General features: G+C 72.6%; 89 protein-coding genes, 1 rRNA gene and 2 pseudogenes (1 of these 92 running past the window's edge). 55 read left to right on the top strand and 37 right to left on the bottom strand.

What is annotated here, in order from left to right:
• The 3 genes from rrf to AC067N_RS23660 all read left to right on the top strand — a co-directional run.
• Positions 1-91, top strand: a 5S ribosomal RNA gene (rrf, locus tag AC067N_RS23670); the annotation flags it as partial.
• A 195-nt stretch (positions 92-286) separates the two neighbouring features.
• Entirely contained in the window at positions 287-1,570 is a 1,284-nt protein-coding gene (locus tag AC067N_RS23665) for a hypothetical protein (protein WP_478680874.1), read from the top strand.
• Positions 1,462-2,352 carry a tetratricopeptide repeat protein gene (locus AC067N_RS23660; RefSeq protein WP_478680873.1) on the top strand — a complete coding sequence of 297 codons (891 nt, stop codon included), beginning with the start codon at positions 1,462-1,464 and terminating at the stop codon, positions 2,350-2,352. Before AC067N_RS23665 ends, AC067N_RS23660 begins: the two co-directional genes overlap by 109 nt.
• Before the next feature lie 85 nt (positions 2,353-2,437).
• Here AC067N_RS23660 and AC067N_RS23655 read toward each other — a convergent pair whose 3' ends face one another.
• Entirely contained in the window at positions 2,438-3,730 is a 1,293-nt protein-coding gene (locus AC067N_RS23655; RefSeq protein WP_478680858.1) for a DUF1015 domain-containing protein, read from the bottom strand.
• 114 nt (positions 3,731-3,844) lie between these two features.
• On the opposite strand from AC067N_RS23655, the gene AC067N_RS23650 reads away from it, so the two are divergent.
• The 4 genes from AC067N_RS23650 to AC067N_RS23635 all read left to right on the top strand — a co-directional run bounded on the left by AC067N_RS23650 (position 3,845) and on the right by AC067N_RS23635 (position 7,990).
• Positions 3,845-4,873, top strand: coding sequence for an HAD hydrolase-like protein (locus AC067N_RS23650; RefSeq protein ID WP_478680857.1), 1,029 nt, complete (start codon positions 3,845-3,847; stop codon positions 4,871-4,873).
• Between the two features lie 86 nt (positions 4,874-4,959).
• Positions 4,960-6,006, top strand: coding sequence for a FecCD family ABC transporter permease (locus AC067N_RS23645; protein ID WP_478680856.1), 1,047 nt, complete (start codon positions 4,960-4,962; stop codon positions 6,004-6,006).
• A gap of 11 nt (positions 6,007-6,017) precedes the next feature.
• Positions 6,018-7,067 (top strand): FecCD family ABC transporter permease, encoded by a 1,050-nt coding sequence (locus AC067N_RS23640; RefSeq protein ID WP_478680855.1) that lies wholly within the window; start codon positions 6,018-6,020, stop codon positions 7,065-7,067.
• Positions 7,064-7,990 (top strand): ABC transporter ATP-binding protein, encoded by a 927-nt coding sequence (locus AC067N_RS23635; protein ID WP_478680854.1) that lies wholly within the window; start codon positions 7,064-7,066, stop codon positions 7,988-7,990. Before AC067N_RS23640 ends, AC067N_RS23635 begins: the two co-directional genes overlap by 4 nt.
• Here AC067N_RS23635 and AC067N_RS23630 read toward each other — a convergent pair.
• Positions 7,974-8,321 (bottom strand): sterol-binding protein, encoded by a 348-nt coding sequence (locus AC067N_RS23630; protein ID WP_478680853.1) that lies wholly within the window; start codon positions 8,319-8,321, stop codon positions 7,974-7,976. The two genes, AC067N_RS23635 and AC067N_RS23630, sit on opposite strands and share 17 nt — an antisense overlap.
• Before the next feature lie 42 nt (positions 8,322-8,363).
• Here AC067N_RS23630 and AC067N_RS23625 point away from each other — a divergent pair, with 42 nt between their 5' ends.
• The 6 genes from AC067N_RS23625 to AC067N_RS23600 all read left to right on the top strand — a co-directional run bounded on the left by AC067N_RS23625 (position 8,364) and on the right by AC067N_RS23600 (position 14,536).
• Positions 8,364-8,654: a hypothetical protein gene (locus AC067N_RS23625; protein ID WP_478680852.1), complete on the top strand. Its 291-nt coding sequence runs from the start codon at positions 8,364-8,366 to the stop codon at positions 8,652-8,654.
• 7 nt (positions 8,655-8,661) lie between these two features.
• On the top strand, positions 8,662-9,477 hold the full coding sequence (locus AC067N_RS23620) for a TlyA family RNA methyltransferase (protein WP_478680851.1): 816 nt from the start codon (positions 8,662-8,664) through the stop codon (positions 9,475-9,477).
• Positions 9,474-10,379: an NAD kinase gene (locus tag AC067N_RS23615; RefSeq protein ID WP_468099930.1), complete on the top strand. Its 906-nt coding sequence runs from the start codon at positions 9,474-9,476 to the stop codon at positions 10,377-10,379. Before AC067N_RS23620 ends, AC067N_RS23615 begins: the two co-directional genes overlap by 4 nt.
• Before the next feature lie 143 nt (positions 10,380-10,522).
• Positions 10,523-12,265, top strand: coding sequence for a DNA repair protein RecN (recN, locus tag AC067N_RS23610; RefSeq protein WP_478680850.1), 1,743 nt, complete (start codon positions 10,523-10,525; stop codon positions 12,263-12,265).
• Positions 12,266-12,313: 48 nt separating this feature from the next.
• A complete protein-coding gene (locus tag AC067N_RS23605; protein ID WP_478680849.1) occupies positions 12,314-13,066 on the top strand; it encodes a hypothetical protein in 753 nt (250 codons plus the stop codon).
• Between the two features lie 339 nt (positions 13,067-13,405).
• Entirely contained in the window at positions 13,406-14,536 is a 1,131-nt protein-coding gene (locus AC067N_RS23600; protein WP_478680848.1) for a glycosyltransferase family 4 protein, read from the top strand.
• 24 nt (positions 14,537-14,560) lie between these two features.
• Here AC067N_RS23600 and AC067N_RS23595 read toward each other — a convergent pair whose 3' ends face one another.
• From AC067N_RS23595 to AC067N_RS23585, 3 genes are all read right to left on the bottom strand, one after another.
• Positions 14,561-16,210: a PucR family transcriptional regulator gene (locus AC067N_RS23595; protein WP_478680847.1), complete on the bottom strand. Its 1,650-nt coding sequence runs from the start codon at positions 16,208-16,210 to the stop codon at positions 14,561-14,563.
• 72 nt (positions 16,211-16,282) lie between these two features.
• The gene (locus AC067N_RS23590) at positions 16,283-17,692 is read right to left on the bottom strand and encodes an FAD-binding protein (protein ID WP_478680846.1); all 1,410 of its coding nucleotides are present in this window, start codon (positions 17,690-17,692) and stop codon (positions 16,283-16,285) included.
• 187 nt (positions 17,693-17,879) lie between these two features.
• Complete coding sequence (locus tag AC067N_RS23585; protein WP_478680872.1) at positions 17,880-19,682, bottom strand: glycoside hydrolase family 15 protein; 1,803 nt, start codon at positions 19,680-19,682, stop codon at positions 17,880-17,882.
• 562 nt (positions 19,683-20,244) lie between these two features.
• On the opposite strand from AC067N_RS23585, the gene AC067N_RS23580 reads away from it, so the two are divergent.
• The 12 genes from AC067N_RS23580 to AC067N_RS23525 all read left to right on the top strand — a co-directional run bounded on the left by AC067N_RS23580 (position 20,245) and on the right by AC067N_RS23525 (position 34,480).
• Positions 20,245-21,912: a CTP synthase gene (locus AC067N_RS23580; RefSeq protein ID WP_478680871.1), complete on the top strand. Its 1,668-nt coding sequence runs from the start codon at positions 20,245-20,247 to the stop codon at positions 21,910-21,912.
• 119 nt (positions 21,913-22,031) lie between these two features.
• Positions 22,032-22,658 (top strand): NUDIX domain-containing protein, encoded by a 627-nt coding sequence (locus AC067N_RS23575; RefSeq protein WP_478680845.1) that lies wholly within the window; start codon positions 22,032-22,034, stop codon positions 22,656-22,658.
• 214 nt (positions 22,659-22,872) lie between these two features.
• Positions 22,873-24,972, top strand: a complete 2,100-nt coding sequence (locus AC067N_RS23570; RefSeq protein ID WP_478680844.1) for a tetratricopeptide repeat protein — start codon at positions 22,873-22,875, stop codon at positions 24,970-24,972.
• A 166-nt stretch (positions 24,973-25,138) separates the two neighbouring features.
• On the top strand, positions 25,139-26,263 hold the full coding sequence (gene ald / locus AC067N_RS23565; protein WP_478680843.1) for an alanine dehydrogenase: 1,125 nt from the start codon (positions 25,139-25,141) through the stop codon (positions 26,261-26,263).
• Between the two features lie 416 nt (positions 26,264-26,679).
• Positions 26,680-27,816, top strand: a complete 1,137-nt coding sequence (locus AC067N_RS23560; protein WP_079054846.1) for a ParA family protein — start codon at positions 26,680-26,682, stop codon at positions 27,814-27,816.
• Complete coding sequence (locus tag AC067N_RS23555) at positions 27,801-28,397, top strand: hypothetical protein (protein ID WP_478680842.1); 597 nt, start codon at positions 27,801-27,803, stop codon at positions 28,395-28,397. The genes AC067N_RS23560 and AC067N_RS23555 overlap by 16 nt, the downstream gene beginning before the upstream one ends.
• 654 nt (positions 28,398-29,051) lie before the next feature.
• Positions 29,052-29,984 (top strand): segregation and condensation protein A, encoded by a 933-nt coding sequence (locus AC067N_RS23550; RefSeq protein WP_478680841.1) that lies wholly within the window; start codon positions 29,052-29,054, stop codon positions 29,982-29,984.
• On the top strand, positions 29,981-30,664 hold the full coding sequence (gene scpB, locus AC067N_RS23545) for an SMC-Scp complex subunit ScpB (protein WP_478680840.1): 684 nt from the start codon (positions 29,981-29,983) through the stop codon (positions 30,662-30,664). The genes AC067N_RS23550 and scpB overlap by 4 nt, the downstream gene beginning before the upstream one ends.
• Positions 30,664-31,737 carry a pseudouridine synthase gene (locus tag AC067N_RS23540; RefSeq protein WP_159766540.1) on the top strand — a complete coding sequence of 358 codons (1,074 nt, stop codon included), beginning with the start codon at positions 30,664-30,666 and terminating at the stop codon, positions 31,735-31,737. The genes scpB and AC067N_RS23540 overlap by 1 nt, the downstream gene beginning before the upstream one ends.
• A gap of 191 nt (positions 31,738-31,928) precedes the next feature.
• Positions 31,929-32,657, top strand: coding sequence for an NUDIX hydrolase (locus tag AC067N_RS23535; RefSeq protein WP_478680839.1), 729 nt, complete (start codon positions 31,929-31,931; stop codon positions 32,655-32,657).
• Positions 32,654-33,676 carry an ADP-ribosylglycohydrolase family protein gene (locus AC067N_RS23530; RefSeq protein WP_478680838.1) on the top strand — a complete coding sequence of 341 codons (1,023 nt, stop codon included), beginning with the start codon at positions 32,654-32,656 and terminating at the stop codon, positions 33,674-33,676. Before AC067N_RS23535 ends, AC067N_RS23530 begins: the two co-directional genes overlap by 4 nt.
• Positions 33,677-33,679: 3 nt before the next feature.
• The gene (locus AC067N_RS23525) at positions 33,680-34,480 is read left to right on the top strand and encodes a nucleotidyltransferase domain-containing protein (RefSeq protein WP_478680837.1); all 801 of its coding nucleotides are present in this window, start codon (positions 33,680-33,682) and stop codon (positions 34,478-34,480) included.
• Here AC067N_RS23525 and AC067N_RS23520 read toward each other — a convergent pair.
• Both AC067N_RS23520 and AC067N_RS23515 read right to left on the bottom strand, forming a co-directional pair.
• Positions 34,397-35,158 carry a nucleotidyltransferase domain-containing protein gene (locus AC067N_RS23520; RefSeq protein WP_478680836.1) on the bottom strand — a complete coding sequence of 254 codons (762 nt, stop codon included), beginning with the start codon at positions 35,156-35,158 and terminating at the stop codon, positions 34,397-34,399. The genes AC067N_RS23525 and AC067N_RS23520 overlap by 84 nt on opposite strands.
• A gap of 22 nt (positions 35,159-35,180) precedes the next feature.
• Positions 35,181-35,594, bottom strand: coding sequence for a Rieske (2Fe-2S) protein (locus tag AC067N_RS23515; protein WP_478680835.1), 414 nt, complete (start codon positions 35,592-35,594; stop codon positions 35,181-35,183).
• A 163-nt stretch (positions 35,595-35,757) separates the two neighbouring features.
• On the opposite strand from AC067N_RS23515, the gene aroH reads away from it, so the two are divergent.
• The 5 genes from aroH to der all read left to right on the top strand — a co-directional run bounded on the left by aroH (position 35,758) and on the right by der (position 40,293).
• The gene (aroH, locus tag AC067N_RS23510) at positions 35,758-36,120 is read left to right on the top strand and encodes a chorismate mutase (RefSeq protein WP_478680834.1); all 363 of its coding nucleotides are present in this window, start codon (positions 35,758-35,760) and stop codon (positions 36,118-36,120) included.
• The gene (locus AC067N_RS23505; RefSeq protein WP_478680833.1) at positions 36,117-37,202 is read left to right on the top strand and encodes a prephenate dehydrogenase; all 1,086 of its coding nucleotides are present in this window, start codon (positions 36,117-36,119) and stop codon (positions 37,200-37,202) included. The genes aroH and AC067N_RS23505 overlap by 4 nt, the downstream gene beginning before the upstream one ends.
• Before the next feature lie 152 nt (positions 37,203-37,354).
• A complete protein-coding gene (cmk, locus tag AC067N_RS23500; RefSeq protein ID WP_478680832.1) occupies positions 37,355-38,032 on the top strand; it encodes a (d)CMP kinase in 678 nt (225 codons plus the stop codon).
• Positions 37,990-38,724 carry a lysophospholipid acyltransferase family protein gene (locus tag AC067N_RS23495; protein WP_478680831.1) on the top strand — a complete coding sequence of 245 codons (735 nt, stop codon included), beginning with the start codon at positions 37,990-37,992 and terminating at the stop codon, positions 38,722-38,724. Before cmk ends, AC067N_RS23495 begins: the two co-directional genes overlap by 43 nt.
• 108 nt (positions 38,725-38,832) lie before the next feature.
• On the top strand, positions 38,833-40,293 hold the full coding sequence (gene der / locus AC067N_RS23490; RefSeq protein WP_478680830.1) for a ribosome biogenesis GTPase Der: 1,461 nt from the start codon (positions 38,833-38,835) through the stop codon (positions 40,291-40,293).
• A 94-nt stretch (positions 40,294-40,387) separates the two neighbouring features.
• On the opposite strand, the gene AC067N_RS23485 is transcribed toward der, so the two are convergent.
• Complete coding sequence (locus tag AC067N_RS23485) at positions 40,388-40,738, bottom strand: hypothetical protein (protein WP_478680829.1); 351 nt, start codon at positions 40,736-40,738, stop codon at positions 40,388-40,390.
• 226 nt (positions 40,739-40,964) lie between these two features.
• Positions 40,965-41,771, bottom strand: coding sequence for a hypothetical protein (locus AC067N_RS23480; protein WP_478680828.1), 807 nt, complete (start codon positions 41,769-41,771; stop codon positions 40,965-40,967).
• A 535-nt stretch (positions 41,772-42,306) separates the two neighbouring features.
• Between AC067N_RS23480 and AC067N_RS23475 the strand changes: the two genes are divergently transcribed.
• On the top strand, positions 42,307-43,017 hold the full coding sequence (locus AC067N_RS23475) for a transglycosylase family protein (protein WP_478680827.1): 711 nt from the start codon (positions 42,307-42,309) through the stop codon (positions 43,015-43,017).
• Between the two features lie 79 nt (positions 43,018-43,096).
• On the opposite strand, the gene AC067N_RS23470 is transcribed toward AC067N_RS23475, so the two are convergent.
• Genes AC067N_RS23470 through AC067N_RS23460 form a run of 3 tightly spaced genes read right to left on the bottom strand, consistent with a single transcriptional unit; the run spans position 43,097 to position 47,153 of the window.
• Positions 43,097-43,735, bottom strand: coding sequence for an ABC transporter ATP-binding protein (locus AC067N_RS23470; protein WP_478680826.1), 639 nt, complete (start codon positions 43,733-43,735; stop codon positions 43,097-43,099).
• Positions 43,732-46,659, bottom strand: a complete 2,928-nt coding sequence (locus tag AC067N_RS23465) for an ABC transporter permease subunit (RefSeq protein WP_478680825.1) — start codon at positions 46,657-46,659, stop codon at positions 43,732-43,734. Before AC067N_RS23465 ends, AC067N_RS23470 begins: the two co-directional genes overlap by 4 nt.
• The gene (locus AC067N_RS23460) at positions 46,659-47,153 is read right to left on the bottom strand and encodes a hypothetical protein (RefSeq protein WP_478680824.1); all 495 of its coding nucleotides are present in this window, start codon (positions 47,151-47,153) and stop codon (positions 46,659-46,661) included. The genes AC067N_RS23465 and AC067N_RS23460 overlap by 1 nt, the downstream gene beginning before the upstream one ends.
• Positions 47,154-47,282: 129 nt before the next feature.
• Here AC067N_RS23460 and AC067N_RS23455 point away from each other — a divergent pair, with 129 nt between their 5' ends.
• From AC067N_RS23455 to AC067N_RS23435, 5 genes are all read left to right on the top strand, one after another.
• Positions 47,283-47,852 carry an MTB12 C-terminal domain-containing protein gene (locus AC067N_RS23455; RefSeq protein WP_478680823.1) on the top strand — a complete coding sequence of 190 codons (570 nt, stop codon included), beginning with the start codon at positions 47,283-47,285 and terminating at the stop codon, positions 47,850-47,852.
• Positions 47,827-49,122 (top strand): ABC transporter substrate-binding protein, encoded by a 1,296-nt coding sequence (locus AC067N_RS23450; protein WP_478680822.1) that lies wholly within the window; start codon positions 47,827-47,829, stop codon positions 49,120-49,122. The genes AC067N_RS23455 and AC067N_RS23450 overlap by 26 nt, the downstream gene beginning before the upstream one ends.
• 172 nt (positions 49,123-49,294) lie before the next feature.
• On the top strand, positions 49,295-50,545 hold the full coding sequence (locus tag AC067N_RS23445; protein WP_478680821.1) for a glycosyltransferase family 4 protein: 1,251 nt from the start codon (positions 49,295-49,297) through the stop codon (positions 50,543-50,545).
• Entirely contained in the window at positions 50,542-51,372 is an 831-nt protein-coding gene (locus AC067N_RS23440; protein ID WP_478680820.1) for a hypothetical protein, read from the top strand. The genes AC067N_RS23445 and AC067N_RS23440 overlap by 4 nt, the downstream gene beginning before the upstream one ends.
• Positions 51,373-51,436: 64 nt before the next feature.
• A complete protein-coding gene (locus AC067N_RS23435) occupies positions 51,437-52,447 on the top strand; it encodes a helix-turn-helix transcriptional regulator (protein WP_478680819.1) in 1,011 nt (336 codons plus the stop codon).
• On the opposite strand, the gene ctaD is transcribed toward AC067N_RS23435, so the two are convergent.
• On the bottom strand, positions 52,356-54,089 hold the full coding sequence (gene ctaD, locus AC067N_RS23430; protein WP_478680818.1) for an aa3-type cytochrome oxidase subunit I: 1,734 nt from the start codon (positions 54,087-54,089) through the stop codon (positions 52,356-52,358). The genes AC067N_RS23435 and ctaD overlap by 92 nt on opposite strands.
• A gap of 377 nt (positions 54,090-54,466) precedes the next feature.
• Between ctaD and AC067N_RS23425 the strand changes: the two genes are divergently transcribed.
• Positions 54,467-54,682, top strand: coding sequence for an I78 family peptidase inhibitor (locus tag AC067N_RS23425; protein WP_478680817.1), 216 nt, complete (start codon positions 54,467-54,469; stop codon positions 54,680-54,682).
• Positions 54,683-54,787: 105 nt separating this feature from the next.
• Here AC067N_RS23425 and AC067N_RS23420 read toward each other — a convergent pair whose 3' ends face one another.
• Positions 54,788-55,819 (bottom strand): phosphatase PAP2 family protein, encoded by a 1,032-nt coding sequence (locus tag AC067N_RS23420; protein WP_478680816.1) that lies wholly within the window; start codon positions 55,817-55,819, stop codon positions 54,788-54,790.
• 238 nt (positions 55,820-56,057) lie between these two features.
• A complete protein-coding gene (locus tag AC067N_RS23415) occupies positions 56,058-57,287 on the bottom strand; it encodes a glycosyltransferase family 39 protein (RefSeq protein WP_478680815.1) in 1,230 nt (409 codons plus the stop codon).
• Between the two features lie 325 nt (positions 57,288-57,612).
• Here AC067N_RS23415 and AC067N_RS23410 point away from each other — a divergent pair, with 325 nt between their 5' ends.
• Both AC067N_RS23410 and AC067N_RS23405 read left to right on the top strand, forming a co-directional pair.
• Complete coding sequence (locus AC067N_RS23410) at positions 57,613-59,214, top strand: MFS transporter (protein ID WP_478680814.1); 1,602 nt, start codon at positions 57,613-57,615, stop codon at positions 59,212-59,214.
• A gap of 80 nt (positions 59,215-59,294) precedes the next feature.
• Positions 59,295-60,464 carry an acyl-CoA dehydrogenase family protein gene (locus AC067N_RS23405; protein WP_478680813.1) on the top strand — a complete coding sequence of 390 codons (1,170 nt, stop codon included), beginning with the start codon at positions 59,295-59,297 and terminating at the stop codon, positions 60,462-60,464.
• Positions 60,465-60,503: 39 nt separating this feature from the next.
• On the opposite strand, the gene AC067N_RS23400 is transcribed toward AC067N_RS23405, so the two are convergent.
• Positions 60,504-60,947, bottom strand: a complete 444-nt coding sequence (locus AC067N_RS23400; protein ID WP_478680812.1) for a cell division protein SepF — start codon at positions 60,945-60,947, stop codon at positions 60,504-60,506.
• A 310-nt stretch (positions 60,948-61,257) separates the two neighbouring features.
• On the opposite strand from AC067N_RS23400, the gene AC067N_RS23395 reads away from it, so the two are divergent.
• The 3 genes from AC067N_RS23395 to AC067N_RS23385 all read left to right on the top strand — a co-directional run bounded on the left by AC067N_RS23395 (position 61,258) and on the right by AC067N_RS23385 (position 65,741).
• Positions 61,258-62,451, top strand: a complete 1,194-nt coding sequence (locus AC067N_RS23395) for a DUF5685 family protein (protein WP_478680811.1) — start codon at positions 61,258-61,260, stop codon at positions 62,449-62,451.
• Between the two features lie 502 nt (positions 62,452-62,953).
• Positions 62,954-63,856: a S1 family peptidase gene (locus AC067N_RS23390; RefSeq protein WP_478680810.1), complete on the top strand. Its 903-nt coding sequence runs from the start codon at positions 62,954-62,956 to the stop codon at positions 63,854-63,856.
• A gap of 805 nt (positions 63,857-64,661) precedes the next feature.
• Positions 64,662-65,741 carry a S1 family peptidase gene (locus tag AC067N_RS23385; protein WP_478680809.1) on the top strand — a complete coding sequence of 360 codons (1,080 nt, stop codon included), beginning with the start codon at positions 64,662-64,664 and terminating at the stop codon, positions 65,739-65,741.
• 53 nt (positions 65,742-65,794) lie between these two features.
• Here the strand turns inward: AC067N_RS23385 and AC067N_RS23380 are convergent.
• A pseudogene (locus AC067N_RS23380) lies at positions 65,795-66,114 on the bottom strand (DUF3533 domain-containing protein); the annotation flags it as partial.
• A 177-nt stretch (positions 66,115-66,291) separates the two neighbouring features.
• Between AC067N_RS23380 and AC067N_RS23375 the strand changes: the two are divergent.
• Both AC067N_RS23375 and AC067N_RS23370 read left to right on the top strand, forming a co-directional pair.
• The gene (locus tag AC067N_RS23375) at positions 66,292-69,834 is read left to right on the top strand and encodes a DNA polymerase III subunit alpha (RefSeq protein ID WP_478680870.1); all 3,543 of its coding nucleotides are present in this window, start codon (positions 66,292-66,294) and stop codon (positions 69,832-69,834) included.
• Positions 69,831-70,799 (top strand): DNA polymerase Y family protein, encoded by a 969-nt coding sequence (locus tag AC067N_RS23370; protein ID WP_478680808.1) that lies wholly within the window; start codon positions 69,831-69,833, stop codon positions 70,797-70,799. Before AC067N_RS23375 ends, AC067N_RS23370 begins: the two co-directional genes overlap by 4 nt.
• 18 nt (positions 70,800-70,817) lie before the next feature.
• Here AC067N_RS23370 and AC067N_RS23365 read toward each other — a convergent pair whose 3' ends face one another.
• Complete coding sequence (locus tag AC067N_RS23365) at positions 70,818-71,192, bottom strand: cupin domain-containing protein (RefSeq protein ID WP_478680807.1); 375 nt, start codon at positions 71,190-71,192, stop codon at positions 70,818-70,820.
• 93 nt (positions 71,193-71,285) lie between these two features.
• Here AC067N_RS23365 and AC067N_RS23360 point away from each other — a divergent pair.
• A pseudogene (locus tag AC067N_RS23360) lies at positions 71,286-71,733 on the top strand (MarR family winged helix-turn-helix transcriptional regulator).
• Between the two features lie 174 nt (positions 71,734-71,907).
• Positions 71,908-72,777 (top strand): esterase/lipase family protein, encoded by an 870-nt coding sequence (locus AC067N_RS23355; RefSeq protein ID WP_478680806.1) that lies wholly within the window; start codon positions 71,908-71,910, stop codon positions 72,775-72,777.
• 98 nt (positions 72,778-72,875) lie between these two features.
• Here the strand turns inward: AC067N_RS23355 and AC067N_RS23350 are convergent, their stop codons facing one another.
• A complete protein-coding gene (locus AC067N_RS23350) occupies positions 72,876-73,952 on the bottom strand; it encodes a lytic polysaccharide monooxygenase auxiliary activity family 9 protein (protein WP_478680805.1) in 1,077 nt (358 codons plus the stop codon).
• A 303-nt stretch (positions 73,953-74,255) separates the two neighbouring features.
• Between AC067N_RS23350 and AC067N_RS23345 the strand changes: the two genes are divergently transcribed.
• Positions 74,256-75,026 carry a dienelactone hydrolase family protein gene (locus AC067N_RS23345; RefSeq protein ID WP_478680804.1) on the top strand — a complete coding sequence of 257 codons (771 nt, stop codon included), beginning with the start codon at positions 74,256-74,258 and terminating at the stop codon, positions 75,024-75,026.
• Positions 75,023-75,496: a GNAT family N-acetyltransferase gene (locus AC067N_RS23340; RefSeq protein WP_478680803.1), complete on the top strand. Its 474-nt coding sequence runs from the start codon at positions 75,023-75,025 to the stop codon at positions 75,494-75,496. Before AC067N_RS23345 ends, AC067N_RS23340 begins: the two co-directional genes overlap by 4 nt.
• A gap of 18 nt (positions 75,497-75,514) precedes the next feature.
• Here the strand turns inward: AC067N_RS23340 and AC067N_RS23335 are convergent, their stop codons facing one another.
• A complete protein-coding gene (locus tag AC067N_RS23335; RefSeq protein ID WP_478680802.1) occupies positions 75,515-75,649 on the bottom strand; it encodes a hypothetical protein in 135 nt (44 codons plus the stop codon).
• Positions 75,650-75,787: 138 nt separating this feature from the next.
• Here AC067N_RS23335 and AC067N_RS23330 point away from each other — a divergent pair, with 138 nt between their 5' ends.
• The gene (locus AC067N_RS23330) at positions 75,788-76,447 is read left to right on the top strand and encodes a class I SAM-dependent methyltransferase (RefSeq protein ID WP_478680801.1); all 660 of its coding nucleotides are present in this window, start codon (positions 75,788-75,790) and stop codon (positions 76,445-76,447) included.
• Positions 76,448-76,486: 39 nt separating this feature from the next.
• Here the strand turns inward: AC067N_RS23330 and AC067N_RS23325 are convergent, their stop codons facing one another.
• Both AC067N_RS23325 and AC067N_RS23320 read right to left on the bottom strand, forming a co-directional pair.
• Positions 76,487-76,987, bottom strand: a complete 501-nt coding sequence (locus tag AC067N_RS23325) for a ribonuclease FAU-1 family protein (RefSeq protein WP_478680800.1) — start codon at positions 76,985-76,987, stop codon at positions 76,487-76,489.
• Complete coding sequence (locus AC067N_RS23320) at positions 76,968-77,897, bottom strand: GNAT family N-acetyltransferase (RefSeq protein ID WP_478680799.1); 930 nt, start codon at positions 77,895-77,897, stop codon at positions 76,968-76,970. The genes AC067N_RS23325 and AC067N_RS23320 overlap by 20 nt, the downstream gene beginning before the upstream one ends.
• Before the next feature lie 95 nt (positions 77,898-77,992).
• Here AC067N_RS23320 and AC067N_RS23315 point away from each other — a divergent pair, with 95 nt between their 5' ends.
• The gene (locus AC067N_RS23315) at positions 77,993-78,361 is read left to right on the top strand and encodes a GntR family transcriptional regulator (protein WP_055522884.1); all 369 of its coding nucleotides are present in this window, start codon (positions 77,993-77,995) and stop codon (positions 78,359-78,361) included.
• Positions 78,362-78,378: 17 nt separating this feature from the next.
• On the opposite strand, the gene AC067N_RS23310 is transcribed toward AC067N_RS23315, so the two are convergent.
• Together AC067N_RS23310 and AC067N_RS23305 are read right to left on the bottom strand one after the other, a co-directional pair.
• Entirely contained in the window at positions 78,379-79,146 is a 768-nt protein-coding gene (locus AC067N_RS23310; protein ID WP_478680798.1) for a DUF72 domain-containing protein, read from the bottom strand.
• Positions 79,147-79,213: 67 nt separating this feature from the next.
• Entirely contained in the window at positions 79,214-80,308 is a 1,095-nt protein-coding gene (locus tag AC067N_RS23305; RefSeq protein WP_478680797.1) for a DUF5925 domain-containing protein, read from the bottom strand.
• 112 nt (positions 80,309-80,420) lie between these two features.
• On the opposite strand from AC067N_RS23305, the gene AC067N_RS23300 reads away from it, so the two are divergent.
• A complete protein-coding gene (locus tag AC067N_RS23300) occupies positions 80,421-81,836 on the top strand; it encodes a GH39 family glycosyl hydrolase (RefSeq protein WP_478680869.1) in 1,416 nt (471 codons plus the stop codon).
• A gap of 8 nt (positions 81,837-81,844) precedes the next feature.
• On the opposite strand, the gene AC067N_RS23295 is transcribed toward AC067N_RS23300, so the two are convergent.
• The 7 genes from AC067N_RS23295 to AC067N_RS23265 form a co-directional block, all read right to left on the bottom strand.
• Positions 81,845-85,720 (bottom strand): lipopolysaccharide biosynthesis protein, encoded by a 3,876-nt coding sequence (locus AC067N_RS23295; protein WP_478680796.1) that lies wholly within the window; start codon positions 85,718-85,720, stop codon positions 81,845-81,847.
• Positions 85,713-86,510: a polysaccharide deacetylase family protein gene (locus AC067N_RS23290; RefSeq protein ID WP_478680795.1), complete on the bottom strand. Its 798-nt coding sequence runs from the start codon at positions 86,508-86,510 to the stop codon at positions 85,713-85,715. The genes AC067N_RS23295 and AC067N_RS23290 overlap by 8 nt, the downstream gene beginning before the upstream one ends.
• On the bottom strand, positions 86,507-87,511 hold the full coding sequence (locus tag AC067N_RS23285) for a glycosyltransferase family 2 protein (RefSeq protein ID WP_478680794.1): 1,005 nt from the start codon (positions 87,509-87,511) through the stop codon (positions 86,507-86,509). Before AC067N_RS23285 ends, AC067N_RS23290 begins: the two co-directional genes overlap by 4 nt.
• On the bottom strand, positions 87,508-88,353 hold the full coding sequence (locus AC067N_RS23280) for a glycosyltransferase family 2 protein (protein WP_478680793.1): 846 nt from the start codon (positions 88,351-88,353) through the stop codon (positions 87,508-87,510). Before AC067N_RS23280 ends, AC067N_RS23285 begins: the two co-directional genes overlap by 4 nt.
• A gap of 383 nt (positions 88,354-88,736) precedes the next feature.
• Positions 88,737-89,831, bottom strand: coding sequence for a GNAT family N-acetyltransferase (locus tag AC067N_RS23275; RefSeq protein WP_478680792.1), 1,095 nt, complete (start codon positions 89,829-89,831; stop codon positions 88,737-88,739).
• 3 nt (positions 89,832-89,834) lie between these two features.
• Positions 89,835-90,164 (bottom strand): hypothetical protein, encoded by a 330-nt coding sequence (locus tag AC067N_RS23270; RefSeq protein ID WP_478680791.1) that lies wholly within the window; start codon positions 90,162-90,164, stop codon positions 89,835-89,837.
• 297 nt (positions 90,165-90,461) lie between these two features.
• Positions 90,462-91,667 carry a S8 family peptidase gene (locus AC067N_RS23265; RefSeq protein ID WP_478680790.1) on the bottom strand — a complete coding sequence of 402 codons (1,206 nt, stop codon included), beginning with the start codon at positions 91,665-91,667 and terminating at the stop codon, positions 90,462-90,464.
• Between the two features lie 316 nt (positions 91,668-91,983).
• On the opposite strand from AC067N_RS23265, the gene AC067N_RS23260 reads away from it, so the two are divergent.
• A complete protein-coding gene (locus AC067N_RS23260) occupies positions 91,984-92,790 on the top strand; it encodes an SGNH/GDSL hydrolase family protein (RefSeq protein ID WP_478680789.1) in 807 nt (268 codons plus the stop codon).
• A gap of 359 nt (positions 92,791-93,149) precedes the next feature.
• Here AC067N_RS23260 and AC067N_RS23255 read toward each other — a convergent pair whose 3' ends face one another.
• From AC067N_RS23255 to AC067N_RS23240, 4 genes are all read right to left on the bottom strand, one after another.
• Entirely contained in the window at positions 93,150-94,829 is a 1,680-nt protein-coding gene (locus AC067N_RS23255) for a serine/threonine-protein kinase (RefSeq protein ID WP_478680788.1), read from the bottom strand.
• Positions 94,830-94,889: 60 nt separating this feature from the next.
• Positions 94,890-96,791 carry a nickel transporter gene (locus tag AC067N_RS23250; protein WP_478680787.1) on the bottom strand — a complete coding sequence of 634 codons (1,902 nt, stop codon included), beginning with the start codon at positions 96,789-96,791 and terminating at the stop codon, positions 94,890-94,892.
• A complete protein-coding gene (locus AC067N_RS23245; RefSeq protein WP_478680786.1) occupies positions 96,788-98,323 on the bottom strand; it encodes a tetratricopeptide repeat protein in 1,536 nt (511 codons plus the stop codon). Before AC067N_RS23245 ends, AC067N_RS23250 begins: the two co-directional genes overlap by 4 nt.
• Before the next feature lie 133 nt (positions 98,324-98,456).
• Positions 98,457-99,980: a DUF4331 domain-containing protein gene (locus tag AC067N_RS23240; RefSeq protein ID WP_478680785.1), complete on the bottom strand. Its 1,524-nt coding sequence runs from the start codon at positions 99,978-99,980 to the stop codon at positions 98,457-98,459.
• Positions 99,981-100,285: 305 nt separating this feature from the next.
• Here AC067N_RS23240 and AC067N_RS23235 point away from each other — a divergent pair, with 305 nt between their 5' ends.
• The 3 genes from AC067N_RS23235 (at position 100,286) to AC067N_RS23225 (ending at position 102,096) form a co-directional block, all read left to right on the top strand.
• Positions 100,286-100,828, top strand: coding sequence for a sigma-70 family RNA polymerase sigma factor (locus AC067N_RS23235; RefSeq protein WP_478680784.1), 543 nt, complete (start codon positions 100,286-100,288; stop codon positions 100,826-100,828).
• An 82-nt stretch (positions 100,829-100,910) separates the two neighbouring features.
• A complete protein-coding gene (locus AC067N_RS23230; RefSeq protein ID WP_478680783.1) occupies positions 100,911-101,714 on the top strand; it encodes an anti-sigma factor in 804 nt (267 codons plus the stop codon).
• A 115-nt stretch (positions 101,715-101,829) separates the two neighbouring features.
• Positions 101,830-102,096, top strand: coding sequence for a hypothetical protein (locus tag AC067N_RS23225; RefSeq protein ID WP_478680782.1), 267 nt, complete (start codon positions 101,830-101,832; stop codon positions 102,094-102,096).
• A 30-nt stretch (positions 102,097-102,126) separates the two neighbouring features.
• Here AC067N_RS23225 and AC067N_RS23220 read toward each other — a convergent pair whose 3' ends face one another.
• Entirely contained in the window at positions 102,127-103,350 is a 1,224-nt protein-coding gene (locus AC067N_RS23220; RefSeq protein WP_478680781.1) for a CaiB/BaiF CoA transferase family protein, read from the bottom strand.
• A gap of 139 nt (positions 103,351-103,489) precedes the next feature.
• Positions 103,490-103,980 carry the 3' portion of an ABC transporter permease gene (locus AC067N_RS23215; protein WP_478680780.1) on the bottom strand. The gene runs 292 nt beyond the window's last position, so the window shows 491 of its 783 coding nt (coding positions 293-783); its start codon lies beyond the right edge, outside the window — the gene reads right to left on this strand; the stop codon is at positions 103,490-103,492.

Raw genomic sequence — 103,980 nt, 5'->3', positions numbered from 1 at the left:
GCCCGGTTACATTCCGAACCCGGAAGCTAAGCCTTACAGCGCCGATGGTACTGCAGGGGGGACCCTGTGGGAGAGTAGGACGCCGCCGAACAATCTTTGAAAGGACCCCTGGTCACCAGCGTACAGCTGGGACCAGGGGTCCTTTTTTTGTTCCGGGACAAGCACAGCCCGGAGCGCGCCGGGTACCCGGCTGCGCGAGAATGACTTGCGGTACCGAAGACAGGAGTCACCATGTCCACCAACTCTCCCGACGACCGACCGGAGCGCGATCAGCGGCGACGGGACAGTGGTGACCGTGGTGGCTACCGCGGTGGCCCGCGCCGGGACAACGACCGACGCGACAACGACCGTGGTGGCTTCGGTCGGAGGGACGATCGCGGTGGGTTCCGCCGTGACGACCGCAACGACCGGGGAGACCGCGGCGGCTTCCGTCGTGACGACAGTCGTGGCGGCGAGCGCGGCGGGTTCCGAGGACGCGACGACCGCGGGCGCGACGACCGTCGTGACGACCGCCGCGAAGGCGACCGCGGGCCTCGCCCCGGTTTCCGCCGCGACGACCGTCCTGGCGGGCCACGACGCGACGACCGGGACCGTGGCTTCCGGCGCGACGGCGACCGTCCTGCCTTCCGCCGAGATGACCGGCGAGACGACGACCGGGGCGGTTACGGCCGCCGCGACGACCGTCCCGCCTTCCGGCGAGACGACCGCAGGGACGATCGACGCGACGATCGACGCGACGACCGGCGTGACAGCGGAGACCGTGGTGGCTTCCGCAGGGACGACCGCGACCGGGGCTTCCGCCGAGACGATCGCCGGGACGACCGTGGTGAGCGTCGCGAGGGCGACCGTCCCTCGTACCGCCGTGACGACGACCGCGGTGGCTTCCGCCGTGACGACAGCCGTGGCGGCGAGCGCGGTGGCTTCCGCCGTGACGACAGCCGTGGCGGCGAGCGCGGTGGCTTCCGCCGTGACGACAGCCGTGGGGACGACCGCGGCGGGTTCCGTGGGCGTGACGACCGCGGGCGCGACGACCGTCGTGGGGACGACCGTCGTGGGGACGACCGCGGTGGCCGTCCGGCATTCCGTCGTGACGACCGGCGTGACGACTTCCGGCGTGACGACCGCAGGGACGGCGACAGGGCGCCTTTCCGCCGTGACGACCGTCGCGATGACCGCCGGGACGACCGTGGTGAGCGTCGCGAAGGTGACCGTCCCTCGTACCGCCGTGACGACGACCGCGGCGGCTTCCGCCGTGACGACAGCCGTGGCGGCGAGCGCGGCGGGTTCCGTGGACGGGACGACCGCGGGCATGACGACCGTGGGCGTGGCCCCCGGCGTGACGACCGGGGCGGTCGGCCCGGTGGCTTCCGTGGGCGGGACGACCGGCGGGACGACCGCCGTGGCGGCGGACGCTTCCGGGACGAGCGGGACCGTGACCGGGAGCGTGAGCCGATCAAGCGGCTGCCGATTCCCGAGGACGTCACCGGCGAGGAGATCGACAAGGACGTACGGCAGGAACTGCAGAGTCTGCCCAAGACGCTCGCGGACGATGTCGCCAGGAACCTGGTGATGGTCGCCCGGCTCATCGACGAGGACCCGGAGGGTGCGTACGGCTACTCCAGGGTCGCCCTGCGGCTGGCGTCGCGTGTCGCCGCCGTACGGGAGGCGGCCGGCTTCGCCGCTTACGCCAACCAGAAGTACAGCGAGGCGCTCGCCGAGTTCCGGGCCGCGCGGCGGATGACGGGCAGCGTGGACCTGTGGCCCGTCATGGCGGACTGTGAACGTGGTCTCGGGCGGCCCGAGAAGACGCTCGACATGGCCGGGGCACCCGAGGTGCACAAGCTGGACAAGGCCGGTCAGGTCGAGATGCGGCTCGTGGCAGCCGGCGCACGGCGGGACATGGGGCAGCTCGACGCGGCCATCGTGACCCTGCAGAGCCCCGAGCTGGCCTCCAACTCCGTACAGCCGTGGACCGCGAGGCTGCGGTACGCGTACGCCGACGCGCTGCTCGCCGCAGGCCGTGACGGCGAGGCGCGGGAGTGGTTCGCCAAGGCCGTCGAGGCCGACAAGGACGGCAGCACGGACGCCTCGGACCGGCTGGCCGAGCTCGACGGTGTCGAGTTCGTCGACGCCCTCGTCGAGGTCGAGGACCAGGACGAGCAGGAGGACCACGGCCAGGCCCCGCCCGTGGAGGACACCGAGCCCCGTGACCTGACGACCGCCGTGGACGAGGACGTCGTCGTGGAGGAGAGCGAGGCCGTCGCGGACGTCGAGGCGGTCAAGAACCCCGAAGACCCCGAAGGCGCCGAAGACGCCGAGGGCGGCGCGGACCGCGAGGCCGACAAGGGCTGACGTCGGCTCGTAGAAGCACAGGAAGGGGGCGGGATCCGTACGCGGGATCCCGCCCCCTTCCTGTGGACCCGGAGGGCGTGTGGCCCTAGAGGTTCAGGGCGCGCAGGACCAGGCCCGACGCCGGCTTCGGGCCGAACGACGTCGACTTGCGGGGCATGGTGACGCCCTGGCGGGCCAGGTCGCGTACGACCTCCTCGCGGACCGGGTGCATCAGCACGGCCGTGCCGCCGTCACGTTCGGCCTTCTCGACCGTGGCGGCCGTGTCGTGGATGTACGCCACATGCGCGGGGGAGTCCTCGGGGATCCGCCAGACATGACGCAGGAGCGTGGCGTGCAGGACCGTCGCGTCGAGCGAGCGCCAGGCGGCCGGGCGGTCGGTGGGGACCGTACGGGCGAGGAGGTCCGGGTCCGGGCGGTCGACGAGATGGAAGGCGCCGTCGCCGGCGAGGAGAAAGGCGTTGCCCTCGCCGGCCGCGTCCGCCAGGGACTGGAGGGCCTCGGGGAGCGGGACTTCGAGGCGCCGTACGCGGAAGAGGCCGTCCAGGGCGGTCAACGCGTCGGAGACGGGAAGCCCGTGGAGGAGCCGGTGGATCGCGCGGACGCGGAGGGGGTAGCGGGCCGTGTCCACCAGGAGGACCAGGCCGTAGTCCCAGGGGCTCGGGGAGGGATGCTCGGTGCGCAGGCGCAGATAGGTCGCCCAGCGGTGGTGGCCGTCGGCTATGAGGGCCTGGTGGTGGGCGAGGTCCGACTGGATCTCGGCCAGGTCGCCGGGCTCGGTGACCGCCCACAGGCGGTGGCTGAAGCCGTCCTCGGTGACCGTGGAGAGGAGCGGGGGACCTTCGACGGTCCGTTCGACCACTGCGGTCGCGCCGGCGGAGGAGCCGTTGCCCCGGTACGTCAGGAGCAGGGGTTCCATGTTGGTGGAGGTCGCACGCATCAAGGCCGCGCGGTCCGCGATGACATGGGGTATGACGTCCTCGTGGGGGAGGACCACGCCGTCGGCGGGCTCCGACAGGCGCAGCGCGCCGATCAGGCCCCGCTGGAGGATGGTGCCGTCCGCCTGCTCGTAGACGTAGAGGCCGGGACGGGCGTCGGGGGCCAGGACGCCCTCGTCGAGCCAGCGGCGCAGCGTCTGCGCCGCCTGCTCGTTCCTGGCGGTCGGGGTACCGGCCTGGGGAAGGATCAGGCGGACGATGTTGTGCGGGTCGGCGGATTCGAGGTGGAGCAGACCGTCCGGCCGTACGACCACGTCGTACGGTGGGGATGTCACGGCGGCCAGGCTGCCGACCCGGTCGGGGTCGTAGCGAAGGCCCCGGAACGGGGCCAGTTCGAGGCCGCTGCGCGCCGGGATCTCCTCCGCGGGACCTGCGTTCTTCATTGGTGCATCGTATGTGTGCCGGTGCCATGCGCGATGATCGGGTGAAGCGATCGGACCGATGGACGACCGGGTGGGTGCGCGAGCGCGCACCGGTCGAGCGAGGAGCGGTGGGCAATGAGCCAGGCAGTCAGGACACGGCCCGACGGCAGTGGGCAGGCCCTGAACGAGGCGTACGACACGGCGCTGCTCGATCTGGACGGGGTGGTGTACGCGGGCGGCAGCGCGATCGCGCACGCCGTCGAGTCCCTCGGTACTGCCCGCGAGGGCGGTATGCACCTGGCGTACGTCACGAACAACGCGCTGCGGACGCCGGACGCCGTGGCCGAGCACCTCACCGAGCTGGGGATACCGACCAAGGGCGGGGACGTCATCACGTCGGCGCAGGCCGTGGCCCGGCTGATCGGCGAACAGCTGCCGGCCGGCGCGCGGGTGCTCGTCATCGGCGGTGACGGGCTGCGGGTCGCGCTGCGCGAACGGGGGCTGGAGCCGGTCGAGTCGGCCGACGACGATCCGGCCGCCGTCGTTCAGGGCTACGGCGGTCCCGAGCTGCCCTGGGGGCGGTTCGCCGAAGCGAGTTACGCCATCGCGCGCGGGCTTCCGTGGTTCGCGTCCAACACCGACCTGACGATCCCGAGCGCGCGGGGCATCGCGCCGGGGAACGGTGCGGCCGTGCAGGTCGTACGGATCGCCACCGGTGCCGAGCCGCAGGTGGCGGGCAAGCCGCTGCCGCCGATGCACCGGGAGACCATCCTGCGGACCGGCGCCCGGCGGCCGTTGGTGGTCGGGGACCGGCTGGACACGGACATCGAGGGCGCGTTCAACGGGGAGGTCGACTCGCTGCTCGTCCTGACCGGGGTGACCGACGGCGCCCAGCTGCTGGCCGCGCCGCCCCGGCACCGGCCCACCTACGTCGACGCCGACCTCCGGGGGCTGCTCACCGGGCAGCCGGACGTCGTGGCGGACGGCGCGGGCTTCCGGTGCGGAGGCTGGACGGCGACGGCCGGGAGCGAGGAGCTGCGACTCGACGGCGAGGGTGAGGCGCTCGACGGACTGCGGGCGCTGTGCGCGGCGGCCTGGACGGCTGCCGGTGACGGCTCGTGCGAGCTGGACGGGGAGAAGGCACTGGCACGACTCGGGTTGTGAGGCGCCCCGCAGCGTGGTGAGGATTCCCCGCGGACGTCCCGAGGGCGGCATCGAACCGAAAGGGGAGGATAGGCTAACCTAACCGGGTGTTGGTCGAGAGTCCCCCCGAACCGCGCGCGGAGGCCGCCCCCGCGCCCCCGAACCGCAGGGCAGCCCTACGTGCCGTCGGGCTCCTCGTGTCCCTCGGAGTGCTGACCCTCGTCGCGCTCGCGAGTATCGCGATCGGCGCGAAGGAGCTGCCGCTCGGGCAGGTCTGGCACGGCCTGTTCGAGGACACGGGGACGTACGGTGACGTCGTCGTCGGGGAGCGGATCTCGCGCACCCTGCTCGGGCTGCTCGCCGGGGCCGCGCTCGGCCTGGCCGGGGCCGTCCTCCAGGCGCTCACCCGGAACCCGCTGGCCGACCCGGGGCTGCTCGGCATCAGCGCGGGCGCGTCCGCGTCGGTCGTCACCGCCATCACCTACTTCGGCGTCACCTCGCTGACCGGGTACGTGTGGTTCGCGTTCCTCGGGGCGGCGGCCGTCGGGACGCTGGTGTGGTTCCTCGGCGGCAGCCGGGCCGCGACCCCGGTGCGGCTCGCGCTGGCCGGTACGGCGATCAGCGCAGCGCTGTACGGCTATCTCCAGGCCGTGATGATCATGGATGACGCCGCGCTGTCCAAGATGCGCTTCTGGACGGTGGGTTCGCTGGCCTCGGCCACCGACGAGACGATCGAACAGGTGCTGCCGTTCATCGCGGTCGGCACGGTCGTCGCCCTGCTGCTCGCCCGGCCGCTGAACGCGATGGCCATGGGCGACGACACCGCCCGCGCCCTCGGCGCGAACCTCAACCGCACCCGGGCGCTCTCCATGGCCGCCGCGACCGTGCTGTGCGGGGCCGCAACCGCCGCCTGCGGACCGATCGTGTTCGTCGGGCTGATGGTCCCGCACGTCGTCCGCTCCTTCACCGGCCCGGACCTGCGCTGGATCCTGCCGTACGCGACCGTCCTGTCGCCCGTGCTGCTGCTCGGTGCCGATGTCATCGGCCGGGTGGTGGCCCGGCCCGCGGAACTCCAGGTCGGCATCGTGACCGCGATCCTCGGCGGGCCGGTCTTCATCTTTCTCGTACGACGGCGGAGGACGACGCAACTGTGAAGTCGCAGGTCATGAGCAAGCCCGCCGTACACAACCGCGCGCTGCGGTCACCCGGCGGCCTCTCGGTGCGCCTCGACGTACGGGCGTGTGTCGTCGTCGCCCTGCTGCTGCTCGCGGCCCTCGCCGCGAGTGTCGTGCTGATCGGCACCGGCGACTTCCCCATCCCGGCCGGCGCCGTCATCAGGACGCTGCTCGGCAACGGCGACCCCAGCCAGGAACTCGTCATCAACGACCTGCGGCTGCCACGGGTCCTGGTCGGGCTGCTGGTCGGGGCCTCGCTCGGGCTGGGCGGGGCGCTGTTCCAGTCCATCTCCCGCAATCCGCTGGGCAGTCCCGACATCCTCGGTCTCTCGCAGGGCGCCACGGCCGGAGCGCTGGTCGTGATCGTGCTGTTCTCCGGGGACGCCGACCAGGTCGCCCTCGGAGCGCTCGGCGGCGGTCTGGTCACCGGTTTCGCCATCTACCTGCTGGCCTGGAAGCGGGGCGTGCACGGCTACCGGCTGGTGCTCGTCGGTATCGGCGTCTCGGCGATCGTCACGGCGGTCAACGGTTATCTGATCACGAAGGCCGACATCGTCGACGCGGCGCGGGCGGTCGTGTGGATGACCGGATCGCTCAACGGGCGTGACTGGGAGCAGGTCTGGCCGCTGCTGGTCATGTGCGCGGTCCTCGTGCCGACGGTGCTCGCCAACGCGCGGGGCCTGCGGATGACGGAGATGGGCGACGACGTGTCGTACGCCCTCGGGGTGCGCGTCGAGCGGGTGCGGATGCTGCTGATGGTGTCGGCCGTGCTGCTCACCGCCGGGGCCACCGCGGCCGCCGGACCCGTCGGCTTCGTCGCCCTCACCGCCCCCCAGCTCGCCAAGCGGCTGACCCGGTCCCCGGGCCCGAACCTGGTGCCCTCGATGTGCATGGGCGCGGCCCTGCTGATCGTCGCGGACTTGGCCTCCCAGCGGGCCTTCGGCGCCGACCAGCTGCCCGTCGGCGTCGTCACCGGCGTCCTCGGCGGTGTCTATCTGCTGTGGCTGCTGGTCACGGAGCGGAAGGCCGGGCGGATATGAGCCGCCCCGAGCCGAGCCCGTCGGTGAGGTCGGCGGGGTCGGCGAACGAGAACGACAAGAGGAGCACTGTGAACCGCCTGTCCGCCGAGAACGTCACCCTCGCCTATGACCAGCGGGTCATCGCCGAGCAGCTGTCGGTGGAGATCCCCGACAACTCGTTCACCGTGATCGTCGGCCCCAACGCCTGCGGCAAGTCCACGCTGCTGCGGGCCCTGTCCCGGATGCTGAAGCCGTCCCAGGGGCGGGTGCTGCTCGACGGGCAGGTCATCCAGTCGATGCCCGCGAAGAAGGTCGCCCGGACGCTCGGGCTGCTGCCCCAGTCGTCGATCGCGCCCGACGGCATCACGGTCGGTGACCTGGTGGGCCGCGGCCGCTACCCGCACCAGGGGCTGCTGCGACAGTGGTCGGCCGAGGACGAGCGGATCGTCCGGGAGTCGATGGAGTCCACCGGCGTCGCCGAGCTGGCCGGCCGCTACGTCGACGAGCTCTCCGGCGGCCAGCGCCAGCGCGTGTGGATCGCCATGGCCCTCGCCCAGCAGACCCCGCTGCTGCTCCTCGACGAGCCGACCACCTACCTGGACATCCAGCACCAGATCGACGTGCTGGACCTGTGCGCCGAGCTGCACGAGGAACAGGGCCGCACGCTCGTCGCCGTGCTGCACGACCTCAACCACGCCGCCCGGTACGCCACCCATCTCATCGCCCTGCGCGGCGGCGAGGTCGTCGCCGAGGGCGCGCCCCGCGACATCGTCACGGCGGAGCTGGTCGAGGAGGTCTTCGGGCTGCGCTGCCAGGTCATCGACGACCCGGAGACGGGGACGCCGCTGGTGGTGCCGGCGGCACGGAGGGCACGGACCGGCGTCGGGGGCCGCGACGAGGTCGCCGCGGCGGAGGCGCAGATGGCCGCTACAGAAGCTTCCTGAGCTGGAGCAGGTCCCGGAAGGCCGCCTCCAGCTTCACCCGGCCCGAACCCCAGGCCCTGGCGAAGTGCAGTTCGCCGTGGACGAGGGCCACCAGGTCGTCGCCCGTCATGGCGAGCCGGATCTCGGCCTTCCCGGGCGGGGGGCCCTCAAGGGTGTCGTGCACCTCGATCCGGCCGTCGCGCATCCGGCCCAGGAAGGTGATGTCGAGGTCCTTGATGTGGCAGCTCACCGAGCGGTCGAGGTTCGTCGCCTCGCGCACGTGTCCATCGGCGCCTGCCATGTTGTCCGAAAGCTTTTCGAGCGCGGCGCGGCACTCCTCAATCGTTGCCATCGCGACCGACGGTACCCCAGGGCTTCGCGGTAGCGTCGGGTCATGAGCGACTCTGTGCCCGAGGCCACGGCGGGGGAGGAGACGGCCGACGCGGTCGTCGAGCCCGAGTACGACCCCGCCGCCCCGGCCCCGCTGAACGTGCTCCGCACCGCCACCGGCCACGCGGACGTCGACGCCGCCCTGGACCGGCTGGCCGACGCCGACCACCTGGCCACCGACGGCCATGTCGAGGTGTACGAGGATGTACACCGGGGGCTGCGCGACGCGCTCACCGCGCTCGACGCCCGCCCGGGACCTCCGGCGCCCCCGAAGACGTACGGCAATAGGAGCTGAACCGAACGTGGCAGGTGTGGCACGACGCCGTCTCGACGCCGAGTTGGTCCGGCGGAAGCTCGCGCGCTCGCGTGAGCACGCGAGCCAGCTGATCGCCGCCGGGCGGGTCACCGTCGGCAAGACCGTCGCGACCAAGCCCGCCACCCAGGTGGAGACCGCGGCCGCAATCGTCGTCGCGAGCGACGACGGCGACCCCGAGTACGTGTCGCGCGGCGGCCACAAGCTCGCCGGAGCGCTGGAGGCGTTCGTCCCGCGGGGCCTGGCCGTCAAGGGGCGGCGGGCGCTGGACGCCGGGGCCTCCACCGGCGGCTTCACCGACGTGCTGCTGCGGGCCGGCGCCGCCCACGTCGTCGCCGTCGACGTCGGATACGGACAACTCGCCTGGACTCTGCGGAGCGATGAACGCGTCACCGTCAAGGACCGTACGAACGTACGCGAGTTGACGCTCGAAGCGATCGATGGGGAGCCTGTGGATCTTGTCGTGGGGGATCTGTCCTTCATCCCGCTCGGCCTGGTACTGCCCGCCCTGGTGCGGTGCGTGAAGCCGGACGCCGATCTGGTGATGATGGTCAAACCGCAGTTCGAGGTGGGGAAGGAGCGGCTGGGCAGCGGGGGAGTCGTGAGGAGTCCGGAGCTGCGCGCCGAAGCGGTGTGCGGGGTGGCGCGGCGGGCCGGTGAGCTGGGGCTCGGGGTACAGGGCGTGACGGCTAGTCCGCTGCCCGGGCCCTCGGGCAACGTCGAGTACTTTCTGTGGCTGCGTGCCGGGGCACCCGCACTGGACCCGGCCGACGTCGACCGAGCAGTTGCGGAGGGGCCGCGGTGACTCTGGACCGAACTCGAACCGTCTTCCTGCTGACCCACACCGGGCGGCCGGCGGCCATCCGCAGTGCGGAACTCGTGGTGAAGGGTCTGCTCCACCACGGGCTCGGCGTGCGCGTACTGGAGGCCGAGGCGGAGGACATCCCGCTCCCCGAAGAGGTGGAGCTGGTCAAGGAGGCGACCCCGCAGTGCCTCGACGGGTGCGAGCTGCTCATCGTCCTCGGCGGTGACGGCACGCTGCTGCGCGGCGCGGAGTTCGCCCGCGCCTCCGGGGTGCCGATGCTCGGCGTCAACCTCGGCAGCGTCGGGTTCCTCGCGGAGGCCGAGCGCGACGACCTCGACAAGGTTGTCGACCGCGTCGTGACCAAGGCCTACGAGGTCGAGGAGCGGATGACCGTCGACGTCGTCGTGCACCGGAACGGCGACATCGTCCACACGGACTGGGCGCTCAACGAGGCGGCCGTGCAGAAGGCGGGCGCCGAGAAGCTGCTCGAGGTCGTCCTGGAGATCGACGGCCGGCCGGTCACCGGGTTCGGGTGCGACGGCATCGTGCTGTCCACGCCGACCGGGTCGACCGCCTACGCCTTCTCCGCCGGCGGGCCCGTCGTGTGGCCCGAGGTCGAGGCGCTGCTGATGGTGCCGATCAGCGCGCACGCGCTGTTCGCCAAGCCGCTCGTGACGTCGCCGGACTCCGTGCTCGCGGTGGAGGTGCTGCCGCACATCCCGCCCGGGGTCCTGTGGTGCGACGGGCGGCGGACGGTCGAGTTGCCGCCGGGGGCCCGGGTCGAGGTGCGGCGGGGGGCCGTGCCGGTGCGGCTGGCCCGGCTGCACCACGCGTCGTTCACGGACCGGCTGGTGGCGAAGTTCGCCCTGCCCGTCTCCGGGTGGCGGGGGGCTCGGCACTGACGGCCCAGGGGGCGCGGGCGGCCTTCGGCGGCTGAGGGTTCGCCGTGGTCGCCCGCGGTTCCCCGCGGCTCTTTCGGTGCGCTGTAGCTCGCCGGAGTGACATCGGGGACGGGGGGCGTCGCACTTCCCTCCCCCGACCTCGTATGGTCTTGTCCGTGTTGGAGGAGATGCGGATACGGTCGCTCGGAGTCATCGACGACGCGGTCGTCGAGCTGTCACCCGGCTTCACCGCCGTGACGGGTGAGACGGGCGCGGGCAAGACCATGGTGGTCACCAGTCTCGGTCTGCTGCTCGGCGGCAGGGCGGACCCGGCGCTCGTGCGGATCGGCGCCAAGAACGCGGTCGTCGAGGGCCGGATCGCCATGCCCGAGGGCGCCTCGGCGGTCGTCCGGGCCGAGGAGGCCGGGGCCGAACTCGACGACGGGGCGCTGCTGGTCAGCCGTACCGTTTCCGCCGAGGGACGGTCGCGGGCGCACCTCGGAGGGCGTTCCGTCCCCGTGGGCGTCCTCGCGGAGCTGGCCGACGAGCTGGTGGCCGTGCACGGGCAGACCGACCAGCAGGGGCTGCTGAAGCTGTCCCGGCAGCGGGCGGCGCTCGACCGGTACGCCGGGGACGCGGTGGCCGTGCCGCTCGCCAAGTACGGCGAGGCGTACCGGCGGCTGAGGGCCGTCTCCGCCGAACTCGACGAGATCGTCACCCGGGCGCGTGAGCGGGCCCAGGAAGCCGACCTGCTGCGCTACGGGCTCGACGAGATCGCCGGCGTCGAGCCGCGCGCCGGCGAGGACGTGGAGCTGGCCGAGGAGGCCGAGCGGCTGGGGCACGCGGAGGCACTGGCATCCGCCGCGACGGCCGCGCACGCCGCGCTCGCGGGCAATCCCGAGGACCTCGAGGGCGTCGACGCCTCGACGCTCGTCGCGGGCGCCCACCGGGCGCTGGAGGCCGTGCGCTCGCACGACCCGGCGCTCGCCGCGCTCGCCGACCGGATCGGGGAGATCGGCATCCTGCTGGGCGACGTCGCGGGCGAGCTGGCCGGATACGCCGACGACCTGGACGCCGATCCGCTGCGGCTCGCGGCCGTGGAGGAGCGGCGGGCCGCCCTCACCGCGCTCACCCGGAAGTACGGCGAGGACATCGCCGCCGTGCTCGCCTGGGCCGAGCAGAGCGCCCAGCGGCTCACCGAACTCGACGGCGACGACGAGCGCATCGAGGAGCTGACCGCCGAGCGGGACGCGCTGCGGAGCGAACTGGGCGGTCTCGCACAGGCGCTGACGGACGCCCGGCAGGAGGCCGCGGAGCGGTTCGCCGCCGCCGTGACCGCCGAGCTGGGCTCGCTCGCCATGCCGCACGCACGCGTGTCGTTCGAGATCCGGCAGACCGAGGACCCCGAGGGCGTCGAGGTCGGCGGGCGCACGGTCGCGTACGGGCCGTCCGGCGCCGACGAGGTGGAGCTGCTGCTCGCACCCCACCCCGGGGCGCCGCCGCGGCCGATCGCCAAGGGTGCCTCGGGCGGTGAACTGTCCCGGGTGATGCTGGCCGTCGAGGTCGTGTTCGCCGGCACGGACCCCGTGCCGACATACCTCTTCGACGAGGTCGACGCCGGCGTCGGCGGCAAGGCGGCCGTCGAGATCGGGCGGCGGCTCGCCAGGCTCGCCAAGTCGGCGCAGGTCGTGGTCGTCACGCACCTACCGCAGGTCGCCGCCTTTGCCGACCGGCAGCTGCTGGTGGAGAAGACCAACGACGGGTCGGTGACCCGGTCCGGCGTGAAGGTCCTGGAGGGCGAGGACCGGGTGCGGGAGCTGTCCCGCATGCTCGCCGGGCAGGAGGACTCCGAGACGGCGCGGGCGCACGCCGAGGAACTGCTGGCCGCGGCCCGCGCGGACGCCTGAAGCATGGGCAGGACCGCCGCGTTCGCCCTCGCCGCGGCCGCCTGAAGCATGGGCAGGACCGCCGCGTTCGCCCTCGCCGCGGCCGCCGCCCGCGCGGGCGGCACCGCCCTGCGGGCCACGGCCCCCGGCGGCGCCGCCCGCTGGCAGCGCACCAACCACGCAGGGCGGACCGTCGCCCTGCACGCCGGGCCGGGAGCCGCGCTCGGCGCGCTGCTCGCGGGCGGCCGGCGATGTCCCGCCGCCGGGATAGCCGTGCTGGCCGCCGGGGTGTGCGGGGCGTACGACGACGTCGTCGGGGCCGGGGACCCGAGGCGCGGGTTCAGGGCGCACCTGGCGGCGCTGCGGGACGGCGACGTCACCAGTGGCGCGGTGAAGTTGTTCGGGATCTCGGCCGCCGGGCTCGTCGCCGGGGCGCTGCTGAAGGAGCGGGCGCTCGACAAGGCGCTGGCCGGCGTGGTGATCGCCGGGGCCGCGCACCTCGTGAACCTCCTCGACGTCCGGCCCGGGAGAGCGGCCGGCGCGGCGATCCTGCTCGCGCTGCCCGGTGTGTTCCGCGAGGGGCCCGCCGGGGAGGTGGCGGCGGCCACCGTGGGAGCCGCCGCGGCCGTGCTCCCCGGCGACCTCGCCGAGCGCACGATGCTCGGCGACACCGGCGCCCACGCTCTCGGCGCCGCCCTGGGCTGCGCCGCCGTCCTGGCCGACGGCCGGACGGGGCTTGCCGCCCACGCGGCGGCGGTGGTGGCCGCGGCCGTGTGCGGGGACCGCGTCAGCGAGATGGCCCGGTCGACGGTGTGGGGGTGACGCGACCGAGAGCGCGGCCGCTCCTCGTCCCCGACGACGGAGCCGGCTCCGGGCAACGCTCCCCCTGGGACCGGGGCGCAAGTGAAACAGAGGGGCACCCTCGTGCGGGAGTTCACTCGTGTGAGTGACGTCGAGCGTCGCGTTGCCCACAGCCTCGCCGTTCGTGAGGCCCGACGGTGCCGGAACACCCGTACGGCCTGGCATCCTTGGACAGGTACGACGTAGCCAGACGTGCTACGCAGACCACGCAGAAGCGGCCTCGCGCGGTCCACCCCCACCGCCGGATCCTTCTGTACGTTCTTCGTGACCGTCCGACCCCGAACCAGGAGCCCCGGCCACGTGAGCCACGTGAGCAGCCACTCACCGCACGGCCAGTCGCCGCTGCGCACCGTGCAAGTGCTCGGCGGCGGCAGCGCGGTGAGCAGCGCGCATGTGCGGTCGCTGACCTCGGGACTCGTCGCCCGGGGCGTACGGGTCACCGTTTGCGCCCCCCACGAGGCCGAAGGCGTGTACGACTTCACGGGTGTCGGCGCCCGCCACGTCCACGTGCCCCGCAGCAGCGACCCGGCCTCCGTGGCCACCCTGCGCAACATCTGCGCTGACGCGGACCTGGTGCACGCGCACGGCCTGCACGCCGGCTTCCGCGCCACCCTCGCGCTCGGCCGGCGGAGCACCCCGCTCGTGGTCACCTGGCACACCCGGTCGCACGCCGAGGGCGCGCGGGCCCATCTGCTCCGGCTGCTGGAGCGGCGGGTCGCCAGGGCCGCCGCCGTGGTGCTCGGGACCTCCTCCGAACTCGTCGACCGCGCCCGCAGCCGCGGCGCGCGCGACGCCCGGCTCGCCGCCGTCTCCGCGCCCGCCCTCCGCCGGAACGACGACGACGCGGACCGGCACCGCGCCAAGACCCGGGCCGAACTCGGCGCCACCGACCGGCCGTTGCTCATGGCCGCCGGCACGCTCGACCGCCACCGGGGGTACGCCACACTGCTCGACGCGGCCCGGGAATGGCGGGGGCTCGACCCGGAGCCGCTCGTCGTGATCGTCGGCGAGGGGCCGCAGCGGGTCATCCTCCAGCGGCGCGTCGAGGACGAGGAACTGCCCGTACGGCTCGTCGGGCGGCGCGACGACATCGGCGAACTGGTCGCGGCCGCCGACCTGGTGCTGCTGCCCGGCCGCCCCGAGGCGCGCTCCGTGCTCGCCCAGGAGGCGCTCCACGCGCGCGTGCCGCTCGTCGCGGCCTCTGCCGGATCGGTGCCCGAACTCGTGGGCGACGCGGCCGCGCTCGTCCCGCTCGGGGACGCCGGGGCGTTCGCCGAGGCCGTCGTGCACCTGCTGAAGGACCCCGCTCTGCGGGAGGAACTGCGGGACAGGGGCACCCGGCAGGCCGCGACCTGGCCGACCGAGGACGAGACCGTGGCCCAGGTCCTCAGCGTCTACGACGAGTTGACCGACCTCCGGCCGCTCATCTGACGCCGGCCCGCCCGAGGCGCCGTGCTACGGCACATGTCTGCGGGCCCTGAGCGCCAGGCTCAGCGCCAGCACCGTCTGCGGGTCGTCCAGGTCGGTGCCGAGCAACTCGCCGATGCGGGCGAGGCGGTTGTAGAGGGTCTGCCGATTCAGGTGCAGCTCACGGGCGGTCTCCGCCTTGCGGCCCGCATGGGCGAGGTAGGTCTGGAGGGTGGGCAGCAGCGGCGGCTTGGAGCGGCCGTCGTGGTCGAGGAGGGGGCCGATCGCCCGGTCCACGAAGGCGGCCAGGTCGGGGTGTTCGCGCAGCCGCCACAGCAGCAGGTCGATGTCCAGCCGCCGGGCGTCGTACCAGGGGCGGTCGGCCAGTCCCTGGGCCGCCGTCGCCGTCTCCGCCGCATGTCTGAGCCCCGCCGACGCGGCCGCCCAGCCGCCGGGCACTCCGACCACCACCACGGGCGGCCGCCCGCCCGGCCGCTGCAGACCTGCCCGCTCCACGCCCGCCCGCAGCGCCGCCGCGACCTTGTCCGCCACCGCCGGACGCTCCGCCTCCTCACGCAGGCCCACCAGCAGCGGGACACGGCCCTCCACCGGGCGCACGCCCAGCAGGACGGGGACACCCACCAAGGCCAGCTCCTCGCCGACCGCACGGGCCAGCACCGCCCAGCCACCGCCCGGTGACAGACCGTCGGCGAGCCGCATCACCACCGGCAGCAGGGGCCCGCCGCCCGGCCTGAAGCCCAGCACACGGGCCTGCGCGGGGGCGTCCTCCGCCCCGATACGGCCCTCGGCGAGATCGGTGAGGAAGTCGCCGCGCCCGCGCGCCGCCAGCTCCTCCTCCTGCCGGGCCTGCATCAGGACGACGGCGAGGACTCCGGCGGCCCGCTCGGCGGCCATCCGGTGCACGGGGGCCAGCGGGGCGTTCACCGGAAGCAGGACCAGCCGGGCCCGTACCGAGCCCGTGCCCGGACCGCCGCCCGGCACGTCGACGATGGCCGTCCCGGCCGGCGGCTCGTCCTGGTGCCGGTCCCGCAGCCCCTCCCACACCTGGAGCGGATCGGTGTCGGCGGGCCCGGCCCCCGCGGCGTACAGGAGCCGGCCGTCCGCGGTCTCCAGGAAGACCGGGTTGCGGCTGAAGCCGGCCAGGATGCCGAGGACCTGGGGCACCCCGCCACCGCCGAGCAGCGCCTCGGTGCAGCGCCGGTGGACCTCCTCCGCCTGCTGGAGGAGCGCGTAGTGGCCGTTGACGATCTCGGTGTGGATCTCCTCGGTGACCGTCACGAACGCCACCTCGCGGTGCAGTTGGACGAGCGGGAGACCGGCCGAGCGGGCCGTGTCCACCAGGGCCGGGGGAAGGCGGGCGAAGCGCGGCCCCAGCTCGATGACGAGCGCCGCGATACCGCGCTCGGCCAGGGTCCGTACGAACGCCCGCTGGTCGGCGGGGCGGGTGCCGAGCCCGTAGCCCGTGGTCAGCAGCAGTTCGCCGCCCTTGAGGAGCGAGGCGATGTTGGGGACCTCGCCCGCGTGCACCCAGCGCACGGTCCGCTCCAGCCGGTCGGCGCCGGCCAGGATCTCCGGCAGCCCGCCGCGCAGCCCGGGCAGCTCCAGCGCCCGCCGCACGGTGATGCCGCCCTGTGCCTCACGACCGTCAACGGGTACGCGGCTGTCACGGGTGTCCATGGACCGGACGGTACCCGCGCGTGTGCCGACCGGGCATCTCCGCCCCGTGGGGAGCACCCCCTGGGGGAGCGCTCAGTGGGCGGCGGCCCGGCCCTTGGGGTCACGGGGCGGGATGTTGTGGTTGAAGCGGAAGACGTTGTCGGGGTCGTACTCGGCCTTCACCGCCATCAGCCGCCGGGCGTTCTCGGCGCCCAGACCCGCCAGGACCCGGCCCTCGCCCTCGTCGCCGATGAAGTTCAGGTAGACCGCGCCGGTGCTCCACGGCCGGACGTGCTCGCGGACGTCCCGTACCCACCGGATGGTCCGCTCGTCGTCCGCCGGGTCCTCCCAGACACCGAAGGGGTGCACGGCCCACGGCGCGTCCCGGTACGGCACCGGGTACCCGGCGGGGCCGTCGGCGACCGCGCCGCCGTACGGGAAGAGGATGTGCTGCGAGTTGGTCGGCACGGGCATCGAGCGGGCCTGGGCGCAGAAGACGTCGACCAGATCGTCCGGCAGGCCGGTCAGGTACTCCGCCGACCAGTAGTTCCGCAGACCGGGCGGATCGTCGATCATGCACTGCACGTCCGCGTACGGCATCGCGCCGACGACCTCGGCCTCGTGCGGCAGCGCCAGCAGCGGCTGGGCCACCTTGCGCATGTCGTCCTCGGTGCCGGCGTAGGTGAGCAGCATCCCGCACACGAGTCTGCCCACCATGTGCCCGGGGACGAACTCCTCGGGCGGGCCGGTGAAGTACAGGACGCCCCCGCCCGCCTCCCGCGGACCGTTCTCGACGACCTCGCGGAAGACGCGGACGACCTCGGGGCCGTGCTCCGGCTCGTACAGCAGCAGGGCGATCGCGAAGGCGGGCAGTTCGTGCAGGCGGAGGGTGAGAGCGGTGGCGACGCCGAAGTTGCCGCCGCCGCCGTGGAGGGCCCAGAACAGCTCCGGGTTCTCCTCGTCGGTCGCGCGGACCGTACGGCCGTCGGCGGTCACCAGCTCCACGCCCAGGAGGTTGTCGACGGCGAGCCCGAAGGCCCGTTCAAGCCAGCCGCTGCCGCCGCCCAGCACGAAACCGCCGACACCGGTGGTCGAGGCCCGGCCGCCGGTGGTGGCGAGAGCGTACGGCTCGGTGGCGCGGTCGAGGTGGCTCATGGTGGCGCCGCCCTCGACACGGACGCTGCGCGCGGCGGGGTCGACCGTGACCGCGTGCATCCGGCGCAGGTCGATGACCAGGCCGTTGTCGTTGAGGGCCGATCCGGCCACGCTGTGGCCGCCGCCGCGCACCGCGATGTTGAGGTCGAGGTCCCGGCCGAAGCGCACGGCCCGGACGACATCGCTCTGGTTCTCGCACTGCGCGATCACCGCCGGACGCCGGTCGATCATCCCGTTGAAGACCGTCCGCGCGTCGTCGTACCCGGGGTCCCCCGGGGCGAGGACCTCACCCGTCAGATCCTCGCGCAGTTCGATCAGCGCCGTGTGCGCCTTGGAAAGGGGAGCCATGACCGGCCCCTTTCAGCCAGGGGACAGGACTCACTCCAGGCTAGGCGGGTACACCGGATCGGTCCTGTTCGGCGGCGGGAGCGCGCCGAAGCCGGACGCGCGCCCCCGAACCAGGCGCAAGCGCTTGCCGCGTGCGCCTGGTCGTGCGCCGATCCGCCGCCGTGCGCGACGGATCGGGGGGCGTGCGTCAGCCGCCGTACGCCCCCGAGGCGGTCAGCCGCAGGGCCGTGTCGATGAGGGGGACATGACTGAACGCCTGGGGGAAGTTGCCGACCTGGCGCTTCAGCGCCGGGTCCCACTCCTCGGCCAGCAGTCCCAGGTCGTTGCGGAGCGACAGCAGCTTCTCGAAGAGCTTGCGGGCCTCGTCGACGCGGCCGATCATCGCCAGGTCGTCCGCCATCCAGAACGAGCAGGCGAGGAACGCGCCCTCGTCGCCCGGCAGCCCGTCCACGCCCTCGTCCTCACCGGCGGTCGGGTACCGCAGGATGAAGCCGTCCTGGGTCGACAGCTCCCGCTGGATCGCCTCGATGGTGCCGATGACGCGCTTGTCGTCCGGCGGCAGGAAGCCCATCTGCGGGATCAGCAGCAGCGACGCGTCCAGCTCCTTCGAGCCGTACGACTGCGTGAAGGTGTTGCGCTCCTTGTCGTACCCCTTCTCGCACACGTCGCGGTGGATGTCGTCGCGCAGCTCGCGCCACTTCTCCAACGGTCCGTCCGCGTCGCCGGACTCGATGAGCTTGATCGTGCGGTCCACGGCGACCCAGGCCATGACCTTGGAATGCACGAAGTGGCGGCGCGGACCGCGCACCTCCCAGATGCCCTCGTCCGGCTCGTCCCAGTGGTCCTCCAGGTAGCGGATCAGCTTCAGCTGGAGCAGGGAGGCGTAGTCGTTGCGGGCCAGACCCGTCATATGGGCCAGGTGCAGGGCCTCGGTGACCTCGCCGTACACGTCCAGCTGGAGCTGGTGCGCGGCGCCGTTGCCGACCCGGACGGGCGCTGAGTTCTCATAGCCCGGGAGCCACTCCAGCTCCGCCTCGCCCAGCTCCCGCTCACCGGCGATGCCGTACATGATCTGCAGGTTCTCCGGGTCGCCGGCGACCGCCCGCAGCAGCCACTCGCGCCAGGCACGGGCCTCGTCCCGGTAGCCGGTGCGCAGCAGCGAGGACAGGGTGATGGCCGCGTCGCGCAGCCAGGTGTAGCGGTAGTCCCAGTTGCGCACGCCGCCGATGTGCTCCGGGAGCGAGGTCGTCGGCGCGGCGACGATGCCGCCGGTCGGGGCGTACGTCAGGGCCTTCAGCGTGATCAGGGAGCGGACCACCGCCTCACGGTAGGGGCCGTGGTACGTGCAGTGCTCCACCCACTCGCGCCAGAACTCCTCCGTGGCCTGCAGCGACGGCTCGGGCTCGGGCAGCGGCGGCGGCTCCTTGTGGGAAGGCTGCCAGGAGATGGTGAAGGCGATGCGGTCACCCGGCGTCACCGTGAAGTCGGCGTACGTCGTCAGCGCCTTGCCGTACGTCTCGCACTCGGTGTCGAACCACACCGAGTCCGGCCCGGCGACCGCCACCGTGCGCCCCTCGTGCTTGTGCACCCAGGGCACGACCCGGCCGTAGGAGAAGCGCATCCGCAGCGCCGAGCGCATCGGGACCCGGCCGCTGATGCCCTCGACGATGCGGATCAGCTGGGGGGCACCGTCACGGGGCGGCATGAAGTCGGTCACACGGACCGTGCCGCGCGGGGTGTCCCACTCGGACTCCAGGATCAGCGAGTCGCCGCGGTACCGGCGCCGGGAGGCCGTCGGCGGCTCCGCGTCGGCCGCGTAGGCGGGGCCGAGGCGCCAGAAGCCGTGTTCCTCCGTGCCGAGCAGGCCCGCGAAGACGGCATGGGAGTCGAAGCGGGGCAGGCACAGCCAGTCGACCGTCCCGTCCCGGCAGACCAGGGCAGCGGTCTGCATGTCTCCGATGAGTGCGTAGTCTTCGATGCGCCCGGCCACGTGCAACTCCAGTCGAACGGCCACGTCGCCCCCCGAGGGGCGGTCGCTGTGCGGTGTGCGGTCAAGGGACCCAAGGGATCGACAAAGGATCGATGTTTCCAGAGTGATCCAAGGGACGGTGTCATGCGATGTCGCTCAACGATCCTCAACGCATATGAGGCCCTCGTTGCTCAACGAACTGACGAGCTCTCGTGTTTCCGGAGACGGGCGGGGGTGGTGCCGTTTCCCCGGCCGGGCTCGGCAGCGAGTGTCCGAAGAGGATACGACGCAGCGGAGGGCTCCGCGTCCCGCTCCAGGCAACGCGAGTGGGCCGAACGAGTGAGCCAGGGGTGACCCGCGGCCGGTATTCGCCGACTGTCGTACGAAGTCCGTGGCGGCCCGTGCGCGGAGCGTGGCCGGAAGCGATCGTGGCCGGTCGCTGATACCCTGGTAGCCCGTGGACCGGTGGGCGCCCCGACTCGCAAGGGACCCCCGAACCGCAGCGACGGCACCCCCCGACGACCCGATCGGGCGGCGGCCGACCCGCACCCAGAACCGCGACCACGGGAGCCCCCTCTTGGCCATGCCGCCCGCTGCTTTCCGAAACAGCACCACGACGACCAAGCACATCTTCGTCACCGGGGGTGTCGCCTCCTCGCTCGGCAAGGGTCTGACCGCCTCCAGCCTCGGCATGCTGCTCAAGGCCCGCGGCCTGCGTGTCGTCATGCAGAAGCTCGACCCGTACCTGAACGTCGACCCGGGCACGATGAACCCCTTCCAGCACGGTGAGGTGTTCGTCACCAACGACGGCGCCGAGACCGACCTGGACATCGGTCACTACGAGCGCTTCCTCGACCGTGACCTGGACGGCTCCGCCAACGTCACCACGGGCCAGGTCTACTCGACCGTCATCGCCAAGGAGCGGCGCGGCGAGTACCTGGGCGACACCGTGCAGGTCATCCCGCACATCACCAACGAGATCAAGCACCGCATCCGGCGCATGGCCTCCGACGAGGTCGACGTGGTCATCACGGAGGTCGGCGGCACGGTCGGCGACATCGAGTCGCTGCCGTTCCTGGAGACCGTCCGCCAGGTCCGCCACGAGGTCGGCCGTGACAACGTCTTCGTCGTCCACATCTCGCTCCTGCCGTACATCGGGCCGTCGGGTGAGCTGAAGACGAAGCCGACACAGCACTCGGTTGCGGCGCTGCGCAACATCGGTATTCAGCCGGATGCGATCGTGCTGCGCTGTGACCGCGAGGTCCCTGCCGCGATCAAGCGGAAGATCTCCCTCATGTGCGACGTCGACGAGGCCGCCGTCGTGGCCTGCCCCGACGCCCGCTCGATCTACGACATCCCGAAGACCGTGCACGGCGAGGGCCTCGACGCCTATGTCGTCCGCAAGCTCGACCTGCCGTTCCGCGACGTGGACTGGACGACCTGGGACGACCTGCTCGACCGCGTCCACAACCCGCGGCACGAGATCAACCTGGCGCTCGTCGGCAAGTACATCGACCTGCCCGACGCCTACCTCTCGGTCACCGAGGCGCTGCGCGCGGGCGGCTTCGCCAACCGGGCCCGTGTGAAGATCAAGTGGGTCACCTCCGACGACTGCAAGACCCCGGCCGGCGCCGCGGCGCAGCTCGCCGACGTCGACGCCATCTGCATCCCGGGCGGCTTCGGCGACCGCGGGGTCTCCGGCAAGGTGGGCGCCATCCAGTACGCCCGCGAGAACCGCATCCCGCTGCTGGGCCTCTGTCTCGGCCTGCAGTGCATCGTGATCGAGGCCGCGCGCAACCTCGCAGACATCCCGGACGCCAACTCCACCGAGTTCGACTCCGCCACCGCCCACCCGGTCATCTCCACCATGGCCGAGCAGCTGGACATCGTCGCCGGTGAAGGCGACATGGGCGGCACGATGCGCCTGGGCATGTACCCCGCCAAGCTCGCCGAGGGCTCGATCGTGCGCGAGGTGTACGACGGCAAGGAGTACGTCGAGGAGCGCCACCGCCACCGCTACGAGGTGAACAACGCCTACCGCGCGGAACTGGAGAAGAAGGCGGGCCTGCAGTTCACCGGCACCTCGCCCGACGGCAAGCTCGTGGAGTACGTCGAGTACCCGCGCGAGGTCCACCCCTACCTGGTCGCGACCCAGGCGCACCCCGAGCTGCGCTCCCGTCCGACCCGCCCGCACCCGCTCTTCGCCGGTCTGGTCAAGGCGGCCGTCGAGCGCAAGACCGCGGGGCAGTGACAGCAAGTAGCAGCCGGTGACGGCGAGTTAGACAGCGCAAGGGTTGTACGGTGACCGGGGTGCGTCTCTTTCGGGAGGTGCACCCCGGTCTCATGGCACGTGTGGGAGGACGAGGCGACATGACGATCAAGGACACCGCCGAGGAGTGGGAGGTCCGGGAGAGCGAGACGCCGTTCGTCGGCAAGAAGACCTCCGTGCGCACCGACGACGTGGTCATGCCCGACGGTTCGGTGGTCCGCCGCGACTACCAGGTCCACCCCGGCTCCGTCGCGGTTCTCGCACTCGACGGCCAGGACCGGGTACTGGTGCTCCGCCAGTACCGCCACCCCGTGCGCCAGAAGCTGTGGGAGATCCCGGCGGGCCTCCTGGACGTGCCGGGCGAGAACCCGCTGCACGCCGCCCAGCGCGAGCTGTACGAGGAGGCGCACGTCAAGGCGGAGGACTGGCGGGTGCTGACCGACGTCTACACCACGCCCGGCGGCTGCGACGAGGCGGTCCGCATCTTCCTCGCCCGCGATCTCTCCGAGGCCGAGGGGCGGCGCTTCGAGGTGGAGGACGAGGAGGCCGACATGGAGTTGGCCCGGGTGCCCCTCGACGAGCTGGCCCGGGGTGTCCTCGCCGGGGAGCTGCACAACAACTGCCTGGTGGTGGGCGTGCTTTCGCTGGTGGCGGCGCGGAGCGGCGACGGGGTGGACGCGCTGCGTCCGGCCGAGGCGCCGTGGCCCGCGCGACCGTTCGAGTCCTAGGGGCCACCCGGCGCGTCCCGGGGGCCGCCCATCGAGGGCGGTTTCCAGGGGCCGTCCACCCCTGACGGCTCCAGTCGTACGATCCGCTGATCCGATCGAGGGATCTGTCCGCCCTGCTCCGCCGAGATCGTCGCAGAGCGTGAACTAGGCTCGGGAAACGCCCGATCCGGAGCCCCGGCGGGCCGGCTCGTGCGGTGGGACGGGAGTGTGGCCCGTGGCGGATCAGGCGGTGGAGACCGGGGGAGCCCCGGTCTCCGGAAAAGGGCGGCCCCCGGCTGTCGAGGCCGCCCCCACGGTCAGTCAGTTCCTCGGCAGGGCACGGGAGTTGAAGGAGCTGCGGGCCGACATCGACCGCGCCGGGCTCAATACCCTCGCCGGCCGCAAGGCCCCGCACGCGCGCGTGCTGCTCATCGCCGGCAGGCCGGGCTTCGGCCGTACGGCGCTCGCCGAGGAGCTCGTCCGGCAGATCGCCGACGGCTACCCGGACGGGGTGCTCCGGGCCCGCCTCGCCGAGCCGGACGGCACCCGCGTCCCGGTCGAGCGGGCCGCCGGGGAACTGCTCGGCGCACTCGGTCTCCCCGCTCCCGCCGGAGCCGACGAGGACGACCTCAGCGAGGCGCTGCGGGAGGCGCTGGCCGACCGCCGGGTCGTGCTGCTGCTGGACGACGCGGTCGACGCCGAACAGGTCGACGCGCTGCTGCCGGACACCCCCGACTCCCTGGTCGTCGCGGTCTCCGGGGGGCCGCTGACAGGCATCTCCGACGTCCGCCCGTGCACCCTGGGCGGACTGGACACCAAGTCCGCGGTGGAACTGCTGGAACGCTTCACCGGCTCGGTGCGCGTCACCGTCGACCCGCGTTCCGCCGAGATCCTCGCCGAGGCGTGCGCGGCCCAGCCCGCCGCGCTGCGGCTCGCCGGGGGATGGCTCGCCGCCCGGCCCACGGTCGCCGTCTCCGACCTGGCCAAACAGTTGCGCGCCGAGGACGACGGCGCCCCCGCCCTCGCCAAGGTCTTCCGGCTGTCGTACGCGGCGCTCCCGAACAGCGCCGCACGGACACTGCGTCTCCTCGCGCTCGCTCCGGCCGGCCTGGTCGACCCGCACATCGCCTCCGGGCTGGCCGGCTGCTCGGTCGGCGCGGCCCGCACCGCGCTGGACGACTTCGTGGCCCTCGGGTTCCTGCACCGGACCGCCTCGGCCATGCCGCAGTACGAGGTCCCCGGCTGCCTCCAGCCGCTGCTGTGGGCCGCCGCCGAGAGCCAGGAGAAGCCGGCCGAGATCCAGCTGGCCCGGGCGCGGATGCTGGAGCGTACGGTACGGCTGCTGCAGTCCTGCCGGGCCATCACCGAGACCGACAGCCCGCTGGCCCGCGAGAAGCTCCTCGGCATGCCCAAGGCGCTGCGGTTCCCGAGCCCCCGGGCCGCCGAGGAGTGGCTGCGGGTCCGCAGGCCCGCGCTGCTCGCCGCCGCCCGGCTCGCCGTCGCGGACGGCCAGCTGGACACCCTCGCCCGGCGGCTGATGTCCCAGCTCGTCCGGGCCCTGGTGGCACACTTCGGCACCCGGGCCGCGGCCGCCGACCTGTACGGCATCCACCGGCTCGTCCTCGATGTCGCCGAGCGCCGCGACCTGCCCCGCGAGAAGGCGGCCGCCCTGCTGAACCTGGGCGACCTGGACGCCCGTACCGGCCGGACCAAGGCGGCGCTGGCCCGCTACCGGGCCGCCCTCGACGCCGGACGGCAGGCGAACGACCCCTATGCGACCGGCCGCGCGATGGAATCCGTAGGCGGCGCCCACCAGGAGCTGGAGGACTACGAACGGGCCGCCGACTGGTACGGCAGGGCCCTCGCCCAGCGGCTCGCCCGGGACGAGCGCGAGGACGCCGCCCGGCTGTACGGCCGTATCGCCACCGCGCACACCTACGCGGGCCGCTACGGCGAGGCGCTGCGCAACTGGAGTTCGGCCCTCACCGGCTACCGCAGGCTCGGCGACGTGGGCGGCCAGGCAAGGGCGTTGAGCGAGATGGCGCGCGTCCAGGAGTACGCCGGGCGCCCCGAGGAGGCGCTGTCCACCTGCCAGGAGGCGGTGGAATGGGCGCGGCGCGCTGAGGACGTCCGGCTGCAGGCCGCGCTCCGGCTGCGGCTCGCCGACACCCTGGAACGGCTCGGCGATCCGGCGGCGGCCCGGCTGCACCGGGCGGTCGCCGAGCGGCTGCTCGGCGACGAGCTCACACGGCCGGAAGCCGGCGAGAGCGGCGAGATCGAGACGGAACACGACCCTAACGCCTACGAAATCCGCAGTGCATCCGCAAAAGATTGATGCATTGAAAGGCTAGACAGCGGGGATACCTTCATTAGACTGGCTGCGCCGCCGGTTCTCCTGCGGTGTCTCCCGGTGCGCTCCGATGCGTACGGGTATGTCCTGCATCGTGCGGGCATGTACCGCTTATGCGTGCGAGCCCCCACACCCCTCCGATCCAAGGACCGTGATCGACGTGAAGGTCGGCATCCCCCGCGAGGTCAAGAACAACGAGTTCCGAGTGGCGATCACCCCGGCCGGCGTGCACGAGCTGGTGCGCCACGGCCACCAGGTCGTCATCGAACAGGGCGCCGGTGTCGGTTCGTCGATCCCGGACGCCGAATATGTGGCCGCAGGCGCCGAGATCCTGGCCACGGCGGACGAGGTGTGGGCCGCCGCGGACCTGCTGCTCAAGGTCAAGGAGCCCATCGCCGAGGAGTACCACCGCCTCCGCAAGGACCAGACGCTCTTCACCTATCTGCATCTGGCCGCCTCCAAGGAGTGCACGGACGCGCTCGTCGAGTCGGGCACCACCGCGATCGCCTACGAGACCGTCGAGCTGCCGAGCCGCGCGCTGCCGCTGCTGGCCCCGATGTCCGAGGTCGCGGGCCGGCTCGCCCCCCAGGTCGGTGCCTACCACCTGATGCGGGCCAACGGCGGCCGCGGTGTGCTCCCCGGCGGTGTGCCGGGTGTGCTGGCCGGGCGGGCCGTCGTGATCGGCGGCGGTGTCTCCGGCTGGAACGCCGCGCAGATCGCCATCGGCATGGGCTTCCATGTGACCCTGCTCGACAGGGACATCAACAAGCTCAAGGAAGCCGACAAGATCTTCGGCACGAAGATCCAGACCGTCGTCTCCAACGCCTTCGAGCTGGAGAAGGCGTGCCTGGAGGCCGACCTCGTCATCGGCGCCGTCCTCATCCCGGGCGCCAAGGCGCCGAAGCTGGTCACCAACGAGCTCGTGTCGCGGATGAAGCCGGGAAGTGTCCTTGTCGACATCGCGATCGACCAGGGCGGCTGCTTCGAGGACTCGCGCCCCACCACCCACGCCGAACCGACCTTCCCGGTCCACGAGTCGGTTTTCTACTGCGTCGCCAACATGCCCGGCGCGGTGCCCAACACCTCCACGTACGCGCTGACCAACGCCACGCTCCCGTACATCGTGGAACTCGCGAACCACGGCTGGGTCGAGGCGCTGCGCCGTGACCCGGCGCTGGCCAAGGGGCTCAACACGCATGACGGGGCGGTGGTTTACCGCGAGGTCGCGGAGGCGCACGGACTGGAGCACACCGAACTGGCCTCGCTCCTCGGCTGACCGAAGGGCCGCCGACGGGCTGCTTTGAGTCACCTTTCGGTAAAAGGCGATACGTCAACACAGGTTGTCAACAGCGGTTTCCCGGCCGGATCTTGCCCGACAAGGTCCGGCCGGATGTGTGTATGGTCACTTTGCGACACTCGCGCAACTCGCCTCGAACGTAACCCTTCGGATGTTTCACGCACCGGTGAAACCTGCTGTGCGACGGCCCTACGCCCTTGACAGACGCATGTTTCATTGCCGACACATCGGGCCGGGTCCGGCGGATTGTGTTGCTGCGGACCGCCGACACGCCATAGAGTCGCCAACCGTCGGCATGGTGCCACGCTGACCTATCTAGAAGTTTCCTGGTCACCAAGGAGGTAAGACGACTTGTGAATGAGTCGACATTTACTCCCGGGGGTGGTCAACCAGGAATGCCTGCGCGGGTCTCGGGACCCACGGGGTTCGCGGCTGTCGGCTCCGTCGCAGTCCGCACCTTCGCAGCCCACCAGGGTCACCAGTCCTCAGGGGTGACTCAGCCAGCACACCAGAGCATGGATGGCCAACACGTGAACGCCATGGCCGGCGACGGAAGTGGCGGGGTCCACAACCACTTCGCCGACTACGACGAGCTGCCCGACGGGCACTTCTACGACCCCGACGCCGAGTACGAGCCCGATCCGGAGTACGCGGCGACGCTCGCGCCCGACGCGGCCCGCCAGCGCCGCGAGCGCATCGGCCCGACCGGGCGCCCGCTGCCGTACTTCCCGATCCCCGGCCCGCTGACCGACCACGGTCCCGCGAAGATCATCGCGATGTGCAACCAGAAGGGCGGGGTCGGCAAGACGACGTCGACCATCAACCTGGGTGCCGCGCTCGCGGAGTACGGCCGCCGGGTCCTCCTCGTCGACTTCGACCCGCAGGGCGCCCTCTCGGTCGGCCTCGGGGTGAACCCGATGGAACTCGACCTCACGGTCTACAACCTGCTCATGGAGCGGGGCATGTCGGCCGACGAGGTCCTGCTGAAGACCGCGGTCCCGAACATGGACCTGCTGCCGAGCAACATCGACCTCTCGGCGGCCGAGGTCCAGCTGGTCTCGGAGGTCGCCCGCGAGTCCACGCTCCAGCGGGCGCTGAAGCCGCTGATGGCCGACTACGACTACATCGTGATCGACTGTCAGCCCTCGCTGGGTCTGCTCACCGTGAACGCCCTGACGGCCGCGCACAAGGTGATCGTGCCGCTGGAGTGCGAGTTCTTCGCGCTGCGCGGTGTCGCGCTGCTGACGGAGACCATCGAGAAGGTCCAGGAGCGGCTCAACCCCGAGCTGGAGCTCGACGGCATCCTCGCCACCATGTACGACTCCCGCACGGTGCACAGCCGCGAGGTGCTCGCGCGGGTCGTCGAGGCGTTCGACGACCACGTCTACCACACGGTCATCGGGCGCACGGTCCGCTTCCCGGAGACCACGGTCGCCGGTGAGCCGATCACCACGTACGCCTCCAACTCCGTCGGCGCCGCCGCCTACCGCCAGCTCGCCAGGGAGGTGCTCGCCCGGTGTCACGCCGAGTGAGTCTGCCGGGGGCCGACGAACTCTTCCGTACGACAGGGGGAATGGCGCTTCAGCCGTCCTCTCCCCGGCGGGGGGCCAACGGAGAAGCCCGTGTGCCCGCTCCCGCGGGGGAGAGCGACGTCGGCGCCGCCGTGGACGACGCGCCGCCGTCGGTGCCCGTGCAGGGCGGGGACGGCGAGGGGTCCGAGCATGTGGCCGCGGACGCCGAGGCCGACGGTGGTGAGCAGCCCCGCAGCCGGTCCGCCGCCGCGGGGGCCGAGCGGGCCGCCGCCGGGCGCCAGCCGAAGCCGCAGGAAGGTTCTGCCGCGCCGGGCGCGGCCGCCGGGGCCGCGCCGCGCAAGCGGGGGCGGGCCGCCGGGCGCCGGCCCAGTGGGCGTGAGCGGCACGACGAGAAGATCACCGTGTATGTGTCCGCCGAGGAGCTGATGGACCTCGAACACGCGCGGCTGGTGCTGCGCGGGGAGCACGGGCTGGCCGTCGACCGGGGGCGGATCGTCCGGGAGGCCGTCGCCGTGGTGCTGGCGGATCTGGAGTCCCGCGGGGACGCGAGCATCCTCGTACGGCGGCTGCGCGGGCGGTAGAGGTAGCCTGCGGGGGCTATGACCTCGTATGACTCCTCGTCGTCGGCGGCGTCCTCCGGCGGTCCCGCCGGCCGTCGGCGTGCGCTGGGGAGGGGACCGGGGGTTCCGCGGGTGACTCCGCCGGGTTCGCCGGTGGGCGAGGCGCCGGCTGACGAGCGTGCCCCCGCTGAGGCCGGCGGGGTGTGCCCACCCGTTCCGCCCCGCGGAACGACCGCCCACGACGCAGGCGGCGGCGATGAGGCCCCCTCCGCTGCCGCTGCCGCTGCCGCTGCCGCTGCCGCTGCCGACGACGCCGCCGCTGGCGCCGAAGCCGCGCCGGAGACCGCGGCCCCGGCCGGGGTCGGCGCCGGAGGCGAGGCGGCGGCTGCGGAACAGCAGGCGGCGACCGGTGAGACCGGGCCTCGGGCCCGGGCGGTGCCGGAGACCGTCGGGCAGCTCGCTGTTGGCCGGCCGGGCGTTGTGGAGCCTCCGACGGCGGCGGATGAGCCGGGGTCTCGCGCCGGGGTGGCGGCGGAGGCCGGTGAGCCGCAGACGGCGGCGGATGATCTGGTGCCTCACGTCGGGGTGGTGGCGGAGGCCGACGAGTCTCAGGTGGCGACCGGTGGGGCCGGGCCTCGGGCCGGGGTGGTGGCGGAGGTCGATGAGTCTCGGTCGGTGACCGGTGGGGCCGGAGTGCCGGCCGGGGCGGTGTCGTCGGTCGACGAGACCGGTACGGCCACCGGTGAGCTCGGGCCGCAGGGCCGGAGCGCGTCGGACGGGGGCGGGCAGGGCGAGGGCGCCGACGACGGGGTCTTCAAGGTTCGGCTCGCCAACTTCGAGGGGCCGTTCGATCTGCTGCTCCAGTTGATCTCGAAGCACAAGCTGGACGTCACCGAGGTCGCGCTCTCCAAGGTCACCGACGAGTTCATGGCCCACATCCGCGGCATGGGACCGGACTGGGACCTCGACGAGACGACCGAGTTCCTCGTCGTGGCCGCGACGCTGCTCGACCTGAAGGCGGCCCGGCTGCTGCCCGCCGCCGAGGTGGAGGACGAGGGCGACCTCGCGCTCCTCGAAGCGAGGGACCTGCTGTTCGCCCGGCTGCTGCAGTACCGGGCGTACAAACGGATCGCGGAGATCTTCAACGGGCGGCTGGAGGAGGAGGCCCGGCGCTACCCCCGTACCGTCGGTCTGGAGCCGCAGCACGCGGAGCTGCTGCCCGAGGTGGTCATCAGCATCGGGGCGGAAGGGTTCGCCAGGCTGGCCGTGAAGGCCATGCAGCCCAAGCCCAGGCCGCAGGTGTACGTCGACCACATCCACGCGCCCCTCGTCAGCGTCCAGGAGCAGGCCGGCATCGTCGTGGCGCGGCTGCGGGAGCTGGGGGAGGCCAGCTTCCGGGTGCTCGTCGAGGACACCGACGACACCCTGACCGTCGTGGCCCGGTTCCTGGCGCTGCTGGAGCTGTACCGGGAGAAGGCCGTGGCCCTGGACCAGGAGACAGCCCTCGGCGATCTGGTCGTCCGCTGGACGGGCGGGGTCGGCGCGGAACCCGTGGTCACGGACGAGTTCGACCGGCCGCCCGAGCCCCCCGAGGAGGAGAAGGCGTGAGCGAGGAGACGACCGAGGCGACCGTGGTGTCAGGGGGGCCGCGTACCGTCGCCGGCCTCGACCTCAAACCCGCCCTGGAGGCGGTCCTCATGGTCGTGGACGAGCCCGCGACCGAGGAGCACCTGAGCAAGATCCTGGAGCGGCCGAAGCGGCAGATCGCCAAGGCGCTGAGGGAGCTGGCCGACGACTACACCGCGCAGGGGCGCGGGTTCGAGCTGCGGCTGATCGCCGGGGGCTGGCGGTTCTACACCCGCCCCGCGTACGCGGCCGCCGTGGAGCGGTTCGTGCTGGACGGGCAGCAGGCCCGGCTCACGCAGGCCGCGCTGGAGACGCTGGCCGTGGTCGCGTACCGCCAGCCGGTCAGCCGGAGCCGCGTCTCCGCGGTGCGCGGGGTCAACTGTGACGGGGTCATGCGGACCCTGCTCCAGCGCGGGTTGGTCGAGGAGGCGGGCACGGAACCCGAAACAGGTGCGATCCTGTACACGACGACGAACTACTTCCTGGAGCGGATGGGCCTGCGCGGCCTGGACGAGCTACCGGAACTCGCGCCCTTCCTCCCGGAGGCCGAGGCGATCGAGGCCGAGACCCAGGAAGCCGTACCGTCGTTCGATCCGGATGCCCCGGACGCGGACGACGGACCCACGTCGGCCATGACTGACACGACGACGACGGAACTTTGATGCGAAGCAGCGGTAGCGGCAAGAGCGGCGGGCGCGGTAACCACCGCGGTGCCGGCAACAACAGGGACCAGAAGCAGGGCGGCCAGGGCCGTCCCCGCAAGCCCCGCCCCGAGGAGCGCCGCTACGACGTGGGCCCCGGCGGGACGCAGGACGGCCCGAAGTCCGGGCGGGGCGCCTCCGCGCGGGGCGGCGCCAAGGGCGGCCCCAAGCAGGCGCAGCAGCCCCGCGGGCGCGGCCGTTCGGCCCCGGCGACCTCACGCGAGTACGACGCGCGGGCCGAGGAGCGCAACCGGGAGCGGTACGCGGGCAAGAAGGACATCAAGCTGCCCAAGACCTTCCCGGGCGCCGAGCAGGAGGGTGAGCGGCTGCAGAAGGTGCTCGCCCGCGCGGGTTACGGCTCCCGGCGCGCCTGCGAGGAGCTGATCGAGCAGGCCCGTGTCGAGGTCAACGGCGAGATCGTCACCGAGCAGGGCCGGCGGGTCGACCCGGAGAAGGACGAGGTCAAGGTCGACGGCCTGACCGTGGCGACGCAGTCGTACCAGTTCTTCTCCCTCAACAAGCCCGCCGGTGTCGTGTCGACCATGGAGGACCCCGAGGGCCGGCAGTGCCTCGGTGACTACGTCACCAACCGCGAGACCCGGCTCTTCCACGTGGGCCGCCTGGACACCGAGACCGAGGGTGTCATCCTGCTCACCAACCACGGTGAGCTGGCGCACCGGCTCACCCACCCCAAGTACGGCGTGAAGAAGACCTACGTCGCGCACATCGTCGGCCCGATCCCGCGCGACCTGGGCAAGCGGCTGAAGGACGGCATCCAGCTGGAGGACGGGTACGCGCGCGCGGACCACTTCCGGGTCGTCGAGCAGACCGGCAAGAACTACCTCGTCGAGGTCACCCTGCACGAGGGACGCAAGCACATCGTGCGCCGGATGCTCGCCGAGGCCGGCTTCCCCGTCGACAAGCTCGTCCGCACCGCCTTCGGGCCGATCACCCTCGGCGACCAGAAGTCGGGCTGGCTGCGCCGCCTGTCGAACACCGAGGTGGGAATGCTGATGGCGGAGGTCGACCTCTAGGTCTCCCGGAGTTCAGTGGTGGGCCGGTCCCGGGTTTCGTCCCCGGGGGCGGCCCTTTGCCGTTTCCGGCCCCCTCTTGGCGTTCCTTTCCCCGCAAAAGGGTTGTGCCCCCACCTCCGCGCATTTATAGTCGGGATGACTATTAGTCAGAGTGACCATAAATCAGAACGGCCATCAAGGGGGCGATGGGCATGACCTCACCCGAGGGCTACGACAAGCACGCCTTCGAACCCTTCGCCGTCACCGTCGACCTCGCCGTCCTCACTGTCCGTGCGGGCACCCTCCAGGTCCTCCTCGTCGAACGTGGCCAGGAGCCCTACGCCGGGCGCTGGGCGCTGCCTGGCGGGTTCGTGCTGCCGGACGAGTCCGCCGAGGAGGCCGCCTGGCGGGAGCTCGCGGAGGAGACCGGGGTCACGGACGGCTCCGGGCTCCATCTGGAGCAGCTGCGGACCTACAGCGAGCCCGGCAGGGACCCCCGGATGCGGGTCGTCACCGTCGCGTTCGCCGCACTGCTCCCCGACCCGCCCGTCCCGCACGGCGGCGGCGACGCTGCGCAGGCCCAGTGGCTGCGGTTCGACGCCGTCGGACCGCTCGCCTTCGACCACGACCGCATCCTCGCCGACGCCCACGAACGCGTCGGCGCCAAGCTCGAGTACACCTGTCTCGCCACCGCCTTCTGCCCGCCCGAGTTCACGCTCGGCGAGCTGCAGCAGGTCTACGAGACCGTGTGGGGCACTCCGCTCGACCGGCCCAACTTCCGGCGCAAGGTCCTGGCCACGCCGGGCTTCGTCGAACAGGTGCCCGGTGCCGCCCGTCTGACCGGCGGCCGCGGCAAGCCCGCCGCGCTGTACCGAGCGGGTGGGGCCACCGCCCTGCACCCGCCCCTGCTGCGACCCACCACGGAAGGACGGCCCCGATGACCACGACGCTGCTCGCGAAACGCGCCGCCACCGGATCCCTGCTCGGCCTCGCCCTCGGGGACGCGCTCGGCTTCCCCACCGAGTTCAACGACGTACCGTCGATCCTCGCCGAACTCGGCCCCTGGCGGCAGATGGAACTGCCGAAGCCCGCGATCGTCACGGACGACACCCAGATGACCCTGGCCCTCGGCCACGGGCTGCGGGCCGCCATGGACCGCGGGGTGCTCGGCCCCGAGGCCATGGAGCGGGCCGTCCGCAAGGAGTTCGTGGACTGGTCCCGCTCCCCGGAGAACAACCGCGCCCCCGGCCGCACCTGCCTGGTCGCCTGCGACCTCCTCGCGCGGGAGCGCCACCCCTGGCAGTTCGCCAGCCAGATCCACTCCAAGGGCTGCGGCGCCAACATGCGGGTCGCGCCCATCGGCCTCATCGGCCCGCTCAGCGACGAACAGCGCGCCGGCGCCGCCCAGTTGCAGGCCGCCCTCACCCACGGCCACCCCACCGCGCTCGCCGCCTCCGACCTCACCGCCCACGCGATACGGCTGCTCGCCCAGGGCGCCGAACCGCTCGGCCTGGTCGGCCGGCTGCGCTCGTACGCGTACGAGAACCGCTCCCGGTACCACGCGCGCTGGCTCGGCGACCTGTGGACCTACAGCCAGGACCCCTCGCCCGAGCACTACATCGCCCGCGGCTGGGACGAGTGCCTCGAAGCCCTGGACCGCGTCCAGCAGGCCCTGCGCACCCCGTCCCCGGAGACCGACCCCTGCCTCGCCACCGGGGAGGGCTGGATCGCCGAGGAGGCCCTCGCCACCGGTCTGCTGTGCTTCCTCCTCTTCGTCGACGAACCCGTCACCGCACTGCGCCGCGCCGCCTGCACCTCCGGCGACTCGGACTCCATCGCCTGCCTCACCGGGGCGTTCGCGGGCGCCTGGCACGGTCCGAGCGCCTGGCCCGCCGAGTGGGCCGACCGGATCGAGTACCAGGGCGACCTCGTATCGCTGGGGGCGCTCTGGGACGCTTGAGGGATGATCGACGCCCTCGACATCGACCTGGCCCAGGTGGTGGCCGAACAGCCCGACCCCCTGCTGTTCGCCACCGTCTCCGGAGCCCACCTGTACGGCTTCCCCTCGCACGACTCGGACGTCGACCTGCGCGGCGTGCATCTGCTGCCCGCCGCACACTTGGTCGGCCTGAGCGAGCCGGAGGAGACCCGGTCGAGGTGGGGGTACCTCCCTGTTCCAGCGGAGTCGAGAACATGGGGGAGGGACCGGGACGGCGTCGAGATGGACCTCGTCACGCACGATCTGCGCAAGTTCGTACGGCTGATGCTGCGCCGCAACGGCTATGTGCTGGAGCAGCTGCTCTCCCCCCTCGTCGTGCACACGGGCGAGGCGCACCGCGAACTGATCGCCCTCGCGCCGGGCGTCCTCACCCGGCACCACGCCCACCACTACCGGGGTTTCGCCATCACCCAGTGGCGGCTGTTCGAGAAGACCGGTGAACTCAAGCCGCTGCTCTACACGTTCCGGGTGCTGCTCACCGGCATCCACCTCATGCGCAGCGGCGAGGTGCAGGCCCATCTGCCGAGCCTGCTGCCGCAGATCGAGGAGGCCCCCGCGTATCTGCCGGACCTCGTCGCCGCGAAGGCGGCACAGGAGCGCGGCAAGGCAGAGGTGGACCAGGAGCGGGTGGCGCAGGACGTGGAGCGGCTCCAGCGGACCCTCGACGAGGAGCAGGCCCTGTCAGCGCTGCCCGAGAACCCTTCCGCGTACGACGCCCTGCACGACTTCGTGATCCGGGTCCGCCTCGACGGCCCGCAGGGCTGACGCGCGCCGGGTGCGGACGAGGAAGTCCTCGACCCGGGCCCGGTCCGGCTCCGCCGGCAGCGGGGAGCGGGCCGCCGCCTCCTCGGCCTCGGCGGCCAGCCGGGTCATCCACGACTCGACCCGGTCCCAGGAGACCTCGCCGCGCTTGACGGCCAGCAGGGGCTCGCGCTGGTCACCCACGTCGATGGTGAGCGCGCCCGTGCGCAGCAGGTCGCGGCAGCTCATCAGCAGGCGCAGCAGATGCATGGCGTGCTTCCAGCGGGGCGCGCCGTGCGTGCGGACGTCCGCGTCCAGCTTCCTGCGCTGGCCGAGGGCGTACCGGGCGAACGTCTCGTGGGCCTGCCGCGACAGGAACGCCTCGCGCAGGGACAGCAGCTCCCGGCCCGTGTCGTCGACGTGTTCCACCAGGGGGGAGTGCAGGCACTCCAGGATGTTCGGGTTGGCGCGCAGGGCCAGCTCGCAGAAGCGCTCCAGCTCCCAGCCGAACTGCTCCTCGGCCGGTCCCTCCACATGCGTCGGCGGCTTCTCGAAGCGCCAGAACAGGGCGGTCGGCGCCAGGAACACACCCCGGCGGTCGGTGTCGCTGTCGTCCGTCGCGAGCCCGAAGGCACGCGAACCCATCACACAGGCGTAGATCGTGTGGTCGCGGACCAGGGCGTGGGCGGGCGAGGGCTGCATGCCCGGAGCGTACGGGGCCCGGTCAGGCCAGCTGAATCGAGTTTCCCGAGATCTTGATCTGTTCGGCGGGCAGCGGCCGCTGGGCGGGGCCATGGGTCACCGAGCCGTCGGTGATCTTGAACTTGCTCCCGTGGCACGGGCAGTTGATCGTGCCGTCCTCGACCGTGGAGACCAGGCAGGCGCGGTGGGTGCACACCGCGGAGAAGGCCTTGAAGTCGCCCTCCTGTGGCTGGGTGACGACGACCTTCTCGTCCTTGAAGATCCTGCCGCCGCCGACCGGGATGTCGGCCGTCGTCGCCAGGGCCTCGCCCGCGCCCCCCGTGGCCGTGGTCTCGTCGGAGCCGCCGTCACCGCCTCCGCCGCAGCCCGCGAGCAGCGCCGCCGCGCCCGACGCGCCGGTCGCCAGCACCATGCGCCGTGTCGTACCCATCGTCATGCCGTCACTCCGAAGGTGATATGCGGGCAACTCGGGACAGAATGCCATAAGTGATGCGACGTATAGGTGTCTCGGCAGGCGGGCGCCGCGCGCCCGGGCCGGGCGGGCTCACTAGGCTGGACGGGCAAGGAGCCGTGACGCACAGCAGGTAAGGAGCCAAACCGTGGCGGTACGAGCGGTCCGGGGCGCCGTCCAACTCGACGAGGACCAGGCGGCGCACATGGACGAGCGCGTGGGCGAACTGCTCACCGCCGTCCTGGAGCGCAACGGGCTCACCCAGGACGACCTGATCAGCATCTGGTTCACGGCCACCCCGGATCTGCACAGCGACTTCCCGGCCGCCGCGGCCCGGGGGCTCGGCATCGTCGACGTACCGCTGATCTGCGCGCAGGAACTCGACATCGAGGGCGCGATGCCCCGGGTCGTACGGATCCTCGCGCACATCGAGTCCGACCGGCCCCGCTCCGAGATCGCGCACGTCTACCTGGGCGCCGCGGCCGCACTCCGCAAGGACATCGCCCAGTGAGAACCGCACTCGTCATCGGCACCGGCCTCATCGGCACCTCCGCCGCGCTCGCCCTCGTCCAGCGCGGTGTGACCGTCCACCTCAGTGACCACGACCCCGAGCAGGCCCGCACGGCGGCCGCCCTCGGCGCCGGCACCGACGAGCCGCCCGCCGGGCCCGTGGACCTCGCGGTCGTCGCCGCCCCGCCCGCGCACGTGGCGGCGACCCTCGCCGACGCGATGCGCCGGGGCCTCGCCCGCGGCTACCTCGACGTGGCCTCGGTCAAGGGCGGCCCCCGCCGTGAGCTGGAGGAGCTGGGCCTCGACCTCTCCGCCTACATCGGCACCCACCCCATGTCGGGCCGGGAGAAGTCCGGCCCCCTGGCCGCCACAGGCGACCTCTTCGAGGGCCGGCCCTGGGTGCTCACCCCGACCCGCGACACCGACACCGAGGTCCTGAACCTGGCCCTGGAGCTGGTCTCGCACTGCCGGGCCGTGCCCGTCGTCATGGACGCCGACGCCCACGACCGGGCCGTCGCCCTGGTCTCACACATGCCGCATCTCGTCTCCAGCCTCGTCGCCGCACGGCTGGAGCACGCCGAGGAGGCGGCCGTACGGCTGTGCGGGCAGGGCATCCGGGACGTGACCCGCATCGCGGCCTCCGACCCGCGCATGTGGATCGACATCCTCTCCGCCAACCCCGGCCCCGTCGCCGACCTCCTCAGCGATGTCGCCGCCGACCTCGACGAGACCGTCCAGGCCCTGCGCGCCCTCCAGGCCTCCGACGACGCCAAGCGCCGCGAGGGCGTCACCGGCATCGAGGACGTCCTGCGCCGCGGCAACGCCGGCCAGGTCCGCGTCCCCGGCAAGCACGGCTCCGCGCCGCGCGTCTACGAGACCGTCGCCGTCCTCATCGACGACCAGCCCGGCCAGCTCGCCCGGATCTTCGCCGACGCCGGCGCGGCCGGCGTCAACATCGAGGACGTCCGCATCGAGCACGCCACCGGCCAGCAGGCCGGCCTGGTCCAGCTGATGGTGGAGCCGAAGGCGGTGCCGGTACTGACGGGCGCCCTGCGCGAGCGAGGATGGGCGCTGCGGCAGTGACCCCTGGGGACGGCGTCCGGCGTTCCGGGGCGAGACCGGGGGAGGGGGCGCCGCCCCCGGGTAGGGCCGGACGGGCTACGCGCACCCAGTACCCTGGTCCGGGGCGCTTTCCGTCTCGCCCCGCCATCTCGGAACAGGAAAGGTGCCCCCCAGTGGAACGCGCCACAGTGATCGTTGCCATCGACGGCCCCTCCGGCACGGGCAAGTCGAGCACCTCGAAGGCCGTGGCAGCGCAGCTCGGGCTGAGCTACCTCGACACGGGCGCCCAGTACCGGGCGATCACGTGGTGGATGGTCAACAACGGCATCGACACAGACGACCCGTCGGCGATCGCCGCCGTGGCCGGCAAGCCGGAGATCATCTCGGGCACCGACCCGTCCGCGCCGACCATCACGGTCGACGGCACCGACGTCGCCGGCCCGATCCGCACCCACGAGGTCACCTCCAAGGTCAGCGCCGTCAGCGCCGTACCGGAGGTCCGCGCGCGGATCACCGAGCTGCAGCGATCCATCGCCGCCGACGCCGAGAAGGGCATAGTCGTCGAGGGCCGCGACATCGGCACGACCGTGCTGCCGGACGCCGACCTGAAGATCTTCCTCACCGCCTCCCCGGAGGCCCGCGCCGCCCGCCGCAGCGGCGAGCTGAAGAGCGCCGACGTCCAGGCGACCCGCGAGGCTCTCCTGAAGAGGGACGCCGCCGACTCCAGCCGCAAGACCTCGCCGCTCGCCAAGGCGGACGACGCGGTCGAGGTGGACACCTCGGACCTCACCCTCCAGCAGGTCATCGAGTGCGTCGTCACCCTCGTCGAGGAGAAGCGGGCGGCGAAGTGAGCGAGGCCTCTTCGGACCGCGCCCCCTCGGGCCGGGCCCCGTCGGCCGAGGCCCCCTCGGTACGGGGCGCCGAGGTCGGCCGGCGCATCGGCGTCGGCCTCATGTACGGGCTGTGGAAGCCGCGCGTCCTGGGCGCCTGGAAGGTCCCCACGGCCGGCCCGGTGATCCTCGCCGTCAACCACTCCCACAACATCGACGGCCCCATGGTCATGGGCGTGGCACCCCGGCCGACGCACTTCCTCATCAAGAAGGAGGCGTTCATCGGTCCCCTCGACCCCTTCCTGCTCGGTATCGGGCAGGTCAAGGTGGACCGTTCGACCGCCGACCGCACCGCCATCACCCAGGCGCTCGCCGTCCTGGAGAACGGCGGTGTGCTGGGCATCTTCCCGGAGGGCACCCGTGGTGAGGGCGACTTCGCCTCGCTGCGCGCCGGGCTCTCCTACTTCGCCGTCCGCAGCGGCGCCCCGATCGTCCCGGTGGCCGTACTGGGAAGCACGGAGCGGCGCGGACGGTTGATCAAGGGGCTGCCCCCGCTGCGCTCCCGCGTCGACGTCGTCTTCGGCGACCCGTTCGAGGCGGGCGACGGCAGCGGGCGGCGGACCCGCAAGGCACTCGACGAGGCGACCGAGCGCGTCCAGAAGCAGCTCGGCGCCCACCTGAACCACGCACGGCGGCTCACCGGCCGCGGCTAAAACGCCGGGCGTCCGATCGGGCGCTGGGCGACACTGAGTAGTGGATCAGCCGGCGGACCTGTCGGCCGCTCCACCGATCACCACGATGAACGACGAGGTACGGACTTCATGAACGACCAGTTTCCCTCCGAGCACGAGCACGGAGAGCTTGGCGACGCCGAGTACGCGGAGTTCATGGAGCTCGCCGCGGAAGAGGGCTTCGACCTGGAGGACGTCGAGGGCGCCATCGAGGAGGCGGGCCACGGCCCGCTGCCCGTCCTCGCCGTCGTCGGCCGCCCGAACGTCGGCAAGTCGACGCTCGTGAACCGCATCATCGGCCGCCGTGAGGCGGTCGTCGAGGACAAGCCCGGCGTCACCCGCGACCGCGTCACCTACGAGGCCGAGTGGGCGGGCCGCCGCTTCAAGGTCGTCGACACCGGCGGCTGGGAGCAGGACGTCCTCGGCATCGACGCCTCCGTCGCCGCGCAGGCCGAGTACGCCATCGAGGCCGCCGACGCCGTCGTCTTCGTCGTCGACGCCAAGGTCGGCGCCACCGACACCGACGAGGCCGTCGTCCGGCTGCTGCGCAAGGCCGGCAAGCCCGTGGTGCTGTGCGCCAACAAGGTCGACGGACCGAGCGGCGAGGCCGACGCGGCGTATCTGTGGTCGCTGGGCCTCGGCGAGCCGTACCCGGTGTCCGCGCTGCACGGCCGGGGCACCGGCGACATGCTGGACGCGGTCCTGGAGGCCCTGCCCGAGGCCCCCGAGCAGAGCTTCGGCACGGCCGTCGGAGGCCCCCGCCGGATCGCACTGATCGGCCGCCCGAACGTCGGCAAGTCCTCCCTCCTCAACAAGGTGGCGAACGAGGAGCGCGTCGTCGTCAACGAACTCGCGGGCACCACCCGCGACCCGGTCGACGAACTGATCGAACTGGGCGGCGTCACCTGGAAGTTCGTCGACACGGCGGGCATCCGCAAGCGTGTCCACCTCCAGCAGGGCGCCGACTACTACGCCTCGCTGCGTACCGCTGCCGCCGTGGAGAAGGCGGAGGTGGCGGTGATCCTCATCGACGCCTCCGAGTCGATCTCGGTCCAGGACCAGCGGATCGTGACGATGGCCGTCGAGGCGGGCCGCGCCATGGTGATCGCCTACAACAAGTGGGACACCCTCGACGAGGAGCGCCGCTACTACCTGGAGCGGGAGATCGAGACCGAGTTCGGCCAGGTCGCCTGGGCGCCGCGGGTCAATGTCTCGGCGCGTACCGGCCGGCACATGGAGAAGCTGGTCCCCGCGATCGAGACGGCCCTCGCCGGCTGGGAGACCCGGGTGCCCACCGGTCGCCTCAACGCCTTCCTCGGCGAGCTGGTCTCCGCCCACCCGCACCCGATCCGCGGCGGCAAGCAGCCCCGCATCCTGTTCGGCACCCAGGCTGGCACCAAGCCCCCGCGCTTCGTCCTCTTCGCCTCCGGCTTCATCGAGGCGGGCTACCGCCGCTTCATCGAGCGCCGGCTGCGCGAGGAGTTCGGCTTCGCGGGGACCCCGATCCACATCTCCGTCCGCGTGCGCGAGAAGCGCGGCAAGAAGAAGTGACGTCGGCGGGACACGCGTGAGGAGGGCGGCTCCCCAGGCCGGATGACCTGGGGAGCCGCCCTCCTCACGCGTTCGCGCCGCTTGGGTTCGCGGGTCAGAGGCCCCGGCGCGGGTTGGGCGGTAGCGGGGACGGGATGTGGTGCATTCCCGTGTGGCCGGTGGGGATCCGCCCCACCGCCTGCCATACGCTGGTCGTCGTGGTGGTCTGCCCGGACCGGCCGTCGCGCTGGGTCGTGAGGTGTCCGGCCGAGTGCCGGGCGCCGTACGAGCCGGTGCGCTGACCGCCCGAGCCGTGCTGGAGGTTCCCGAACCCGGTGAACCCCAGCTCCTCCTCGCCGTGCCGGTCACCCGGCAGGGTCCGGTAGGCCCTGACCCACTCCGCGTAGAGCGTGTCGTAGATCGGTGTGGTCGATGGGCCGCCCGAAGGATCCCGTGTCGGCCGCATGGACGGGATCGACGAATAGGGCTGGCGGCGGGGAACGTCAAATGCGTGCACGTCTGTGCCAACGACCCCACCCGGCAAGGGATGCGGGGCGTACACCATTCGGCCTCCGCCCCGCGGCCGTGCCCTGAGGGAGCGCCGGGAACGGCCCACCGGCCAGGGACGACCCGCGGCCGACCGGCGGCGCGATCCCCTGCGGCGCGACCTCACGAACGCCCCCGGCCGACCGTCAGGTACCGGCCAGCGGCAGTGTCGCGGCCACCAACTTCCCGTTCGCCGCCGCCCTGTCGAGCGCCTCGCGCAGCAGGTCCTCCCGCGGCTGCCGCCCGATCGAACCCACCGGCGCCGCGAACATCAGTACCTGCTGGTGCTTGTTGGCCGCCGCCCGCCAGTTGTCGGCGGCCTGGAGCGCCTGGTGCGCCTGCCACCAGGCGACCGGCTTTCCGCCGGCCGGGCCCGGCTGCAGGATGGCGTGCAACTGGCCCATCGCGAGCAGCACGGACCAGCCGTGCAGCACGGGAGGGACGGAGTCGATCTGAGGGAGGGGCATGAAGCCCTGCTCGATGAGCAGCGGCAGGAAGTCGTCCCCGGCACCGGTCGCGCCCGGGCGGGTGATGGGTGCGGTCGGCTCGACGACCAGCGCGGGGTGCAACTCGCCGCTGAGCAGGATCAGTCCGCTGGTGACGCCGAGCACGGCCCGCTTGGGCGCGGCCTGCGGGACTGCCTGCGGGGCGGGCTGCGGGACTGCCTGCGGAGCGGGCGGCCCACCGATCGAACGGGCGGCGCCCCGCAGTTGCTCCTCGGTGACCTGGACGACCTGGGAGGGGAGACAGGTGGCGTGGGCGAAGGCGAGCACGGCGGTCTCGTCGCCGACGAACAGGACGGTGCTGGTGCGCTCCTGCTCGGAGTCACCCGGGGTGCGGCAGGATGTGCAGTCGTAGCCGCCGGGGGCGTTCTCTCCGGCGAGCAGCCGGTCGGCTTCTTCGTCGCCGATCTCGGCGCGTACCTCGTCGCTGACCTCGAGCATGGGCGGCACGGATGGCTCCTCGGGATGCGGTGCGTGTCGGGTGCCGGGTGGCGCCCGGCCCGTGAGCGCGGAGGTTCCGGCTCATGAAGGAGACAACGGGTGATCTGTGGCCGGAGTCACGCTCGATGACGAATGGAATCGAACCATCCTGCGCACAGGGTGAATTCGTCCGCGGAATCGATTACTCCGCGTCAACTCGGTGCACTGGCGAGGTACTTGCCGTGGTGAGGTGGCTCACAGATCACCAAGGCGTCCGGCCGACATTTCCGGAAATCGGGGAATGAAGTGGGTGGCCGGAAATGACTGCTACTCGCGGTAACGACGAACTGGCCTCGCAGGACGAGCGATTGGTTGCTGACAACCCGTCAAGGTCCATAGATTCCCCGCCGTGTGCAACGAGCACCGCTCGGGTACGTCCGCCGACCGCGCCACAACAGGCTCGACGCACCACCGTCGGCGGACGGGGCTGAGCGCGTCCCCGCGTCCCGTGCGGCGCGGCCGCGCCCGGCCTTGGGGGACCCCGAGTCCTTCGAGAGGGAACCACATGTCCGCATGTGCCGACAACGCACGCGACAACGCTCGCACCACGCAGGACGCCCGTAGGGCGAAGGCGCAGGACGCCCGCAGGACACGTACGACGGCGGTCCTCGCAGGGGCCGCGCTGCTCGCCCCGCTGGGACTGCTCACCGTCGCCGGCAACGCCGCCGCGGCCGACGGCGGAGTGTGGGACCGCATCGCCAAGTGCGAGAGCGGCGGCGACTGGCACATCAACACCGGCAACGGCTACTACGGCGGACTCCAGTTCGCCGCCTCGACCTGGCGCGCCTACGGCGGCACGACCTTCGCGCCCACCGCCGACAAGGCATCGAAGTCCCAGCAGATCGCGATCGCCACGAAGGTCCAGCGCGCCCAGGGCTGGGGTGCCTGGCCCACATGCTCCGCGCGCGCCGGAGCGTACGGCAGCGCACCCGCCGCGCCCTCGAACGGCTCGGCGACCACCGGATCCACCGGATCCGGCGCCGCCGGGAACTCCGCCGGGGCTCCCCGGAGCGCCCCGTCGACGACGCCTTCGCGCTCCGCCGGCCACCCGGACCGCGGCGTCTCCCGGGGCGACTACACCGTCCGCCAGGGCGACACCCTGAGCGTCATCGCCGCCCGGCAGGGCACCACCTGGCGGAAGATCTACGCCGCCAACAAGGCCGTCATCGGGGGCGACCCCAACCTCATCGTCCCCGGCCAGCGCCTCGACCTCTGAGCGTCCCTCCCCGACACCGTGAGCCGCGGGTCCCGTCCGGCGCGCCGCCCCGACGGGACCCGTGCCCTTCCTCTCGCGGTCAGGGCAGTTCGGCGGCCTCGCCGCAGAACGCCACCGTGCCGCGCCGCAGCGCGTAGACGATCGGTGACGCCTCCCGGAGGGCCGCCGGCAGGCGCTGCTCGGCGACGACCACACACGCGTCCACTCCGCTGAGCAGGGCGTACGTCCGGGCCGCGACCGCCGGCGACATGCCCTGGGCGGGTTCGTCGACGAGAACCACGCGCGCGCGTGCCAGGAGCGCACGGGAGAGCGCGAGGATGCGCTGCTCACCGCCGGAGAGGGTGCCGGCGCGGCGGGGGAGCAGGGCTTCGAGCTCCGGGTAGGCGTCCAGGGCGGGGGCGGGGTCCGGCCCGGCGAGTTCGAGGTTCTCCCGCACGGTGAGCGAGCCGAAGACCGCCCGCCGCTCGGGTACCAGCACAAGGCCCCGCCGGGCCCGCTCGTACGGCGGCAGCCGTGTGATGTCGGCGCCGTCCCACACCACGGCCCCGCCGGAGAGCGGGACCGTGCCCGCGAGGGCCCGCAGCACGGTCGTGCGACCGGAGCCGTTGCGGCCGAGCAGGACGGTGAGGCCGGGGCCCGGGGCGGCGAGGGTGAGGCCGTGGAGGGCCTCCAGGGGGCCGTAGCGGACGCGGGCCTGGCGGAGCGAGAGGAGGGTCATCGTCCGGCCGCCGGGTCGAGAGGGTCGCGCGGGCCGAGGGAACCGGGTGTGCGCAGGACCTGGCCGGCCGGGCCGGAGGTGACGATCCGGCCCGCCGCCATGAGGTGTACGACGTCCGCGAGGCCGGCGACGAGGTCCAGGTCGTGCTCGACGACCAGCAGGGCCGTGCCGTCGTCGGCGAGTGCGCGCAGCACCCGGGAGAGCGCGGCGACCTCGTCGGTGTCGAGCCCGGCGGCCGGTTCGTCGAGCAGCAGCACGCGGGGGGACCCGGCGAGCGCCCGCGCCAGTTCGACCCGGCGCAGGGTGCCGGTCGGCAGCCCCGCGGCCGGGAGCGATCGCACCGGCCCGTCCAGTCCGAGCAGCCGCAACGTCCGCTCCACGGCCCCGGGGTCGGCGATCCGTCCCTGTTCGGCGCCCACTCTCACGTTCTCGGCCACCGTCAAGGAGGGGAAGACGGCCAGTTGCTGGAAGGTCCGCGCGACGCCGAGCCGCGTCCGGGCGTGCGCGGGCCACCGGGTGATGTCCCGCGCTCCGAACCGCACCTCCCCCCGGTTCGGCCGCAGCGTCCCGGCGAGACAGTGGAAGAGCGTGCTCTTGCCGGCCCCGTTGGGCCCCACGACCGCACTGACCCGCCCCGGCGGGACGTCGAGGTCGACGCCGTCCAGCGCGGTGACACCGCCGTAGCGGACACGAAGGCCACGGGCCCGGAGGAAAGGGGCGGGTGCCGGAACCGAGTCCTGCGCACGGCTGCCCCCCGGCTTTGCCTCCGGTGCGGACGGTGCCGAGGGCGGTGCGAGCGGTGCGCCGGGGCGTGCCGGGCGCGGCGGCGGGTGCGCCTGCTCGCGGTCGGTCGGCTCCGGCGGGCCCGCGCCGTGGGGGGAGGGGTGGGCCGCCTCACCGCGCCGCCGCAGGCCGTCCCCGCCGCTCCCCGCGCTCCCCGGCCCGGCGAAGCCGCCCGGCGCCGATGCGGCCCGCACCGCCGTGGCCCCGCTGCCCGGCGTGGCCGTCCTCGGCAGTCGCTCGGTGTCCGCCGCCACCCGAGCCCGCAACCTGCCCCTCGCCCGTACCCCCCACGGTGTCGGCACGGGGCTCCGCTCCGGGCTCAGGCGGGCGAGGGCCGCGCGGGCCGCCTCGTACGGGCCGCCGGGGAAGCGGCCGATCAGCACGGCCAGGACCCCGATCACCGCGGCGGCGACACCGCCCCGGGTGCCCGCGTCCAGACCGACGAGCAGGGCGGCGGCCGCGAGGGCGCCGAGGGCGCTGTCGGCACCGAGGACGACGATCGCGGCGAACCAGAGGAGGCCGCGGACGGGGTCGTAGGCGGCGGGGTCGAAGGCGCGGACGCCCATCGCGAGCATGCCGCCGCCGAGGGCGGCGAGGGCGGCGCCCGCGACGAAGGCCGCCAGCTTGAGGGAGGGGACGGCGACGCCCGCCGCCGCGGCCCCGGACTCGTCGTCGCGCATGGCGGCGAGGGCCCGGCCGGTGCGCCCCCGGCGCAGCGTGTGCGTGGCGAGGAGCGCGCAGGCGAGGAGGCCCAGCTCCACGACGTAGTACGCGCGGTCGCCCTCCAGGCCCGCCGGGCGGTCCAGGGTCAGGCCGGACGTCGCGTACGGCTGGGCGAAGACGAAACGGCTCACCCCCACGCCGACCGCGAAGGTCGCCAGCGCCAGGGCCATGCCGTGGCGGCCGATGGCGGGCCAGCCGGTCAGCAGGCCCAGCGGGGCGACCAGCAGGGCGGCCACCAGCAGGGCGGCCAGCTCCGGCAGGGACGGCAGGAACGGGAAGCGGCCCGCCGCCAGCAGCGCCGTGAACAGGGCGCCCAGACCCGCGTACGCCGCCTGCCCGAGGGAGATCTGGCCGCCCCGGCCCGTCACCACGATCAGGGAGAGCAGGATCACGCCCAGTGCCGGGACCTGGACGGAGGTGTGCAGGTCCCGGCCCGCGAAGCCGAGAGGGATCAGGAAGAGGATCACCGCCACGATCCAGGCCCCCGCGGGCGTCCGGACGGGAGCGGCCGCCGGGCGCGGCAGCGCGTCCCGGGTGCCGACGCCGGGCAGGACCAGGGCAGCGACCAGCAGCGCCACGACGAAGAGGTTGGCGCCCACGGCCTGGATCAGGGGCTCCGCCCGGCCCGGCGGATGGAACCGGGTCAGCTGGCTCTGGGCCACGCCGATGCCCAGCGCCACCAGCACGGCCACCGGGAGGCTGCGCATCCGGGCGGCGACCGCCACGGCGACCACCTCCATCACCAGCAGCGGCATGCCGTACGGGTCGAGGCGTACGTAGGGGGCGAGCAGGACGCCCGTCAGGCCCGCCGTGAACGAGCCGAAGGCCCAGCCCGCGGCGGCGACCCGGTCCGCGTCGATCCCGCCCAGGACGGCGAGGGACCGGTCGTCCACCACCGCCCGCAGCTCCCGCCCGAAGCGCGTCCAGCGCCGGGGGGCCCGGGGGCGTCGCCCGGAAGAGCGCAGTACCGGGCCCACCGCCGCCGCGACCGCCAGGGCCACCGCCAGCTGCCCCCACGGGTCCGCCGCCACCAGCGTCGGCGCGTCGGCCCGCGCCCCCTGGCCCCACAGCAGCGCGGCCCCGCCGACGAGCAGCACGAACACACCGATGGAGGCCACCAGGGTCTGCGCCGGGTCGCCGCCGAGCACGGCGAGCGGACGGAAGACGAAACGCTCCAGGGCGAGACCGATCGCGGGAGCCACCACCAGCAGGGTCACCACGGCAGCCGGCCACAGGGGCCAGTGCCACTCGACGGTGAACTGACGCAGCAGATAGGCGCAGACCATGGCGATCGCCCCGTGCGCGAAGTTGAGCACACCGGTGGCGCGGTAGGTCACGACGAGGCCGATCCCGGTCAGGGCGGCCGCGCTGCCGACCGACAGACCGGCCAGCGTGAGGTCGTATGTCAGGGACGCCATCAGCCCTCCGGCGGCCCGGCCCGGTCGCGCCCGGGCGCCTCGCAGACGGGGCACGGGCGCAGTCCGCCGTCGGACAGCGCCTCTGCGTCCACGGGCACCGCGTCCGCCTTGCCGGCGACCAGCGGGCAGTCCGCGCGGTGCCACAGGGTGCCGCCGGGCACGCGGAGCAGCTCGTCGCTGGTGGCGAGGGGCGTGGCCGCCGCCCGCCCCGACGCGTCGGCGTCTGCGGGCTCGGCGGCGACCAGGAGGCCGTACAGCTCCTCGACCCGGGTCGCGGCCAGGGCGCCCGGGCCGTGGACGAGGAGGACCGCGCCCGCGACGATCAGGGCGGCGCCGGGGACGGTGCAGGAGGCGAGGTAGGGGAGCTGGCGTTCGGCGAAGCGCTCCCCGGAGACGCCGTACCAGCCGACGACGCAGAGCACCGCGCCGCCGGCGAGCGCGGCCCAGCCGGCCCAGAGGACGGGATGCGCGGTCCGTGGTCGGGGTGTCCGCATGCGGGGCTCCCACACGTCGTGTCTGACGGGTTCTCAGATGTGCCGATGGAGTTGCACTATGCCTTGTGCGAGCCGACCCTGAAAGAACCGGGCGCCTACCGCCCGGACCGACACCCGGTGGTGAGCCAGATGGTTCTCGGGAGCGACCTCAGGCGGGGGAACGTACGACGGGGCCGCGGCCCCCGGTCGAGGGGAAGGGGCACGGCGCTGGCGGTCGCGCTGGCCCTGTTTCTCGCCCCGGCCCTCGCGGCGTGCAGCGACGACAGCGGCGGGGGCGACGAGGCGACACCGCCCACCCCCTCGGCGGAGCGGACCACGACCGAGCCGAGCCCGAGCGGGCCCGCGGACACGGCGGCGGCCGAGAGGGAGATCCGGCAGAACTGGGCGACGTTCTTCGACCCGACCAGCTCCAAGGAGGACCGGCAGGCCGTCCTGGAGAACGGCGGGCGGATGGGCCCGGTCCTGGACGCCTTCAGCGGCGACGAACGCGGACAACAGGTCGAGGCGGAGGTCACCGAGGTCGAGTTCACCTCGGCGACCGACGCGGACGTGACGTACTCGCTGCTGATGAAGGGCGCCACGGTCCTGCCGGACTCGGCGGGCACGGCCGTCGAACAGGACGGCACCTGGAAGGTCTCCGTCAGGACACTCTGCGGGCTGGTGGGGCTGAGCGGTGCGTCGCCGGTCCCGGGCTGCTGAGACCGTCGCCGCTGCCCTGCTCCTGCTGCTGACCGCGGCCTGCGGCAGCCGCCTCCCGGAGAGCGACTTCGAGGACCGGCCCACCACGTCCCGCACCGGGCGGGCCGGTGACCCGATCCGCGTCGGCATCATCGCCAGCGCCACCAGCCCCGTCGGCGGCGACGCCTTCACCGGGCCGCGCGACGGGGCGAAGGCCTGGTTCGACGCCCTGAACGCGCGCGGCGGCATCGACGGCCGCCGGGTCGAGGTGCGCGAGTGCGACGACGGCGGCAGCGGCGTCGGCAACAACGAGTGCGTCCACAGGCTCGTCGAGGAGGACCGGGTGGTCGCCCTGGTCGCCACCACCGCCCTCGACTACGCGGGCGCCCCGCGCGTCGCCAGCGCCCGCGTGCCCGACATCGGCGGCCAGCCCATCGGCCCGGCCTACGACACCTACCCGCACCTCTACGGCATCTACGGCAGCCTCGCGCCCCGGAACGGCACCACCGGCTGGGACGGGAAGCAGTACGGCGGCACCGAGGTCTACCGCTACTTCAAACGCGAACACGGCGCCCGTACCGCCGCCGTGGTGTCGTACAACCAGGCCGCGTCGGCCGCGTACGCCCGGCTGATCGTCGACGGGCTGAAGGCCGAGGGGTACGAGGTCGTCACCGAACAGCTCGACTTCGCGCTGCCCAACTTCCGCGCGGCCGCCGCCGACATCGAGGAGCGGGGCGCCGACCTGGTCTTCGACGCGATCGACGGACACGGCAACGCCCGGCTCTGCGCGGCGATGGACGAGGTGGGCGCCGAGGTGACGGCCAAGGTCACCAATGTGCAGAACTGGACCTCCACCGTCGCCGAGGACTACGCGGACGCCCCGCGCTGCCGCAACACCCTGTGGGCCACCGGCTCCAGCCGCAACTACGAGGACACCGGCCGGGCGGCCGTACGGGATTTCAGGGACGCCACCGAGGGACTGGAGACGCACTCCCAGTGGCAGGTGGAGGGCTGGGCGGCCGCGATGTGGTTCACGGACGCGGCGCGCTCGTGCGCCGGCACCGAGGAGGGCGTCACCCGCGCGTGCGTCGACCGGTTCATGAACCGCGACGAGCCCTACACCGCCGGCGGGCTGCTCCTCCCCGTGCGCTTCGAGCGGCTCGCCGAGCCGCCGAGATCCCGCAGGACCTGTCTGTCGGTGGCCCGCTGGCAGGACGCCCGGGGATGGGTGAGCCAGGGCGACATGGACCGGAACTGCTTCCGGGTACCGCAGTTGTCCTATCGGCCCTGATGCGATCAGGCCCGGAGGGGTTCCCCGATCCGGTTACCGATCACGCAACCGTTCCATGACAAGTTGATGAGGAAGCCCAACCGTTCCCAACGAAGCCGGGTCTAACCGTACGGCGGTGGACCAGCACCGCCAAAAGATGTCTGACCAGGACAAACATGGCTCCGGGGGACGCATGCACATCTCTCTCCTGATACACAACGCATACGGGATCGGGGGAACGATCCGGACGACGTACAATCTCGCGAACACCCTGGCGGAACAGCACGACGTCGAGATCGTCTCCGTCTTCCGCCACCGGGACGAGCCGGTCTTCCGGCACGACCCGAGAGTCCGGCTCCGCGCCCTCGTCGACATCCGCGACGACGGCGCCGACAAGGGCCACGCCGATCTGCGGTGCCCCGCCAAGGTCTTCCCGCGCGCCGAGGGCCGCTACGAGCAGTACAGCGCCCTGACCGACCGGCGCATCGCCGAGCACCTCGCCTCGGTCGACGCCGACGTCGTCGTGGGTACCCGGCCGGGCCTGAACGTGCACCTGGCCCGTCAGACGCGCCGCGGTCCGGTCCGCGTCGGCCAGGAGCACCTCACCCTGGACAGTCACTCCCCGGCCCTTCGCGCCACCCTGCGCGCCGTCTACCCCCGGCTCGACGGGTTCACCACGACCACCGAGGCCGACGCGCGTGCCTACGGCGCCAAGATGCGGCTGCCTGGCGTCCGGCTCCAGGCCGTGCCCAACCCGGTGCCCGCGCCCGGCGTCGACCCGGCCGACGGCAGCGGCAAGTGGGTCGTCGCAGCCGGGCGGCTCGCACCCGTGAAGCGCTACGACCTGCTGGTGAGGGCCTTCGACAAGGTGCGCCGGGAGCGGCCCGACTGGCGGCTGCGGATCTACGGCAGCGGCAGGCAGAAGGACGGACTCCGCGCCCTCATCGACCAGTTGGGCCTCTACAACCACGTCTATCTGATGGGCCCGGCCCACCCCATCGAGCCCGAGTGGGCCAAGGGCTCCATCGCCGCCGTCACCTCCAGTCTCGAGTCCTTCGGCATGACGATCGTCGAGGCCATGCGCTGCGGCCTGCCCGTGGTCTCCACCGACTGCCCGCACGGTCCCGGCGAGATCATCGAGGACGGCGTCGACGGCCGTCTGGTGAAGGTCGGCGACATCGATGCCATCGCCGCCGGCCTTCTCGAACTCATCAACGACGACACCAAGCGGCAGCAGATGGCGCACGCGGCGCTCAAGGACTCCGAGCGCTTCGACCCGGCCCGCATCGCCGAACGCCACGAGGCGCTCTTCGCCGACCTGACGGCCCGCGGCGGGGGCCGGGTGCGCGGCTCACTGCACCGCACCCGTGGCGCGCTGATCGGCGGTGCGTACGCCGTTCGTGCTGCCGGACGGTCGGCTCTCAAGAAGGGGCGCGCCGCATGACGACGCCCGCCCGTCGCCCCGCGCCCCCCGGCGACGAGGAGGAGACCTCCGCGAGCCCGCGCACCGACTGCGTCGCCGACTTCGCGGGCGGCCTGACCTTCGACATCACCGACGGGGGCGGACCCGACCCGGCCCAGCTGCTCCTGCGCCGCCGGGGCGGCCAGGAGGAGGTGCGCCTGCCCCTCACCCCGGCCGGCGGCGAGCGCCTCAGGGCGGCCCTGCCCGGCAGCCTCGATCTGCCGGAGGGCCGCTGGGACGCCTTTGTGCAGGTCACGGGTGCCGAGCCCCGCCGGCTCGCCCCCGGGCTCAACGACCTGCGCTCCCTCGTCGACCGGGTCCCCACCGCCACTGCCGAGCGGGTCGTCGTCCGCATCCCCTACGCCACCAAGCACGGCAACCTCTCCGTCCGCAGCTGGGAGCGCACCCCCCACGCCGAGGCCGGCGCACTCCACATCGGCGACGCCGAGCTGACCGTGAGCACGAGGGTGTACGGGGCCGAGCCCGCCCCGGACGCGTACGCCGAAGTCGCCGACCGGCAAGGGGTGTCGGCGCCCGTCCGGGCCGAACTCGCCGCCGCTTCCGGCGGCTTCCGGTTCACCGTGGCGTACGGAGCACTGCGGCCCGGCATCTGGGACCTGTGGCTGCGTCCCGGGGGCGAGGCCGGGCCACGCGTGCGGATCGCGCGGCTGCTCGACGACGTCGTCGACAAGAAGCCGGTCTACGTGTACCCCACGGTCCGCGTGGAGACCGAGCACGGTGCCGTGGAGGCCACCCCGTACTACACGGTCGACAACGATCTGTCGGTCACGGTCACCGCGGTGGGCTGAGCGGCGCCGGGAAAACCGGTGGTCGAGGACAGTGGCTGTCCTCGACCACTGGCAGACTCGCCCCATGTTGGAGACATCGGCACGGCTGCTGCGGCTGCTCTCGCTCTTGCAGGCCCACCGCGAATGGTCCGGCCCCGAGCTGGCCGACCGCCTCGGGGTCACCCCGCGCACGGTGCGCCGGGACGTGGACCGGCTGCGCGAACTCGGCTACCCGGTCAACGCCAGCCCCGGAACCGGCGGCGGCTACCAGCTCGGCGCCGGAGCCCGACTGCCGCCGCTGCTGCTGGACGACGACGAGGCGGTCGCCGTCGCCGTCGGGCTGCGCACGGCCGCGGGCCAGGGCATCGAGGGCATCGGCGAGTCCTCCGTCCGCGCGCTCGCCAAGCTCGAACAGGTGCTGCCGAACCGGCTGCGCCGCCGGGTCGGCGCCCTCAACGCCTTCACCGTGCCGCTGCTGCGCGGCCCCCGGTCCGCCGCCGTCGACCCGGCGGTCCTCACCGACCTCGCGAACGCCTGCCGGGACGCCGAGCGCCTGCGCTTCGAGTACCGCGACCACGGCGGCGCCACCACCCGCCGTACGGTCGAGCCGCACCGTCTGGTCTGCACCGAGCGGCGCTGGTACCTCGTCGCCTGGGATGTCGACCGCGCGGACTGGCGCACCTTCCGCGTCGACCGCGTCACGCCCAGGCCGCCGCACGGGCCGCGCTTCACGCCCCGCGAGGCCCCGGCCGCCGACCTCGCCGCGTACGTCTCCGAAGGGATCTCCACACGCGCGTACGCGGCCCGCGCCGTCGTCCGGCTGCTCGTCCCCGCCGAGGAGGCCGCCGCACGGCTCTCGCCCGCCGCGGGCACGCTGGAGCCCTGCGACGGCGACAGCTGTCTGCTGAGCACCGGGGCGGCGAATCTCGACGTGATGGCCATCCACGTGATGATGACCGGCATCGACTTCGAGGTCGTCGAACCGCCGGAGCTGACCGAGACGATCAGGACCCTTCGCGACCGTCTGACGGCCGCTCTTGACCGAAGCGGGGATGCGGCGTCCGCTCCTGCCCCTTCCGGGTCTGGGGCGGCGTGATCGCGGCGAACCTCGGATGGTGCAGGTCGAACGCCGGGGCCTCGGAGCGGACCCGGGGCAGCGTCACGAAGTTGTGCCGCGGCGGCGGACACGAGGTCGCCCACTCCAGCGACCGGCCGAAGCCCCACGGGTCGTCGACACGGACCGGCACGCCGTACCGGGAGGTCTTCCAGACGTTGTAGAGGAACGGCAGCGTCGACAGGCCCAGCAGGAACGCGCCGACCGTCGACACCGTGTTGAGGGCGGTGAAGCCGTCCGCCGCCAGATAGTCCGCGTACCGGCGCGGCATGCCCTCCGCGCCCAGCCAGTGCTGCACCAGGAACGTGGTGTGGAACCCGACGAACAGCGTCCAGAACTGGATCTTGCCGAGCCGCTCGTCCAGCATCTTGCCGGTGAACTTCGGCCACCAGAAGAACAGCCCCGCGAACGTCGCGAAGACGACGGTGCCGAACACCACGTAGTGGAAGTGCGCCACCACGAAGTACGAGTCCGTGACGTGGAAGTCCATGGGCGGCGAGGCCAGGATCACCCCCGTCAGACCGCCGAACAGGAACGACACCAGGAAGCCGGTCGCCCACAGCATCGGCGTCTCGAACGACAGCGAGCCCTTCAGCATCGTCCCCGTCCAGTTGAAGAACTTCACCCCCGTCGGCACGGCGATCAGGAAGCTCATGAACGAGAAGAACGGCAGCAGCACCGCGCCCGTGGCGAACATGTGGTGCGCCCACACCACCACCGACAGCCCGGTGATCGCCATCGTCGCGCCGACCAGCGTGAGATAGCCGAAGATCGGCTTCCGGCTGAAGACCGGGATGATCTCCGTGATGATCCCGAAGAACGGCAGCGCGATGATGTAGACCTCCGGATGCCCGAAGAACCAGAACAGGTGCTGCCACAGCAGCGCGCCGCCGTTGGCCGAGTCGAAGATCTGCGCGCCGAACCGCCGGTCGGCCTCCAGGCAGAGCAGCGCCGCCGCCAGCACCGGGAACGCCATCAGGATCAGGATCGACGTGAACAGCGTGTTCCAGGTGAAGATCGGCATCCGGAACATCGTCATACCGGGAGCGCGCATCCCGATGATCGTGGTCAGGAAGTTCACGGCGCCGAGGATGGTGCCGAACCCGGCCAGCGCCAGCCCCATGATCCACATGTCGGCCCCGATGCCGGGTGACCGCTCCAGGCTGTTCAGCGGCGCGTAGGCGAACCAGCCGAAGGCGGCGGGACCGGAGGGCACCAGCAGCGACGCCGTCACGATCAGCCCGCCGAACAGGAACAGCCAGTACGACAGCATGTTCAGCCGGGGGAAGGCGACATCGGGCGCACCGATCTGCAGCGGCATGATCTCGTTGGCGAACCCCGCGAAGGTCGGGGTCGCGAAGAGCAGCAGCATGATCGTGCCGTGCAGCGTGAACAACTGGTTGAACTGGTTGCTGTCCACGATCTGCAGGCCCGGCCGGGCCAGTTCCGCCCGCATCACCAGGGCCATCAGACCGGCGGCCAGGAAGAACAGGAACGACGTGACCAGGTAGAGGTGGCCGATCTTCTTGTGGTCCGTGGTGGTCAGCCAGTCGACCACCAGCCGACCCGGCCGCTTGGCCCTCCGCGCGGGTCGTGCCGACGCAGGTACGGTCTCGGTCCCCATCGCTCGCCCCTTCACTGCCGCGTCCCGGACCCGTGCCGCACGCCATGCCGCTCGCTCCCCGGCCGATCCGCCGGGGGCGTGCGGGGGAGGTGTGCGGGAACCGTGTATTTCCCATGAGGTCCCCGATTCCGGGAGCCGTCCGGGAATCGGTGGGAAAGGGCCGGACATGCACCGGACACACGGCCCCGGACATGCTTTCCGACGGGCTATTCGAGATGGTGCCGAACCGCTTCGGAATTGCGTCCGCCAGCGCGGGCAAGGTCCGGGGAACCGCTCGTACGTGTGACGAAGTTGGGCCGAAACGCGTGTCGTGGTTCTGTGACAGAAGCGTGACTGCGGGAGGACAGCGGGCCCTTCGGCCGCCTAACGTGGCGGGCATGGCACCGATTCCGCACTCTCCCGAAGAGCCCCGGGACAACCCCGACGCCTACGTCGGACTGGAGGCGCCGAGCGCCGAGCGACGCGCTCTGGAGCGGGGGTGGTCCACCGTCAGAAAGCTGCCGCCGGGGGCGATCGTCACCATGGAGTACCGCTTCGGCCGGCTCAACCTGGAGGTCGAGGACGGCCGGGTGAGGCGGGCCTGGAAGGGCTGAGCACCGGCGCGGCCGGAGGCAGGACGGGCGAAGGCCCGGCTCCTGGTGAGCCGGGCCTTCGCGGTGCGGGGCGTGGGGTGTGCGTACCGGCCCCGCTGTCTCGTGTCAGCCGCCCGCGACCGGTCGGGCCGGGGTGGACCCTCGCGTCACGCGGTCCGGATGGGGTGGCCGGCGCTGGCCGATCGGGGTGACCGGCGTGCGCTCCGACCTGGTCAGATGCGGTGCGGAGGGCAGATGCAGCGGCACGATCGGGGCATGGGCGGCGCGTGCCGCGACCTCGGTGTCGCGGACGCCGGCGGCCCCCTCGCCGGTCGCGCGCAGCGTGCTCGTACCCACGGGCTTCGGCGTCGGCGTCGGGGCGGGCGCGGGAGCCGTCGTACGGCGGTCGCGCCAGGTGTCCCGCAGCGAGAAGATCCAAGCCTCGGCGCGGGCGATCAGCGGCTCGAACCAGGGCAGCGCCAGCAGGATCAGCAGACCCGCGGCCCAGCCCAGCAGGACGTCGCTGAGCCAGTGCGTGCCCAGGTAGACGGTGGTCAGACCGACGCCGAGCGAGGTCACGGCGGACAGCGCGGACAGCCAGCGTCTGGCCCGCGGGGTCGACGCCAGATAGGCCAGGATGCCCCAGGTCACCACGGCGTTCGCGGTGTGACCCGAAGGAAATATGTCGCCGCCCAGCCACATCTCGTTGGAGCCGATCTCGGTCGCGTAGTGCGGGCCCAGACGGCCCATGCCGAGCTTGGCGGCGCCGACGGTGACGTTCAGTAGCAGCAGCGAGACGCCGAGCGCGAGCAGCGGGCGCAGGGTGTGCTGGCGCCAGGACCGCCAGCCCAGCCAGGCCGCGACCATCACGGCGGTGGGGCCGCGCTGGCCCAGGACGACGTAGTAGTCGAGGAAGGCGTGGATCTCCGGCCACTGCTGGTACGGCCGGAAGAACATGATCTGCCAGTCGAGCCGCACGAGCCACGAGGTGATGATCACGGCCCAGACGATGGCCACGTAGAAGGCGAGGGTGGACGAGAACAGCACCACGCGGTGCCTCGTCATCACCGGCACGTCGATGTGGGCCGGGCGTTCAGGCTCGCGGTCCAGCCTGGAGAAGACCCGGTCCAGACGGGTCGGCTTTCGTTCGGTACGCACTCAATCGACGTTACAGCGAGTGAGCTCCGACGCGGCGTGAATCACCGGGTTTGTGATGACGCCGTGATGTGTGATTGCTCTCAGATTGGTGTTTATTTCTGCTGAATGTTGAATGGATGGGCTGCTCAGCCTTCAATTCCACGGCCGAATGTGTGTGCGTCGTTTTGCGGCCCTTTTGATTTCGTTCACCGTGTGCACGCACCGAATTCTCCGGCCGCTCTCCGGTGCCGCGGGCCGGTCAGGGCGGACCGGAGCCGTTCAGCCAGAAGGCCCCGTAGACCGCCGACGCCGCCGCGACGCCGCCGAGCACCGCCGCCGACCCGCGCGTCCGCGCCCGCGCCAGCGCGACGGCGAGGGGGAGGAGCAGTGGGAAGGCGGGCATCAGCAGCCGCGGTTTCGAGCCGAAGTAGCTGGACGCGCACAGCGCCAGCGCCGTGACGACCCCCGCGTACACCAGCAGAGGCAGCGGCTGGCCCTGCCGTACGCAGACCGCGTACAGCCAGATCACCGCCGCCACCCCGGCGATCAGCCCGGCCCCCGCCAGGGCCGAGGGGAACGACGTGAACTTCTCGGCGACGAACCGGGCGAAGGCGTAGCCCCCGTCGAAACCATTGCGCCAGCCCGCCTGGACGTCGAGATAGCCGAGCGGCCCCTTGCCGGTGTGATGACCCACCCACAGCACGTAACCGGCGGTCCCCAGGGGGGCCAGGAGCATCCCGAGGGCGCGCGGCCACCGCCGAGTGCCACCGGATGCGTCCGTGCTCCGGTTCCGCCCGGACGGGGGAGCGGGGGCCGGGGCACCGGCGGGCACGTGAGCGGTCGCCGGGCGGTGCCGCCGTTCCCGGAGGTACTCCGTGATCGCCGCCGCCCAGACCGCCGCGGCCACCGCCAGCCCCACCGGTCGGGTGAGGCCCGCGAGGGCGGCCAGGACGCCCGCCGTCACCCAGCGGCCGGTCAGGACGGCGTACAGGGACCAGGCGGCAAGCGCCGTGAACAGGGCCTCCGTGTACGCCATCGACTGCACGATCCCCACCGGCAGCACCGCCCACAGCAGTACCGCGCAGACCCCCGTCCGCCGGTCGTACACATGGTCGACCACGGCGAAGATCCCCCAGGCCGCGCCGAGCGAGGCCAGGGTGCCGACGGCCAGGCCGGCGTGCGCGTACGACAGCGGTGTCACCGCCGACACCGCCCGCTCCAGCCATGGCAGCAGGGGGAAGAAGGCGAGGTTCGAGTGGACGTCGCCGTTCGGCAGGCGCACCTCGTACCCGTAGCCGAGCTCCGCCACCCTCGTGTACCAGAGCGCGTCCCAGCGGGCGGACAGCAGCGTCAGGACGCTCTTGTCGCGGGCCGCGCTCCACAGGGCGAGCACGACGACCCCGAGGGCGCGCACGGCGGCGTACCCGAGGAGTGCGGGGGCGGCCCGCCGCAGCAGGGGCGGCGCCGGGCGCGTAGCAAGATCGGTCACGCGCTCGATTATCGGCGGAGCCCGGAACCGGCCGGGAGGCCCGGACGTGATGGTCGGTGATGGACCGTGACGGACGACCCACGGACGGGTGATGGAGGGGTCGTGGAGGACCCGTGGAGGGCTGACGGGGTGGCGCACGCCACACGGCGTGGGAGCCCTCCATGAGACACCCACCACGTTTCACCGGCAGGAACTCGCGTACCCTGACGGCTCACTCGCCTTTCGTTGCGTGGGTCCGGGACACCGCTCCTCCGGGCCGCGGCCGCCGGGGAGCACCCGCCCCGAGCGGTCCCGCCGAACGCGAGAGCATCTGGGAGGTACGTACATGTCCGGGACGCCCACGGCCGCTGCGCGATGCCGTCGGGAGGCCGGGGCCGGTGCAAACCGATGGGTCGTCCTCGTCGTCCTCTGCGTCAGCCTGCTGCTCGTCGCCGTCGACGCCACCGTTCTGCACGTGGCGGTGCCCGCCGTCACCGAGGACATCAAGCCCGGCGCCATAGAACTGCTCTGGATCGTCGACGTCTACCCGCTCGTCTGCGCCTCGCTGCTGATCCTCTTCGGCACGCTCGGCGACCGCGTCGGCCGCAGACGCGTCCTCCTCCTCGGATACGCCCTCTTCGGCGTCGCCTCCGGACTCGCCGCCTTCGCCGAGAATCCGCAGGTCCTGATAGCGGCCCGGGCGCTGCTCGGTGTCGGCGGTGCCATGATCATGCCCGCCACGCTGTCGATCCTGCGCCAGGTGTTCCCCGACCGGCGCGAGCGGGCCCTCGCCATCGGCGTCTGGAGCGCCGTCGCCGCGGTCGGCGCGGCCGTCGGACCCCTGCTCGGCGGGTTCCTGCTGGAGCACTTCTGGTGGGGCTCCGTCTTCCTGGTCAACATCCCACTCATGCTCGTCAGCCTGCCCGTCGGACGCCTGTTGCTGCCGGAGTCCACCGGCGACCGCGACGGGCCCTGGGACGTCGTGGGCGCGCTGATGGCCGCGGTCGGGCTCTTCGGCGTCGTCCTCGGTGTGAAGCGGCTCGGCGGCGGGCACCCGCCGTTCGACCCGGGGACCGCGGTGGCGCTGCTGGTGGGCGGCGTGCTGCTGGGTCTCTTCGTGCGCCGGCAGCGACGCCGGGCGCATCCGCTGGTCGACCTGCGGATGTTCGCGCGGCCCGCGTTCAGCACGTCCGTCGGCTGCATCGTCCTCGCCATGCTCGCCCTGGTGGGCCTCGAACTGATCGCCGCGCAGTATCTGCAACTGGTCCTCGGGCTGTCCCCGCTGGAGACCGGACTGCGGCTGCTGCCGCTGACCGTCGCGGCGATGGCGGCCGGGCTCCTCGGCTCCCACCTCCTGCACCGCTTCGGGCCGCGCCGCATGGTGTCGCTCGGCTTCTGCCTCACCGCGTTCGCGGTCGTGCTGCTCACGGCGATGGGCCGGCACGACAACGCGGCGCTGCTGCTCACCGGGTTCGTCCTGCTGGGCTTCGGCCTGGAGACGACCCTGTTCGGGGCGTACGAGTCGATGCTGAGCGAGGCGCCCGCGTCGTCCGCCGGCGGGGCGGCGGCGATCGGTGAGACCTCCTACCAGCTGGGCGCGGGCATCGGCATCGCCCTCCTCGGCAGCGTGATGAACGCGGCGTACGCACCCGGGCTGTCGTCGGTGCCGGGGGTGCCCTCGTCGGCGTCCGCCGCGGCGGGGCACTCGCTCGGGGAGGCGTACGAGGTCGCCGGGCGGCTGGGCGGGTCACCCGGGGAGGCGCTGCGGCATGCGGCCCGGGACTCGTTCGTGCACGGTCTGCATGTGACGCTGCTGGTGAGCGCGGGGCTGCTGGTGCTGGGCGCGGTCATGGCGCTGCGTCTGCCGCGGGCGATGGAGTGCGGCGCGGAGGTTCCGGGGCCGAGGGAGGCCACGGCGGCGCCGGTGCGGGCGGAGTCGGTGCGCTGAGTCTCCGGCCACTGCCCGCGGCCATGACGTGTGGGTAGTCTGCCTAGCGTCGCTAGTTTTGGTGAGCCGGAGGTTGCCCCATGAGGTTCGATCCCGCCGATCCCCTCGGAATCGATGATCTGCTCGAGCCCGAGGATCTCGCGGTACGGGACACCGTGCGGAGCTGGGCCGCGGACCGGGTGCTGCCGTATGTCGCCGACTGGTACGAGCGGGGTGAGCTGCCGGAGATCCGCGAGCTCGCCCGGGAACTGGGGGCGATCGGGGCCCTGGGCATGTCGCTCGACGGGTACGGGTGCGCGGGGGCGAGCGCCGTGCAGTACGGGCTCGCCTGTCTGGAGCTGGAGGCCGCGGACTCCGGGATCCGGTCGCTCGTGTCCGTGCAGGGTTCCCTCGCCATGTACGCCATCCACCGGTTCGGCAGCGAGGAGCAGAAGGAGACCTGGCTGCCGCGGATGGCGGCCGGCGAGGTCATCGGGTGCTTCGGGCTGACCGAACCCGACCACGGGTCCGACCCGGCCTCGATGCGGACCTACGCCAAGCGCGACGGCACCGACTGGATCCTCAACGGACGCAAGATGTGGATCACGAACGGGTCCGTCGCCGGGGTCGCCGTCGTGTGGGCGCAGACCGACGAGGGCATCCGGGGGTTCGCCGTACCGACGGACGCCGCCGGGTTCTCGGCACCGGAGATCAAGCACAAGTGGTCCCTGCGGGCCTCCGTCACCAGTGAACTCGTCCTCGACGACGTGCGCTTGCCGGCGGACGCCGTACTGCCGGAGGTCAAGGGGCTCAAGGGGCCGCTCAGTTGTCTGTCGCACGCCCGGTACGGGATCGTGTGGGGCTCGATGGGGGCGGCGCGGGCCAGTTTCGAGGCCGCTCTCGACTACGCCAGGACACGCGAGCAGTTCGGGAGGCCGATCGGCGGCTTCCAGCTCACACAGGCCAAACTCGCCGACATGGCGGTCGAGTTGCACAAGGGGATTCTGCTCGCCCACCATCTCGGGCGGCGGATGGACGCGGGACGGCTCCGTCCCGAGCAGATCAGTTTCGGCAAGTTGAACAACGTACGGGAGGCGATCGAGATCTGCCGTACCGCCCGCACGATCCTCGGTGCGAACGGAATTTCGCTGGAGTACCCGGTGATGCGGCACGCGACGAACCTGGAGTCCGTGCTCACCTACGAGGGCACCGTCGAGATGCACCAGCTCGTGCTGGGCAAGGCGCTCACCGGACTCGACGCCTTCCGGTGACCGGGGGCACCGGAAGGCGGGGCGGTGAGCCGCCCTGCCTCAGCTCTGGTTGAAGAAGCCGTCGGCCGGGCGGCCGACGGCCTCGCCGCTGACGATCTCCGTGTCGGCGGGGGTCAGCAGGAACACGCGGTTGGACACCCGCTCGATCGAGCCGCGCAGACCGAAGATCAGCCCGGCCGCGAAGTCGACGACCCGCTTGGCGTCGGCGGACTCCATGTTCGTGAGGTTCATGATGACCGGGACGCCGTCCCGGAAGAGCTCGCCGATGTGCCGCGCGTCGCGGAAGCTGTCCGGGGTGACCGTGCCGATCCGGCGGCCCTGCTCCTGGGCGGACTCGGACGCGACCTTCACGCGAGGGTCGGTGACCCATGCCTCGCCGGACCCGGACTCCCGCTCATCGGCGTAGTCGTCGTCGTAGTAACGCTCGTCATCGTTGTCGTCGACGAGGCCAAGCCAGGCACTCGCCTTGCGCACCGATCCCATGGACGCCTCCTCTCACAGCGGTCTTTTTCTCTTTCCGCATCCCTATCGTCGTCCATGATGCGGATGTCTCGCCAAGTGGATAGACGCCGCACGGGGGTTTCGTGACGGTACTGGTGCAGAACGAATTCGTCGAGAGTCCAAGTGCCCCAAGGGCTGCGCCGTACACGTCTGCTGACGGAGAGTGAAATAATATTGTTCGCGGCGTTTGGGTGAGTGTCGGGGCGTCCGGGTGAACGAACGCGGCTACGATGCGGCGCAGGTCAGGCAGGAGCGCGCGACCGCGGCGCGCGCGACAGACACGGGGGATGTCGTGTTCGGAATCGTGAGGCCCTGCGGTCATCGGCTCGGTGAGGGGCTGAAGACGCAGTGGATGGCGCATCTGTGCGGACTCTGTCTCGCGCTGCGCGGGGACCACGGGCAGTTCGCCCGGATCGTGACGAACTACGACGGCCTGCTGGTCTCGGTTCTGACGGAGGCTCAGGCCGAGCGGAGCACCGACTGGCGGCGCACCGCCGGGCCCTGCCCGCTGCGCGGGATGCGCACCGCGTCCGTCGCGCAGGGCGAGGGCGCGCGGCTCGCCGCCGCCGTCTCGCTGGTGCTCGCCTCGGCCAAGGTGCGCGACCACGTGGCCGACGGCGACGGACTGCTCGCGCGGGGGCCGGTCGCGTCGGCCGCGCGCCGGGTCGCGACGCGTTGGGGGCGCGCGGGCGCCCGTACGGGATCCGACATCGGCTTCGACACGGCGGTGCTGGTCGACGCCGTGGACCGGCAGCTCGGCATCGAGGCGCTCGCCGGGCCGGGCACACCACTGCTGACGGTCACCGAGCCGACCGAGACGGCGACCGCCGCCGCCTTCGCGCACACCGCCGTGCTCGCCGGACGCCCGGGCAACGCCGAGCCGCTCGCCGAGGCGGGCCGGCTCTTCGGACGGCTTGCCCACCTGCTGGACGCGGTGGAGGACCGGGCCGCCGACACCGCCGCGGGCGCGTGGAACCCGCTGACCGCGACCGGGACGTCCCTGCCCGAGGCGCGACGGCTCGCCGAAGACGCCCTGCACGGCATCCGGCTCGCCCTGCGCGAGGTCGACTTCGTCGACGGCAAACTGGCCCATCTGCTGCTCGTGCATGAACTACGGCGCTCCGTCGACCGGGCGTTCGGGACGGTGCCGGTGTGCGCGGCCCACCAGCACGGCGGACCTCCGCAGCACGGCAACCCGTACGGGGGCGGCGCCGGGAACCCGTACGGCGGGGCGGGCGGCAACCCCTACGGTGGCGGCGCGTACGGCGGCAGCGGTGGCGGGCCCGGTGGCTCCGGCGGGGTGCCGTCGCCGCAGCCGCCGAGACGCCGGGGGTTCTGGGCCGGCTGCGGGATGTTCTGGTTGTTGTGCTGCACCTGCCAGTTGTGCTGTGCGAAGGAGTACGAAGGGCCGTGGTCCCGGAAGAAGCGGGAGGGTTGCTGCCGGGACTGCGACTGCTGCGATGCGTGTGACTGCTGCGACTGCTGACACGGAAACGGGCCGGTCGCCGCGGCTCCGGCCGCGGGGGTGGCGGATGAGCGCGGTGAGGGGTGCGCCTGTGAAGGCGGTGGGCGAGAACGCGAGCGGCGCGCCGTAGTCCCGCCCGGGCTCGCGGTGGGGTCGGCTCAACGGGAAGCGCCCAAGTTGAACAGGCATCCGGGTGCACGCCAACCGACCTGAGACCTGGCGCTCACGGGCGCCGTCGGCGTCGGCGCCGGGGGAGGCCGCGCCGCACCGAGGCGGTGTCCGGGATTCGCACAGAATCCCCACAACTCCGCGGGCTCGATCAACTGCCGTGCACCACGGGCCGGTTGATGTTCGGGCGGCCGAAAGGCACTCTTGCGGTGAGCGGTGATGCGGCCGAATACTTCCCCGCAGCGCCTTGTCAGGAGCACGGCATGTTCGGAATCCGGACAGTTGCCCCTGATTCGCGCCTCACGGGCCCAAACCCCACGCGGGCCCCCGACTTCCCTTTAGGAGGGAACGAACAGTGAGGATCAAGCGCACCACTCCCCGCAGCGGTATGGCGAGACGGACCCGGCTGATCGCCGTGACCACCGGACTCGTGGCCGCGGCCGCCGCCACAGTCCCCACCGCCAGTGCGGCAGACACCCGGACCTTCAGCGCCTCGGAGCTCAAGAGCGCCAGCGCGTCGGTTCTCAAGGCGGACATCCCCGGTACCGCCTGGGCGATCGACGAGAAGACGGACAAGCTCGTCGTCACGGTCGACAGCACCGTCTCCCAGGCCGAGCTGCTGAAGATCAAGGAAGCGGCGGGCGACAAGGCCGGCGCTCTGACGATCAAGCGGACGCCGGGCAAGTTCAACAAGCTGATCAAGGGCGGCGACGCCATCTATGCGAGTAGCTGGCGCTGTTCGCTCGGCTTCAACGTCCGCAGCGGGAGCACCTACTACTTCCTGACCGCCGGTCACTGCACCGACGGTGCGGGCACCTGGTACTCCAACTCCGGCCGTACCACGGTCCTCGGCCCGACCACCGGGTCGAGCTTCCCGACCAACGACTACGGCATCGTGCGCTACAGCAACACGTCCATCGCCAAGGACGGCACCGCGGGCAGCGTGGACATCACCAGCGCTGCCACCCCGAGCGTGGGCACCAACGTCATCCGTACCGGCTCCACCACCGGTACCCGCACCGGACGCGTGACCGCTCTCAACGCGACCGTCAACTACGGTGGCGGCGACATCGTCTACGGCATGATCCAGACCACGGTCTGCGCCGAGCCCGGCGACTCCGGCGGTCCGCTCTACGGCAGCAACGGCGTCGCGTACGGTCTCACCTCCGGCGGCAGCGGCAACTGCACCTCCGGTGGTACGACCTTCTTCCAGCCGGTCACCGAGGCCCTGAGCGCCTACGGCGTCAGCGTCTACTAGTCCGACCGGATCGCCGGACCGCCGGCCGGCCGCTCGGCCGGCCGGGCGGGCCGACCCGAGCGGGTGCTCTTCCCCCCGGCACCCGCGACCGACCGTATCGCGGTCAGCAGTTCGAGCCCCCGCGCGTGACGACGTGCGGGGGCTCGTCCTGTTCCGGCAGGCGCGGGCCGGGTGCGGGCGCCGGGCGGGGGCATCGGGACCGACGCCGAACCGCGGGCGTGGAAAGAGGCTCGCCGAGGCCCCCGAGGTGACGCCGGACCGGCCCGCCGCGCGGCAACTGCGGCTGCCGCGGACCGCGGTGGCGGTGGCGGTGGCGGTGGCCGCGGAGAGGAGCCGCACGCTCGTGCTGCCGTTCCCGGTCGCGTTGCCGCGGTTGCTGGAAGGGCGTCCGGCGATCGGTTCCCTGTGCCGTGCCGTCGGCTCCGCCGGTCCCCGCCGTGCCGCGGGAAGCGGTGCGAGGGCAACTTCCTTCGTTCGAGACCCGTTTCGACTCGGACTCAGTAGGGGCGACTTTCAGACAGGATTAGACCTCACCGGTTGCGTAGAGGCTCGTTGCATCCTGTGTTTGCAGTGCGAATTCCCATGGGGAGTTACCGGACGGTAATGACATAGGGGGCGTGCGCCCACAGTGAGTGCTCGTCCTGAAGTCGACCTTGTGTGCCCCCTGTTCACCTCGGAATAGTTGGCGCCGCAGAGTTGGCATGGACGCGGCTTTTTATCGTCCGCCACCTCGTTGTCCGCATTCCTTACGGCCGAACGGGGTCCCCACAACCTCTGAGGCCCACCCCCCACAGGAGGACGTGAGTTGAAGCACCGACGCATACCCAGGCGCCGTGCCGTCGTGACGGGTGCGGGTATCGCCGCACTGGTCGCCGCGGGAGTGACCTTCCAGACTGCGAACGCGAGCGAGACCGTGCCGAACCCCGAGCCGAAAGCGCTCTCTGTGCTGGCGGCCGGAAAGCTCGCCTCGACCCTCGGTGAGGATCTCGGCGCCGACGCGGCGGGCACGTACTACGACGCGAAGAGCAAGCTCCTCGTCGTGAACGTGCTCGACGAGGCCGCCGCCGAGACCGTCGAGGCGGCCGGCGCCAAGGCGCGGATCGTCGAGAACTCCCTCGCCGAGCTGAAGAGCGCCCGCACCGCCCTCAAGGAGGACGCCACCATCCCCGGCACCTCCTGGGCCACCGACCCCACCACCAACAAGGTCGTCGTCACCGCCGACCGCACCGTCTCCAAGGCCGAGCTGGCGAGACTGACCGAGGTCGTGGACGGTCTCGGTGCCAAGGCGGAACTCAAGCGCACCAAGGGAGAGTTCAGGACCTTCGTCGCGGGCGGCGACGCCATCACCGGCGGCAGCGGGCGCTGCTCCCTCGGCTTCAACGTGGTCAAGGGCGGCGAGCCGTTCTTCCTGACGGCGGGTCACTGCACCGAGGGCATCTCCACCTGGTCGGCCGGCGGTCAGGTCATCGGGGAGAACGCGGACTCCAGCTTCCCGGACAACGACTACGGGCTGGTCAAGTACACCGCCGAGGTCGACCACCCCAGCGAGGTCAACCTCTACAACGGCTCGACCCAGGCCATCAGCGGGGCGGCCGAGGCGACCGTCGGTATGAAGGTGACCCGCAGCGGTTCGACCACCCAGGTCCACAGCGGCACGGTCACCGGCCTCGACGCCACCGTGAACTACGGCAACGGCGACATCGTCAACGGCCTCGTCCAGACCGACGTCTGCGCCGAGCCCGGTGACAGCGGCGGCGCCCTCTTCTCGGGGGACAAGGCCATCGGCCTCACCTCCGGCGGCAGTGGCGACTGCACCTCGGGCGGCGAGACGTTCTTCCAGCCGGTCACCGAGGCGCTGTCGGCGACGGGCACACAGATCGGCTGAGGACCGGGGAGCGCCGGAAAGCGGAGAGCCGTCGCCGGGCCGCGAGCCACGGCTCAGGTTTCGGAGGTCCGGCGTTCCGGTCCCCTCAGGGCCGCCATCACCACGGTGATGGCGGCCCCCGCCGTTGCCGGGGCGGCGAGCACCAGCAGGGTGGATGGTGATGTCTGCCCTCGAAGTACGCGATCGAGCGGGTCATCCGGACGCCCGCGCCCGGGGGGAGCGCCGGACCGATCGCCGCCCGGAACGGGGGCAGCGGCGGCGGTGGCGGCGCGCCGCCCGCGCTCGGGTTGCCGGCGATCACCACCAGGAGGACGGCCCCCCCGAGACCGGCGATCCCGAAGACGCACCGCAGCGCCGGCGTGGCCGCGCCCACCCCAGGTTCGGGGGAGTGGTGGGGGCCGCCTGCCGTCTGCGTCGGTCCGAGCCCGTGGCGCGTTTGCGCAGGTGGGGCGGGGCCGAATGGATGTCGTACAGAGGTTCGAAAAGTGGTCTATGGTGGAGACGGGCAGGCTGTGAACTGATGTTCGATTGATTGAGTGCGGGAGGTGCGGTGCCGGGCTTCACGCATCTGCACACCGCCTCCGGGTTCTCCCTGCGGTACGGCGCCTCGCACCCGGAGCGGCTGGCCGAGCGCGCCTCCGAACGCGGTATGGACGCCCTCGCGCTCACCGACCGGGACACCCTCGCGGGCGCGGTCCGGTTCGCCAAGGCGTGCGCGGCGGCGGGCATCCGTCCGCTGTTCGGGGCGGAGCTGGCGGTGGGGGCGCCCGCGCCCGCCGCTCGGCAGGCGCGGCGGCGGGCCCCCGTTCGGGGTGGCGCCTTTGTCGATGAGTCGACTCCCCGGGTGGCGTTCCTCGCCCGTGAGGGGGCCAAGGGGTGGGCCGACCTGTGCAGAATCGTTTCGGCGGTGCATGGGGGGAGCGAGGAGGACGGTGACCGGGGCGCGGGCGGCGGTCGAGGCGCGGCCGGCGGCCGGGCGGAGGGTCCGCCCCTGCTGCCCTGGGCGGAGTGCGCCGGTGACGGCCTGACCGTGCTGCTCGGTCCCGCCTCCGATGTGGGCCGCGCGCTCGCCGCCGGGCGCCCCGACCGCGCCGCGAAGCTCCTCGGGCCCTGGCGGGAGCGGTTCGGCGACGCCCTGCGGCTGGAGGCGGTGTGGCACGGCCGTACGGGCACCGGCCCCGGCTCGCTGCGGCTGGCCGCCCGGACCGTGGGCTTCGCCGCCGAGCAGCGGATCCGGCCGGTGCTCAGCAACGCCGTCCGGTACGCCGACCCCGGTATGGGCCCCGTCGCCGACGTGCTGGACGCGGCCCGCCGGCTGGTCCCCGTCGACCCCCGGGGCGAGCTGGACTCCGGGGAGGCCTGGCTCAAGGACGCGGGGGCCATGCTGGCCGCCGCCGAGCGGATCGTCGAGGCCGCGGGCTACCGCCGGGACACCGCGTACCGCCTGCTGGAGCAGACCCGCGCCACGGCCGCCGAGTGCCTGGTCGACCCGGAGGACGACCTCGGCCTCGGCACCGTCCACTTCCCCGAGCCGCACCTCGTCGGCGCCGGCCGCCGCACCGCCCAGCGCGTCCTCGCCTCACGGGCGGCGGCGGGCATGCTGCGGCTCGGCTACGACACCCGGCGCGACTACTGGGAGCGTGTGCACCAGGAGCTGGACGTCATCGCCCACCACGGCTTCGCCTCCTACTTCCTCACCGTCGCCCAGGTCGTCGACGACGTGAGGGGGATGGGCATCCGGGTCGCCGCGCGGGGCTCCGGCGCGGGCTCCCTCGTCAACCACCTCCTCGGTATCGCGCACGCCGACCCCGTCGAGCACGGCCTGCTGATGGAGCGGTTCCTGTCCAAGCGCCGGGTCGCGCTGCCCGACATCGACATCGACGTGGAGTCCGCGCGCCGGCTGGAGGTCTACCGCGCGATCATCGGCCGCTTCGGCGCCGAGCGGGTCGCGACGGTGGCGATGCCGGAGACGTACCGCGTCCGCCACGCCGTCCGCGACGTGGGCGCGGCCCTGTCCATGGACCCCGCCGACATCGACCGGATCGCCAAGTCCTTCCCGCACATCCGGGCCCGTGACGCCCGCGCGGCCCTGGAGGAACTGCCCGAGCTGAGGAAGCTGGCGGGGGAGAAGGAGAAGTACGGCAGGCTGTGGGACCTGGTCGAGTCCCTCGACGCCCTCCCGCGCGGTGTCGCCATGCATCCGTGCGGGGTCCTCCTGTCCGACTCCTCCCTCCTCGCCCGTACGCCGGTGATGCCGACCAGCGGCGAGGGGTTCCCCATGTCGCAGTTCGACAAGGACGACGTCGAGGACCTCGGGCTGCTGAAGCTCGATGTGCTGGGCGTGCGGATGCAGTCGGCGATGGCGCACGCGGTGGCGGAGGTGGAGCGGGCGACGGGGGAGCGGGTCGACCTGGACGCGCTCGACTTCGAACGCGGTGAGGGCGACCCGGCCACGTACCGGCTGATCCGGTCCACCGAGACGCTGGGCTGCTTCCAGATCGAGTCGCCCGGCCAGCGGGACCTGGTGGGGCGGCTCCAGCCGTCCACCTTCCACGACCTCGTGGTCGACATCTCCCTGTTCCGGCCCGGTCCGGTCGCCGCCGACATGGTGCGGCCGTTCATCGCGGCCCGGCACGGGCGGGCGCCGGTCCGCTACCCGCATCCCGATCTGGAGCCGCCGCTGCGCGAGACGTACGGTGTCGTCGTCTTCCACGAGCAGGTCATCGACATCGTGCACCTCATGACCGGCTGCGGCCGGGACGAGGCGGACCGGGTGCGGCGCGGGCTCTCCGACCCCGAGTCGCAGGGGCGGATCCGGGTGTGGTTCGCGCAGCACGCCGCCGCGAAGGGGTACGACGCCGAGACGATCGCCCGGACCTGGGAGATCGTCGAGGCCTTCGGCTCGTACGGCTTCTGCAAGGCGCACGCGGTGGCCTTCGCGGTGCCGACGTACCAGTCGGCGTGGCTGAAGACGCATCATCCGGCGGCTTTCTACGCGGGGTTGCTCACCCATGACCCCGGGATGTACCCGAAGCGGCTGCTGCTGGCGGACGCACGGCGGCGCGGGGTGCCGATCCTTCCGGTGGACGTGAACCGGTCGGCGGTCGCCCACCGCATCGAACTGGTGTCTGAATCGAGGGGGTCGGGGAAGGCATCGGGACCGAGCCCGGACGGGCCGGGTGAATGCGGGACCTGGGGCCTGCGGTTGGCCCTGTCCGACGTACACGGCATCAGTGAGGCCGAGGCGGCGCGGATCGCGGACGGACAGCCGTACGCCTCGCTGCTCGACTTCTGGGAGCGGGCGCGCCCGAGCCGTCCGCTCGCCCAGCGGCTGGCCCGGGTCGGCGCATTGGACGCCTTCGGCGCCAACCGGCGCGATCTGCAGCTCCACCTCACCGAACTGCACCGGGGCGCCCGGGGCATGGGCGGCGGCGGGGGCCAGCTCCCGCTGTCCGGCGGCCGCAGGACCGCCTCGGCCGGGCTGCCCGACCTCTCCTCGGCGGAGCGGCTCAGCGCCGAGCTGGGCGTGCTGTCGATGGACGCCTCCCGCAATCTGATGGACGACCACCGGACGTTCCTCGACGAGCTGGGCGTGGTGTCGGCACGACGGCTGCGCGAGGCGCGCCACGGGGAGACGGTGCTGGTCGCGGGCGCCAAGGCGGCGACCCAGACCCCGCCGATCCGCTCCGGCAAACGGGTCGTCTTCACCACCCTCGACGACGGCACCGGCCTGGTCGACCTCGCCTTCTTCGACGACTCCCACGACGCGTGCGCCCACACCGTCTTCCACTCCTGGCTGCTGCTGGTGCGCGGAGTGGTGCAGCGGCGCGGCCCGCGCAGCCTCAGCGTGGTGGGCTCGGCCGCCTGGAACCTCGCCGAGCTGGTGGAACTGCGGCGCGAGGGCGGCCTCGACGCGGTCGCCCCGCGGCTGGCGGAGCCGGTGCCCACGAGCGGCGGCGACCCGACGCACGGCCGCCGCATCCAGCTGTCCACCGGCTACGAGATGCACCCGTGGGCCGATCTGCGGCCCGCGGGCGAAGAGCCCTCGAAAGTACGGAAGTTGTGGCACCAGAGCCCAGGGAGTGCGGGATGACCATCCTCTGCGTACGTTTCCAGCTGCCGCCGAAGTACGAGGCCGCCCTACCCGGACTGCTCGGTCTCCTCGAGGACTTCACCCCGGTGGTGGAGGCACTGCCGCCCGACGGCGCGCTGGCCGATCTGCGGGGCGCCGAACGGTACTTCGGCCGGGGCGCCGAGGAACTGGCCCGGCTCGTCCGGGTCCGTGCCCTGGCGCTGTACGGGATCGACTGTGTGATCGGCGCCGGGCCCGGGCCGATGCTCGCGCGCATGGCGCTGGCCGGGGCCGAACCCGGGGAGCCGTGCGCGGTCCCCGAGGACCTGGTCGTGGACTTCCTCGCCGAGCGGCCCGTCACCGCGCTGCCCGGCGTCGGCACCGCGACCGCCCGCACGCTGTGCGAGTACGGCCTCGACACCCTCGGCCGGGTCGCCGCCGCCCCCCTGTCCACGCTCCAGCGCCTGGTCGGCGCGCGGACCGGTCGCGAACTGCACGAGAAGGCGAACGGTGTCGACCGCGGCCGGGTCGTCCCCAACGCGGTCGCGCGCTCGCTCGCCGCCGAACACCCCTTCCCGCACGACGAGCTGAACCCGGACCTGCACCGTCGTGCGCTGCTCCTCGACGCCGAGGAACTGGGCTCCCGGCTGCGCGCCCTGGACAAGGTGTGCCGCACCCTCACCCTCACCGTCCGCTACGCCGACCGGTCCTCGACGACCCGCACCCGCACGCTCACGGAGCCGACCGCCCACTCGCCGGCGCTCACCCGGACCGCCTACGGCATGTACGAGGCCCTCGGCCTCCAGCGCGCCCGGGTCCGCGCGATCGCCCTGCGCGCCGAGGGGCTCACCCCCGCGGACGAGGCCTCCCACCAGCTGGCCTTCGACCCCGCCGACGAGAAGCTCCGCCGTATCGAGGAGGTCGCGGACCGGGCGCGGGCCAAGTTCGGCCCGCGCGCGGTGCTGCCGGGGACGCTGGCGGCATGACACCTGGGCGAGGGGGCGTCAGTTGGCCCACGGCGGCGCGATCCGCGTCCCGTCGGCCAGCTCGGCCTCCAGGCCCAGGGAGGTGGTGACCCAGGTGACGACGGTCTCCGCCGTCGGATTCTCGACGGTGAGGGTCGCCCCGGCGTTGACGATCAGGGTGTCGCCCGCACCGACGCGCTCGGTACGGCCGTCGAGCGTGATCAGCAGCTCGCCGACGAGCAGATGGAGTATCTCCTCCTTGCTGACGGTGTGGGCGGGCGCCTTGGTGCCGGCGGGGATCTCCCCCCGCCAGGCCGCCAGCTCCCTGCTGCCGGTGCGGGGCGTGGCGTACGAGACGAAGCGGGCGCCGTGGATCTCGTGGGCGACGGCTTCGGACGAACGGACTACGGGCATGGGGGCCTCCAGGAACGATGGTCAAGCTGCTTGACTATATGAACCAATGGTCAAGCAGCTTGACCAATCCGTCAACGGTGTTTCAATGCGGGCATGCAGAACTCCGAGGCCCTCGGGCTCACCGCCGCCCTGCTCGCCGTCGCGGGTGAGCTGACCCAGCGCATCCAGCAGGGGGTCGTCGCCCGCGGCTTCGAGGGGCGGCCCGTGTACGGCTTCGCGTTCACCCGGCTCGCCCCGGACGGCGCGACGGTCACCGAACTCGCCGTCCATCTCGGGGTGACCAAGCAGGCCGCCAGTCAGCTCGTCGAGGAACTCGCGCGCAAGGGGTACGTCGAGCGCCGGCCCCACCCCCGTGACGCCCGGGCCCGGCTGGTCGTGCTGACCGAGTTGGGGTGGGCCTGCACCCGGGCCGCGGAGGAGGCGGCGGCCGAGGTCGTCCGGGAGTGGAGTGGCGTGCTCGGCGGGGAGGCCGAAGTGCGGGCACTGCGTGAGCAGTTGACCCGCATCGCCCCCCCGCGGCCCCATCAGGCCCGCCTGGTGACGGTGCGCCGTCCTCTATCAGCGTCCACGGGCACCGCTTGAAGTTTTTACTGACACGTAACTTCCCACTTTTACTACCCGCCCGTAACTTGGCTGGATAAGAACAGCATCCTCGTGATCCGGATCACAGGGCGAACGCCGTCGCACGTCCCTTGAGCCGCAAGGAGATCACCCGATGCTGCCCTGGAAGCGCCTGATCAGACCGCTGGCCGCCCTGCTCCTCGCCGCCGCGGCGACCACCGTCCCCGCCACCTCCGCCGCGGCCGCCGACACGGCCGCCACCTCCAGCCGTGGCTGGAACGACTATTCGTGCAAGCCCTCCAGTGCCCACCCCCGCCCCGTCGTCCTCGTCCACGGGACGTTCGGCAACTCCGTCGACAACTGGCTGGGCCTCGCTCCGTACCTGGTCAACCGCGGGTACTGCGTCTACTCGCTCGACTACGGCCAGCTCCCCGGCGTCCCCTTCTTCAACGGCCTCGGCCCGATCGACAAGTCGGCACAGCAGCTCGACGCCTTCGTCGACCGGGTGCTCGCCTCGACCGGCGCCGCCGAGGTCGACCTCGTCGGTCACTCGCAGGGCGGCATGATGCCCCGCTACTACCTGAAGTTCCTCGGAGGGGCGGCGGAGGTGAACGCCCTCATAGGCATAGCCCCCTCCAACCACGGCACCACCCTGGGCGGCCTCACCCAGCTCCTCGACCACTTCCCCGGCGCCGGTGACCTGCTGTCCACCGCCACCCCGGCCCTCGCCGACCAGGTCGTCGGCTCCCCGTTCCTGACCAGGCTCAACGCGGGCGGCGACACCGTCCCCGGTGTCACCTACACCGTCCTCGCCACCAAGTACGACGAGGTCGTCACGCCCTACCGGTCCCAGTTCCTCGACGGCCCGAACGTACGCAACATCGTCATCCAGGACCTGTGCGCCGCCGACCTCTCCGAGCACGCGGCGATCGGGCTCCTCGACCGCATCGCCTTCCACGAGGTCACCAACGCCCTCGACCCGGCCCGCGCCACCCCGACGACCTGTCTGTCGGTCATCGGCTGACACGTGCACACACGCCGGGCCACCCGTGCCGCGGGTGACCCGGACGTACACCGCCGGGGCCTGTCCGGCCTGAGCCGCCGGGCAGGCCCCGGAGTCCGTCAGCCGCCCTGCCGGCCACCGCTCACCGCACGGCGGCGGGCCGCGGCGAACAGGAGGGAGGAGCCCGCGGCGAGGACCGCCGCGCCGCCGATCGCCACATACGAGGTCACCCCGGCCCCGCCCGTCTCGGCGAGGTTCTCCCGGGCGCCGGCGGGCTCCGCCTCGCCGGGGGTGTCACCACCGTCGGCCGGTCCGTCGGCCGACCTGGCCGCCGGCGTCTCCTCGGTGCCGGTCCCGGCCGAGGACTTCGCGGAGCCCGCCGGTGTCGGGTCCGCCGTCGTGGCCGCGTCGTCGTCGCCGTGGCCGCCGTGCTCGACGGTCGACTTGTCCGCGCCGTCCTCGATCTGCTCGTCGGAGGGCGCGGTCGGGGGCGCGGACGTCTCCTCGGTCGAGCCGGAGCCGCTGCCCGTCCCCGCGCCGCCGCCCGTGCCACCGAAGGTGACGTCCGAACACGAGTAGAACGCCTCCGGACTGTCCGAGCGCTGCCAGACCGTGTACAGCAGATGCCTGCCGGAGCGCTCCGGCAGGGTCCCGGAGAACGTGTAGAAGCCGCCCGACGCCGCCGGGTCGGTGGACGTCGCCACCGGGTGCGCGAGATCCAGGTCGTCCCACGCGAGCGGCCGGGAGGGGACGTAACCGGGCTTGGTGGCGTACACCCGGAAGGTCCCCCTGTGCGGCGCCGTCACCCGGTACTTGAACGTGTACGAGCCGCCGCGCACGCGCGTCGCCGGCCAGTCGGCGCGGGCCAGGTCGAGGCCCTTGAACGCCTTGTTCCCGGCGCTGCACAACGCGCCGTCCGGTACGCGCTCCCGGTGCCGGCCGGCGACGTCGCCGATCCGTACGCCGTTCCAGTCGTACAGCGCCTGGGTGCCCCCGGCCGCCACCGCCGCCCGGCACGCCGCCGACCTCGGGTTCTCGGGGCCCTCCGCGTAGCACTGCGCCACCCGGCTCACCGGGTCGCCCAGTGAGCCGTGCGCCGCGGCGGGCCCGGCGGCGGACACGGTCAGGGCGAGCGGGGCGGCGCCGACGACACCGGCGGTGACGAACGCGGCGGCCTTGCGGCGGGCAGCGGGCATGGCGGTACTCCTCGAAGCGGTTCCGGGATGCCGGGATTCCGGGGTTCCGGGTTTCGGGCTTCCGGGGCGGTCCGGGTTTCCGGGTGCTCAGCAAGCTAGCCCGACGAGACCGCGAAATCGCCTGCTGAGGGCGGGTGCGGGAGATCCTTATGCTCGCGTTAAGGATGGGCTAACCGAGGGCTCAGGAACACCGGCCGCCGAGCCGTCGATGATCCCGCTCTTACCCGCCCGCGGAACAATGCGACCCCACGCGACAGTTGATGACCGGTTGACGATCCGTCGGAGAAACGAAGAGGAGCACCCATGACCGCCGTACGCGGAACGACCGTGGACATCGCCACCCAGGACGGCACCGCCGACGCCTACTTCGTCCGCCCCGACGACGACGCCCCGCACCCCGCGGTGCTCCTCTACATGGACGCGTTCGGACTGCGGCCGCACCTGAGGGCGATGGCGGACCGGCTGGCCGGCGCCGGTTACACGGTCCTCGTGCCCAACGTCTTCCACCGCAGCGGACGCACCCCGGTCTTCGACCTGCCCGACTTCATCGACCCCGGCGCGCGCCCGGAGCTGTGGGACCGGATCCTCCCCGTGATGCTGGCGCTGACACCGGACCTGGCGGTGCGGGACGCCGCGACCTATCTGGAGTGGCTGGCGGACAGCCCGCACACGACGGCCGGACCGGTCGGCATCACCGGCTACTGCATGGGCGCCGGTCTCGCCCTGCGCACCGCGGCCGCCTTCCCGGAGCGGGTCGCGGCCGTGGCCGGGTTCCACGGGGGCCGGCTGGCGACCGACGCCCCGGACAGCCCGCATCTGACGGCGGACCGGATCACCGGCGAGGTCTACCTCGGGTACGCCGACAACGACTCGTCCATGCCGCCGGAGCAGATCGAACTGCTCGACAGGACGCTTGACGAGGCGGGCGTCACCCACCGCACCGAGGTGTACGCGGGAGCCCCCCACGGCTACACCCAGGCCGACACCGCCGCCTATGACGCCGAGGCGGCGGAACGCCACTGGACGGCCCTGCTCGACCTGCTCGGCCGCACCCTCACCAGCCCCCGGTCATGACGGACGCCGTGACGGACGCCAGGGCGGGAAAGGGCATCAGAAGGGCGGTGCCCGCGGACGTCGACGCCGTGCGGGCCGTCACGGACGCCGCGTTCCGGCCCTACATCGCACGCATCGGGGTCGTCCCGAAGCCCATGGAGGCGGACCACGCGGCGAACGTGGCCGCGGGCCGCGTCTTCGTGACCGGTGACCCCGTGACCGGCCTCGTGGTCGTCGAGGCGCACGACGACCACCTGTTCCTCGACGTCATCGCCGTCCACCCCGACGCCCACGGACGGGGCGTCGGGCGACGGCTCCTGGAATTCGTGGACACGCACGCGCGTGCCCTCGGCCTGCCCGAGATCAGGCTCTGCACGAACGCGATGATGTGGGAGAACCGGAAGATCTATCCGAAGTTCGGGTACGAGGTCGTGGAGCGGCGGGTGGACGGGCCCTACGACAGGATCCACTACCGCAAGCGGCTCGGCTGAGGGCCGCGGCCGGTGGGGTCAGCCGTCCGGCCACCAGGTGCGCGCGATGTCCTTTCGCACTTCCCGGCGCTCGACGGGGCGCTCGTCGGTCTCCTCCCGCACCCGGCGGGAGTCGGACTTCCTCAGGGGCTTCTGCACGGTCGTACGGCGCATGGCTGCCTCCTTGCGTCTACCGTGTTCCGCGGTTTCACGGAGGTAGACCTCTTCCGGGGAGCGTTACTCATCGGTCGTGCTCTGTCAGTGGCCGTTGTCACCATCTGGACTGTCAGTGGCAGGTGTCACTCTGGCGGCATGACCAACATCGACGACGGTGAAACCTCCCGGAGCCCCCGAACCGCGAAGAACTCCGGGCCGAACGACCCGCCCCCGCCCGTCGACTGGGACGCGCGGGCGGCCGTTTTCGACGCCGAACCCGATCACGGCCTGCGGGAACCCGTCGTCCGGGACGCCTGGGCGGCCCGTCTGCGGGCCTGGCTGCCACGCCGCCCCGCCGATGTCCTGGACCTCGGCTGCGGCACCGGCAGCCTGTCGCTCCTCGCGACCGAGCAGGGGCACCGGGTGACCGGCGTGGACTCCTCCCCGGCCATGGTCGGCCGCGCCCGCGCCAAACTCGCCGGGCACCCCGCCGTGTTCCTCGTCGGCGACGCGGCGGTACCGCCCGTGGGCGAGGAGCGCTTCGACGTGGTCCTCGTCCGGCATGTCCTGTGGGCCCCGCCCGACCCGGCCCGCGCCCTGCGCCGCTGGTGCGGGCTGCTGCGGCCCGGGGGGCGCCTCGTGCTCGTCGAGGGCGTGTGGGGGACGCTCAGCCCGGTCGGCCTACCCGCCGAGCGGCTGCACGGGCTCGTCGCACCGCTCGTCTCCGACGCGCTGGTGGTCCGGCTCGACGACGACGCGCGGCTGTGGGGCAAGCGGGTCGAGGACGAACGGTACGCGGTGCTCGCGGACCTCTGACCCGCCGGGCGGGCGTCCTCGCCCGGAGTATCTCCCGGGTCAGCTCAGCAGGTCCGTGAAGTCGCCCTCTTTCGCGAGGAGTTCCAGTTCGTCCAGTGCGGCCAGGGCCGCCGCCGCGGCCTGCGGGTCGGTTTCCCGGAGCCCGCTCTCGGCGAACTCGTCCTCGTCCAGCCGCAGTACGGCCGTGCCGTCGGCGGAGCGCCACAGGTCCAGGTCGAGGTCCTCGACGACCAGTTCGCCGCCGGCCCGCACGGCGGGACGGGTGATGTCGCAGTACCAGCCCTTCAGGCCGCCCCGCCCGTCGCGGACCTCCTTCACGGCGTACCACCGGTCGCGCCAGTAGTACTCGGTGAAGACGTCGCCGGGCTCGAACCGCACGAAGCCGAAGTCCCGCACCCCGGGGCTCGCCCAGTCGGCGCGGACGACGACCCGGACGCCGTCGTCGCCCAGCAGCCGGGCGGGATAACGGATCTTCGTGCGCCCCGCCTTCAGCAGGACGACGTCCAACTCCCCGCTCGGGTCAGACGAGTTCCCGGACATAGTGCACCTCCGTCGCGCACACCTCGTAACCGAACCACTTGTTGATCGCGATCATCGGGTCATTGCCGGCGTCGTTGCCGGTGAACGCCTCCTCGTAGCCGGCGGCGCGGGCGCGGTGCAGGGAGTCGTTCTTGGCGAGCTTCGCCAGGCCCCGGCCGCGGAAGGCGCGGGCCGTGCCCGTCATGCCGGTGAAGTACCGTGTCCGGCCGTCCGTGCGGGCCGCGGTGAACGCGGCCGGTGTGCCGTCCACGACGACCACCGTGCTCAGCGCGTGGTCGAGCAGCGGGTGGCGGTAGGTCTGGGCGAGCCACTGCTCGTAGTCGTCCAACTCGGCGCCGATGTCGCCGGGTTCGTCCGCCGTGGTTTCCGCGTCCAGCTCGAACAGCGGGCGCGGATCGTCGGCGAAGTCGGCGGCCGTCCGCAGCTCGACGCCGGTCGGCGGTTCCCCCACCGGCGGGACGGTGCCTGCCGCGAGATCCAGCCGCAGGAAGTGGGCGGACCTGCTGCCCGTGTAGCCGCGCCGCTCGGCGAACGCGCGGTCGTCCGGGGTGTCCAGCACCCACGAGAACAGCCGCTTGGCTCCCGCCGCCACGAGCCGCTCCTCGGCGGCGCGTACCAGCAGGGCGCCCGCGCCCCGGCGTACGCGCTCCGGGTGTACGTACACATTGAGGTAGCCCTGGCCCGGGACGGGGCTGTCGTGGGCGATCCCCAGCTGTGCGGTCCCGATCACCTCGCCGTCCGCCTCGGCCACCAGATGCCCGACGTGGGCCTCGGGGGCGGCGTGGGCGGCCTCGTGGAGGAGGGACTCGGGGGTGCTGACCAGGAAGGGAAGGGCGCGCCCGCGGATGTCGGCGAAGGCCCCGGTGTCCGCGGGATCCGCGATACGGAGGTCGCGCACGATCAGTGTCATGTGGTCGCACGGTACGCGGACGGTGTAGCCGGTCGCCTCCGAATTTCCGGTGGGCGTGCGACGACCACGGCCGGTGCGTACGGGACAATCGCCGCGTGACCTTGAACATTCGCATCGTGGAGGGGGGCGCGCCCTACGAGCAGGTGCGCGCCCAGATCTCGGAGCAGGCCCGGTCCGGGGCGCTGCCCGTGGGGTACCGGCTGCCGACCGTGCGGGGGCTCGCCGAGCAGCTCGGGCTCGCGGCCAACACCGTCGCCAAGGCGTATCGCGCGCTGGAGACCGACGGGGTGATCGAGACGCGGGGACGTAACGGCACGTTCGTGGCCGCCGCCGGGTCGGCCGCGGAGAAGGAGGCGGCGACGGCCGCCGCGGGGTACGCGGAGCGGGCGCGGCGCCTGGGCCTCGGCGAGGCGGAGGCCCTCGCGGCGGTCCGGGACGCCCTGCGGGCGGTCTACGGCGACTGAGCGGCCGGGCGGGGGCGTCAGCCGGGCAGACGCTCGGGGGTTCTCGTCACCGTCAGCCCCGTTCTGCGGGCCGCTCGGGCGAAGGTCATGGCGTCCAGCACGGCCGCCGCGTGGGGGTCGTTGTTGAAGTACGCGTGGATGTCGGCGCTGTCGGGCCAGGTGGCGGCGATGCGGTGGACCCAGGTGGTGAGGGCCTGGCGGCCGTAGTGGGGCCAGGTGTGGGCGCGGCCGACGTGGAAGCGGACATAGCCCCAGTCGGTGGTGCGCCACAGCGGCGTCGCGGGCCGGGAGCGGACGTCGGCCCAGCACAGGGCGGCGGAGCGGGCCTCCAGGACCCGGCGTACCTCGTCGGTCCACCAGGACTCGTGGCGGGGTTCCACGGCGACCCGCGTACCGGTGGGGAAGCGGGCGAGGCAGGCGTCGAGCAGGGGCGGGTCGGCGCGGAGGGTGGGCGGCAACTGGAGGAGGACCGGGCCCAGCCGGTCGCCGAGGCCCTCGGCGCGGCTCATCAGGCGCTCCACCGGTTCCTCGGGGTCCTTGAGCCGTTTGATGTGGGTCAGGAAGCGGCTCGCCTTCACCGCGACGACGAAGCCCGGCGGGGTCCGGTCGTGCCAGGACTGGAAGGTCTCGCGGGACGGCAGCCGGTAGAACGCGTTGTTGTTCTCCACCGTGGCGAAGTGCTCCGCGTACTCCTCCAGCCAGAGACGGGTGGGACAGCCCTCCGGGTAGAGGGCGCCCCGCCAGTCCTTGTACTGCCACCCCGACGTGCCGACGAACAGGGTCATACATCCATCAGAACACCGGGGCACCGGACGGACACCCGAAGCCCCGCGGCACCGGGCGGTGGGAGGGCTACAGGTACAGGCCCGCGTCCGCCCCGCCCCGCGGCTCCGGCAGGGACGTGGGCGAGGTGCCCCGGCGCAGGGCGTACAGCTCGGCCAGGGTCGCGCCCTCGCGGCCGACGCCCTCGTCCGTGCCGAGCCAGTCCACCGCCTCCCGGCGGGTCAGGGCGCCGACCTCGATCCGGGCGAGACAGCGGCCGGGACGGACCACGGCCGGGTGCAGGCGCTCCAGGTCCTCGTTGGTGGTGACGCCGACCAGGACGTTGCGGCCCTGGCCGAGGAGGCCGTCGGTGAGGTTGAGCAGACGTGACAGCGCCTGGCCGGCCGTGTGCTTGGCCTCGCCGCGGATCAGTTCGTCGCAGTCCTCCAGCAGGAGCAGACGCCAGCGGCCCTTGCCGGTGGCGTCCTCCTCGCCGATCGCGATGTCCATCAGATAGCCGACGTCGGAGAAGAGCCGCTCGGGGTCCAGGACGCAGTCGACCTGGCACCAGTCCCGCCAGGAACGGGCCAGCGTCCGCAGGGCGGAGGTCTTGCCGGTGCCGGGCGGGCCGTGCAGCAGCAGGAGCCGGCCCGCGATGTCCTCCGGGGTCGTCTTCATCAGGCGGTCCATCGCGTCCGCCACCGGGGCCGTGTAGTTGGGCCGCACCTCTTCCCAGGTGCCCGCCGAGATCTGCCGCGTCGTACGGTGCGGGCCCCGGCGCGGCGAGACGTACCAGAAGCCCATCGTCACGTTCTCCGGCTGCGGTTCGGGCTCGTCGGCCGCGCCGTCCGTGGCCTGGCCGAGGACCTTCTCCGCCAGCTCGGCGGTGGTCGCCGTCACGGTGACGTCCGCACCCCGGTTCCAGCGGGAGACCAGCACGGTCCAGCCGTCTCCCTCGGCGAGGGTCGTGCTGCGGTCGTCGTCCCGCGCGGCGCGCAGGACGCGTGCGCCCGGCGGCAGCAGGGTCGCGGCGGTCCGCACCCGGTCGATGTTCGCCGCGTGCGCGTACGGCTGCTCGCCCGTCGCGAAGCGGCCGAGGAACAGCGCGTCGACGACATCGGACGGGGAGTCGCTGTCGTCGACGTTGAGCCGGATCGGCAGAGCGTCGTGTGGGTTCGCAGACATGCCGCCATGATCCGTCACGGAGGGCTTCGCGTGCATCCGCTTTCCGTGGTGAGTCGGTTGTCGGCGACGGAAGCTCCCCCACCGCCGCCCCGTCCCGCTACTGTTGCCCATGATGCGACGGCATGGGTGGAATTCGGGGGACCGGCGGTGGCGGCTCGCCGCGCTCCTCGGTGCGGGGGCTGCCCTCCTGGCCCTGATCGTGACCCTGGTCGGCACGCAGCCCGGCGACGGCGGTACCGCCGGCACCTCACGCGACGGCGACAAGGTGCACGGCACGCCCGCCGTCCCGCCGGACGACATCGGCCCCGAGGTCGGCTGGGGCTTCACCCACACCCAGTTCAGCGCGGACCAGGGCAGCGGGGCGGCCGTCGCACGGGTCGAGGAGCGCCTCGGCGAGCGGCCCATGCCGCAGATCCAGCACATCATGGGCTGGGGCGCCGGCAACCCCGAACCGGTCGAGGGCCGTTACGACTTCGAGGAGATGGACCGGCGCATCGACTTCGTCCGCGCCACCGGCGGCACCCCCGTGGTCACCCTGTGCTGCGCCCCCGACTGGATGAAGGGCGGCGACTCCGGCGCCGACAACACGGACTGGAGCCAGTCCGCCCTGGAGACCGCCCCCGAGCCCGAGCACTTCCAGGACTACGCCGACCTCGCCGCTACGGTCGCGAGGCGCTACCCGGACGTACGGCACTTCATCGTCTGGAACGAGTTCAAGGGCTTCTGGAACGACAGCGAGGCCCGCTGGGACTACGAGGGCTACACCCGGCTGTACAACCTGGTCCACAAGGCCCTGAAGAAGGTCGACGAGGACATCATGGTGGGCGGGCCGTACCTCGTCATGGACAGCCTCGACCCGCGTCAGAGGCAGGACGCGTCGACGTCCCTGAAGGGGCCCTGGGGCGCCATGGACCAGCGGATCCTCGACGCCTTCGACTACTGGAACGAGAACAAGGCGGGCGCGGACTTCGTGGTCGTCGACGGCTCCAGCTACACCAAGGACGACGAGCTGCTGCCGGACGAGTTCGCGGCGACGGAGAAGTTCACGGCGGTGAGCGAGTGGGTGCGGGGGCGCTCCCCGGGTCTGCCGTTGTGGTGGGCCGAGTACTACGTGGAGCCCGCCGACGCGAACGACGACCGCCACGGCTGGTCCGAGACCCGGCGCGTCGCCGTCCAGGCGGCCGGGCTGATCGGCATGGCCAAGGGGGGCGCGACCTCCGCGTTCTACTGGAACCCGGAGGAGAGGAGCGGGGAGTGCCCCGGATGCCTGTGGACCCCGACCGGCACGGGCGACGGCGGCAGGGCGCTGCCCGTGTACGACCTGCTGTCCCGCTTCGGCGCGGAGTTCCCGCCCGGTACGACGTACGAGAAGGTGTCGGTGGCCGCCGACGACAGGCCGAACGTACGGGTGCTGGCCGATGACGACGTCGTGCTCGTGGTCAACACCCTCGACCGGAGGATCAGCGCGAAGGTCGACGGGCGGCGGTTCGGGATGGGTGCGTACGAGGTGAGGTGGCTCAGGAGGTGAGTCCTCGCCTACGGGGCGCCCCCCATCGTCAGGAACCGCTGCACCAGTGACGCCAGCAGCAGCGCCAGCAACGGCAGACTGAACCAGAAGCCGCTCTGCAGACGGCGGAGTCGGCGGACGCTCGGGCGGGCCGCCACACGTAGGACCTCGCGGGCGGTCAGCAGCACGATCAGCGCGATCGCCGCCAGGGCGCCGGCCACCGACCACGGGGTCCAGGTCACCTGCGGGCCGATCGGTCCGGGATCGGGGGCGGGGGCCCTGCCGGTCTGCCCGCGCATGGCGAAGATCGTCGCGTCCTCGTTGGCGAAGACCCGCTTGAGCTCCTTGCGTGCGTCGAGGTTCCGCAGGAGCCGGGACTCCCAGTTCGCGGAGTAGCCGGAGTCCAGCCGGAGGGACGTGGCCTGGCCGCGGCTGACGATGAGGTACGAGTTCGGGCCCGCGTCCTTCAGCGACTTGACCAGGCCCGACACCAGGACCGGGTCGACCGGTGCGAGCGTCGGCACGTACTCGACCTTCTCCATGTCCCGGGCCCCCCACGGCATCGCGGGCGTCACCGAGTCGACCGGGTCGTCGCTGAGCCAGAGCAGCCGGACGGTGGGGTCGTCGTGGGCGTACACGTACTCCATGGCCGCGACCTCGCCGGGGCGGACTCGCTCGAAGGGCTCGTTGCCCCAGCGGGCGACCAGGAACCCGCCGATGAGGACGAGGCCCGCCAGGAGCGCGGCCAGCGGGGCGAGGCTCACCCGGTCCTTGTCGCGTTCCTCGGCGGTGGCGCCGGAGCGCGGGAACAGGGCGAGGGCGGCGAGCAGGGCGGCGCCCGGGAGGGCGAACATGAAGACCCGCAGGGCCATCTCGCCACCGTACGACTGCATGCCGAAGCCGAGGAACGGCACGAAGGCCAGGACGAGGAGGGAGCGTTCGCGGTACCTGTTCCGGAGACGACGCCAGAAGCCGTAGCAGGCCAGGAGCATGACCAGGCCGGCGAGGGCCACACGCGCGTACAGCACCAGCTTGTGCGTGGAGCTGCCCTCGCCGATACGGCCGGAGACGGAGGACGTGACGTTCCCGCCGACGCCTCCGACGCCGCCGAAGAGTTCGTCGAAGTGGCCCGACCAGTACGGCTCGGCGAGGAAGCCCACCCACACGGCGACCAGGACGGCGAACAGGAGGGGCAGGCCGCGCAGTTCGCAGCGGCCGGCCAGGACGAGCGCGGCGAGGACGCCCAGCATCACGAACGGGGTGAGCTGGTGGGCCGGGACGGTCGCCGCGTACAGCGCGACGAGGACCACCAGCAGCACCGCGCGCTGCCGGCGGTCGGTCGGCTCCACCTCGGCCTCGCCCGGCCGCACCCTGGCCCACAGCATGCGCGGCGCGCGGAACCAGACGAGGAGGATCGCCACGAAGGCCAGATAGAGGAGGTAGGTGAAGCCCTGGGGGGAGAAGTAGTCCTGGCCCACCCAGCCGCTCAGCACGAAGATCCAGACGCCCGTCCATCTGGCGCGCCAGCCCGCCCGCAGATGGCGGGCGAGCAGGAACATCGGGGCCAGGTACAGCAGTTGCATGGCGGTCGGCCACCAGCGGATGATCTCCGTGAAGTCGCTGACCCCGCAGGCCCTCGCCACGAAGGCGGCCGCCGCGAAGAAGCCCGGCCAGCTCCAGCGGGCGTCCAGGTCGGGGACCGCCGAGCCGGTGCGGTCGATGTGGTCGAGGAAGCCGAGGTGCTGCCAGGCGGTCGCGAAGCGGGGCTCGGCCTCGATCACCGCGGGCAGCGCGTGCAGGGACACGACCGTGGCCAGCAGGGTGGCCAGCAGCAGACCACGGTGCTCGCGGCGCAGCCACAGCAGCGAGGCGAACACGACGGCCAGCAGCGCCGTTCCGGCCAGCGTCGGCAGGGGCAGCACGGAGATCAGGCCGAGCCCGTCCATGCCGTCCAGGGCGGAGTCGTCCAGCGCCGACGCGGGCAGCCAGTACAGCAGCAGCGCCGTGAGCAGGAGGCAGCCGAGGACCGCACCGGTGAGGGTGGGGCGCGGCGGCCGTCTGCGGAGCGGCTCGGACGGTGCCGGGGACGGGGCGGACGGCGTCGCGGGAGCGGACGGCTCCACCGGTTCTCGTTCGCCGGGCTCCCCGGCGGCCTCCGGTTCCACGGTCGCCCTGACGGGGGCCGCTTCCCGTACCGCGCTCCCGGTCTCCTCGAACGGCGCGTCCGGGGGCACCCCCGTCTCCACGGGCAGTCCGCGTACCGGTTGCCGGTCGAGGCCGAGCGGCAGGGTCGGCCGGTCCCGGGCCCAGGCGGGCCGGTGGTCCTCGCGGACGCGGGGGGCTCCGGTGGACGGGGTGCCGGGGCCGGGGCGTACGTCGGGGTGGCGTTCCATGTGGTCGAAGTCGAGGTGGAGGCCGAGGGCGAGGGTGTCGGAGTCGAGCCGCCGGGACCGGGCGCCGCTCTGCCTCCTCGCGAGGGACGCCACCCGGCCCAGGTCGGCGAGGTCGCCGTCCGGTGCCGTGTACTCGGGGACCGCGGCGGGCGGCGCCGCCCGGACGATCCGGTGGAGCCGGGGCGCGGCGATCACCACGATCACCGCGAGGCTGGAGATCTCGGCGACGCCCGCGCCGGTCAGGCCCATACGGGGGAGCAGCAGCAGCGTCAGCCCGAGGACGAGGACGCACAACAGGCCCTGGAGCCAGGCGAGTCCGGCGGTACGGCTCTGGGCGCGCAGCACCGCGAAGTACGTCTCCATCACGACCCGCAGGACGGCGCCCACCGCGAACCAGCGCAGCAGCCCGGTCGCCGCGTCCGCGTAGCCCTGCCCGAACACGGCGAGGATCCAGGGGGCCCCGAAGAACAGCACCGCGCACACCGGCAGCATGATCCGGGCCATCCGCCGCAGCGCCGCCCGGGTGTTCGCGGCGAGCCGCGCCGGGTCGTGCGCGCCCTCGACGGTCAGCGAGGCACCCATGTTGATGGCGAGGAGGTTGACCGTGCCGCCGATGGTGGTGGTGATGTAGAAGTACGCGTTGTCGGCGGAGCCGACCTGGGCGGCGACGATCACCGGGACCGCGTAGACCACGGCGAGGGAGAACAGCGAGCCGGTGTAGTCGCCCGCCAGGAAGCGGCCGATCTCCCGCGGCGACGGCGGGTGGGCCTGGCCCTCGGTCGCCTTCACATGCCGGGGGACGAGCCGACGGAACACCAGCCAGCCCAGCGGCAGCACGGACGCCGCGATCGCCGCGACCCAGGACACGAACACGCCCATGGTGGGGACCGCCGCGGCGAACACCACCAGCAGCACCAGCTTCACCGCGGAGAACACGGTGTTGCCGACGGGTACCCACAGCGCGCTGCGCAGCCCGGTCAGCACCCCGTCCTGGAGGGTCAGCAGCGACCAGGCGACGACCGCGAGCACGAAGAACACGGCGTTCACCGGGTCGTGCAGGAAGCGGTACGAGGACCCCCACAGCCCGAGCGTCAGCAGGAACACCCCCGCCGCGAGCGCCACGACCACCGAACTGCCCGCGTACGTACGGAAGACCAGCCGCCCGGTGCCGCGTCCCGCGACCGGGATGAACCGGGCCAGGGCACCCGTCAGCGTCAGCGCGGCCAGCCCTGCCAGGAGCTTCATCGCGGCGATCGCGGCGGAGCCCTGGCCGACCGCCGCCTCGGTGTAGTACCGGGCGGCGGCCAGCCAGAAGCCGAGGCCGAGCACGGCCGAGATACCGGTGTTCAGCATCAGCGCGTAGGCGTTGCGGAAGAGCTGGCTGCCTCCCGCCCCCTTGCCGAGGCCGGGCAGCCGCAGCCGGCGGCCGGAACCGGACCGCTGTCCGGTGGTTCCCGCCGTGCCGGTACCGGTGCCGGCCCGCCCGGCCGTGGTGGTCGTCGTGTCAGACACGGGAACGGACGACCCTTCCCAGCTGTCGTGCTCTTCGGACCACGGCGTACCCCTTGGTCAGGGCACGGTCCCGGGCGAAGCCGCGGGCGACGGCGCGGCCCTCGACCAGCCGCCCGAACTCCTCGGCCCCGGTGGAGCGCCGCACGGTGACCCGCCGCAGCGCGTACGGGCCCTGCCGGCGGCGGGCGAGCGCGTTGCCGACGGCGAGCGCCTGGGCGAAGCCCGTCTCCCGCACCGCGACCCGCACCCGGCGGCTGGAGTAGCCGTAGGGGTAGGCGAACGAGACGGGCGGGGTGCCCAGTTCGTCGGCGACGATGTTCCGGCAGCGCCGCAGCTCGAACCGGAGCCGGTCCTCGTCCAGCATGTCGAGCTGCGGATGGGTGTGGCTGTGTCCGCCGATCTCCACCCCGTGGTCGGCGAGTTCGCGCACCTGGTCCCAGTCGAGCATGGTGTCGAGGGCGCCGCCGTCGTCGTACGGGCCCTCGATCCACGCCGTGGTGACGAACAGCGAGGCGGCGAAGCCGTGCTTGGCGAGGACGGGCAGGGCATGGCGGTGCACGCCCTCGTAGCCGTCGTCGAAGGTGATCAGCACGGGCCGGGCGGGCAGCGGGCGACCTGAGCGCCAGCGGTCCGCGAGCGTGGCCGCGTCGACGGGGGTGAGACCGAGGTCCCCGATCACCGCCATCTGCTCCGCGAACGCCTCCGGGGTCACGGACAGCGCGCGGGTGGCGTCGTCGGGCGCGGTGGCGACCGCGTGGTACATCAGGACCGGTACGGCGTCTTCCGTCATGACGAGCCCCCCTCGCCACCCTCGGCCCCCGGGATCTCACCGGCGGAGAACGTGACGTCGCCCCTTCGGGCCCGGACGCTCCCGACGACGTACCCCCCGGCCGCCGCCGCGACCCCCGCGACGATGGCGCCGGCCCGGCCCGCGCCCCCCTCGCGGCCGAGGAGCGCGTCGCGCAGGCCGCGCGCCACCCCGGCGGGCAGGACGCGCGTGGTGTAGCGGCGTTCCGACTCCAGGCCCTTGCCGGCGCCGACGCTCCGGGCGACCAGCGCCTTCGACAGGCCCTCGGCGTAGGCGCGGGTGCGGAAGTACCGGAAGTGCTCGCGCGCGTCGGGCACCCGGTGGTGGATCACCGCCCGGTCGTCCAGCAGCAGGATCGCGTCCGGCCTGGCGCGGGTCAGCCGGATGCACAGCTCCGTCTCCTCGCAGCCGAGGGGCCGTCTGCCCCCGTCGCGGCCGATGCCGGTGGCGAAGCCCCCGGCCGCGTCGAAGGCGCCGCGCCGGAACGAGGCGTTGCCGCCCAGCACGTTGCGCACCGGGGCGACCCCGCCGGGCAGGCCCCGGTAGGCGCAGCCCACGACCCAGTCGAACTCCTCCGGGAACCAGGCCGGGCGGCGGCCGGAGGCCCAGACGGGCACCGTGCGGCCGCCGACGGCCATGACCCGGGGGTCCGCGTACCCCTGGACGAAGTAGCGCAGCCAGTCGCGCTCGGCGACGGCGTCGTCGTCGAGGAAGGCGATGATCTCGCCGTACGAGGCGGCGATGCCCGTGTTGCGGCCGGCGGACAGCCCGCGGGGGCCCGCGTTGGCGAGCACCCGGACCTCGTCGGCCTCCTTGTACTCCCTGGTCAGACGCTCCAGCAGGGCCTCGTTGTGGTCCACCACCAGGAGGGTCTCCAGGGCAGGCCGGGACTGCGCGCGTACCGAGGCGACCGCCGCGAGGATGTCCGCCCAGCGGTCCTCGGTGTACGCGCAGACGACGACCGAGACGGCCGGTCCGTTCAAGACGCCTCTCCTCGGCCCGAGACGAGCATCGTCGCGTGCGAACGGCGGCGCAGCGCACGCCGGTTGGAGCGCTCCCCGAGGATCACCCGCAGCACACGCAGCCCGTCCCGCACGGCCCGCAGATTGCTCGCGCCGTGGATGCGCAGATACTCGTGGCTCGGTATCTCCTGCACCTTCAGACCGGCCTTGACGACCCGGATGTTCATCAGCGTCTCGACCTCGAAACCGGTGCAGTCGAGGTCGATCTTGTCCAGGCAGTGCCGCCAGAACGCGTTGTAGCCGTAGCAGAGGTCGGTGTAGCGGGCGCCGAACTTGCGGTTGACGACCGTGCACAGCGCCCAGTTGCCGAACTTGCGGATCGGCGTCATGTCGTCGGTGGCGCCGCCGTTGGCGAAGCGCGACCCCTTGGCGAAGTCCGCGCCCGAGAGCAGGGCGGAGACGTACGACAGGATCTCGTGGCCGTCGGCCGAGCCGTCCGCGTCGACCATCACGATGATGTCGCCGGTGCACTCCTCGAACCCGGTGATCAGGGCGTCTCCCTTGCCCTTGCCCCGCTGCGGCACGACCTTGACGCCGGGCCACACCTCGCGGGCCACCTCGACGGTGCCGTCGGTGGAGTTGCCGTCGACGAGGACCACTTCGTGGATCCAGTCCGGCAGCGTCTTGAAGACGTACGGAAGGTTCTCCGCCTCGTTCATGGCGGGTATCACCACGCTCACCGGCGGTGCGATGGCCAGGTGGGTGGAGACCGGCCGGTACTTGCCGGAGGCGACCGCGGTGGTCGCGTCCGCCTCCTCGGCCGTATCGGAATCGGATATCGCCGGGCGCAGAACTGAGCTCATGAGTCTGGTCCCTCTCGTCCGGTGGACCGCCCGCCCCCGGGCGGTCCGGCTGTGTGTCCGGTTCGAAAGGGGGGTTCTCACCCATGGCACGCGAAATCGATCTCCCTATCGACCCCTTGGTGCATGACAGGGTGAGCTGGCAAAGCCGGCCGACTGTCGCGACTCGGCAGTCGGTCGCGCGGCACGACTCGGCGACAGGTGCGGTCACCGAGCACGGCACCCCCCTACCGCGCCCCGCGCCGGGACCGTCCCGCCCCTTGAGCCCTCCCCTTGGGGCGACAACCGACGGACCGATGCGGGTGGATGTACGACGGTATTGATGATTGAGCCCGTATGGCAAGACCTACTGCGAGGCCTCACGTTTTTGTTGTTGTGTCCGTTACTTACAGACCTGACCGGATTTTTCCCACCCGCTTCAACAACCTGTCCGCTGATTCGAACAGCTCCGGCCGGGCCAACACGGCGTTCCGCAGCGCCCGGACGGGGGCGCGCCGGGCCCGGTGCCCGAGCGCCACGGGGTGGCGCCGGGTGACCCACCCCTCGGACACGGAGATCTCCCGTGTCTTCAGGGAGTCCTTGTACTGCTTCTGGCCCCGGCCGAGGTCCAGGTACGCGATCCCGTCGGCGGCCCCCTCCTCCGCCATGTGCAGGTGCAGCAGCAGCCCCGGCGAGAACCTCGCGTACGCCGGGTCGTACGCCGGGAACCAGCAGGTCAGCACCCGCTCGGAGCGGAGCCCGAAATGGGCCGCGACCGGCCTGCCGTCCGCGTACAGCACGGACAGCTGGCCGGCGAAGGAGTCGGACCGGGTGTGGAACAGCTGCTGGACGAGCCGGATGATCCACGGGTGCGCGAAGCGGTCGCTGCGCCCGGTCCTGCGGTACTGGGCGGACTTCCAGGCCATCAGGGTGCGCAGGACCTCGGGGTCGCGCTCGTCGTGCACATAGCGGACCTCGTTCACCGCCCGGCCGAGCCGGCGTTCCTTGGCGAGGGTCGACCGGAGGAACTTCGGTGATCCGGCGCGCAGCCGGCGCAGATAGGCCTCGTATCCCTGCTCGAGATCCATGACCGGTGACGGGAAGGTCCCGGTTATGTGGCCCGCGAACGGTGTCTGGCCCTCCGCCAGGTGGTCGAACTCCCAGACGGCGAGACCGCAGGCCCGCAGCAGCGCCTCGGCGTCCCAGGTGAACCCGGGGCGGTGGACGACGCCCTGGCAGTCGGACAGGCCCAGGCCGACGGCCCGGCCCACCCCGACGGCGGTTCTCTGGAACGGGAAGAAGGCCGCAGGTTCACCGTCCTCGCGCAGGACGGCGATCCGCACCCCGCGCCGGCACCGGCCGACGGCGAGGGCGAACTCGGGGGACAGGAAGGGGTTCGCCAGCTCGGGCGTGCCGTGGAGGTGTGCCTTCGACTGCAGGGCGGTCCAGGCCGCCCGGTCGGCGGCGCTCAGTTCGCCTGGGCGGTACACGCTGATGTCCACGTCTCAGGTCCGTCTTCTCTCCGTACGGCAGCGCACGCGCCGTACCAGGCTCAGCAGGAGAACGAGTGAGCTGATCACGGTCACGGCCGCGATCCCGCCGGGTACCGACCAGGAGTGGGTGGCGATCATGCCTTGGGCGACGAGGAGGTTCACGGCGATCGCGCCCGCCACGGACGCCACGGTGCGGCCGAAGGGGTCCAGCCCGCGCAGCGCGGCCCCGATGGCGGCCCCGGGTGCGGTGAGGAGGAAGAACAGCGTGAACGGGCCGCGCAGGACCGAGTCCGCGTCGGCGAACGCGAGCGCCGCGCCGACCCCCGCCACGGCGGTGGCCACGCCTGCAAGCAGTGGCCCGCCGCTACCGGACAGGGATGACGTGGTACCCAAGGTCTGCATGGGCGACTTTGCCCCCCGAAGCGCCGGATGCCGGGCTTCAATGTCGCTCAGCGGGCGCGGGACAGTCAAGATGCGGAACTCGCCCGCAGGCGTGGGGGCGGGAGGGCGGCGGAGAAGCGACGGCGAGGCCGTCGCGGAGCCCGGGACGCGGATTCCCCGGAGGCGGTGTGCGCCTCCGGGGAACTCGGTGCGGACGGGCCGTGGCGTGTCAGCGGACCACGGACGGGCCGGCCGGTGTCACGGGACGATCTGGAGCAGCCGGTTCGGGGAGCCGGTGCCCGGGCCGGTGACCTTGCCCGTGACGGCACCGCCGGTCAGCGCCGTGGCGACCTGGGCCGGGGTCGCCGAGGTGTGGCCGGCCAGGTAGACCGCCGCCGCGCCCGCGACGTGCGGGGTGGCCATCGACGTGCCCGAGATGGTGTTGGTGGCGGTGTCGCTGGTGTACCAGCCGGCCGTGATCGAGGAACCCGGCGCGAAGATGTCCAGGACCGAGCCGTAGTTCGAGTAACTGGCCCGGGCGTCGGTGCTGGTGGTGGCGCCGACGGTGATCGCCTCGGTGACCCGGGCGGGGGAGTACGAGGAGGCGTTGGCGCTGCTGTTGCCGGCCGCCACCGCGTAGGTCACGCCGCTCGCTATGGAGTTGCGGACGGCCGTGTCGAGGGCGGTGGACGCGCCGCCGCCGAGCGACATGTTGGCGACCGAGGGGCCGCTGTGGTTGGCGGTCACCCAGTCGATGCCCGCGACGACGCCGGCCGTGGTGCCCGAGCCGGAGTTGTTCAGCACCCGCACCGCCACGACCTTCGCCTGCTTGGCGATGCCGTAGGTGGAGCCCGCGATGGTGGTGGCGACATGGGTGCCGTGCCCGTTGCCGTCCTGCGCCACGTTGTCGCCGTCGACGGCGTCGTAGCCGTTGGTGGCCCGGCCGCTGATCTGGGAGTGCGAGACGCGGACGCCGGTGTCGATGACGTACGCGGTCACACCGCTGCCCGCTGAGTCCGGGTAGGTGTACGTGCCGGAGAGCGGCAGCGACGCCTGGTCGGAGCGGTCCAGGCCCCAGGGGGCGTTGGACTGGGTGGCGTCGGCGGTGAAGACCTGGTTCTGCTCGACGGAGGCGACCGCCGGGTCGGCGGCCAGTCTCCTCGCCTCGGCGGCCGAGAGCTCGGCCGAGTAGCCGTTGAGCGCGGAGCGGTAGGTCCGCTCGACCGTGCCGCCGTACTCCTTGATCAGGCTCTTGCCCTCGCCGGAGGCGGCCTTGAGGCCGGTGCCCTTCTTGAGCGTGACGATGTAGCTGCCCTTGATCGCGGTGGGGGAGTCCGCGGCGAGCACCTTGCCCTCGGCGGGGGCGGCCTGTGCGGGCAGTGCCGTGAGACCGCCGAGCAGGGCGGCCGTCGCCAGTGTGGTGACGGCGGTGACGTGGGTCCTCTTGCTGCGCAGGTGTGCCATTACGAGGGAGTCCTCCTCATGGGCGGCGCACGCCGGGGTGGGGGCATGCGTCTGTGGGGGGGGGTGTGCGGGATCGCACTCACGGCCGGGAGCGTCGCGTTCCGCTCACGGCTCCCAGCAGACTGGGGGATCCACCGGTGCAGCTCAAGGGAGTTGAGGGCTTGTCATGTGTCTGTCACATGTACGCAATCGAACGGGAGTTGAACGAGGTGAGTACGTTGTGGTTGGGACCTGAAACTATTGACATGAACACTTCCGATCAACACGCGTAGTTGCTACGACGGTTGAGGCAGAGATCCTGCTAAAGGGAGGTTCCATGAGACGTTCCCGATTCGCGGCATTCACGACCTCACTCCTCCTCGCCGTCACCGCCACCCTGACCGGGACCGCGGCGGCGCAGGCGTCCGAACGGGCCGCCACCACCGGCTATGTGGCCCTCGGCGACTCCTACTCCTCCGGTGTGGGCGCCGGGAGCTACATCTCCTCCAGCGGCGACTGCAAGCGCAGCACGAAGGCCTACCCGTACCTCTGGGCGGCCGCCAACTCCCCCTCGTCCTTCCACTTCACGGCCTGCTCCGGCGCCCGAACGGGTGATGTTCTGGCGAGTCAGCTCGGGCCGCTGGGCGCCGGCACCGGGCTCGTGTCCCTCTCCGTCGGCGGCAACGACGCAGGGTTCGCCGATGTGATGACCACCTGTGTGCTCCAGTCCGACAGCTCCTGCGTCTCCCGGATCAACACGGCGAAGGCGTACGTCGACTCGACGCTGCCCGGCCGGCTCGACGAGGTGTACTCGGCCATCAGGGCCAAGGCACCGGCCGCCCATGTGGTGGTGCTCGGCTACCCCCGCTTCTACCGGCTGGGCGGCACCTGCCCCGGGCTGTCCCAGACCAAGCGGTCCGCCATCAACAACGCGGCCGACTACCTGAACACCGCGATCGCCAAACGCGCCGCCGACCACGGCTTCACCTTCGGCGACGTCCGCTCCGCCTTCACCGGGCACGAACTGTGCTCCGGCAGCGCATGGCTGCACAGCCTCAACCTGCTGAACGTCGGCGACTCCTACCACCCGAAGGCCGCGGGGCAGTCGGGCGGGTATCTGCCGGTGTTCCGAAACGCGGCGTGACACCGGCCACGGTTCTCACGAGCGCGCCCTGAGCACGTCGGCCGGGCCGGCTCCCCGCTCCCCGGGGCCGGCCCGGCCACTCGTCTCCGGTCCTACGCCCGCGGCCCGACCGGGCGGCCGTAGGCCCCGGCCTGGGGCCTGTCGTTCGGATCACGCCTGGGCCGCGGGGCGTGGTGCGCACACCTGCGGCGTTGTCGTCGGTTGCCAACTCCCCCACGCTCGAACAACCTCGCGCGGGGGACCCCCATCGCGTTGACGCCCTCCTCCGCCTTGCAGGCGAACGCACCACGCACCACGCCCCGCTCACCGGCAGCCCCACGGCGCCGCTCCCGAAGTCGGCATGATCCAAACCACAGGCCCTAGTCGTCCGAACCGCCGGGGTTCCCCGTATCCGAGGGGGTCCCGCCCGTGGTCGGGGGCTCCCCCTCGCACGTCACGGAGAACGCCACGGAGTTGGACGTCGTCTCGACCGGTCCGCGCACCTCGACGGTGATCTCGTCCTCGTAGGTCGTGTCCGGCGCGTAGGTCGTCACGACGATCCGGTCCTGCTTGGTCCTCCCGCCGTCCGCGGGGAACGACAGCGTCTTCCACTCGGTGTCCGGCGCCTTGCTGCTCGCGGTCACCCAGCGGTACTCGACCTCCACGGGGACCCGGCCCACGGTGAACGTCGCCGTGAACCGCGGCGCGTCCGCCTCGGAGGGCGGACAGGCCCCCGAGTAGTGGGTGGACTCGCCGGCGACCACCACCTTCACGGACTGGGCCGGCGGCCTGCTGGTCGTCGGATCGTCGTCCGGGGTCTCGGAGGGCCGGTCGCCGTCGTCGGTGGTGGCGTCGTCGCTCGGCTCCTCGGTGGTACCGCCGCCGCCGCTCGTCCGCTCCCCGCTGCCGCCCGACGTGCCCGCCCCGTTGGTGGTGTTCCCGTCGGCCCCGCCGTCGTCCCGATTGACCCAGGCGTAGGTCAGCCCCGCGACGGCGAGGGCGAGCGCGGCGATACCCGCGATCAGGAAGACCAGGGCACGCCGGTTGCGGTCCCTCGCACCGGCGGGCACCCCCGAGGGTCCCGTCGCGACGGCCGGGCCGGGATACGGCGGCGTCGGCGGCCCGAAACCGGTCGCACCCCGTCCGGTCTCCCCGGCCGCGGCCGGAGACGTGGTCACCGTCGGGGCGTACGGGGCCGCCCCGACCGCGTCGGCCCCGGAGGGGGTGCCCCCGGCGCCGATGATCCGCAGGTCCCGCTCGGCCTGTTCGGCGGACACACGCTCCGCCGGGTCCTTGCGCAGCAGCCCTTCGATCACCGGGGCCAGCGGGCCCGCCCGGCGCGGTTGCGGCAGTTCCTCGTCGACGACCGCGCGCAGCGTGCTCAGCGGAGTGTCCTGCCGGAAGGGGGAGTTGCCCTCCACCGCCGCGTACAGCAGCACGCCCAGCGACCAGAGGTCCGACTCGGGTCCGGGTGTACGGCCGAGCGCGCGCTCGGGGGCGAGGAACTCGGGCGAGCCGATCACCTCGCCGGTCATGGTCAGAGCGGAGCTGCCCTCCACCGTGGCGATGCCGAAGTCGGTGAGGACCACCCGGCCGTCGTTGGACATGAGCACGTTGGCCGGTTTCACGTCCCGGTGCAGTACCCCCGCCGCGTGCGCGGCGCGCAGCGCGGCCAGCACCTCGGCGCCGATCTGCGCGGTGCGCTGCGGGGGCAGCGGTCCCTCGGCGTCCAGGAGGTCGGCGAGCGACAGGCCGCGCACCAGCTCCATCACGATCCAGGGGCGGCCGTCCTCCAGGGCCACGTCGTACACGGTGACCACATTGCGGTTGCCGACCCGCGCGGCCGCCCACGCCTCCCGCTCCAGCCGGGCGTACATCCGCTCGACGTCGGACGTCGGGATACCGGCCGGGGCCCGTACCTCCTTGACCGCGACCTCACGGTGCAGGACCTCGTCACGGGCCCGCCACACCGTCCCCATGCCGCCCTGGCCGAGCGGGGTCAGCAGGCGGTAGCGGCCCGCGATCACACGTTCACTGCCCGGTTCTTCGGACACGGACATCCCCCATCATTCGCATCCGCGCGACGTCTCCACTCCGTGCGATTTCTCCCCAAAAGTAGCTCAGAGGAACGCGGATGCCGCCCCCTTGAGCACCAAACCAGCCCCCAGGGCGACGACGAGCAGCGCCGAGGCCAGCGGCACGGTGCGGCGGACCAGCGCCGCCGTGGGACCGCCGAGCCGCCCCTGGCCCTTGTCCAGCACCCGTGCCGCCCAGCCGCCCGCCTTCACCACGGCGTACCCGGCCGCGGTCAGGGTGAGCGCCAGCCCGATGCCGTACGCCAGCACCAGCAGCAGCCCGAACCACGCCTTGCCCATCGCCGCCGCGCCGACCAGCACGACCACCGCGGAGGGGCTCGGCACCATACCGCCCGCGAAACCGAGCAGGATCGTGCCGCGCAGGGTGGGCGCGGTGGGGTGGGTGTGGGTGAATCCGCCGTGGGTGTGGGTCAGACCGCCGCCGAGGAGCGAGCGCCTGGGGGCGGGGGGGTGATCATGGTCGTGGGCGTGGCCGGCGTCGTGGGTGTGGTCATGGTTGTGGGCGTGCTCGTGGGCGGTGCCGTGGCTGTGGGCGTGCGCCTTGGCCGGTGTGTGGCTGTGTCCGTGCTCGTGGGTGTGGGACCGCGCCGGGCCGTGGGTGTGCGTGGGGGCTGCGCCGGGGGCGTGTGCGTGGGCCCGCGCTTCGTCGTGGGCACGCGGGTGCGCGTGGGCGAGTACGAGCTGTTTCTCGGGCTCGGGCTCGGGCGCGTGGTCGTGCGTGGGGGAGGGCCCGGCTCCGGGGCCGTGGTCGTGACCGTGGTCGTGACCGTGGGAATGCCCGTGGCCGTGGCCGTGGTTGTGCCCGTGCTCGTGCTCGTGCTCGTGGTCGTGCCCGTGCCCGTGGTCGTGCGTGTGGCCGTCGCCGTCGCCGTGGCCGTGTCCCGGCATCAGCGCGAGCCTGCGGTTCAGCCAGGCGCGGCGGGCCAGCGTGACGCCCGCCGTCATCACGAACAGGCCGCTCGCGATGCCGAGCCAGGTGATGACGGACGGGGCGGCGGCGGAGCCGGCGAGGACCAGCAGGCCGAGGGCGACCACGCCCAGGGTGTGGGTGATCGTCACCGACGCGGCCATGGGGAGGACGTCGCGCATCCGGGCCCGGTCGCGGGCGGCGGCGGTGGCGGCCATGAGCGTCTTGCCGTGGCCCGGGGCGAGAGCGTGCATCGCGCCGAGGAACAGGGCGATACCGAAGGCCAGCGCGCCGAAGCCGAGGGTGAGGTCGTGGCTGGAGACCAGGTCGTCCAGGGCCCGGGTCCAGCGGTCCGCGCCGCGCGGCAGGATCGAGGCACCCGGTGCGTCGTTCCCGCGCTCCGCCAGCGCCGGACCGCCGGGCCGCACCTGGAGGGACGCGGACGCCGTGTCCTCGGGAGACTGGAGCAGCTCCTGGGGGTAGCTGGTGAGCCGGTCCGACACCGACTCCTCCGGTACGTCCGACCCGGTCAGCGTCATCCGGTCGCCCTGGGCGGTGACCTCGCGCCAGCCCGGCCCGGAGTCGACGGCGGCGTGGAAGCGTACGTCGGCGGCCCGGTCGGGCAGGGGAGCCGTCAGCCGGCACTCCACGCGGAGGGTCTTCAGCCCGGCCTGGCCCGGCCGCTCCTGGGCCCGGCTCGATGCGACGGCCACCTCGACGGTGCGTCCGTCGACCGTCACCTCCGTGTCCTCGGCGGCCGTGGCACACCGCTCGCGGGCCCATCCCGCCTTCCCCCGGCGCTCCATGGCGGGCCCGGCCTGGGTGGCCGGGATCTCCGCCAGGTCCTCCACATGGAGGATCCTGAGCTGTCCGGGGGCGGCGACCAGTCCGTCGTACCGGTTGACGGTGAAGTTGCCGAGGGGGTGCGCGCTCGCGGTCCCGGCCGGGACCAGCACGAGGGCGCAGGCGGCGGTGAGGACCGCCGCGCAGGAGGCGAACAGGCGCCGAGGGGACGTCACTTGGCCTCCAGAGCCTTCAGGGTGCTACGTGCCTCGGCGGCGCCGAGCGGTGCGAACCCGGGGTTCAGGTCCAGCGCCGCCTTGAGCGAGGCCTTCGCGGCCTTCTTCTCGCCGGCGGCGTACTCGACCATTCCCCGGTGGTACAGGAACGTCGCGTCCTTGTACCCGGTCCTCGTGGCCCGCCGCGCGTAGGGCAGGGCCTCCTCGTCGCGGCCGTTGACATGCAGCGCCCAGGCGAGGGCGTCCGCCGTGTGGACCGTCTCGCGGCGCTTCCACTCCGCCTCGGCCGCGCGCAGGGCGGCCTTCTCGCCGCCGTGGTCGGCGGCCGCGAGCGCGGTGTCGAGGTCGGCGTTGACGCCGTTGGCGCGGGCGATCGCGGTGTAGGCGTCCACCAGCGCGTACTGCTCTCGGGCCGCGGTCCCGTCCCCCTTGGTCTCGTACAGCTCGCCGAGGAGGACCAGCGGCCCGGGCAGCGGGTAGGCGGACACGACCTGTTCCAGTCCGCGGACGGCGTCGGCGGTGTCGCCGCTCGCCGCCTGGGCGCGGGCGCGGCCCTCCAGCGCCGGAAGGTAGGTGTCGTCGGCGCCCAGGGCGCGCGCGTAGTGGTCGAGTGCCGCCTTGACGTCGCCCTGCTTCCAGGCCAGTTGGCCGAGCTGGGTGGCCACGTACGCGATGTCGCCCCGGGTGACCGCCGAGTCGAGCGCCTGCCGCAGAACGCGGCGGGCCGTCCCCACGTCACCGCGCAACTCGTGCACATAGGCGTAGCGGGTGAACACGGGGATACCTGGGCGTCGGGTGTCGGCGAGCCGCACCGCCTTCAACGCCTCGTCGTAGCGGCCGAGTTCGACGAGGGCGTCGATCCGGGTACACAACGCCCGTTCGCTGTACGGGTTTTCCTTCAGTGCCCGGTCCGCGTAGCGCAGTGCGTCCTCGAACTCGTGCCGTGCGGCGGCGAGTGCGGCGAGGCCGGCGAGCGCCGGGTCGTTGTCCGGCCGCAACTTCAGCGAACGGTTCAGGGCCTTCTCGGCCTGCGGGTAGCGGGAGGGGTCGCCCTTGGTGCGGGCCTGCTCCACATAGGCGAGGCCCAGCGTCGACCAGGAACCGAAGTCCCTTGGCTGCTCCTTGAGATGGGCCTGCAACGCGGTGACCGACGTGTCGAGGTCCCCGCTCGCCAGCTGTGCCGCCGGGAGCCCCGGAGAGGAGGAGAGAGCCACCGTCCGGTCGTCGTCACGGGCGCCCAGCGCGATCGCGAACCCGGTGAACGCGACGGCCAGCGCGGCGGCGCACGCGGTGAGCCGCAGCAGCCGCCGCCGAACCGGCTCGGGAGCCCGCTCCGGCAGCGGTCGCGGCCCGTCACCGGCCCCGGCGGAGGGCACGTCGTCGGAGTCGGAACCGGGCACGTCGCCGGACCCGGCAACGGCCTTGTGCTCGTCGCCGGACTCGGCGACCTCGTGCCCGTCGGTCTCGGGAGCCCCCTCGTCGGGGCGCGGACGTCCGTCCTGCGACGCGCTGTCGTTCGTACGCGGGGACATGCCCTCTCCTCAAAGTCCTTGCCGGGAACCGGTGGTGACGTCGCTGAGGCGCGGCCCGCGCCGTGGGGGATGGAATACGAGCGGACCGCGCCGGTCGGTGGACCGGGCCCCGCGGGGCCCGGCCGGGGTGGGCCTAGTAGTAGGCCCGGTCGTTCCGGCGGCGCCACCACAGCAGGCCCGAGCCGATGAGCAGGACACCGGCGGCGCCGGCACCGGCGGAGGCGGCGATCAGCGTGGTGTCGTCCATGCCGGCCTCGACACCGCCGCCCAGCGCGCTGCGCACGTTGTTCGTGGTGTTGCCCTTGACCGTCTTGCCCCGCGAACCGGCCGTCGGCAGACCGACGTACGGGAAGGACTTGCCGAACTTCTTGTCGTTCTTGTCGACCGCGTCGCCCAGGTCGTTCTTGGCGCCGACCAGTTCGCCCTCGACGACCTGGAGCGCGATGTCGATCACGTCGTCGGTGAGCCGGCGCCCGTTCGGGAAGCCCTGGTTGTCACCGTCGAGGACACCGAGCCGCTTCGGCTTCGCGGTGGGCTTGATGGAGGTGTTGAGGCGCAGCTGCTCCGACGGGGTCACGTGCGGCGGCTGGTTGAGGCCCTCGACACCCTTCAGGAAGACGTCGACGAGGTCGTTGCGCGGCGTCTTCGGCGCGGGGATCTTGTAGATCGCCTCGATCAGCTTCGGCAGCTCGGGCTCGGTGACGTTCTTCAGGAACTGGGCGTCCTCCGTGGGCGAGGACGCGTTGAACCTGTCCTTGTCCTTCAGCGGGTTGACGACCTCGTTCACCAGCGGCATGCCGAGGCGCGACACCTGGTGGAACCGGCCGTTGGCGCCCTTGCGCTGCGTCGTCGACCAGATGCCGACGATCGGCTGCTCCTTGGAATACGCGAGTGCCTCGCTCGGCACCTGGAGGGCGATCGAGTTGACGTTGTAGCCCTTGAGGGTGTCCCGCCCGACCTCGGAGAGGTCACCGCCGTACAGCAGGTCGAAGACGCGCAGGTCCAGGAAGAACGGGTCGTCGGCCTGGCCGGCGTACGTCGTCACACCGCTCGCGGTCTTGTAGACGGCGTCGTCGCGCAGCTTCCTGAAGTTCGGCATCGACGCCTTGCCGACGTTCGAGGGCGCCACCCACACGTCGTCGGCGAGCTTCGTCCGGGACACCGGGCGGCGGTCCCGCAGCTTGATCAGCTCGATGTCGTACGTCTGCGTGATGTTGAGGTCCGGGTCGTCCAGGCTCTCCACGACGCCCGTGTTGTACAGGAACGTCTTGTCGTTCTTCGTCTTGGTGTCGAACGTGTAGCGGAAGACGAGGTCTTCCTTCGCGTCGCCGTCCTGGTCGACGCGGATGTCGTACTGCGCGTCCTCGGAGAACGGGAAGAAGTTCGGTCCCCCCGCAGGCTCCTCGAAGGGGATCCAGTTCGCGATGATCGTCGTCGTGTCCGGCCTGTCCGGGCTGACGAACGCGTACACGTCCGTGTTGTCGAACTGGGGCTCCCCCGAGATCAGCGGGGCCTCGCGGTGGCTGGAGGCCGAGGCCGCCCCGGGCTCCAGCACGGTGACGCCGGCGGCTGCGAGCCCTCCGGCGGCCAACGAAGCACAAATGAGGGATGCGATGCTCCGCCGTCCCGCGCCGCTCTTGGAAGTAGGTGTCGTCATGCCGTCCGTCCTCTGTCCCAACTTGCCTGACGAACGCCATTCGGAGCGGTCGGCAGGGTGGATTGGTCGAATCCCAAACGTTCTTACGGCGCGTTTGAAAGGTTGTCTCACCGGAGAGCGCGATTCCTCGATCCAGATCCGCTCGGGAGCCGACGGCGATCCGATCCGGTCGGATCCGGTCGGATTCGTCGACGGGGGACCCGCGTTTTCGGCACGCTGATCCGTAACCCCATCCGGAGGTGGGTCGGTTGCGAATGCCTTACGCGCGGGGATGGCCGTGCTCGGCAGGAGACGAGGGGGAGCGAGTGGAGGCGGACAAACTCCTGGTCCGCGTGGCCGGAGGTGACCAGCGGGCCTTCGAGGAGCTGTACGCCGTGGTGTCCGGCCCGGTGTTCGGTCTGGTGCGCAGGGTCGTACGCGACCCCGCGCAGTCGGAGGAGGTGGCTCAGGAGGTGCTCCTCGAACTCTGGCGCTCCGCCGCCCGCTTCGACCCCGCCCGGGGCAGCGCCCTGTCCTGGGTCCTCACCCTCGCGCACCGGCGGGCGGTGGACCGGGTGCGCAGCGCCCGCGCGGCCACCGAACGCGAGCAGCGCGAAGGCAGACGGGCCCACGACACCGCCTTCGACCAGGTCGCCGAGGAGGTCGAGGCGGGACTCGAACGCCAGTGGGTGCGCCACTGCCTGGAGCGGCTCACCACACTCCAGCGGGAGTCGGTCACCCTCGCCTACTACGACGGCTACACCTACCGTGAAGTGGCCGAGCGGCTGTCACTGCCCCTCGGCACGGTCAAGACCCGTATGCGCGACGGACTCACACGGCTGCGCGAATGCCTGGGAGGAGTCGCATGAGCGCCCTGATCGGCCTCGTGGCACAGGAGGCCCCGTTCCGTTCCACCGCGCCCCGGGACCGGGTGCCCGAGGGAGGCGCGGCATGAGCCTGTTCCGCCGAGAGGACCTCCACTCGCTCGCCGCCCCCTACGCTCTCGACGCCCTGGAGCCCGACGAGCGCCGCCGCTTCGAGAAGCACCTGGCCCGCTGCGACCGCTGTCCCGCCGAGGTGCGCGCCCTGGCGGAGGACGCCGTCCGCCTCGCCTGGTCGACGGCCGTCCCGGCGCCGGCCGCGATGCGCGACCGGGTCCTCGCCGCCGTACGGAGCACGCCTCAGGAGGCTCCGGCGCAGGCCCGGCCCCAGCAGCATCTGCCCCCGCATGTGTGGGGCACCGAGCCACCGCCGAAGGCGCGCGCCCGTGCGCCCCGGATGCGCCCTTTGTTCATGCCGCTGGCCACCGCGACGGCCGCCGCCGCGCTCGTCGTGGCGTCGCTCTTCGCCGTCCAGGCGAACCGGACCCAGGATCAGCTGGACGCCGAGCGCGCGCAGTCACGTGAGATCGCACACGTTCTCACCGCGCCGGACGCCCGCGCGACCAGTGAACGGGACGCCGAGGGCCATGGAATCGGAGTGATCGCCTCCGCCGAGGAGGGGAGCGCGATCGTGACCTTCACCGGATACGAGGACCTGCCGCGCGACCGGGTGCACCAGCTCTGGCTCATGCGCCCCGACGTGCAACCACGCTCCCTGGGGCTCTTCGACGGCGACACGCCCTTGGTCACGAAGGGTTTGGACACCGATGCGACATCACTCGCCGTGACCATCGAGCCTGACGGAGGGTCAGCACAGCCGACCAGTCAGCCAATTGTCCAACTCGCCCTGAAATCAGTCGGATTCGGAGGGTAATCGACAACGCCCTTACGGGGTAGGTGTATACCGAGACCGTGATTCCCGCGTGCTCGGATGGGGCGATATGGTTACGCTGCCCGGGCCGGGTGGACTCGAACGGGTGGGGAGTGACATGGAACAGATAACAGTCCGCAGGGCGCGAGTCCCTGCGATCACCTGCGGGAGCAGTGCGACCAGTTCGCGCCTCGACCGCCATCTCTCGGTGCTGAGCGGCCCCGCCGTGCCGCAGCGCGAGACGGCCGAGGCGACCTCGCTGATGCGCGAGATAACGGCGCGTTCCCCGCACGAGAAGCGGGCCGCCGGGAACACGCGCGTCGGCCGCGTCTCGCTGTTCGCGCCCCTGAGGCGGTTGCGCCGCTCGCTCTTCGGCAGCCGCTAGCACCAAGGATCCTCAGCAGGAAGCCCGCGCTCAGGCGATCACACCGTCCCGGCGCAGCGCTGCGATCTCGTCGCCCGTCATCCCCACGGCGCGCAGCAGCGACTCTGTGTGCTCCCCGAGCGCGGGTACCGCCCCCATCCGTGCCTCGTCCCCGCCCGGCAGCGTGATGGGCGGCAGCAGCGCCTTGAGCGGCCCCACCGGCGACCCCACTTCCCGCCACCGGTCCCGGGCCGCCAGTTGCGGATGCTCCGCCAGTTCGCGCACGTCCCGCAGACGTGCGCACGCGATCCCGGCCGCCTCCAGCCGCGCCATCGCCTCGTCCGCGTCCAGCACGCCCAGGGCCTCCGCGACCGCCTCGTCCGTGCGGTCCCGGTGCGCGACCCGGGCCGGGTTCGTCGCGAACGCGGGATCATCCGCCAACTCCGGTCGCCGCAGGACCTGTTCGGCGAGCCGCCGCCATTCCCGGTCGTTCTGCACCGACAGCAGTACCCGGCCGCCGTCCGCCGTCGGGTAGGCGTCGTAGGGCGCGATGACCGCGTGTGCGAGGCCCGTCCGCACCGGGGGAGTACCGCCGTGCAGGGTGTGGTGCAGCGGGTGCCCCATCCACTCGGCGAGCGCCTCCAGCATCGACACCTCCACCGGCCCGCCCCGCCCGGTGGTACCCCGGCGGACGAGCGCCGCGAGGACCCCCGAGAACGCGTACATCCCGGCGGCGATGTCCGCCGCCGGGATGCCGGACTTCACCGGTTGTTCCGGGGTGCCCGTCACCGACGCCAGCCCGGCCTCGCACTGCACGAGCATGTCGTACGCGCGCTTGTCCGCGTACGGCCCCGACGCCCCATAGCCGGAGACGTCCACCGCGATCAGCCGGGGGTGCGCGGCGCACAGCGTGGCGGCGTCCAGACCGAGCCGGGCCGCCGCGCCGTGCGCGAGGTTCTGCACGAACACGTCCGCGTCCGCCACCAGCCGCCGTACGACGTCCAGGCCGCGCGGGTCCTTCAGGTCGAGGGCGAGGGACTCCTTGCCCCGGTTGCACCACACGAAGTGGGAGGCCAGCCCCCGGGCGGCCGTGTCGTAGCCGCGCGCGAAGTCACCGCCGTCCACCCGCTCGACCTTGATCACACGGGCGCCGAGGTCGGCGAGCTGCCGGGTGGCGAAGGGCGCCGCCACGGCCTGCTCGACGGCGACGACCGTGAGGCCGTCGAGGGGCAGGGGTTCGGCGGTGCCGGTCGGTGAGCGCATGCCGTGGATCATGTCCCCGGCGGGGCGCCTTTGTCAGCAGGGCGTGCCGAGCGTCACGTGCCCCGCCCCGCCCCGGCGCGGCCTCCGGCCCGCCCCGTCAGGCGGTCCGGAGGCCCCGGGGGTCCGGCCCGTCCCCCGAACGGGCCGGAGGTCACCTGGGGCCGGCCGCGTAGGTGCGCACCGCGAGCGGCACGAACACCGCGAGCAGGACGGCGCACCAGGCCAGCGAACCGGCGATCGGATGGGCGACCGGCCAGGCGGCGCCGTCCGGCACGGGCGCGTTCCCGAACAGAACGCGCAGGGCCGTACTGACCGCGCTGATCGGGTTCCACTCGGCGGCGGTGCGCACCCAGCCCGGCAGACCGCCGGTCGGGATGTACGCGCTGGACAGCAGCGGCAACAGGAAGGTGGCCCCGCCCAGTTGGCCCGCCGCGTCCTCGTTCCGGGTGAGCAGGCCCAGGAACACGCCGATCCACACGGCAGTGAACCGGAACAGCAGCAACAGTCCGAAGGCCCCGGCCGCCGCGAGCGCGCCGCCCTCGATCCGCCAGCCCACCGCCAGCCCGACCAGCAGGAACGGCACGGTCCCCGCGGCCGTGAGCACCAGGTCCGCCGCCACCTGTCCGAGCGGTACGGCCGCCC

The organism is Streptomyces sp. NPDC042364, assembly GCF_056437585.1.
Note: the sequence above shows the minus strand (reverse complement) of the source record. Positions and strands in the feature narration are given on the sequence as shown.

Coding starts and splice junctions, on each gene's coding strand:
- AC067N_RS23590 (WP_478680846.1), bottom strand. CDS start 17,692: ATGGCTCCCCTTTCCAAGGCGCACACGGCGCTGATCGAACTGCGCGAG.
- AC067N_RS23515 (WP_478680835.1), bottom strand. CDS start 35,594: ATGACGATGGGTACGACACGGCGCATGGTGCTGGCGACCGGCGCGTCG.
- AC067N_RS23425 (WP_478680817.1), top strand. CDS start 54,467: ATGGCACCGATTCCGCACTCTCCCGAAGAGCCCCGGGACAACCCCGAC.
- ctaD (WP_478680818.1), bottom strand. CDS start 54,089: ATGGGGACCGAGACCGTACCTGCGTCGGCACGACCCGCGCGGAGGGCC.
- AC067N_RS23440 (WP_478680820.1), top strand. CDS start 50,542: ATGACGACGCCCGCCCGTCGCCCCGCGCCCCCCGGCGACGAGGAGGAG.
- AC067N_RS23350 (WP_478680805.1), bottom strand. CDS start 73,952: ATGCCCGCTGCCCGCCGCAAGGCCGCCGCGTTCGTCACCGCCGGTGTC.
- AC067N_RS23260 (WP_478680789.1), top strand. CDS start 91,984: ATGAGACGTTCCCGATTCGCGGCATTCACGACCTCACTCCTCCTCGCC.
- AC067N_RS23220 (WP_478680781.1), bottom strand. CDS start 103,350: ATGATCCACGGCATGCGCTCACCGACCGGCACCGCCGAACCCCTGCCC.
- AC067N_RS23560 (WP_079054846.1), top strand. CDS start 26,680: ATGCCTGCGCGGGTCTCGGGACCCACGGGGTTCGCGGCTGTCGGCTCC.
- AC067N_RS23535 (WP_478680839.1), top strand. CDS start 31,929: ATGACCTCACCCGAGGGCTACGACAAGCACGCCTTCGAACCCTTCGCC.
- AC067N_RS23635 (WP_478680854.1), top strand. CDS start 7,064: ATGAGCCGCCCCGAGCCGAGCCCGTCGGTGAGGTCGGCGGGGTCGGCG.
- AC067N_RS23365 (WP_478680807.1), bottom strand. CDS start 71,192: ATGCCCGTAGTCCGTTCGTCCGAAGCCGTCGCCCACGAGATCCACGGC.
- AC067N_RS23485 (WP_478680829.1), bottom strand. CDS start 40,738: ATGCGGCCGACACGGGATCCTTCGGGCGGCCCATCGACCACACCGATC.
- AC067N_RS23310 (WP_478680798.1), bottom strand. CDS start 79,146: ATGACCCTGTTCGTCGGCACGTCGGGGTGGCAGTACAAGGACTGGCGG.
- AC067N_RS23240 (WP_478680785.1), bottom strand. CDS start 99,980: ATGACGACACCTACTTCCAAGAGCGGCGCGGGACGGCGGAGCATCGCA.
- AC067N_RS23475 (WP_478680827.1), top strand. CDS start 42,307: ATGTCCGCATGTGCCGACAACGCACGCGACAACGCTCGCACCACGCAG.
- AC067N_RS23540 (WP_159766540.1), top strand. CDS start 30,664: ATGCGAAGCAGCGGTAGCGGCAAGAGCGGCGGGCGCGGTAACCACCGC.
- AC067N_RS23280 (WP_478680793.1), bottom strand. CDS start 88,353: ATGAGCTCAGTTCTGCGCCCGGCGATATCCGATTCCGATACGGCCGAG.
- AC067N_RS23265 (WP_478680790.1), bottom strand. CDS start 91,667: ATGGCACACCTGCGCAGCAAGAGGACCCACGTCACCGCCGTCACCACA.
- AC067N_RS23330 (WP_478680801.1), top strand. CDS start 75,788: ATGACCAACATCGACGACGGTGAAACCTCCCGGAGCCCCCGAACCGCG.
- recN (WP_478680850.1), top strand. CDS start 10,523: ATGGTCTTGTCCGTGTTGGAGGAGATGCGGATACGGTCGCTCGGAGTC.
- AC067N_RS23230 (WP_478680783.1), top strand. CDS start 100,911: ATGAGCCTGTTCCGCCGAGAGGACCTCCACTCGCTCGCCGCCCCCTAC.
- AC067N_RS23575 (WP_478680845.1), top strand. CDS start 22,032: ATGACGATCAAGGACACCGCCGAGGAGTGGGAGGTCCGGGAGAGCGAG.
- AC067N_RS23580 (WP_478680871.1), top strand. CDS start 20,245: ATGCCGCCCGCTGCTTTCCGAAACAGCACCACGACGACCAAGCACATC.
- AC067N_RS23625 (WP_478680852.1), top strand. CDS start 8,364: ATGAGCGACTCTGTGCCCGAGGCCACGGCGGGGGAGGAGACGGCCGAC.
- AC067N_RS23225 (WP_478680782.1), top strand. CDS start 101,830: ATGGAACAGATAACAGTCCGCAGGGCGCGAGTCCCTGCGATCACCTGC.
- AC067N_RS23300 (WP_478680869.1), top strand. CDS start 80,421: ATGCGACGGCATGGGTGGAATTCGGGGGACCGGCGGTGGCGGCTCGCC.
- AC067N_RS23370 (WP_478680808.1), top strand. CDS start 69,831: ATGACCATCCTCTGCGTACGTTTCCAGCTGCCGCCGAAGTACGAGGCC.
- AC067N_RS23655 (WP_478680858.1), bottom strand. CDS start 3,730: ATGAAGAACGCAGGTCCCGCGGAGGAGATCCCGGCGCGCAGCGGCCTC.
- AC067N_RS23445 (WP_478680821.1), top strand. CDS start 49,295: ATGCACATCTCTCTCCTGATACACAACGCATACGGGATCGGGGGAACG.
- AC067N_RS23530 (WP_478680838.1), top strand. CDS start 32,654: ATGACCACGACGCTGCTCGCGAAACGCGCCGCCACCGGATCCCTGCTC.
- AC067N_RS23520 (WP_478680836.1), bottom strand. CDS start 35,158: ATGCAGCCCTCGCCCGCCCACGCCCTGGTCCGCGACCACACGATCTAC.
- AC067N_RS23305 (WP_478680797.1), bottom strand. CDS start 80,308: ATGTCTGCGAACCCACACGACGCTCTGCCGATCCGGCTCAACGTCGAC.
- AC067N_RS23460 (WP_478680824.1), bottom strand. CDS start 47,153: ATGCGGACACCCCGACCACGGACCGCGCATCCCGTCCTCTGGGCCGGC.
- AC067N_RS23320 (WP_478680799.1), bottom strand. CDS start 77,897: ATGACACTGATCGTGCGCGACCTCCGTATCGCGGATCCCGCGGACACC.
- AC067N_RS23255 (WP_478680788.1), bottom strand. CDS start 94,829: ATGTCCGTGTCCGAAGAACCGGGCAGTGAACGTGTGATCGCGGGCCGC.
- AC067N_RS23435 (WP_478680819.1), top strand. CDS start 51,437: ATGTTGGAGACATCGGCACGGCTGCTGCGGCTGCTCTCGCTCTTGCAG.
- AC067N_RS23245 (WP_478680786.1), bottom strand. CDS start 98,323: ATGTCCCCGCGTACGAACGACAGCGCGTCGCAGGACGGACGTCCGCGC.
- AC067N_RS23630 (WP_478680853.1), bottom strand. CDS start 8,321: ATGGCAACGATTGAGGAGTGCCGCGCCGCGCTCGAAAAGCTTTCGGAC.
- AC067N_RS23325 (WP_478680800.1), bottom strand. CDS start 76,987: ATGTCCGGGAACTCGTCTGACCCGAGCGGGGAGTTGGACGTCGTCCTG.
- AC067N_RS23605 (WP_478680849.1), top strand. CDS start 12,314: ATGGGCAGGACCGCCGCGTTCGCCCTCGCCGCGGCCGCCGCCCGCGCG.
- AC067N_RS23345 (WP_478680804.1), top strand. CDS start 74,256: ATGACCGCCGTACGCGGAACGACCGTGGACATCGCCACCCAGGACGGC.
- AC067N_RS23455 (WP_478680823.1), top strand. CDS start 47,283: ATGGTTCTCGGGAGCGACCTCAGGCGGGGGAACGTACGACGGGGCCGC.
- AC067N_RS23405 (WP_478680813.1), top strand. CDS start 59,295: ATGAGGTTCGATCCCGCCGATCCCCTCGGAATCGATGATCTGCTCGAG.
- AC067N_RS23410 (WP_478680814.1), top strand. CDS start 57,613: ATGTCCGGGACGCCCACGGCCGCTGCGCGATGCCGTCGGGAGGCCGGG.
- der (WP_478680830.1), top strand. CDS start 38,833: ATGAACGACCAGTTTCCCTCCGAGCACGAGCACGGAGAGCTTGGCGAC.
- AC067N_RS23640 (WP_478680855.1), top strand. CDS start 6,018: ATGAGCAAGCCCGCCGTACACAACCGCGCGCTGCGGTCACCCGGCGGC.
- AC067N_RS23525 (WP_478680837.1), top strand. CDS start 33,680: ATGATCGACGCCCTCGACATCGACCTGGCCCAGGTGGTGGCCGAACAG.
- AC067N_RS23470 (WP_478680826.1), bottom strand. CDS start 43,735: ATGACCCTCCTCTCGCTCCGCCAGGCCCGCGTCCGCTACGGCCCCCTG.
- AC067N_RS23465 (WP_478680825.1), bottom strand. CDS start 46,659: ATGGCGTCCCTGACATACGACCTCACGCTGGCCGGTCTGTCGGTCGGC.
- AC067N_RS23595 (WP_478680847.1), bottom strand. CDS start 16,210: ATGGACACCCGTGACAGCCGCGTACCCGTTGACGGTCGTGAGGCACAG.
- AC067N_RS23400 (WP_478680812.1), bottom strand. CDS start 60,947: ATGGGATCGGTGCGCAAGGCGAGTGCCTGGCTTGGCCTCGTCGACGAC.
- AC067N_RS23650 (WP_478680857.1), top strand. CDS start 3,845: ATGAGCCAGGCAGTCAGGACACGGCCCGACGGCAGTGGGCAGGCCCTG.
- AC067N_RS23355 (WP_478680806.1), top strand. CDS start 71,908: ATGCTGCCCTGGAAGCGCCTGATCAGACCGCTGGCCGCCCTGCTCCTC.
- AC067N_RS23290 (WP_478680795.1), bottom strand. CDS start 86,510: ATGACGGAAGACGCCGTACCGGTCCTGATGTACCACGCGGTCGCCACC.
- AC067N_RS23335 (WP_478680802.1), bottom strand. CDS start 75,649: ATGCGCCGTACGACCGTGCAGAAGCCCCTGAGGAAGTCCGACTCCCGC.
- AC067N_RS23340 (WP_478680803.1), top strand. CDS start 75,023: ATGACGGACGCCGTGACGGACGCCAGGGCGGGAAAGGGCATCAGAAGG.